This window comes from Streptomyces sp. NPDC007264 (genome assembly GCF_042869095.1).
In the GTDB taxonomy this organism is placed as follows: Bacteria; Actinomycetota; Actinomycetes; order Streptomycetales; family Streptomycetaceae; genus Streptomyces.
The window spans coordinates 1-89,819 of sequence record NZ_JBIAFD010000026.1 but is presented as its reverse complement, the minus strand read 5'-3'; the positions used below and the strand labels follow the sequence as shown (position 1 = coordinate 89,819).

Annotated in this window: 78 protein-coding genes and 2 pseudogenes; 47 read left to right on the top strand and 33 right to left on the bottom strand. The window is 71.7% G+C overall.

Features of this window, described 5'->3' with window-relative positions:
• Positions 1 to 257: 257 nt before the first annotated feature.
• Entirely contained in the window at positions 258 to 1,160 is a 903-nt protein-coding gene (locus tag ACFYMU_RS31460) for a biotin--[acetyl-CoA-carboxylase] ligase (protein ID WP_388380586.1), read from the top strand.
• A gap of 164 nt (positions 1,161 to 1,324) precedes the next feature.
• Positions 1,325 to 2,464, top strand: coding sequence for an adenylate/guanylate cyclase domain-containing protein (locus ACFYMU_RS31455; protein ID WP_388380583.1), 1,140 nt, complete (start codon positions 1,325 to 1,327; stop codon positions 2,462 to 2,464).
• Positions 2,465 to 2,757: 293 nt separating this feature from the next.
• Here the strand turns inward: ACFYMU_RS31455 and ACFYMU_RS31450 are convergent, their stop codons facing one another.
• Positions 2,758 to 3,348 carry a hypothetical protein gene (locus tag ACFYMU_RS31450; RefSeq protein ID WP_388380580.1) on the bottom strand — a complete coding sequence of 197 codons (591 nt, stop codon included), beginning with the start codon at positions 3,346 to 3,348 and terminating at the stop codon, positions 2,758 to 2,760.
• Positions 3,349 to 3,572: 224 nt separating this feature from the next.
• On the opposite strand from ACFYMU_RS31450, the gene ACFYMU_RS31445 reads away from it, so the two are divergent.
• The 3 genes from ACFYMU_RS31445 to hutH all read left to right on the top strand — a co-directional run bounded on the left by ACFYMU_RS31445 (position 3,573) and on the right by hutH (position 7,383).
• Complete coding sequence (locus ACFYMU_RS31445) at positions 3,573 to 4,379, top strand: enoyl-CoA hydratase/isomerase family protein (RefSeq protein ID WP_388380577.1); 807 nt, start codon at positions 3,573 to 3,575, stop codon at positions 4,377 to 4,379.
• A gap of 103 nt (positions 4,380 to 4,482) precedes the next feature.
• Positions 4,483 to 5,622, top strand: coding sequence for a diguanylate cyclase domain-containing protein (locus tag ACFYMU_RS31440; RefSeq protein ID WP_388380574.1), 1,140 nt, complete (start codon positions 4,483 to 4,485; stop codon positions 5,620 to 5,622).
• A 219-nt stretch (positions 5,623 to 5,841) separates the two neighbouring features.
• Complete coding sequence (gene hutH / locus ACFYMU_RS31435; RefSeq protein WP_388380592.1) at positions 5,842 to 7,383, top strand: histidine ammonia-lyase; 1,542 nt, start codon at positions 5,842 to 5,844, stop codon at positions 7,381 to 7,383.
• 49 nt (positions 7,384 to 7,432) lie between these two features.
• Here hutH and ACFYMU_RS31430 read toward each other — a convergent pair whose 3' ends face one another.
• On the bottom strand, positions 7,433 to 7,750 hold the full coding sequence (locus ACFYMU_RS31430) for a hypothetical protein (protein WP_388380571.1): 318 nt from the start codon (positions 7,748 to 7,750) through the stop codon (positions 7,433 to 7,435).
• A gap of 110 nt (positions 7,751 to 7,860) precedes the next feature.
• Between ACFYMU_RS31430 and ACFYMU_RS31425 the strand changes: the two genes are divergently transcribed.
• Together ACFYMU_RS31425 and ACFYMU_RS31420 are read left to right on the top strand one after the other, a co-directional pair.
• Positions 7,861 to 8,211: a hypothetical protein gene (locus ACFYMU_RS31425; RefSeq protein WP_388380568.1), complete on the top strand. Its 351-nt coding sequence runs from the start codon at positions 7,861 to 7,863 to the stop codon at positions 8,209 to 8,211.
• A 240-nt stretch (positions 8,212 to 8,451) separates the two neighbouring features.
• Positions 8,452 to 9,711 (top strand): Ig-like domain-containing protein, encoded by a 1,260-nt coding sequence (locus ACFYMU_RS31420; RefSeq protein WP_388380565.1) that lies wholly within the window; start codon positions 8,452 to 8,454, stop codon positions 9,709 to 9,711.
• Positions 9,712 to 9,804: 93 nt separating this feature from the next.
• Here the strand turns inward: ACFYMU_RS31420 and ACFYMU_RS31415 are convergent, their stop codons facing one another.
• The 6 genes from ACFYMU_RS31415 to ACFYMU_RS31390 are packed head-to-tail and all read right to left on the bottom strand — an operon-like array spanning position 9,805 to position 15,291.
• Positions 9,805 to 10,641, bottom strand: coding sequence for a PaaX family transcriptional regulator C-terminal domain-containing protein (locus tag ACFYMU_RS31415; protein ID WP_388380562.1), 837 nt, complete (start codon positions 10,639 to 10,641; stop codon positions 9,805 to 9,807).
• 40 nt (positions 10,642 to 10,681) lie between these two features.
• Positions 10,682 to 11,713 carry a branched-chain amino acid ABC transporter permease gene (locus ACFYMU_RS31410; protein WP_388380559.1) on the bottom strand — a complete coding sequence of 344 codons (1,032 nt, stop codon included), beginning with the start codon at positions 11,711 to 11,713 and terminating at the stop codon, positions 10,682 to 10,684.
• Positions 11,710 to 12,570, bottom strand: coding sequence for a branched-chain amino acid ABC transporter permease (locus ACFYMU_RS31405; protein ID WP_388380556.1), 861 nt, complete (start codon positions 12,568 to 12,570; stop codon positions 11,710 to 11,712). Before ACFYMU_RS31405 ends, ACFYMU_RS31410 begins: the two co-directional genes overlap by 4 nt.
• Positions 12,567 to 13,340 (bottom strand): ABC transporter ATP-binding protein, encoded by a 774-nt coding sequence (locus ACFYMU_RS31400; RefSeq protein ID WP_388380553.1) that lies wholly within the window; start codon positions 13,338 to 13,340, stop codon positions 12,567 to 12,569. The genes ACFYMU_RS31405 and ACFYMU_RS31400 overlap by 4 nt, the downstream gene beginning before the upstream one ends.
• Positions 13,337 to 14,119, bottom strand: a complete 783-nt coding sequence (locus ACFYMU_RS31395) for an ABC transporter ATP-binding protein (protein WP_388380550.1) — start codon at positions 14,117 to 14,119, stop codon at positions 13,337 to 13,339. Before ACFYMU_RS31395 ends, ACFYMU_RS31400 begins: the two co-directional genes overlap by 4 nt.
• Positions 14,116 to 15,291: an ABC transporter substrate-binding protein gene (locus ACFYMU_RS31390; RefSeq protein ID WP_388380547.1), complete on the bottom strand. Its 1,176-nt coding sequence runs from the start codon at positions 15,289 to 15,291 to the stop codon at positions 14,116 to 14,118. Before ACFYMU_RS31390 ends, ACFYMU_RS31395 begins: the two co-directional genes overlap by 4 nt.
• An 82-nt stretch (positions 15,292 to 15,373) precedes the next feature.
• Here ACFYMU_RS31390 and ACFYMU_RS31385 point away from each other — a divergent pair, with 82 nt between their 5' ends.
• From ACFYMU_RS31385 to ACFYMU_RS31370, 4 genes are all read left to right on the top strand, one after another.
• Complete coding sequence (locus ACFYMU_RS31385) at positions 15,374 to 16,396, top strand: PaaX family transcriptional regulator C-terminal domain-containing protein (protein WP_388380544.1); 1,023 nt, start codon at positions 15,374 to 15,376, stop codon at positions 16,394 to 16,396.
• 165 nt (positions 16,397 to 16,561) lie between these two features.
• Positions 16,562 to 18,004 carry an ABC transporter permease gene (locus ACFYMU_RS31380; protein WP_388380541.1) on the top strand — a complete coding sequence of 481 codons (1,443 nt, stop codon included), beginning with the start codon at positions 16,562 to 16,564 and terminating at the stop codon, positions 18,002 to 18,004.
• A gap of 102 nt (positions 18,005 to 18,106) precedes the next feature.
• Positions 18,107 to 18,790, top strand: a complete 684-nt coding sequence (locus ACFYMU_RS31375) for an ABC transporter ATP-binding protein (RefSeq protein ID WP_388380538.1) — start codon at positions 18,107 to 18,109, stop codon at positions 18,788 to 18,790.
• A 172-nt stretch (positions 18,791 to 18,962) separates the two neighbouring features.
• Positions 18,963 to 22,259 (top strand): S8 family serine peptidase, encoded by a 3,297-nt coding sequence (locus ACFYMU_RS31370; RefSeq protein WP_388380535.1) that lies wholly within the window; start codon positions 18,963 to 18,965, stop codon positions 22,257 to 22,259.
• Between the two features lie 90 nt (positions 22,260 to 22,349).
• On the opposite strand, the gene ACFYMU_RS31365 is transcribed toward ACFYMU_RS31370, so the two are convergent.
• The gene (locus ACFYMU_RS31365; RefSeq protein WP_388380533.1) at positions 22,350 to 23,273 is read right to left on the bottom strand and encodes a helix-turn-helix domain-containing protein; all 924 of its coding nucleotides are present in this window, start codon (positions 23,271 to 23,273) and stop codon (positions 22,350 to 22,352) included.
• A gap of 169 nt (positions 23,274 to 23,442) precedes the next feature.
• On the opposite strand from ACFYMU_RS31365, the gene ACFYMU_RS31360 reads away from it, so the two are divergent.
• Together ACFYMU_RS31360 and ACFYMU_RS31355 are read left to right on the top strand one after the other, a co-directional pair.
• Positions 23,443 to 24,483 (top strand): NAD(P)-dependent alcohol dehydrogenase, encoded by a 1,041-nt coding sequence (locus tag ACFYMU_RS31360; protein ID WP_388380530.1) that lies wholly within the window; start codon positions 23,443 to 23,445, stop codon positions 24,481 to 24,483.
• A gap of 233 nt (positions 24,484 to 24,716) precedes the next feature.
• Positions 24,717 to 25,112 (top strand): VOC family protein, encoded by a 396-nt coding sequence (locus ACFYMU_RS31355; protein WP_388380527.1) that lies wholly within the window; start codon positions 24,717 to 24,719, stop codon positions 25,110 to 25,112.
• Positions 25,113 to 25,194: 82 nt separating this feature from the next.
• Here ACFYMU_RS31355 and ACFYMU_RS31350 read toward each other — a convergent pair whose 3' ends face one another.
• The 3 genes from ACFYMU_RS31350 to ACFYMU_RS31340 all read right to left on the bottom strand — a co-directional run bounded on the left by ACFYMU_RS31350 (position 25,195) and on the right by ACFYMU_RS31340 (position 27,745).
• Positions 25,195 to 25,965, bottom strand: a complete 771-nt coding sequence (locus tag ACFYMU_RS31350) for a DUF2637 domain-containing protein (protein ID WP_388380524.1) — start codon at positions 25,963 to 25,965, stop codon at positions 25,195 to 25,197.
• Between the two features lie 24 nt (positions 25,966 to 25,989).
• Complete coding sequence (locus ACFYMU_RS31345) at positions 25,990 to 26,163, bottom strand: hypothetical protein (RefSeq protein WP_388380521.1); 174 nt, start codon at positions 26,161 to 26,163, stop codon at positions 25,990 to 25,992.
• A 304-nt stretch (positions 26,164 to 26,467) separates the two neighbouring features.
• Positions 26,468 to 27,745 carry an ATP-binding protein gene (locus ACFYMU_RS31340; RefSeq protein WP_388380518.1) on the bottom strand — a complete coding sequence of 426 codons (1,278 nt, stop codon included), beginning with the start codon at positions 27,743 to 27,745 and terminating at the stop codon, positions 26,468 to 26,470.
• A 460-nt stretch (positions 27,746 to 28,205) separates the two neighbouring features.
• Between ACFYMU_RS31340 and ACFYMU_RS31335 the strand changes: the two genes are divergently transcribed.
• Together ACFYMU_RS31335 and ACFYMU_RS31330 are read left to right on the top strand one after the other, a co-directional pair.
• A complete protein-coding gene (locus tag ACFYMU_RS31335) occupies positions 28,206 to 28,670 on the top strand; it encodes a hypothetical protein (protein ID WP_388380515.1) in 465 nt (154 codons plus the stop codon).
• A 276-nt stretch (positions 28,671 to 28,946) separates the two neighbouring features.
• Entirely contained in the window at positions 28,947 to 30,536 is a 1,590-nt protein-coding gene (locus tag ACFYMU_RS31330) for a S8 family serine peptidase (protein ID WP_388380512.1), read from the top strand.
• 114 nt (positions 30,537 to 30,650) lie between these two features.
• Here ACFYMU_RS31330 and ACFYMU_RS31325 read toward each other — a convergent pair whose 3' ends face one another.
• From ACFYMU_RS31325 to ACFYMU_RS31315, 3 genes are all read right to left on the bottom strand, one after another.
• Positions 30,651 to 31,430 (bottom strand): helix-turn-helix transcriptional regulator, encoded by a 780-nt coding sequence (locus ACFYMU_RS31325; protein ID WP_388380509.1) that lies wholly within the window; start codon positions 31,428 to 31,430, stop codon positions 30,651 to 30,653.
• Positions 31,431 to 31,682: 252 nt separating this feature from the next.
• On the bottom strand, positions 31,683 to 33,137 hold the full coding sequence (locus ACFYMU_RS31320) for a multicopper oxidase domain-containing protein (protein WP_388380506.1): 1,455 nt from the start codon (positions 33,135 to 33,137) through the stop codon (positions 31,683 to 31,685).
• An 84-nt stretch (positions 33,138 to 33,221) separates the two neighbouring features.
• Entirely contained in the window at positions 33,222 to 34,292 is a 1,071-nt protein-coding gene (locus ACFYMU_RS31315; RefSeq protein ID WP_388380504.1) for a multicopper oxidase family protein, read from the bottom strand.
• Between the two features lie 229 nt (positions 34,293 to 34,521).
• Here ACFYMU_RS31315 and ACFYMU_RS31310 point away from each other — a divergent pair, with 229 nt between their 5' ends.
• The 7 genes from ACFYMU_RS31310 (at position 34,522) to ACFYMU_RS31280 (ending at position 40,942) form a co-directional block, all read left to right on the top strand.
• Positions 34,522 to 35,286, top strand: coding sequence for a YcnI family protein (locus ACFYMU_RS31310; protein ID WP_388380501.1), 765 nt, complete (start codon positions 34,522 to 34,524; stop codon positions 35,284 to 35,286).
• On the top strand, positions 35,283 to 37,175 hold the full coding sequence (locus tag ACFYMU_RS31305; protein ID WP_388380499.1) for a copper resistance protein CopC: 1,893 nt from the start codon (positions 35,283 to 35,285) through the stop codon (positions 37,173 to 37,175). The genes ACFYMU_RS31310 and ACFYMU_RS31305 overlap by 4 nt, the downstream gene beginning before the upstream one ends.
• A 245-nt stretch (positions 37,176 to 37,420) precedes the next feature.
• Positions 37,421 to 37,963 carry a hypothetical protein gene (locus ACFYMU_RS31300; protein ID WP_388380496.1) on the top strand — a complete coding sequence of 181 codons (543 nt, stop codon included), beginning with the start codon at positions 37,421 to 37,423 and terminating at the stop codon, positions 37,961 to 37,963.
• A gap of 104 nt (positions 37,964 to 38,067) precedes the next feature.
• A complete protein-coding gene (locus ACFYMU_RS31295) occupies positions 38,068 to 38,595 on the top strand; it encodes a SigE family RNA polymerase sigma factor (RefSeq protein WP_388380493.1) in 528 nt (175 codons plus the stop codon).
• The gene (locus tag ACFYMU_RS31290; RefSeq protein ID WP_388380490.1) at positions 38,592 to 39,320 is read left to right on the top strand and encodes a hypothetical protein; all 729 of its coding nucleotides are present in this window, start codon (positions 38,592 to 38,594) and stop codon (positions 39,318 to 39,320) included. The genes ACFYMU_RS31295 and ACFYMU_RS31290 overlap by 4 nt, the downstream gene beginning before the upstream one ends.
• A 76-nt stretch (positions 39,321 to 39,396) precedes the next feature.
• Entirely contained in the window at positions 39,397 to 40,503 is a 1,107-nt protein-coding gene (locus ACFYMU_RS31285; RefSeq protein WP_388380487.1) for a serine hydrolase domain-containing protein, read from the top strand.
• Between the two features lie 103 nt (positions 40,504 to 40,606).
• Positions 40,607 to 40,942, top strand: coding sequence for a hypothetical protein (locus ACFYMU_RS31280; protein ID WP_388380484.1), 336 nt, complete (start codon positions 40,607 to 40,609; stop codon positions 40,940 to 40,942).
• A 22-nt stretch (positions 40,943 to 40,964) separates the two neighbouring features.
• Here the strand turns inward: ACFYMU_RS31280 and ACFYMU_RS31275 are convergent, their stop codons facing one another.
• On the bottom strand, positions 40,965 to 41,558 hold the full coding sequence (locus ACFYMU_RS31275) for a DUF4291 domain-containing protein (protein ID WP_388380481.1): 594 nt from the start codon (positions 41,556 to 41,558) through the stop codon (positions 40,965 to 40,967).
• 385 nt (positions 41,559 to 41,943) lie between these two features.
• Here ACFYMU_RS31275 and ACFYMU_RS31270 point away from each other — a divergent pair, with 385 nt between their 5' ends.
• Complete coding sequence (locus tag ACFYMU_RS31270) at positions 41,944 to 43,458, top strand: lysyl oxidase family protein (protein WP_388380478.1); 1,515 nt, start codon at positions 41,944 to 41,946, stop codon at positions 43,456 to 43,458.
• A gap of 63 nt (positions 43,459 to 43,521) precedes the next feature.
• On the opposite strand, the gene msrA is transcribed toward ACFYMU_RS31270, so the two are convergent.
• Complete coding sequence (gene msrA, locus ACFYMU_RS31265; RefSeq protein ID WP_388380475.1) at positions 43,522 to 44,238, bottom strand: peptide-methionine (S)-S-oxide reductase MsrA; 717 nt, start codon at positions 44,236 to 44,238, stop codon at positions 43,522 to 43,524.
• 137 nt (positions 44,239 to 44,375) lie between these two features.
• Positions 44,376 to 45,494, bottom strand: a complete 1,119-nt coding sequence (locus tag ACFYMU_RS31260) for a hypothetical protein (RefSeq protein ID WP_388380472.1) — start codon at positions 45,492 to 45,494, stop codon at positions 44,376 to 44,378.
• A gap of 181 nt (positions 45,495 to 45,675) precedes the next feature.
• Between ACFYMU_RS31260 and ACFYMU_RS31255 the strand changes: the two genes are divergently transcribed.
• Positions 45,676 to 46,830, top strand: coding sequence for a cystathionine gamma-synthase (locus tag ACFYMU_RS31255; protein WP_388380469.1), 1,155 nt, complete (start codon positions 45,676 to 45,678; stop codon positions 46,828 to 46,830).
• Positions 46,831 to 47,043: 213 nt separating this feature from the next.
• Here the strand turns inward: ACFYMU_RS31255 and ACFYMU_RS31250 are convergent, their stop codons facing one another.
• The 3 genes from ACFYMU_RS31250 to ACFYMU_RS31240 all read right to left on the bottom strand — a co-directional run bounded on the left by ACFYMU_RS31250 (position 47,044) and on the right by ACFYMU_RS31240 (position 48,556).
• Complete coding sequence (locus ACFYMU_RS31250; RefSeq protein WP_388380466.1) at positions 47,044 to 47,292, bottom strand: hypothetical protein; 249 nt, start codon at positions 47,290 to 47,292, stop codon at positions 47,044 to 47,046.
• A 94-nt stretch (positions 47,293 to 47,386) separates the two neighbouring features.
• Positions 47,387 to 47,890 carry a sigma factor-like helix-turn-helix DNA-binding protein gene (locus tag ACFYMU_RS31245; RefSeq protein ID WP_388380463.1) on the bottom strand — a complete coding sequence of 168 codons (504 nt, stop codon included), beginning with the start codon at positions 47,888 to 47,890 and terminating at the stop codon, positions 47,387 to 47,389.
• A gap of 159 nt (positions 47,891 to 48,049) precedes the next feature.
• On the bottom strand, positions 48,050 to 48,556 hold the full coding sequence (locus ACFYMU_RS31240; protein WP_388380589.1) for a MarR family winged helix-turn-helix transcriptional regulator: 507 nt from the start codon (positions 48,554 to 48,556) through the stop codon (positions 48,050 to 48,052).
• A gap of 164 nt (positions 48,557 to 48,720) precedes the next feature.
• Here ACFYMU_RS31240 and ilvA point away from each other — a divergent pair, with 164 nt between their 5' ends.
• The 3 genes from ilvA to ACFYMU_RS31225 all read left to right on the top strand — a co-directional run bounded on the left by ilvA (position 48,721) and on the right by ACFYMU_RS31225 (position 52,027).
• Positions 48,721 to 49,950, top strand: a complete 1,230-nt coding sequence (ilvA, locus tag ACFYMU_RS31235; protein WP_388380460.1) for a threonine ammonia-lyase — start codon at positions 48,721 to 48,723, stop codon at positions 49,948 to 49,950.
• Between the two features lie 212 nt (positions 49,951 to 50,162).
• On the top strand, positions 50,163 to 51,173 hold the full coding sequence (locus tag ACFYMU_RS31230; protein WP_388380458.1) for an ATP-binding cassette domain-containing protein: 1,011 nt from the start codon (positions 50,163 to 50,165) through the stop codon (positions 51,171 to 51,173).
• The gene (locus ACFYMU_RS31225; protein ID WP_388380455.1) at positions 51,170 to 52,027 is read left to right on the top strand and encodes an ABC transporter permease; all 858 of its coding nucleotides are present in this window, start codon (positions 51,170 to 51,172) and stop codon (positions 52,025 to 52,027) included. The genes ACFYMU_RS31230 and ACFYMU_RS31225 overlap by 4 nt, the downstream gene beginning before the upstream one ends.
• Before the next feature lie 71 nt (positions 52,028 to 52,098).
• Here the strand turns inward: ACFYMU_RS31225 and greA are convergent, their stop codons facing one another.
• Both greA and ACFYMU_RS31215 read right to left on the bottom strand, forming a co-directional pair.
• Positions 52,099 to 52,596 carry a transcription elongation factor GreA gene (greA, locus tag ACFYMU_RS31220; RefSeq protein ID WP_388380452.1) on the bottom strand — a complete coding sequence of 166 codons (498 nt, stop codon included), beginning with the start codon at positions 52,594 to 52,596 and terminating at the stop codon, positions 52,099 to 52,101.
• Between the two features lie 168 nt (positions 52,597 to 52,764).
• Positions 52,765 to 53,163 carry a DUF4307 domain-containing protein gene (locus ACFYMU_RS31215; protein WP_388380449.1) on the bottom strand — a complete coding sequence of 133 codons (399 nt, stop codon included), beginning with the start codon at positions 53,161 to 53,163 and terminating at the stop codon, positions 52,765 to 52,767.
• A gap of 157 nt (positions 53,164 to 53,320) precedes the next feature.
• Between ACFYMU_RS31215 and mca the strand changes: the two genes are divergently transcribed.
• Together mca and ACFYMU_RS31205 are read left to right on the top strand one after the other, a co-directional pair.
• A complete protein-coding gene (gene mca / locus ACFYMU_RS31210; RefSeq protein ID WP_388380447.1) occupies positions 53,321 to 54,199 on the top strand; it encodes a mycothiol conjugate amidase Mca in 879 nt (292 codons plus the stop codon).
• A 6-nt stretch (positions 54,200 to 54,205) separates the two neighbouring features.
• Positions 54,206 to 54,466, top strand: coding sequence for a hypothetical protein (locus tag ACFYMU_RS31205; RefSeq protein WP_388380444.1), 261 nt, complete (start codon positions 54,206 to 54,208; stop codon positions 54,464 to 54,466).
• Between the two features lie 94 nt (positions 54,467 to 54,560).
• Here the strand turns inward: ACFYMU_RS31205 and ACFYMU_RS31200 are convergent, their stop codons facing one another.
• Entirely contained in the window at positions 54,561 to 57,758 is a 3,198-nt protein-coding gene (locus ACFYMU_RS31200) for a tetratricopeptide repeat protein (RefSeq protein ID WP_388380440.1), read from the bottom strand.
• A 170-nt stretch (positions 57,759 to 57,928) separates the two neighbouring features.
• Here ACFYMU_RS31200 and ACFYMU_RS31195 point away from each other — a divergent pair, with 170 nt between their 5' ends.
• The 5 genes from ACFYMU_RS31195 to ACFYMU_RS31175 all read left to right on the top strand — a co-directional run bounded on the left by ACFYMU_RS31195 (position 57,929) and on the right by ACFYMU_RS31175 (position 66,811).
• Positions 57,929 to 60,037 (top strand): thioredoxin domain-containing protein, encoded by a 2,109-nt coding sequence (locus ACFYMU_RS31195; RefSeq protein WP_388380437.1) that lies wholly within the window; start codon positions 57,929 to 57,931, stop codon positions 60,035 to 60,037.
• A gap of 207 nt (positions 60,038 to 60,244) precedes the next feature.
• Positions 60,245 to 61,522: a glycosyltransferase gene (locus ACFYMU_RS31190; protein WP_388380434.1), complete on the top strand. Its 1,278-nt coding sequence runs from the start codon at positions 60,245 to 60,247 to the stop codon at positions 61,520 to 61,522.
• A complete protein-coding gene (locus ACFYMU_RS31185) occupies positions 61,519 to 63,162 on the top strand; it encodes an ArnT family glycosyltransferase (RefSeq protein WP_388380431.1) in 1,644 nt (547 codons plus the stop codon). Before ACFYMU_RS31190 ends, ACFYMU_RS31185 begins: the two co-directional genes overlap by 4 nt.
• Positions 63,159 to 64,355, top strand: a complete 1,197-nt coding sequence (locus tag ACFYMU_RS31180; protein ID WP_388380429.1) for a glycosyltransferase — start codon at positions 63,159 to 63,161, stop codon at positions 64,353 to 64,355. The genes ACFYMU_RS31185 and ACFYMU_RS31180 overlap by 4 nt, the downstream gene beginning before the upstream one ends.
• Entirely contained in the window at positions 64,352 to 66,811 is a 2,460-nt protein-coding gene (locus ACFYMU_RS31175; protein ID WP_388380427.1) for a galactose oxidase-like domain-containing protein, read from the top strand. Before ACFYMU_RS31180 ends, ACFYMU_RS31175 begins: the two co-directional genes overlap by 4 nt.
• Here ACFYMU_RS31175 and ACFYMU_RS31170 read toward each other — a convergent pair.
• The 3 genes from ACFYMU_RS31170 to ACFYMU_RS31160 all read right to left on the bottom strand — a co-directional run bounded on the left by ACFYMU_RS31170 (position 66,808) and on the right by ACFYMU_RS31160 (position 69,252).
• Positions 66,808 to 67,539, bottom strand: a complete 732-nt coding sequence (locus ACFYMU_RS31170) for a Mut7-C RNAse domain-containing protein (protein WP_388380425.1) — start codon at positions 67,537 to 67,539, stop codon at positions 66,808 to 66,810. The two genes, ACFYMU_RS31175 and ACFYMU_RS31170, sit on opposite strands and share 4 nt — an antisense overlap.
• A 25-nt stretch (positions 67,540 to 67,564) precedes the next feature.
• On the bottom strand, positions 67,565 to 68,224 hold the full coding sequence (locus ACFYMU_RS31165; protein WP_388380422.1) for a TetR/AcrR family transcriptional regulator: 660 nt from the start codon (positions 68,222 to 68,224) through the stop codon (positions 67,565 to 67,567).
• Between the two features lie 374 nt (positions 68,225 to 68,598).
• Complete coding sequence (locus ACFYMU_RS31160) at positions 68,599 to 69,252, bottom strand: TetR family transcriptional regulator (protein WP_388380419.1); 654 nt, start codon at positions 69,250 to 69,252, stop codon at positions 68,599 to 68,601.
• Positions 69,253 to 69,325: 73 nt separating this feature from the next.
• On the opposite strand from ACFYMU_RS31160, the gene ACFYMU_RS31155 reads away from it, so the two are divergent.
• From ACFYMU_RS31155 to ACFYMU_RS31145, 3 genes are read left to right on the top strand one after another with little or no spacing between them, the layout of a single operon-like run.
• A complete protein-coding gene (locus tag ACFYMU_RS31155) occupies positions 69,326 to 70,849 on the top strand; it encodes an MFS transporter (RefSeq protein ID WP_388380416.1) in 1,524 nt (507 codons plus the stop codon).
• A gap of 29 nt (positions 70,850 to 70,878) precedes the next feature.
• Positions 70,879 to 72,465 (top strand): FAD-dependent monooxygenase, encoded by a 1,587-nt coding sequence (locus ACFYMU_RS31150; protein WP_388380413.1) that lies wholly within the window; start codon positions 70,879 to 70,881, stop codon positions 72,463 to 72,465.
• Positions 72,462 to 72,935 (top strand): cupin domain-containing protein, encoded by a 474-nt coding sequence (locus ACFYMU_RS31145; RefSeq protein WP_388380411.1) that lies wholly within the window; start codon positions 72,462 to 72,464, stop codon positions 72,933 to 72,935. Before ACFYMU_RS31150 ends, ACFYMU_RS31145 begins: the two co-directional genes overlap by 4 nt.
• A gap of 287 nt (positions 72,936 to 73,222) precedes the next feature.
• Here the strand turns inward: ACFYMU_RS31145 and ACFYMU_RS31140 are convergent, their stop codons facing one another.
• Positions 73,223 to 73,936 carry a hemolysin III family protein gene (locus tag ACFYMU_RS31140; RefSeq protein WP_388380408.1) on the bottom strand — a complete coding sequence of 238 codons (714 nt, stop codon included), beginning with the start codon at positions 73,934 to 73,936 and terminating at the stop codon, positions 73,223 to 73,225.
• Positions 73,937 to 74,244: 308 nt separating this feature from the next.
• Between ACFYMU_RS31140 and ACFYMU_RS31135 the strand changes: the two genes are divergently transcribed.
• The 5 genes from ACFYMU_RS31135 (at position 74,245) to rfbD (ending at position 79,935) form a co-directional block, all read left to right on the top strand.
• Positions 74,245 to 76,068 carry a phosphoenolpyruvate carboxykinase (GTP) gene (locus tag ACFYMU_RS31135; RefSeq protein ID WP_388380406.1) on the top strand — a complete coding sequence of 608 codons (1,824 nt, stop codon included), beginning with the start codon at positions 74,245 to 74,247 and terminating at the stop codon, positions 76,066 to 76,068.
• 177 nt (positions 76,069 to 76,245) lie between these two features.
• Complete coding sequence (gene rfbA, locus ACFYMU_RS31130) at positions 76,246 to 77,241, top strand: glucose-1-phosphate thymidylyltransferase RfbA (protein ID WP_388380403.1); 996 nt, start codon at positions 76,246 to 76,248, stop codon at positions 77,239 to 77,241.
• Between the two features lie 145 nt (positions 77,242 to 77,386).
• Positions 77,387 to 77,986 (top strand): dTDP-4-dehydrorhamnose 3,5-epimerase family protein, encoded by a 600-nt coding sequence (locus ACFYMU_RS31125; protein WP_388380400.1) that lies wholly within the window; start codon positions 77,387 to 77,389, stop codon positions 77,984 to 77,986.
• Positions 77,987 to 78,055: 69 nt separating this feature from the next.
• A complete protein-coding gene (gene rfbB, locus ACFYMU_RS31120; protein WP_388380397.1) occupies positions 78,056 to 79,030 on the top strand; it encodes a dTDP-glucose 4,6-dehydratase in 975 nt (324 codons plus the stop codon).
• Positions 79,027 to 79,935, top strand: coding sequence for a dTDP-4-dehydrorhamnose reductase (rfbD, locus tag ACFYMU_RS31115; protein ID WP_388380394.1), 909 nt, complete (start codon positions 79,027 to 79,029; stop codon positions 79,933 to 79,935). Before rfbB ends, rfbD begins: the two co-directional genes overlap by 4 nt.
• A gap of 12 nt (positions 79,936 to 79,947) precedes the next feature.
• Here the strand turns inward: rfbD and ACFYMU_RS31110 are convergent, their stop codons facing one another.
• Complete coding sequence (locus ACFYMU_RS31110; protein WP_388380392.1) at positions 79,948 to 81,222, bottom strand: glycosyltransferase; 1,275 nt, start codon at positions 81,220 to 81,222, stop codon at positions 79,948 to 79,950.
• Between the two features lie 417 nt (positions 81,223 to 81,639).
• Here ACFYMU_RS31110 and ACFYMU_RS31105 point away from each other — a divergent pair, with 417 nt between their 5' ends.
• Positions 81,640 to 82,137 carry a hypothetical protein gene (locus ACFYMU_RS31105; protein WP_388380389.1) on the top strand — a complete coding sequence of 166 codons (498 nt, stop codon included), beginning with the start codon at positions 81,640 to 81,642 and terminating at the stop codon, positions 82,135 to 82,137.
• A gap of 228 nt (positions 82,138 to 82,365) precedes the next feature.
• On the opposite strand, the gene ACFYMU_RS31100 is transcribed toward ACFYMU_RS31105, so the two are convergent.
• Positions 82,366 to 82,791, bottom strand: a complete 426-nt coding sequence (locus tag ACFYMU_RS31100; RefSeq protein ID WP_388380386.1) for a hypothetical protein — start codon at positions 82,789 to 82,791, stop codon at positions 82,366 to 82,368.
• A gap of 102 nt (positions 82,792 to 82,893) precedes the next feature.
• Entirely contained in the window at positions 82,894 to 84,105 is a 1,212-nt protein-coding gene (locus tag ACFYMU_RS31095; RefSeq protein ID WP_388380383.1) for a pyridoxal phosphate-dependent aminotransferase, read from the bottom strand.
• A gap of 127 nt (positions 84,106 to 84,232) precedes the next feature.
• Here ACFYMU_RS31095 and ACFYMU_RS31090 point away from each other — a divergent pair, with 127 nt between their 5' ends.
• Entirely contained in the window at positions 84,233 to 85,048 is an 816-nt protein-coding gene (locus ACFYMU_RS31090; protein ID WP_388380381.1) for a hypothetical protein, read from the top strand.
• 188 nt (positions 85,049 to 85,236) lie between these two features.
• Positions 85,237 to 86,139 carry a serine protease gene (locus ACFYMU_RS31085; RefSeq protein WP_388380379.1) on the top strand — a complete coding sequence of 301 codons (903 nt, stop codon included), beginning with the start codon at positions 85,237 to 85,239 and terminating at the stop codon, positions 86,137 to 86,139.
• Between the two features lie 183 nt (positions 86,140 to 86,322).
• On the opposite strand, the gene ACFYMU_RS31080 is transcribed toward ACFYMU_RS31085, so the two are convergent.
• Both ACFYMU_RS31080 and ACFYMU_RS31075 read right to left on the bottom strand, forming a co-directional pair.
• Positions 86,323 to 87,948, bottom strand: a complete 1,626-nt coding sequence (locus tag ACFYMU_RS31080) for an amidohydrolase family protein (protein ID WP_388380376.1) — start codon at positions 87,946 to 87,948, stop codon at positions 86,323 to 86,325.
• A 51-nt stretch (positions 87,949 to 87,999) separates the two neighbouring features.
• Positions 88,000 to 89,277 carry an amino acid deaminase gene (locus ACFYMU_RS31075; protein WP_388380373.1) on the bottom strand — a complete coding sequence of 426 codons (1,278 nt, stop codon included), beginning with the start codon at positions 89,275 to 89,277 and terminating at the stop codon, positions 88,000 to 88,002.
• Positions 89,278 to 89,443: 166 nt separating this feature from the next.
• Between ACFYMU_RS31075 and ACFYMU_RS31070 the strand changes: the two are divergent.
• Together ACFYMU_RS31070 and ACFYMU_RS31065 are read left to right on the top strand one after the other, a co-directional pair.
• Positions 89,444 to 89,554: pseudogene (locus ACFYMU_RS31070) on the top strand (sugar kinase); the annotation flags it as partial.
• 54 nt (positions 89,555 to 89,608) lie between these two features.
• A pseudogene (locus ACFYMU_RS31065) lies at positions 89,609 to 89,727 on the top strand (PfkB family carbohydrate kinase); the annotation flags it as partial.
• Between the last annotated feature and the right edge of the window lie 92 nt (positions 89,728 to 89,819).

Sequence of the window (89,819 nt, the reverse complement as noted above, 5' to 3'; positions counted from 1 at the left end):
GGCGTGCTGCTTCTCCACGGCGCGTTCCGAACCGGCGTGCGTGGCCTCCTGCACACGGCGCTGGAGATCCGCGAGCTTCCCCGCAGTCGTGTGAACGTCGATCTCTTCCGGCTCGGACATCGGGGCGCGGCTCCCTGCTCGGTGGGGACGTGGGGGTGAACGAGAATGCTCAGAAGTACGGACGGTTACTCATCCGTAGCGTAGTGGTGGGCCCACCCTTCGGCAGTGCGGCGTTTACCACACCTAGGGTGGCTTGCATGAAGCCGCGAGATGCCTCTGACGCGAACGACCCGTCGAACGACTCCACCGGAGCCGCCGGCGGGGGCAGCCGCTGGTCCGACCTGGACCGCCCGCCCCTGAACGCCGCCGCGCTGCGCCGCGCGCTGGTGCGGGAGGGCGGGCTCTGGTCCCGGATCGAGGTGGTGCAGCGCACCGGGTCCACCAACAGCGACCTCGTCGACCTCGCCGTGACCGGCGACGCCGCCGAGGGCACGGTCCTGGTCGCCGAGGAGCAGACCGCGGGGCGCGGCCGGATCGGCCGCACCTGGACCGCTCCGGCCCGCTCCGGCCTGTTCTTCTCGGTCCTGCTCCGTCCGGCCGACGTGCCCGTCGCCCGCTGGGGCTGGCTGCCGCTGCTCACCGGGGTCGCCGTCGCGACCGGCCTGTCCCGCGCGGGGGGCGTGGACACGGCGCTCAAGTGGCCCAACGACCTCCTGGTCACCGTGGGGGACGAGGAGCGCAAGGCCGGCGGGATCCTCCTGGAGCGCTCGGGCGAGGACGCGGTCGTGATCGGTGTCGGCATCAACGTGACCCTCCGGGAGGACGAACTGCCGGTGCCCCTGGCGGGCTCGCTGGCCCTCGCGGGCGCCCGCGTCACGGACCGCGACCCGCTGCTGCGGGCGATGCTCCGGGCCCTGGAGGACTGGTACGGGCGGTGGCGCGCCGCGGGCGGCGACCCGGTGGACAGCGGCCTGCAGGAGACGTACGCGGCCGGATGCGCGACCCTGGGCCGGGTCGTACGGGCCGATCTGCCCGGCGACCGCTCCCTCACCGGGGAGGCGGTGGCGATCGACGGTGAGGGGCGGCTGGTGCTGGCGACCGCGGAGGGGGTGCAGGAGCCCGTGGGCGCCGCGGACATCGTGCACCTGCGGCCCGCCTGAACGCCGCGGACATCGTGCACCTGCGGCCCGCCCGAACGCCGCGGCCCGCGCCTCGCCCGCCGACGTGATGCCCACCGGTGCCGATGAGGAGTGAGCTACCGCACACCTGCCGTAAAGTTGACCGCGGTCGAACCTGACCGCGGCAGATGGGAAGGGCAGCACGCGTGACCGTCGACGACACGGGCTCGGGCACGGGCGTACATCCCGACCCCGACGGCGAGCCGGGGCGGGACGCATACGCCGAGCCCGAGGGCAACCCCCTCGCGATCCGCCTGGAGCAGCTCATCCTGGGGGCGGAGCGCCGCTACACCCCCTTCCAGGCGGCCCGCAGCGCGGGTGTCTCCATGGAACTGGCGTCCCGTTTCTGGCGGGCGATGGGCTTCGCGGACATCGGGCAGGCGAAGGCGCTCACGGAGGCCGACGTGCTGGCCCTGCGCCGTCTGGCCGGCCTGGTCGAGGCGGGCCTGCTGAGCGAGGCGATGGCCGTGCAGGTGGCCCGTTCGACCGGGCAGACCACCGCCCGTCTCGCCGAGTGGCAGATCGACTCCTTCCTGGAGGGCCTCACCGAGCCCCCCGAGCCCGGGATGACCCGCACCGAGGTGACCTACCCCCTGATCGAGCTGCTCCTGCCGGAGCTGCAGGAGTTCCTCGTCTATGTCTGGCGGCGCCAGCTCGCCGCCGCCACCGGCCGGGTCGTCCAGGCCGCGGACGACGAGGAGATGGTCGACCGCCGCCTCGCGGTCGGCTTCGCGGACCTCGTCGGCTTCACGCGCCTGACGCGCCGCATGGAGGAGGAGGAACTCGGCGAACTCGTCGAGGCGTTCGAGACGACCGCGGCCGACCTGGTGGCCGCCCACGGGGGGCGGCTGATCAAGACGCTGGGCGACGAGGTGCTGTTCGCGGCGGACGACGCTGGCACGGCCGCGGAGATCGCCCTCCGCCTCATCGAGACGATGGCGAACGACGAGACCATGCCGGAGCTGCGCGTGGGCATCGCCTTCGGCACGGTGACCACCAGGATGGGCGATGTCTTCGGCACGACCGTGAACCTGGCGAGCCGGCTGACCTCGATAGCGCCCCGGGACGCGGTCCTGGTGGACGGCGCCTTCGCGGAGGAGCTGATCCGCACCGGCGAGGCGCCCACCTCCGAGACGGAGGCCGCCGAGGCCGCCGCGGCGGCGGAGAAGGAGGGCGAGGAGCCGCCCGCCTACCGCTTCGCGCTCCAGCCCATGTGGCAGCGCCCGGTGCGCGGCCTGGGCGTGGTCGAGCCGTGGCTGCTGGCGCGCCGGGAGGCGACGGCGTAGGCCGCGTCCGGACGCCGGACCCGAACCGCCGTCCTCGCGCCTCCTGCACCGGGCCGCGGCGGTCTGCCGCCGTGCGGCCGTGGCGCGGCCCGGGGTGGCCCGGGGCGCCTTTGCGGCCGGAGGAACGGGTGCTCGGCCGCCCGGGGACGAGCGGGTGTGTGCGGGCGGGCGCGCCCGGGCGCTGCGCCATGGGTGGTCGTGCAGGTGTGGGACTGCGGCTCCCGGCGCACGGGTGGTCGTGTGGGTGAGGTGCTGCGGCTCCCGGCGTGCGGGCCGGGTGCGTGCGGCCGGTCTCAACCTCCGAGCGTCGTCAGGCCGCTGACGCACAGTCCGACGATCGGGACGCACAGGCCCGGAGGGTCCTGGTCCGGAGCGGGTGCCGTGCTGGTGCTCGGGGACGGGGCGGGCGACCCCGCGGGCGGTGTCGTCGCCGTGGGGGACCCGGGTATGCGCGTTGCGGTCGGGCTCGACGGGGCGTCGGGGATGCCCGTCGCGGTGTCGGCCGTGCGCGGGGCCGCCGAGGACGGCTGTGCGAGGGGGCGCACGGTGGCCGTCGCGGCGCGGGGCGCACCCCCTGCCGCTCGGCCCGCGGAGTCGCCCCGCTCGCCCGCGGACGGGACCGCCCGACCCGGGACCGGCGCGGCGGACCCGGCGCTCGCGTCGATCCGGGGCTCGGCCTCCGCGGTCCCGCCCCCGCCCGTCACCGGCGGGGACGCGAGGTGGACGAGGCCGAGCGCGCCGGAGGCGAGTGCGAGCCCGCCGACGGCGAGGACCAGACGCCGGGGGCGGGGCCTGCGGTGCCGGCCCACCGGCCGCAGGCGGAGCGGCCCCCGGGCGCTGTGCGCCGGCGTCGTGGTGCCGTCGGTGGCCGTGTCCGTGGTCATGGTCATCCCTCCCCGAGCCGGCGACTCCCCGATACGCCGTGGCGGTGCGCAGGTTATGTGCAGATTGAAGGTGGGCGATGCGGAGACGGGTCGAATTCACCCGAACGGGGTGCATGGCCCGGAAGTGGCCCTCGCGCACCGGAACCAGCGGCGGCTTTCGCCGGGCCGCTTCGGCTGCGATGATCGGGGCGTCGTAGTTAACCCGCGTTAACCGGGAGGGTGTCATGGCGGAACAGGGGGACGAGCGCAGGTTCGGCGAGTACGTGGCCGTACGGCGGCACGCGTACGTGGCGGAGCTGGCGCTCGACCGGCCCAAGGCGATGAACGCGGTGTCCACCCAGATGGCACGGTCCGTCGCCGCGGCGTGCGCGCATCTCGCCGCCGACCGGGACGCCCGGGTGACGGTGCTGACGTCGACGCACGAGCGGGCGTTCTGCGTGGGCGCGGACCTGAAGGAGCGCAACTCCTTCACCGATGCCGACCTGGTGCGCCAGCGGCCGGTCGCCCGGGCCGCCTACACCGGGGTCCTGGAGCTGCCGATGCCGACGATCGCCGCCGTGCACGGGTTCGCGCTGGGCGGCGGCTTCGAGCTGGCGCTGTCCTGCGACCTGATCGTGGCGGACCGCACGGCCGTGGTCGGGCTGCCCGAGGTGTCGGTCGGGGTGATCCCCGGAGGGGGCGGTACGCAGCTGCTGCCCCGCCGGGTGGGCGCGGCGCGCGCGGCGGAACTGATCTTCACGGCGCGTCGCCTGGCGGCGGAGGAGGCGCGGGAGCTGGGCCTGGTCGACGACCTCGTGGCGGAGGGCCGGGACCGGGAGGAGGCGCTCGCCCTCGCGGCCCGGATCGCCGCGAACTCCCCGGTGGGACTGCGCGCCGCGAAGCGTGCCCTGCGGCTGGGGCACGGCCTCGACCTGCGGGCCGGTCTCGAGGTCGAGGACGCGGCGTGGCGGTCGGTGGCGTTCTCCGGGGACCGCGCGGAGGGCGTGGCCGCCTTCAACGAGAAGCGGAGCCCCCGGTGGCCGGGCGAGTAGCCGGCAGGCACCCGTTCGCCGAGGGCCCGGGGCCCACAGGGCTCGCACCCCTGATCGCCGCACCGATGTCTCATGGGGCGCCGATGGTCCCTAGCCTGGAGTGATGGGTGAGGACAGTCGGCTGAAGGCCGTGGTGGCGCTGGCGCAGGGCATGGCGGCGGCGCACACCCCGCGGGAGGCGTGGCGGGCCGCCGCGCTCGGCGCGTGCCGGGCGCTGGCCGGCAGCTTCGCCGCGCTGTCCGTGTGGGAGCGCGAGGGCGGGCGGCTGAGGGTCCTCGTGAACGTGGGGGAGCGGGCACCCGACGAGGAGGAGTTCCCGGAGCACGAGACGTACCCGGTGCACCAGTTCCCGGAGATCACCGAGTTCCTGCACGAGCGCTGGGCGGGCGGTGGCGGCCCGAGCGCCTGGGTGGAGACCGCGGACGGCCCGGCGGCGGGGCACGCCGGGTACTGCCACCAGCGTGTCGCCGCCCTGCGCCGGCGCGGCCGCGGCTGCTGTGTCGTCGCGCCGGTCGTGCTGCACGGCCGCGCCTGGGGCGAGCTGTATGTCGCGCGCTCCGTCGGTGCCCCGCTCTACGACGGCGAGGACGCCGGCTTCGCCACCGTCCTCGCCTCCGTCGTCGCCGCAGGCATCGCGCAGAGCGAACGCCTGGAGGAGGCCCGTCGGCTCGCCTTCACCGACGCGCTGACGGGCCTCGCCAACCGCCGTGCCGTCGACGTGCGCCTGGAGGAGGCGGTCGAACGGCACCGGAGCGACGGGGCGGTGGTCTCGCTCGTCGTCTGCGACGTCAACGGGCTCAAGCGGGTCAACGACACACAGGGGCACGCCGTGGGCGACCGGCTGCTGGAGCGCTTCGGGTCGGTCCTGTCCCTGTGCGGCGCCATGCTGCCGGGCGCTCTCGTCGCCCGGCTCGGCGGCGACGAGTTCTGCCTCCTCGCGGTCGGCCCGCCGGCCGACGAGGTCGTCCGGGTCGCCGACGAGGTCTGCCGGCGCGCCGCCGAGCTGGAGCTCGGCGACGGGGTCGCCTGCGGGGTCGCCTCCACCGAGGATCCGATCGGTGCGGTCCGCTCGGCCCGCCGGCTGTTCCGGCTCGCGGACGCGGCCCAGTACCGCGCCAAGGCGCTGCGTGCCGCGAAGCCCGTGGTGGCGGGCCGTGAGGGGCCCGACGATCCGGTGGTGCGGCTGGCCGACGCGCCACCTCCGGCCGCGGTGGAGCGACGCCGCTTCCGGGGTCGGAGCTGAGGGGGCCGGAGTCCGGGTGGGAGCTGAGGGCCCCGGAGTCCGGGTCGGAGCTGAGGGCGCCGGAGTCCCGGCCTGAGCGAGGGCGCCGGAGTCCCGGCCTGAGCTGAGGGTGGCGGGGTCCGGGCCGGGGCCGAGGGTGCCGCAGCCTGGCCGGCCGGCTCAATCCGGTACCCCCTGGTGACATCATCGAATTCACTGCGTACGCTCCTGAATATGGATATGCACACTGTGGTGGTGGGGACGTCCGCGGTGACCACGGCCGACGTTCTCGCCGTGGCGCGCGACGGTGCCCGGACAGAGCTCTCCGGCGAGGCCCTGGCGGCGCTGGCGGCGGCCCGCGAGATCGTGGACGCGCTGGCGGCGAAGCCGGATCCCGTCTACGGGGTGAGCACCGGATTCGGCGCGCTGGCGACCCGGCACATCGGCCAGGAACTGCGCACCAGGCTGCAGCGCAACATCGTCCGCTCGCACGCCGCCGGAATGGGCCCCCGGGTGGAGCGCGAGGTCGTACGCGCCCTGATGTTCCTGCGGCTGAAGACCGTCTGTTCCGGGCACACCGGCGTACGGCCCGAGGTGGCGCGGACCATGGCCGACATCCTCAACGCGGGCATCACCCCCGTCGTGCACGAGTACGGCTCCCTCGGCTGCTCCGGCGACCTGGCACCGCTGTCCCACTGCGCGCTGACGCTCATGGGCGAGGGCGAGGCCGAGGGGCCCGACGGCGTCGTGCGCCCGGCCGCCGAACTCCTCGCCGAGCACGGCATCGCCCCGGTCGAACTGCGCGAGAAGGAGGGCCTCGCCCTCCTCAACGGCACCGACGGCATGCTCGGCATGCTGATCATGGCGCTCGCCGACCTGGAGGCGCTGTACACCGCGGCCGACATCACCGCGGCCCTCTCGCTGGAGGCCCTGCTCGGCACGGACAAGGTGCTGGCACCGGAACTGCACGCCATCCGCCCGCACCCCGGGCAGGCGGCGTCGGCCGCCAACATGCTGGCCGTGCTGAGGGGATCCGGCCTGACGGGCCATCACCAGGGGGACGCCCCCCGCGTCCAGGACGCCTACTCGGTGCGGTGCGCCCCGCAGGTCGCGGGCGCCGGCCGGGACACACTGGCGCACGCCCGCCTCGTCGCCGAGCGCGAACTGGCCTCCGCCGTGGACAACCCCGTGGTGCTGCCCGGGGAAGGCCGCGTCGAGTCGAACGGCAACTTCCACGGTGCGCCGGTGGCGTACGTCCTGGACTTCCTGGCGATCGCGGCGGCGGACCTGGCGTCGATCGCGGAACGCCGCACGGACCGGCTGCTCGACAAGAACCGCTCGCACGGCCTGCCGCCGTTCCTCGCGGACGACGCGGGCGTCGACTCGGGCCTGATGATCGCCCAGTACACCCAGGCGGCGCTGGTGAGCGAGATGAAGCGACTGGCCGTGCCGGCCTCCGTCGACTCGATCCCGTCCTCGGCGATGCAGGAGGACCACGTCTCGATGGGCTGGTCGGCGGCGCGCAAACTGCGCACCGCGGTGGACAGCCTCACCCGGGTGCTGGCGATCGAGCTGTACACGGCGGCGAGGGCGGTCGAACTCCGCGAGGGCCTCACCCCCGCGCCCGCCACCCGGGCGGCGATCGCGGCCCTGCGCGAGGCCGGCGCCGAGGGTCCGGGCCCCGACCGCTTCCTCGCGCCCGACCTGGCGGCGGCCGAGACGTGCGTACGGGCCGGCGCTCTGGTCGCGGCGGTGCAGACGGTCACCGGAACGCTGAGGTAGTGCGTCCCGGGGTCCTGCCACCGGCAGGGCCCCGCCGGGCGTCCCGGCTTCAGGACTCCATGCGCTCCCTGCGCACCGAGTAGGTCACGAATCCCGCGCCCAGGCACAGGAAGAGGGTGCCGCCGACGACGTACGGTGTCGTGTCCACGCTTCCGGTGTCGGCGAGTTGGGTGTCCGCCGCCGTCGAGTCCGTCGCCGCGCCGACCTCCTCGGACGTGCGCAGGGAGACCGACGACTGCGGCCCGGACGTGTCCGGGGTCGCGTTCGCGGACGGGACGAACCACAGGGCCCCGAGCAGGGTCCCCGCGACGGTGGCGGTCAGCAGCGTCCTGCGGGCGCTGGACGACGATCGACGTGCGGCTGACACGAAATACCGATCCTCTTGTGACGCTTGCGAATTGGCCGGGTGGATCGATGCTAGTGAAAGGCGCGGGTCGCAGGAAAGCCGCACCCCCTCCGGGCCGTACGCTGCCCGGCATGAGCATTCCTGAGACATCACGGTTTGTCCGTCTTCATGTGGAATTGGTCGTCGAGGTCGACGACGCCGATGCCGTCACCAAGGCCGCCCTGCGCCGAGTCGCACAGGACCCGGACATGCCCGAGGGAGAGCGCGCGTACACGGAGAGCGTCGTGACGGACGACACCGCCGAGGCCCTGGCGTACCTGGTCGATCCGTCGGACCTGGTCCGCGACGTGCCGGGCGTCGAACTCGTCCACGCCTCCTGGAGCAGCGAGCAGGCCGACTACGACCCGGATTCGCCGGACTGGGCGCTCGGCGAGGACGACGAGGCCGACGACGACGAGGAAGAGGAGGCGGGACTCCGCTGACGCGTCCGGGGGAGAAGATCGGCCACCCCGGGCGGCAACCGGCGCCCGGGGTTCCGTCGTCTCACAGGACGTCCCGCGTCCCGTGTGGCGCGGGGGCGTCCGGGAACCCGTCGGCGCGACCGTGCGCCGGCGCGGCGACGTGGTGTGCCCCACACGTCCGCGGGATGTGGAACCGTACGCGCCGGTCGTAGCGTTGGTGGTTCTTACGGGGGCGCACGGGGTTTTGGGGATATCGCAACGATGGAGAAGCGTGTGATGACGACCAGTAAGCGACGCCAGGGCCTGATAGCCGCGTCCGCACTGCTCGGCGGGGTGCTGATGCTCTCCGCGTGCAGCGGGGGCAGCGCGGCCGCCGGCGGTGGCGACGCGGACTCACAGGCCAAGGTCGACGAGGCCGCCGCCAAGAAGACCTCCGAGGCACAGATCAAGATCATGCCGGCGGACGGCTCCGACAACGCCTCCATCAACAACGCCGCCAAGGTCACGGTCGCCAAGGGCACGCTCACCGACGTGGCCATGACCACGGCCTCCGGCACCCCCGTGGCCGGGCAGATATCCGCGGACAAGAAGAGCTGGGCGCCCAGCGGCCAGCTGGAGCGGGCCACGACCTACAAGGTCGCCGTGACGGCCAAGGACTCCGCCGGCCGCGACGCCCACGAGAACGCCACGTTCACGACCGTCGCCCCCGCCCACTCCTTCATAGGCAACTTCACGCCCGACAACGGTTCGACCGTCGGCGTCGGCATGCCGGTCTCGGTCAACTTCGACAAGGCGATCACCGACAAGGCCGCCGTGCAGAAGGGCATCACGGTCACCTCCAGCAGCGGGCAGGAGGTCGTCGGGCACTGGTTCGGTGCCAACCGGCTCGACTTCCGGCCCGAGGAGTACTGGAAGGAGGGCTCCACCGTCACCCTGAAGCTGAACCTCGACGGTGTCGAGGGCGCGAGCGGCGTGTACGGCGTGCAGCAGAAGACGGTCACCTTCACGATCGGCCGCAACCAGGTCTCCTACGTCGACGCGAAGACCAAGCAGATGAAGGTGACGCAGGACGGCAAGGTCGTCAAGACCATCCCGATCTCCGCGGGCTCGCCGCAGAACACGACGTACCAGGGCCAGATGGTGATCTCCGAGAAGTTCAAGGAGACCCGGATGAACGGCGCGACGGTCGGCTTCACCGACGACGACGGCAAGGGCGAGTACGACATCAAGGACGTGCCGCACGCGATGCGCCTGAGCAGCTCCGGCACGTTCGTGCACGGCAACTACTGGGGCGCCAAGTCCGTCTTCGGCAACGTGAACACCAGCCACGGCTGCGTGGGCCTGTCGGACACGAAGGGCGCGAACGACCCGAACACGCCGGGTGCGTGGTTCTTCGGCCACTCGATCGTCGGCGACGTGGTGGTCGTCCAGAACACGGGCGACAAGACCATCGCCCCGGACAACGGCCTCAACGGCTGGAACATGGACTGGGCCCAGTGGAAGGCGGGCTCGGCGGTCTGACCCGCCGGACGCCGACGCCCCGTTCCTGATGCCGCCGACCGCCCTTGCGGGCAGCCGGCGGCATCGGCGTTCCGGTCCGAAGCGGAACAGCGGCTAGGCGTCGGGCCGTGCCGGCATCGTGTCCAGGATCGTGTCCGCCATCCGGCGGGCGGACGCGTCCGTCTGCGCCGCGACCCGGCGGAAGGTTTCCTGGGCCTGCTGCGCGGGCCAGGACGCCGGCAGATGCTGGACGGGCAGCCGCGGGTCGCTGCGGATCACCTGAAGCCATTCGGTGACGAGACGCAGCCTGATGCCGAGGGCGTCCGCACCGATGTCCGTCTGCGCCATCCACCGCTCGTGGAAGGAGGTGTAGCGGACGGCGATGCCGTCCAGGTCCCAACTCCCCTTGATCATCCCGTCGATGTCGGTCCCGGTGTCCGCATGCCCGTGGAAGATCTTCACGTGGTCGGTGAGCCCGAGTTCCGCCACAGCGGTGGAGACGTCGGTCCTTCCGGGGGCGATCCACAGTCCGCTGTACAGGGCTCCGAAGCCGGACCAGACCAACTTGGAGCGCAGTTCGTGGCGTTGGCGCTGCCAGGAGTCGGGCAGGGAGAAGCCCAGCAGGGTCCAGGTGCCGTCCCAGTCCTCGTTGACCGCACCCTCTTTCCAGATGCGCCGGTCGCCTTCCTGGAGGATGCGGATCGCGTGCGGTGTCAGGCCGAAGTACATCTTCCTGCCCTGCCGCTGGCGCCACAGCAGTCCCCGGTTGACCATGCGGGTCAGCGTGGAACGTACGGCCTGCTCACCTATTCCGACGCGGGAGAGGACGTCGATGATGCTCCCCGAGTACACGCAGCGCTCCTGCCGCCCGAGGAAGTGGTTGCCGAAGAAGGCGAGCAGGAGCGACTGGGGGCGCAGCACCGGGGCTGACGTGTCGTTCGCTGTCTCCATACGTTCCTCCACGAGGATCAGCCTACGGTCCCTCCCCGGATCAGGGCTGCCGCCTGCGCCGCCACGCGTCCTGGAGCGTGGGCACGAGCCCGCGGGGTACGAACAGCACGGCGACGATCAGCAGGATCGCGTAGACGGCGTAGGACAGCACCGTGGGTGCGGAATCCGGCATGCCCGGCCAGGTGCCCAGATCGTTGAGAAGCTGGACGAGGAGGGTGATCGCCGCGGCTCCGACAACGGCGCCCCACACGGTGCCCAGTCCACCGACGACCACCATGACCACGTACGTGATGGAGAGCAGCACCGGGAAGGATCCCGGGGCGACATAGCCGAGGTAGAAGGCGTAGATGCCTCCGGCCAGGCCGGCGAAGGCGGCGGCCTGGGTGAAGACGGTCAGCTTGTACCGGCCGACGGGGACACCGCTCGCGCTCGCCGCGGTCTCGCTGGTGGCCAGCGCGCGCAGGCCGCGCCCACTGCGGGAGTTGACGATGTTCCGGGCCAGCACCACGGTCACGGCGAGCGCCGCCCACGCCATGTAGGCGTAGTGGATGTTCTCGGTCAGCGTGAATCCGAACAGCGACATGGCGGGGATGCCCTGCAGGCCGATGGCTCCACCGGCCCACTCCGCCTCGCCGACCAGGGACACCACGATCAGCTGGAGGGCGAGCGTGGCGAACGCCAGATGGTGGCCGCGCAGGCGGAGCAGGGGCACACCGACGATCACGGCGAACAGACCCGCCGCGCACGGAGCCGCGGCCAGTGCGAGCAGCGGCGGCACGCCGTGGATGGACAGCAGACCCGCGGTGTAGGCACCCACGGCGTAGAAGGAGGCCTGGCCGAGGGAGACCTGCCCGGCGTACCCCATGAGAAGGGACAGTCCGACAGCCACCGTGCCGGCGAGGCCGAGCAGGATGTACACCGACAGTTGGCTGTCGTCGAGCACCGTCGGAAGCACCAGGGAGGCCACGGCCAGCAGCGCCGTTGCGAGGTGCGCGGGTTGGAGTGTGGGCTTCCGGACGGCTGCCCGGGGGTTCACGGACCCCTCGGTCCGGGTTCTGGTTCGCGCTGTCACGCTGTCTCCTGTACGACGCTTCGGGTACGGGCGCCCTGCACGATCATCAGTGCCAGCATCAGGACGAGGGCGACTTCCAGCTGGTACGCGGCATTGCCGTAGCCGGCCACCAGGGCCTGGGCGACGCCGAGGAGCAGGCCGCCGGCGAGGCTGAGTCCGATCCGGGCGAGACCGCCGAGGACGGCTGCCGCGAATCCGTTGACGATGAGCACGACATCGGAGTCGAAGCTGATCGACTGCATCGGGGTGATGAGTACCCCGGCCAGACCACCGAGCGCGCCTCCGCAGGCGAAGGCCACGAGCCCCATGCGCCTGGTGTTGATGCCGACCACGCGTGCCGCGAAGGGGTTGGCGGAGCAGGCGGTCAGCGCCTTGCCCAGATCCGTACGGCTGAAGAAGAGGGCGACGGCGGCGAACACGACCGCGGTGACCCCGATGATCAGCAGGTAGTGGCTCTGGATCCGGGCGCCGAAGACGTGCACGGCACCGGGCACTCCCTCGGAGGACCTGGTCTGGTCACCCCAGATCATGATCTCCACGGCGTACATGAGGACGCCGGCGCCCAGCGTGACGATCAGCGCGGACTGCGGGCTCGTGCCCCGGCGGCCGGTGGCAAGGAGTCCGACGAGCAGACCCGCGACCGCGGCGGCGACGACGGCCAGTGCCTCGCTCGCGATGTGCGGCAGTCCGGCGCCGAGCAGGGAGGAGACGGTGAGTCCCGCGACGACGGCGAAGGCGCCCTGCGCGAAGTTCACCACCCGGGTCACCCGGTGGATGACGACGATCCCGCTGCCGACCAGCGCGAATCCGCATCCGGCACCGAGACCGGTGACGAGGTAGACGAGGAAGTCGTTCATGGTGTGCCTCTGGGGTCGGTGGCGTCGGGGATGTCGACGTGGCCGCCCAGGTACGCCTGGGCGACGGCGGCGTTCGCCGCCAACTCGGCGCTGGTCCCTTCCAGCGCGATGCGTCCTGCCTCCATCACATAGCCGCGTGTGCACAGGTCGAGGGCGAGCCGGGCGTTCTGCTCGATGAGCAGCACGGCGAGTCCCTGTTCCCGGTTGAGCTTCGTCAGATGACCGGCGAGGTCGGCGACGATCAGCGGGGCGAGGCCGAGCGACAGCTCGTCGACCACGAGCACCTGCGGGCGGCTCATGAGGGCCCGCCCGACCGCGACCATCTGCTGCTGACCGCCGGACAGGCTGCCGGCGCGCTGGCGGCGCACCCGGACCAGTTCGGGCAGCAGTTCGTACACCCAGGAGGTGTCCCGACTGCGGCGGTCGCGCAGCCGCCACGCGCCGAGCCGGAGGTTGTCGTCGACGCTGAGGTCGGCGAACATCTGGCGGCCTTCGGGCACCTGAGCGATCGGGGCGCGTACCGTGACGCTTCCCGCTGCCGGGTCGAGCAGGCCGGTCAGGGTGTTGACCAGGGTCGACTTTCCCGCTCCGTTGGGTCCCACCAGGGCGACGGCCTCGCCCGGCGCCACCCGGAGGCTGACCCCGTCCAGCGCCGTCGCGGCCCCGTACCGGACGACCAGGTCACGGACGTCGATGACGTCGTGGTCGTCCGGCCGGTCTCCGGGCGGTGCGGATCGAGCGGCCGCGCCGGACCCGATCTGCTCGGTCATGAAGCTTCCTTCCCGAGGTATGCGGCGACCACCCGCGGGTCGGTGCGTATCTCGCTGGTGGTCCCCTCAGCGATCACCTCGCCCAGGTCGAGGACGGTGATCCGGTCGGCGAGGCGGGTGACGAAGGCGACGTCGTGCTCGACGAGAATCATCGTCAGCCCTTCGGCACGCAGCTGCTCGATCAGCGTGGCGAGACGCTCGCGTTCCGCCGCGCGCAGTCCCGAAGCCGGTTCGTCCAGGAGCAGCAGCCGCGGTTCGCCGCACAGGGCACGGGCGACCTGCATGACGCGCTGCTGTCCCAGGGGGAGCGTCTCAGCCGGGCGGTGGGCCCACGCCGCGAGCCCGACACGTTCGATCGCCTCCTCGGCACGTGCCCGGATGGCACGCTCCTCGGCACGGTGGCGGGGCAGCCGGAGCGCTCCCGCGAGGAAACCGGCACGGCTGGTGGAGTGGGCGCCCACCATCACGTTCTCCAGGACGGACATCCCGTGGAACACCCTGGCGCCCTGGAAGACGATGGCGACCCCGAGGTGCGCACGGCGGTGCGGGGAGAGTTGGTCGATGCGCCGCCCGCCCAGCGTGATGCGTCCGCGCTGAACGGGGAGTTGCCCGCTGACGAGGTTGAACAGGGTCGACTTTCCCGCGCCGTTGGGGCCTATCACCGCGCGGACCTCGCCGTGCGCGACCCGGAGATCGACATCGCGCACGGCGTACACCCCACCGAAGGAACGGGCGAGCCCGGTGGCCTCGAGGAGCGGATCGGGGCCGAACTCGGTCACTTGGCGATGCCCTTTGCGAATTCGTCCCTGGCCCACTCGGTCGCTACGAGAGCCCCGTCCTTGACGGTGTTGACGGAGATGAAGTCGGCGGTGAGGCCGGCGTGGTTGTGTCCGCTGTAGCGGTAGGTGCCGTTCGGGGTCGTGAGGGTCAGGCCCTCGAGCGCGTCGCGGATCTTCTTGTGGTCGGTGCCGTCGGCCTTCTTGATGGCGGCGACCAGCAACTGCACCGCGCTGTATCCGTCCTGGGCGAACTGCGGCGGGTTCTCCCCGTACTTCTGGTGGAACGCCTGGGCGAAGTCGACGGCGGTCTTGGTCAGCTCGCTCTTGGGGAGCTGGCCGGCGACGACGCCGACCGAGCTGGCGACGGTGACACCCTCGGCCGCCTTGCCGGCCGGGACAGCCCACAGCTTGCTGGCCTGGGCGCCGGTGAGGGCGAGCGGGATGTCGAGGCCGGAGGCCGCGTACTGCTTGGTGATGATGACGCCGGGGGCGCCGGTGGCCCAGACGAGCAGGGCCTGGGCGTCAGTGCCCTTGATGTGGGTGAACAGGGGGCTGAAGTCCGTGGCGGTGGTCTGGAACGTCTCCGTGGCCACCACCTGGATGCCGTACGTGGCGGCGAGTTCCTTCGTCCCGTTGTAGCCGGCGACCGCGTAGGAGCTCTTGGTGTCGTAGGCGACCGCGATCTTCTTGACACCCTTGGCCTGGTAGTACTGCAGCAGCCGCTCGGCGTAGGTGCCGGAGGTGGCCGGGGCGAGGAAGACGTACGGATGGATCGGGTCCACCTGCTCGTCCGCGGGGGTCAGGGACAGGTAGGGGATCTTCGCCCGGTCCACGACCGGGATGGTGGCGAGCGCGGAGTTGGAGAACGGCGAGCCGATGACGGCGGTCACGTCGTCCTTCATGTCGTTGAAGGCGAGCACCGACTGGTCGGGCTGGCTCTTGTCGTCCTTGACCTGAAGCTCGATCTTGCGGCCGAGGACCCCGCCCGCGGCGTTGATCTGCTGGACCGCCAGCTCGACCGACTTCTTGTTGTCGGTGCCGAGCGGCTGGTAGTTGCCGGTGAGGGAGGCGATCAGGCCGAGCTTGATCGGCCCGGTGTCCGCGGGGGCGGACTGGGATCCGCAAGCCGTGGCCGTCAGGCTCACGGACAGGACAAGTGTGGCAATGGGCACGAGGGGACGCACGGTATCTCCTGGTTGATCACGAGGCGTTTGATGCGCATCTGGGGCGCTTTCTGCGCACGCGCCCAGCGCCGTGGAGGTGAACTTAGGCGCAGGTTTGACGGCCGTCAACCATGTGCGCAACATTGCTTCTCGTCGGACATGCTCGACCGGGCCTGTCCCGGCTCGGGAACCACTCGGAGGCATCACCTTGAACGACCGGTCACAGTCGCCCGGCGCCGGGTACGGCCCGCCCCTTCGCCCGCAGTCGCTGATGTTCGGCTTCCTCGGGAGCAGCGTCCTCGGGCGGGACATATGCGTCTTTTCGGGCAGTATCATCGACGTCTTGGCTCGCCAGGGCGTGTCCGAACAGGCAACCCGCTCGACCCTCACTCGCATGGTCAACCGCCAACTCCTCCGGCGTCAGAGGAAGGGGCGCCGGATGTATTTCGGCCTCACGCCCCGCTCCCGGGAGATCCTCGAGAACGGGAAGGAGCGAATCTGGAAGACGGGAGCGGTCAACGCGAGCTGGGACGGCACCTGGACGATCCTCGGCTTCTCGCTCCCCGAGTCCTGGCAGCGCCAGCGCCACGACCTGCGGTCGAAACTGGCGTGGGCGGGCTTCGGGCCGGTGCTCGGCGGGCTGTGGATCGCCCCCGGCGAGGTGGACGTCCAGGAGATCGTCACCGGGCTGGGTCTGGAAGCGCACATCAAGGTCTTCCGCGCGCGGGCCGATCCCGGCATGAACATCGAAGAAATGATCAAGGACGCCTACGACCTGGAGGAATTGGCCTCCCGATACCGGGCATTCCTGGACGAATGGGCAGGCCTGGCGGCCCCGCCCTCCCCGGGAGAGCCCGAAGATCCGCTCGTGCTCCAGCTCCGGCTCGAGACCCAGTGGCTCGGAATCACCAGGACCGATCCGCGGCTGCCCGTGCAGCACCTGCCCGACGACTGGCCCGCCGGCCCCGCGCAGCAGGTGTTCCAGCAGGTCCACGACAGGGTCTCGGGGCCGGCCCGGGAGATGGCGAACCGCATGCTCGACACCGTGCCCGACGTGACGGTGCCCGACGTGACGGTGCCCGACGAGACCGTGCCCGATGGGACGGCGGACTGACGCACGGCGGATCCGCCGGTGCCACCCCGAGGTGGCGGACGCCCGGCCGGACGGCCACGTCCGGAAGACGCGCGAGACGCCGAACGTCCGCCCCGGCGCGGCCTTCTCATCGTTCTCTTATGTCGGGCTTATGGGTTCATCAGGGTGCCTCCCTAGCTTGCGGCCATGTTCTTCACCTACCTGAGGCGCGAACTGCGCCGCCGGAGAAAGGCGGCCCTCGTAGTCGCCTCCGGGCTCGCACTGGGCATCGCTCTGGTCATCGTGGTCAACTCCGTGTCCTCGGGCATGGGCAAGGCGCAGGACAAGGTCCTTCAGTCGCTGTACGGACTCGGCACGGACATGACCGTCAGCAAGGCGGCGAGTTCCACGAGCGGCGCACAGCGGCCGCGCTTCCAGTTCGACGCCCGCGGCGACGACTCCGACGAGACGCAGAGCAGCGACCGCGTCCTGGTCCAGGGCTTCCAGACCCTGGCCGACAGCACCGTCGCCGAGGTCGGCTCGCAGAAGGGCGTGTCGGACGCCGTCGGCGGGCTCAGCCTGCAGGTCATCAAGGTCAGCGGCCAGTTCAAGCAGGGTCAGTTCAAGCAGGACGGGAGCGGCGGGAGGCAGGGCGGCCCGAGCGGCATGCCGCAGGGCCGCGTCGAGGGCGGCGGCGCCGAATTCGACGTGAACAGCTACTCCGTCTACGGCACCGACGTCACCGAGCCCGCCCTGGGCCCACTGACCTCCTCCAAGATCACCAGCGGTCGTGCCTTCACGACCTCGGAGACCGACGCCAAGGTCGTCGTCGCCGACGCGTCGTACGCCAAGCAGAAGAAGCTCTCCGTCGGTGGCACCGTGACCGTCAAGGGCGTCAAGTTCAAGGTCGTGGGCATCGCCACGCCCGACAGCGGGGACGCGGCGGCCAACCTCTACATCCCGCTGAAGCAGGCGCAGACGCTCAGCGACTCCAAGGACAAGGTCACCACGATCTACGTCAAGGCGGCCGACTCGCAGCAGATCGACAGCGTCAAGAAGACCATCCAGAACAACATCCCGGGGACGACGGTCACCACCTCCGCCGACCTCGCGAGCACCGTCTCCGGCTCGCTGTCCACCGCCTCCGACCTCGCCTCCTCCGTCGGCAAGTGGCTCTCGATCACCGTGCTCGTGGCGGCGTTCCTGGTCGCCGGGCTGCTCACCTCCTCGGCCGTCTCCCGGCGGGTCCGCGAGTTCGGCACCCTGAAGGCGCTCGGCTGGAAGTCCGGCCGTGTCACCCGGCAGGTCGTCGGTGAGGCCGTGGTCAACGGACTGGTCGGCGGTGTTCTCGGCATCGCGCTCGGCCTCGCGGGCGCCTACGTCGTCACCGCGATCAGTCCCACGCTCCAGGCGCAACTCGGCGGCGGCGGTGGAGGTGGCGGCTTCGGCGGCGGCCCGGGCGGCGGCTTCGGCGGTCCCGGCCGCCAGGCCGCCAAGACCCTGGAGGTGGCGCTCACCGCGCCGGTGAGCCCGTCGACCATCGTCCTGGCGGTCGCCCTCGCCGTCACCGGCGGCCTGATCGCCGGCGCCTTCGGCGGCTGGCGCGCCTCCCGGCTGCGTCCCGCGGACGCCCTGCGCCGGGTCGAGTAGCCCGCCCCGCACACCTCTTCCCCTACGCGGTCCGCGTGCGCGGCACGGGGCCCGCCGCCGCGGCGGGCCCCGACCCCCTTCCGTATTCCAGGAGTTGCACTCATGTACGAACTCAGAGGCGTCACCAAGCGCTACACGCGGGGCAAGGAGACCATCGTCGCCCTGGACGGCGTCGACCTCACGATCGGCGACGGCGACCGGCTCGTCATCCAGGGGCCCACCGGCGGCGGCAAGTCCACGCTGCTGCAGATGCTCGGCGGACTCGACAAGCCCACCGCGGGCAGCGTCGAACTCGACGGAACCGACCTGGCCACGCTGTCCGAGGCCCGGCTCACCAGGGTGCGCAGCGAGAACATCGGCTTCGTCTTCCAGAGCTTCAACCTCATCCCCACGCTCACCGCCCAGGAGAACGTCGAGACGGCCCTCGTGCCGCTGGGCGCGAAGGGCAGGGAACGGCGCGAACGGGCCGCCGAGGCACTGGCGTCGGTGGGACTCGGCGAGCGGCTCGGGCATCTGCCGGCGGAGCTGTCCGGCGGCCAGCAGCAGCGCGTCGCCATCGCCCGTGCGCTGGTGAAGCGGCCGAAGGTGCTGCTCGCCGACGAACCCACCGGAAACCTCGACGAGTCCATGCGCGACGAGATCATGGACGTCCTGGAGGCCCTGTGGAAGGAACACGGGCTCACCTTCGTCATGGTCACCCACGACTCCACGATCGCGAGGAAGGCCCCGCGGCTCGCGACCATCCGCAAGGGGAAGATCAGCGTCCGGGAGAACGCCGCCCCGTAGACGGCCCCGGGGCCCCAACTCGTTACCCAGAGCGCTATTGAGGCATTGATCAGCCCCCCGGCATACTGCGTACTCCGGGGGGCTGACGCGCGTCTGTGCGAGACCACCCCCGGCCGGGTGAACGGGGAATTCTCCCGGCACTCCATCCCCAGGGGGAGTTTTGCGCAGACAAGTGAAAAGAGCATGCGCGGCGACCGTCGCCACGGCGGCCGCCGTCGCGCTGGCGGCGGGCATGACCAGCCCGGCGTCGGCGAGGCCGGAGACCGGACCGTCCAAGGCCGCGGCCGCCTTCACGGCCAAGCACCGCGTCACGCTGATCACCGGCGACCGCGTCGTCCTCGACAGCAAGGGCCATGTGGTGGGCCTGGAGCGGGCGAAGGGCCGGGAGAACGTCCCGGTGCAGCTCCGCAAGGCACACGGCCACACCTATGTGGTGCCGGCCGACGCGGCGGGCATGATCGCCGGCGGGAAGCTGGACCGGCGTCTGTTCGACGTCACCGAACTCGACGCGGCCCGCACGCGCAAGGACCAGAAGAACGGCCTGAAGGTCATCGTCGGCTACAAGGGCGCGGCGAGCACCGCGAAGGCCGACGTGCGCGACGCGGGCACGCTCCGCAGGACCCTGAAGTCCCTGAACGCGGACGCCGTGCAGACGCCCCAGCGGGACACGGCGGAGCTGTGGAAGGCGGTCACCGACGGCGGCGCCGCGGCGTCCGGTGTCGCGCACGTCTGGCTCGACGGCACCCGCAAGGCCAGCCTCGACAAGTCGGTGCCGCAGATCGGTGCGCCCCAGGCATGGGCCGCCGGGTACGACGGCAAGGGCGTCAAGATCGCCGTCCTGGACACGGGCGTGGACGCCGACCACCCCGACCTCAAGGGCCAGGTGATCGAGGCCAGGAACTTCTCGACCGCCACGACCGCCGACGACAAGGTCGGCCACGGCACCCACGTGGCGTCCATCGCGGCCGGCACGGGCGCCAAGTCGAACGGGAAGTACAAGGGTGTCGCGCCCGGCGCGAAGATCCTCAGCGGCAAGGTCCTGGACGACGACGGGTACGGCGACGACTCCGGCATCCTCGCGGGCATGGAGTGGGCCGCCCAGCAGGGCGCCGACATCGTCAACCTCAGCCTGGGCGGCTCCGACACGCCGGAGACCGACCCGCTCGAGGCCGAGGTCGACAAGCTCTCCGAGCAGAAGGGCATCCTCTTCGCCGTCGCCGCGGGCAACAGCGGCGAGTTCGGCGACCGGACCGTCGGCTCCCCGGGCAGCGCGGCCGACGCGCTCACCGTCGGCGCCGTCGACGACCACGACAGGCTGGCGTCCTTCTCCAGCCGCGGGCCCGGCCTCGACGGGGCCATCAAGCCCGACGTCACCGCGCCCGGCGTGGACATCACCGCCGCCGCGGCCCCGGGCAGCCTCATCGACCGGGAGGCCGGCGAGAACCCGCCCGGCTACCTGACCATCTCCGGCACGTCGATGGCGACCCCGCATGTCGCGGGCGCCGCCGCCATCCTCAAGCAGGAGCACCCCACCTGGTCGTTCGCCGAGCTGAAGTCCGTGCTGACGGGCTCCGCGAAGGGCGGGGCGTACACCCCGTTCCAGCAGGGCTCGGGCCGGATCGCCGTGGACAGGGCGATCAAGCAGACGGTGCTCGCCGACCCGTCGTCGGTGAACTTCGGCACCGCGCAGTGGCCGCACACCGACGACAAGCCGGTCACCGAGCAGCTCACGTACCACAACACGGGAACGGCCGACGTCACCCTCACGCTCTCGGTGACGGCCACCGACCCCGAGGGCCGGGCGGCCCCCTCCGGCTTCTTCACCCTGGGCGCCTCGAAGCTCACCGTCCCCGCGGGCGGCACGGCGTCGGTTCCCTTCACGGTCGACACCAGGCCGGGCGGCGGCACGGACGGCGCGTACTCGGCGTACGTGACGGCGACCGGCGGCGGCCAGAGCGTGCGGACGGCCGCGGCCGTGCAGCGCGAGGCGGAGTCGTACGACGTCACCCTCACCTACGTCAACCGTGACGGGCAGTCACCCGTCCACTTCACCGACCTGATGCCCTTCATGGGCGCGGAAGCCGGCCGGGACTACTTCTCCCAGAGCTCCGCGACCACGGTGACGCTCCGGGTGCCCAAGGGCACCTACCTGCTGGACTCGGTCTCCCTGAAGGACCCGAACTCGACCGAGGACGGCATCGACTGGCTGGTCCGGCCCACGCTGAGCGTCACCAAGGACACTTCGGTCACCCTGGACCTGACCACGACCCGGCCCGCCGACATCACGGTGCCGGACGCCGCGGCCAAGCCACTGGCCGCGGCCGTCTCCTACTCGTACGAGCCCGCGGGCGTCGGCAGCGGGATCATGGTGCCGTCCTTCGCGGACCTGCGGGTGGCGCACACCGGCCCGGCGGTCTCCTCCGGGCTGTGGCAGAGCTGGTTCGGGCAGTGGACCAAGGGCGACGCGGCCGAGTACGACGTGATGACCGGTGCCCCGGTGAAGCGACTCGAAGGCGCGCACGTCCGCCACTACGCGGCGCGCGACCTGGCCACGCTGAAGGTGAACCTCGGAGCCCCGACGGGCGGCAAGACCGGCGCCGTCGGTGCCTACGCCGTCCTGGCCGACGACTTCGGCTTCAACACGGCGGTCGAGCAGAAGCTGCGCGGCACCCGCACGCTGTACGTCTCGACCGGCGACCGGGCCCAGTGGTCGCTGGACTTCACGCAGTTCGCCGGCAAGCGGGACCCGCAGGGCTTCCCCGTCCCGGAGGCGTACTACACGCTCGGCGAGCCGCAGACCTTCGCGGCGGGCCGCAGCTACACCAAGACCTTCAACACGGCCGTGTTCGGGCCGCGGGTCAGCTCCGAGTACGGCATCTTCCGCGAGGGCAACGAGATCTACGGGTATCTGCCGCTGTTCGCCGACGGCCAGACCCACGCGGGCTCCTCGGACTTCATGTCGGTCAGGACCACGCTGTACCGCAACGGGAGCAAGGTCGGCTCCAACCAGGACCCGCTGTTCGGCTCCGAGACCTTCAAGGTCCCGTCGGGCGACGCCTCCTACAAGCTGACGACCTCGGTCGTCCGCAGCGTGAAGGTCGCCGCCGCGTCCACCCGGATCGACGCCAGCTGGACGTTCCGGTCGAAGAAGGTGAGCGACGCCGAGCTGCCCGCCTCGACGGTCCGCTTCGGCGCCACCACCGGCCTGGACAGCCGCGTCCCGGCCGGCAGGAAGGTCACCGTCCCGGTCAGCGTGCAGGGGTCGGCCGCCGGCCGCAACCTCCGGTCGCTGTCGGTGTGGGTGTCGTACGACTACGGCCGGACCTGGACCAGGCTGACGGTCAGGAACGGCACGATCACCTACAAGAACCCGGCCAAGGGCAAGGGCCTGTCGTTCCACGCGAAGATCGCCGACAAGAAGGGCAACAGGTCGACGATCTCGATCTACAACGCGTTCTACGGTCAGTGAGCGGTGCCCCGCGGGGTGTCCGGGCCACCGAGCCCGGCCCCCGCGGGGCCCGTGACCGCACCGGGCCCTCGGGGCCGGTTTCCGAGCGCCTCAGCGACGGGGCGCGGTCGTGCCCGCACGGGTCGCGTCCGTGCCCCAGCTCGCCAGCAGCCGCAGCGCCTCCGCCGACGCGGAGCCCGGCTCGGCGTGGTACGCCACCATCACCTGCTCACCGTCGTCCGCGAGCTTGAACGACTCGTACAGCAGGGCGAGGTCGCCCACCAGCGGATGCCGCATCAGCTTCAGCCCGTGGCTCTTCTCCTTGACGTCGTGGGTGGCCCACAGCCGGCGGAAGTCCTCGCTCTTCACCGACAACTCCCCGACCAGCGCCGACAGTCGCGGATCGTCCGGGTGGCACCCGGCGTCGTAACGCAGATGGCACACGATGTCGATGGCCTTCTGCTCCCAGTCCACGAACAGATCGTGGTAGTCGGGCCGCAGGAACACCAGCCGCGCCCAGTTCCGCTCCTGCTGCGGCAGCTCCGCCCAGTCACCGAAGACGGCGGCGGCCATCCGGTTCCACGCCAGGATCTCCGAGCGCCGCCCCACGATGTACGCCGGGACACCGTCGAGGGCGTCGAGCAGCTGGTGGAGCGACGTCCGCGCCTGCTGCGGCCGCGTCGACGGCTTCTTCTTGTGGGCCTTCGGCTTCGCGAGATGCGTCAGATGCGCGTGCTCGGCGTCGGTCAGCCGCAGCGCGCGGGCGATCGCGTCGAGCACCTCCGCGGACACGTTCCGTCCGTTGCCCTGTTCCAGGCGCGTGTAGTACGCCACGGACACCCCGGCCAGCTGCGCCAGCTCCTCGCGCCGCAGTCCCGGCACCCGCCGGTGCCGTCCGAAGTCCGGCAGCCCCACGTCCTCGGGCTTGAGCCGGGCCCGGCGACTGCGCAGGAACTCGCTGAGCTCGGCGCGCCGGTCCAGGGCCGGACCGGCTTCCGCGCGGGGCTCGCCCACCACCTCGGCCTGTTCGTCCATACGTCCAGTATTCCTGGTCGTACGCCCGTGAAGCTGACCCCGCCGGTGGTAGGACGGCGGGTCGTAGGCAGAGCCGTGGTCTGGGTGGACCCGGAGGCGGCGGGCAGGCTGGGTGCCGTGCCCGGACGAAGGCAGCCGGGCACAGCACCCCCACTGAGGAGAACTCGGCATGACCACTGTCGCCGCGTACGCCGCACCCGCTGCCAAGGCTCCGCTCGAACGCACCACGATCGAGCGCCGCGAGGTGGGTGAGTTCGACGTCCTGATCGACATCAAGTTCGCCGGCATCTGCCACTCGGACATCCACCAGGCCCGCGAGGGCTGGGGCAAGGCGATCTTCCCGATGGTTCCGGGCCACGAGATCGCGGGCATCGTCTCCGAGGTCGGTTCCGGTGTGACCAGGTTCAAGGCCGGCGACCGGGTGGGCGTCGGCTGCATGGTCGACTCCTGCCGCGAGTGCGAGAACTGCCGGGCCGGCCTGGAGCAGTACTGCCTCAAGGGCATGGTCGGCACGTACAACGCCCTCGCCGAGAACGGCGAGCCCACCTACGGCGGCTACTCCCAGAAGATCGTCGTCGACGAGAACTTCACCCTGCGCATCCCGGACGGCATCTCCCTCGACGAGGCAGCGCCCCTGCTGTGCGCCGGCATCACCACCTACTCCCCGCTCCGGCACTGGGACGCGGGCCCCGGCAAGAAGGTCGCGATCGTCGGCCTGGGCGGCCTCGGCCACATGGGCGTCAAGCTGGCGCACGCGCTGGGCGCCGAGGTCACCGTGCTCTCGCAGTCCCTGCGCAAGAAGGAGGACGGGCTGAAGCTGGGCGCCGACCACTACCACGCCACCAGCGACCCGAAGACCTTCGAGGAACTGCGCGGCACCTTCGACCTGATCGTCTCGACCGTGTCGGCGCCGCTGGACCTCGGCGCGTACCTCTCGCTGCTCCGCACGGACGGCGCCCTGGTCAACGTGGGCGCGCCCGAGGACCCCGTCTCCCTCAACCTGTTCTCGGTGATCTCCGGCCGCAAGACCCTCGCCGGCTCCGGCATCGGCGGCATCCGCGAGACCCAGGAGATGCTGGACTTCTGCGCGGAGCGGGGCATCGGCGCCGAGATCGAGCTGATCGGCGCGTCCGAGATCAACGACGCGTACGAGCGGGTGCTGAGCAGCGACGTGCGGTACCGGTTCGTGATCGACACGGCCACCATCTGAGGACCCGGCGCCAGGCCGCCGTGCGGTGACCGGGGGACCACCGCACGGCGGCCCGCGGTGACGGGGGGCACCTCACGGCGACAGGCCGCGCACCGGGCCGGAGACGGAGGACCGGAGGAGGAGGACCGGAGAAGGGGGACCGGAGAAGAGGGACCCCAGACCGATGACAGAGTCGCGACGGCTGCCTAGCGTGGAAGTGGTACTGGCAGCCGAGGGGAGCGGAGGGCCGAGCCATGGCCGTCGAGCTCAACCACACGATCGTCGCCGCGCACGACAAGGAAGAGTCCGCGCGGTTCCTCGCGGATCTGCTGGGGCTGGACGTGGAGCCCCCGTACGGGCCGTTCGTCCCCGTGCAGATCCCGAACGGGGTGACGCTGGACTACATGGACACGCCCGGCGCGATCAGCCCGCAGCACTACGCGTTCCTGGTCTCCGAGGACGACTTCGACGCGATCTTCGCCCGCATCCGCGCGGCGGGCCTGGCGTACTGGGCGGATCCGCAGCACAGCCGCCGCGGCGAGATCAACCACAACGACGGCGGCCGCGGGGCGTACTTCGACGACCCGAACGGCCACCGCCTGGAGATCTTGACGAGGCCGTACGGCAGCGGGGGCGACCGGCCGTCCTGAGCCGGGCTCACGGCAGGCCCTCGTCCCGGGCCGTGAAGCCCTGTGGCCCGCCGGGTTCCGGTGCGGAGACACCGGGCACCCGTCAGCCGCCGGGGGGCTGCTCCTTGCCGTGTGCGGCGTGCCGGGGGCGGTACTTGCACGACACCTGGCCGACGAGTTCCCGGAAGCACACCAGGGCGGTGATCGGGGGAATGCCGACGATCACCATCGAGAGGATCGAATGCGGGGAGTGGCTGACGCACAGGGCCACGGCCGTGCCCGAGGCGACCAGGAGGACGGACCAGGACCGCCGGGCGGTCCGGTGCTGAACGGCGGCCCGCAGGATGGAGAGGGCGGCCACGAACCACGGCCCGTACACGGTCAACGGCCACCACTGCGCCAGGGGCGCCGGAAGGACCGTCCCCGCGATGGCGCGCAGCTGGTTGTACGAATAGCCGATGGACCAGCCGAGCATGGCCACCGCGCATGCGGCGATCGTCGCGACGAGGATCGTGACGGGGGTGACTTTGTGGGCGCCGTCGAGGACATGCGATCCCGGCCGGGACCGCCGTCGGTCGACCCTGTGGCGGTGCGGCCCGTCCAGCGGCGCGGCCGGGGCGGGGTCCACACCGGACACGCCGGACACACCGGGCACGACGGATACTCCGGGCACGACGGATGCGGACGAGAGCATCTGGGCCAGCTCTTCGTCCGGATCCCAGCTGTTCGGTGCGATGTCGGGGCCGGGAGCGCTCCAGACGTGATGCGCCTCGAGCGGATCAACATGATAAGAATGCTGGCCCGGCGCATCATAATCTGATCTCAGGGGGAACTGAATGTCGTAGAGGCTCGGCTCGCCTTCAAGCCTGTCCATTCTCTGGCTCCTCCGCGCCCTTGATCAGGGCGTTCCGTCTAGAGCGCGCAGGTATTCGCTTTCCATCTCGCTGATCTTCTTGAGGAAGTCTTCAAGAAGATCGGAACAGTACTTGAGGCGCGCGTCACCGTCGGCAGGCCCGTGCCAGACGGTGGCCGTTCCGACGGGGATCTGATCTTCCGGTTCGTTCCAAGTCACGATCACCTAACGAGCGCCACGGGGTCCGAGGTATCGGGCATTCGGGGGAATGGGGCGATGGAGAATCCTTTCGGCTGTCTGATGACAGTACATGGTTGACGTAATTCTTGGATATGTGTCCAACCATATATTTCCGTGAATAGCATTTACTTCTCCGTGGTGCGCGGCAGGACATGGGCTCGCCTGTTCCAGGACCGGCCCCGTGTGCGGTACGACGACGGCACGGAACACGCCGGCGGGTCAGGGGCGCGGCACGCCCTCGGGGCACTGAACCGAGGAGCCGACGGGGCGTCACCGGGGAGGCTCACAGCCGCCGGTACTTCTCGATGTCCTCGCTGAACTCCTCGATCGCCTGGGCGGTGAGCGTGGGCCGGGTGTCGGCGACGGCGGTCATGTAGTCCTCGGTCGTGGCCGATCGGCCCTGGCGATGCGCGACTTCGCGCTCGAATGCCGCCTGCGCCCCCTTGCGGGCGGCGAACTCGATGTCGGCCGGGGTGAACAGTTCGCTGGCCGCCACCAGTCGGGCCAGGTCCACCGAGTCGACCGCGGACCCGAGGTAGCGGGTCCAGATCGCCGTGCGGGCGGTCGGGTCCGGCGGCCCGATCGGGATGACGTAGTCGAACCGGCCCGGGCGCAGGAACGCCGCGTCGAGGGAGCGCACCGAGTTGGTGGCGCACACCAGCAGTCGCGCGTCGTGCTCACGGAAGCCGGGAATGAGCTTGAGGAGTTCGTTGGTCACGCCGTGCCCCGGGTCGATCGCCCTGCCGGACCGTGCTCCGGCGATCTCCTCGACCTCGTCGATGAAGAGCAGCACCGAGTCCAGTTCCGCCAGATCCGCGAAGGTCTCCCGCAGCGCGGCCGCCAGCCCCTCGCTCGTGTCGGCCGCGAGCCGCGACGGGAAGAGTTCCACGAACGGCCAGGCCAGCCGCGAGGCCACCGCCTTGGCGAAACTGGTCTTGCCGGTACCGGGCGGGCCGAACAGGATGACCGCCTTCGGCGGCGCGACGCCGTAACGGTCGGCCAGGGCCGGCTCCGTCAGCGGGAGCACCACCCGGCGTTCGACGACCTGCTTCTCCCGCTCCATGCCGGCCATGGCGCCCCAGAGCCCGTCGGGCAGCATGCGTCCGCCCAGTGCCGTGAGCACGCCGGTGTGGGCGGTCTTGGGCGGTTCGAGCTTCTCGTAGTAGGTCAGGTCGCCGCGGGCCAGGTAGCCCGAGTGCTCCAGGGCCTTCGTCCCGGCCGCGCCGCTGGGCAGGAGGGCGCTGACGCGGCGCACGCCCAGTGCCTGCAGACGCCGCTCCAACTCGGCGATCAGGGCACTGCCGATCCCGCGCCCGCGCCACTGGGAGGCGAGCGCCACCAGCAGGATCCAGGCCCGTCCGCCGTGCGCCTGCGCCACGGCCATGCCCACCAGTTCGTCGCCGACCACCGCGACCACCGCGGTGTGGCCGGTCTGGGCCGCGGCCATCACCTCGGAGACCGGGAAGGCCGGCTCCTCGTCGGTCCGGCGGCTCTGGTCCCAGACCTGGATCGCCTGGTCGAGATCGTCGTCGTGATAGTCGCGCAGATGCCATGCGGGCATCGCCACCACCTCGCCCGGTACGGGAGTCCCATTGTCCCCCGTCGGCCCGCCCGTCACGATCGCATGCACGGCGCGTGCACGGCGCGTGCACGGCCGTACGCCGAGGGTGGGAGGCCGGGTCCGGAACCCCGGAGCGCGCCCCGGCGTCCGCGATGCCACGACGGCCCGTGGCGGGACCGGAAGGAGGGCGCTCACTCGCTCGGCGGCCGGTTCCCGTCGGCGTGTGGACGGCCCCCGCACGGCCGTCCGGGCCGCCGACGGCCCGGGGGCGCCGGGGCTGCGGGCGCGCCCCGCGCAGTGGCGGACCGTGCTCCCGAGCGCCGCGGCCGACCGTGAGGGGCGGCCGTCTCCGATTGCGGCCCTGGTGCGGTCACCTTAGTTTCAGGGCGTCGGATTCTCCCGACAAAGCCGATATTCCTCTGTATGTCGGCTTTCCCATGTGCCATCGAACGGAGCATTCATGTCGGTGATGACCGGTACCCAACCCCAGCAGCAGTTCGGTCAGCAGATCGGCGGCCCGCAGCAGATCGCGCAGGTGGTGCAGCAGGCCATCCAGCAGGCGTGCCAGCAGACCAGCCAGCAGGTCGCGCAGCGGATCCAGCAGACGTTCCAGCAGCTCCAGCAGGTCCAGCAGCAGCTCCAGCAGCAGGGCATGACCCACCAGGCGCACCCGTACCTGGCCCTCGCCCTGTACCGCTCGCTGCACACGGGCATCAGCAGCGCTGTGGAACATTCCGTGCAGCAGGCGCTGCCGACCGCGATCGTGACCCTGCTCCAGCAGGGCCAGCAGGGCCAGCAGGGCCAGCAGGGCCAGCAGTGGGGCGGCGGGTTCGGCTCGCAGCAGTTCGGTCAGCAGTTCCCGCAGTACCAGCAGCAGCCTGGCTTCGGCTACGGCCAGATGAGTCAGCCCTTCGGTATCGGCTGACCCCTGGCGGCGCGCGATGCGGTGCGCTCCGGGGCCTTCCCCGGGCGCACCGCATCACCGTGGAAGCGCAGCCGCCTGTCGCCGGATCAGGAGTGGACATACGACGTAGGCGTGGTGAAGGTGGACGTGATGGTCAAGGAGAGGTCCGGAAACAACCGCGCGAGCGGGTCCGAGGGCGGGGGAGCGGGGCGCCCGGGATCCGAGAGCGAAGAGACGGGGCCACGCAGGGAAGGCGCACGGTCACCGCTCCCGGTGCGGCCGCACCGGGAGCGGTACATGGTGACACCGCTGCCGCAGCATCTGCTCCCACCGGGAGTGCCCGAGGTCGGCCTGGACGCCGTGTGCGACCGGCTGGACCGGATGCCCGAGGTCACAGTGATCCGCAGGCTCAGGCCGTCGGAGAAGCTCCGGTCGGCCGGGCTGCACGCCTCCTGCCCGGAGATCGCCGTCGTCGAGGCGGCCGAGGCCCAGGTGCCGGCGATGCGGACGCTGCACGTGCACATCGAACCGGACCTGCCGCTGGCCGGAACCGGGCCCGTCGGCGTGCCGACCGCTGGGGCCCTGCCGCTCCGCGACCCGGGGCTGGTCATGCCGATGGAGCAACCCGCCGAGATCTCGTTGCGCGTCTGCGGCCCGGACGGCGAACCGCTGGCCGGCGCGGGCGTGTTCCTCATCGGGGCGACCTGGCCGGGCCAGGGCGTCACCGGGCCCGACGGCACGGTCACCGTCACCCTGGCGACGGACACCGCGGAGTCCGTCCAGTCCCTGTACGTCCGGCCCGCGGGCGGCTACACAGACCGCTGGATCCACCGCCCCGTCCTGTCGGCGACCCGGGAGAACGTCGTCACCCTCACCCCGCTGGCCAAGGTGTACCCCGAGTTGGAGAGGCGGCAGCAGTACGGCTGGGGCCAGCAGGCCATGCGGCTGGACCGGCTGCCCCCCACGTTCCGCGCCTTCGGCGTCAAGATCGCGGTCATCGGGTCGGGCGTCAGCGACGAGCACCCCGATCTGAAGCAACGGGTGCGCTCCGGGGTCGACCTCGTCCACGGCACGGAGGACGGATGGGCCCGGGACCGGCTGGGCAGCGGGACGCACGCGGCCGGCGTCATCGCCGGGGCGGACACCGGCAAGGGTGTCATCGGAATCGCGGTCGACGCCGAGATCGAGGTCTGCCAGGTGATGCCCGACGGGCACTTCAGCGACCTCATCGCCGCCTTGGACCACTGCATCGCACGCGAGGCCGACATCGCCCACATCGGGGTCGCGACCCCGTACCCGTCGGCACTGGTCTCACGCAAACTCGCCGACGCCAACGCGGCCGGCATCGCCTGCATCGCGCCGGCCGGCGACACCGGCGGGCCGGTCGCCTTCCCGGGCTCGCTGCCGACCGTGTTCACCGTGGGCGCGCTGGGGGCCTTCGGCTCGTACCCCCCGGACACCTCCCAAGCCACCCACTCCGGAGCACAGTTGACCCCGGAGGGGCTGTTCGCCGCATCGTTCGGCTGCTACGGCCCCGGTGTCGACGCGGCCGCCCCCGGTGTGGCGGTGCTGTCGTGCGCACCGCAGGGCGGATACGCGGCCGTCGACGGCACCGGCACGGCCTCGGCGCACGTGGCCGGTCTGGCCGCCCTGGTCCTCGCCCACCACGAGGACTTCCACGGCCAGTTGCTGCCCCGCGGCGCCGGGCGGGTGCAGCACCTGTTCGAGATCATCGCCGCCAGCTGCCGCCCACTGGCCGTTCCGGGCACCGCGGAGGCGGCCCGCGTGGGACGCGGCCTGCCCGACGCTCTCGTCGCCCTCGGCCTGGCCCCCGGAGTACAGCTCGCCCCCGCCCTGTCGCCCTACGCCCCGTCCCTGGCCGGCTGACCCCGTCCCTGGCCAGCTGACCCCGGCCCTCGCGGGCCCACGCAACGGCACCCGCCCCGAAGGGGAGGGTGCCGTTCGGCCTGCCGCAGTCCTGCGGGGCCGTTCCGGTCAGGACTACTCGCCGTTCGGGGGTGCGACGGTCTCCGGATCGCCGATGCGGGGCTCCGGGGACTGGGCGGCCGAGGCGCCGGGCACGGCCTTGCCGGTCAGCTCGAAGAGGGCGAGACAGGGCGCGGTGGGGGAGTGGGAGACCTTGAGCTCGGTGGCCTGGAGGGGGGCGCCCATCTCGTGGAGGGCGCCGCGCATCAGGCCGAGGTGGACCGAGCACGCCACGTCCGGGCGCTCCTCGGCGACCGAGCGGAAGGGGCAGCGGTGGACCCGGAGCAACGGCGGGTCGTCGCTCCGCTCGGTCTCGAAACCGAGGTCGTCCATCAAGACGGTGATCTTGTCGAATGCCTCTTCTGCGGAGATGGACGAGAACGGGGCGGGGCGCTCGGTCAGATGGCGACCCCATTCCCGCCCTGCCGCGACGGCGTCCTTCGACGCGCTGTCGGAGGTGGCGGCCAGGTGGCCGGCCAGGATCTGGGCGAGGAGCCGGTAGCCGTCGCCCTGCTCGGCCGGGCCGGCGGGTGCGGCCGTCTTCCCGGCGGTGGGCTCGTACGTCAGCTTGGGGCGGCCGGGGCCGCCGAGGCCCACACGCCCCTCGCGGACCTGGCCGTCCTTGGTGAGCCGGGTCAGGTGGAAGCGCACCGTGTTGGCGTGCAGCCCCAGGTCCTCGGCGAGCTGCTGAACGGTGAGCGGGCCCCCCGCGCGGCCCAGGGCTTCGAGGATGGCCGTCCGCGAGGCGCCGCCCGCGGGACCGGGAGGACTGTCGGAAGGCTGAATGGGAGCCATGGCGTCAACGTCCGGAAGAATCGTGGAAACCCACATTGGTCTGAGAAATTTCCTCCAGCCTAACAAGGGAGGGGGCCGTAGTGGCCGTTTCCGGGTGGGGAAGAGGTGTGAGTGAAAGGTGTGCGTCCTCGGGGAGCCCGGGACGGGAGCGGACGGCCGGCGCCCGGCGTACGCGACTTGCGTGCGCCGGGCGCCGGTTCCGCCTCCGCTCCGTCGCCCTTCCTGCTGCGAAGCGGGGCGGGGTCAGGGTGATCAGTGGGCCGCCGCCGGAGCGTCGCCGGCCACGAGCAGACCCGCTGCGCCGCGGGAGAGGTCCTTCATGATGTGGTTGACGAACGTGTAGGTGCCCGCCTTGTCGACGGTGAACTCGACGAAACCGCCCTGGGTGGTCACCAGGTCCAGCGTCTGCGAACCGCCCTTGTTCGGGCTGCCCGGCTTCAGCAGGTACTCGCCCTCCTTCCACACGGTGTCGAAGATCAGGCCGACGGTGTGGAACGCGAGGGGCTCGTTGATGGCGGCGTTGTCCACCCAGATGCGGACCCGGTCGCCGACCTTCACCTTCACCGGCCGGTGGACGTACTGGTTGTAGTAGCCGTTGAAGACGACCCCGTCGTTGGTGCCGGCCATCATCTTGGTGAGGTCGGACGCCTTGCCCTCCGGGCCGAGGTACAGCTCGGACTGGACCAGGGCGATCTCCTTGTCCACCTTCGGCAGGTTCGGCGGGTCGACGATCACGGCACCGTACATGCCGTTGCCCATGTGGTGGATCATCGGCGCGGCACCGCAGTGGTAGGTGAAGATGCCCGCGTAGTTCGCCTTGAACTCGTAGATCAGGGACTCGCCCGGCTTGATGGTCCGCATCTCGACGTTCGGCGCCACCTTGGAGGCGTGGAAGTCGATGGAGTGGTTCATCGAACCGTCGTTGGTCAGCTTGACCCGGAAGGTGTCACCGACCCTGCCGCGCAGGGTCGGGCCGGGAGCGGTGCCGTTGTAGGTCCACAGGGTCTGGGTCACCCCGGGGGCGACCTCGGTCTTCTTCTCCTTCACGTGGAGGTCGACCTGGTGGACCTTCTGGCCGTCGGCCGGCTTGACCACCGGGTCCATGGCCTTCCAGGTGGCGGGCGGCGCGGCGTTCGCGTCGATCTTGGCGTTGCTGGCGTCCGGGCCGGCCTTGGTGACGGCACCGACGCCGGAATCGGCGGCGGCCGCGCCCTTCACCTTGATGTCCAGCAGCATGCCGGCCGCCTTGTGGCCCTCGACGGTGCACCACGCCTGGGTCGACTCGTTGATCGGGCCCCAGTTCATGGTGGTGGCGGCACCCGGCTTGATCAGCGGGGTGTCCTCGCCCTTGAGGGCGAGGGTGTGCTCCATGGCGCCCTTGTTGACGACGTTGAGCTTGACCTTCGCGCCGGCGTCTATCTCGATCGAGGACGGCTTGACGTAGAGGTCACCCAGTTCGATGTCGAACGTCATGGTCTTGCCCGCGCCGGGCGCCGCCGCGGCTGCGGCGTCGGTACCGGCGGCGGGTGCCGTTGCGGCGGACGACGACTGCGGCTGGAAGATGCCGACCAGGGCCAGGCCGATGACGAGGCCCAGGGCGAGCGCGGCGCCGATCACGGGCACGAAGGGGGTGAGGGCCTGCAGCAGTATCTGTGGTCTCTTCTGAGGACCGGGAGTGGTCCGAGGGGGATCCGTGCTGACTGACACGGCGTTACTCCAATGGGGAGGGGAGGGACAGGGGGATGAAGGGGGAAGCGAGTCGGGCTGCGGAGGTCCCGGCCGGCCGTGTCGTCAGCTGACGATCATCTCGGTGAACATGCCGAACATGCCGGTCTTGCCCTCGGAGTGGGGGAAGATGTGGCAGTGGAAGGCCCACGTGCCGGGCCGGTTCGCGTTGACCAGCACGCTGTACCGCTCACCCGGGGCGACCAGGACGGTGTCCGCCTTGTAGGGGTTCTTCAGCGGGAATCCATCCTTGGCGACGACCAGTTGGTCCAGTCCGTGCAGATGCATCGGGTGCGCCATCGTGCCCGCGTTGAAGTAGTGCACGAGGACCGAGTCGCCCCTGCGGACCCGGACGGGCTCGGTGGCCGGGAACGACTTGCCGTTCAGGGTCAGCCCGATGACGCCGGAGTCCTGGAGCTCGACCGGTATCTCCTGGGCGACCTTCGTGTTGTCCGGCAGCGGGACGTTCCCGATCAGGAAGGCGCCCCACAGGCCGTTGGTCACCTGCTCGGTGCCGTTGTGGTGGGAGTGGTACCAGCCGACGGACTGGCGTTCGGCCTTGATCTTGTAGGTGAAGGTACCGCCCGGGACCACCGGGTCCTGCGTGATGTCGGCGACGCCGTCCATGGCGTTGTCGATGGGGATCCCGTGCCAGTGGATCACGGTGGATTCCGGTAGCTGGTTCTTCAGGACGACCTCGACCTTGTCGCCGACGTCGACCCGGATGGTGGGGCCGGGGACCATGCCGTTGTACGACATGGCGTCGACGACCTTGCCCGGCTCGACCTCCCACTTGACGGGCTTGGCGGTGAGCGTGAACCGCTTGGTCCCGTCCTTCAGGATCTCGGGCTTGATGAGCTGTGCGCCCTTGCCCGCCGTCTTGGCGGGGAACGACTTGTCGCGCTTGGCCATCTCCCTGTCCATGGACTTCCAGTCGTGGTGCTGGGTGGCCGTGGCGTCCCCGCCGGTGGAGGCGGAGGACGAGTCGTCGTGAGTGGTGCCGCCGTCGCCCACGGCGGCCGTGCCGGCGGCCGATGTGGCGGGGGCGGAGGAGGTGTCCGTGGCGACGGACCACCATGGGACGGCGAGTGCGACCGCGAAGGAGACGGCGCCGACCAGCGCCTTTGTCCTCAACATGCTGCCTTCCTCGGGCTGGTGCGGATGGTGACATGGTTTTTATCAGAGAAATTTAATCCTTGACATGTTGCTCATGTCACATCCGGCGCTCCGGAGGGGTCTGGGGCGGTGATGGGTGCGATATTTGCGCAGGTCGGCAGGAGTCTGTTGCGGTGTGGGCCCGGCCGAGGGGTGGTCTGTTAATTATGGTAAAAATTGCGGACCGGTGCCCATCGAACGGAGATCCCTCATGCGCCCCACCCCGTCCCGAGCCGCCCTGACCGCCTTGACCGCGGGAATCGTCCTGCTGATGACGGCCGGCCCGGCCGCCGCCCACGTCAGCGTCAACCCGGACAGCGCCGAAGCCGGGAGCTGGGCCAAGCTCACCTTCCGGGTCCCCACCGAACGGCCCTACGCCGCCACCACCAGGGTGGAAGTCGTCCTGCCTGCCGATCAGCCGCTCGCCTCCGTCTCCGTCAGGCCGGTCCCCGGATGGACCGTCAGGACCGAGAAGCGGCACCTGGACCGCCCGCTGGCCCACGACGAGAAGAAGATCGACGAGGCCGTCTCCCGGATCATCTGGACCGGAGGGAAGATCAACCCTGGCGAGTTCCAGGAGTTCGACGTCTCGCTCGGCCCGCTGCCCGAGCACGCGGGCCGGATGGTCTTCAAGGCACTGCAGACCTACGACAACGGGGAGGTGGTGCGCTGGATCGACCTGCCCGCCGCGGACGGCACGGAGCCGGAGCGCCCCGCACCCGTCCTCGCGCTGACCACCGCCGCGAAGGAGAGCGGCTCGGCGAACGCCTCGGATGCCTCGGATGCCTCGGACGCCTCGGACGCCGACAGGGCGGCAGCAGCGGGGAAGCCCACCGGCACCGAAAGCGGCGAGGCCGGCGCGGACGTTCCCGCACGGTTGCTGGGCGGTGTCGGGGTCGCGGCCGGGCTGGCCGGTCTCCTGGCGGCCGCGGCCCGGCGGCGTACGACGGCGACGTTCTTGGGACGCAGGGGATGACGAACTCCCGGAGACCGGGCGGGCCGTTCCCGCTCTCGGCCCTGGTCCGGGCGCTCGCCGCCACGGCCGCGGGAGTCGTCCTGCTGCTGGCGACGGCGGCACCGGCCTCCGCCCACGCCGAACCGGTCGCCACCGTCCCGGCCGCCGGCGCGGTCCTCGACCGGGCCCCGCGGACGGTCTCCATGCGGTTCAGCGAGCCCGTCGAGGCCACCGCCGACGGGCTGCGCGTGCTGGGCCCGGACGGCAGCCGGGCCGACACCGGGCACACCGCCCCGCTGCCGGACCGGCCCGACGCCCTCGCCGTCACCCTCGGCTCCGGCCTTCCGGACGGTGCCTACACGGTCTCCTGGCGGGCCGTGTCCGCCGACTCGCATCCCGTCCACGGTGCCTTCACCTTCACCGTCGGCACCTCGACCGCCGGCCCGATGGACGGGGCGGGCCGGGCACCGGACCTGCCGGCGGACGCCGACCGCGGCTCCGACCCCCTGCTGGCTGCCGCGGTGGCCGCGGCGCGCGGGGTGGGGTACGCGGGCCTGGCGCTGCTCACCGGGGCGATCGGCATGATGCTGCTCGCGCCCGACGGCACCGGACGTGGCCTGCTCCGACGGCTGGCCCTGAGCGGCGGGCTGATCGTCATCGCGTCCGCGTGTGCCGGGCTGGTCGCCCAGGGCCCGTACGCCGCGGGAGCCGGGCCCGGCTCGCTCCTGGATCCCGCACTGCTGCGCCCCGCGCTGACGGGCCGACCGGGCCTCACGACGGGCGCGCGGGTCCTGCTCACCGGTCTTCTGCTGGTGCCGGTGGCCCGGGACCTGCCGCGCCCGGCGGCCTCCTGGCGGGCCGTCCCGCGACGGGTGCTCCCGGTGATGGCCGCCCTGGCCGCCGTGGCCGCCACGTACAGCGCGGCCGGGCACGCGGCCACCGGGCGGTGGGTCCCCCTGGCCCTCACCGTCGACGTGCTGCATCTGCTGGCCATGGGGTGGTGGCTCGGCGGACTGGTGGCCCTGGGCGTTCTGTACGCCCAGCGGGAGCCGCCGGAGCCGCCGACCGTGGCGACGCGCCGGTTCTCGACGGCGGCCGGCTGGTGCGTCGCCGTCCTGGTGGTGACGGGTGTGGTGCAGGCGCGACGCCAACTCGGCGGCCCGGAGCGGCTGCTGAGCAGCGACTACGGGAGGCTGCTCGTCGTCAAGGTGCTGGCGGTCATGCTCCTGCTGGTGCCGGCTCGCCTCGCACGCCGCTGGACCCGGACCCACGCCCGCGGGCCGATGGGGGCCGTCCCGCAGCCGACGGACGGCAGGGCACCCCGAGCGGCGCGGCCGGGGTTCCCGGCAGGAGAGGACGCACGTCCGGCGCAGCGGGTGCTGCGCAGCATGCGACGCACTCTGGCGGTCGAGACCGTGCTCGGTGCGGTGGTGGTCGCCCTGTCGACCCTCCTGTCCGGTTCGGCCCCACCGCACGGTGCGGGCGTGCCGGCCACCGCCGCCTCGTCCGTGTCCCCGCCCGTGCGGACGGCGGCGGGTTACGACACCGGGAGCCCCGGCGGCCGCGGCACGGTCTCGGCCCGGGTGGCCCGGCAGGCGGGCGGCGGAATCGAGTTGGAGCTGCGACTCGCCGACCCCACCGGCAGTCCCGTACAGGCGGAGGAGATCAGGGCGGCCTGGTCGCTGCCGGCGCTGCGCCTCGGCCCGCTGCCGACAGAACTGGCCGCGACAGGACCCGGTCGTTGGTCCGGCACCGTGCGGCTGTCCCCGCCGGGCGCCTGGCGGCTCGCCGTCACCGTGCGCACGTCCGACACCGACGCGGCCACCGTCGTCTTCGACGACATCACCACCGGGACCGCTCCGTCGGCGGCGGGAGCGGCCGGCGGGTCGTCCGCCGTGCCCGGTTCGTGAGTTGAGCGGGCACCGGGGAGCCGGGGCGCAGACGTCCCCGCCCGGCGGAAGCGCCGGCGGTGGCCGTCGCCGCGGGCGCGGCCCCGTCGACCTCTCGACGGGGGAAGCGCCGGGTGCGCCTCCGAGCAGCGAAACGGGTGCCCGGCCATGTCATCCGAGCGGGCGCCGACGGTGGTTGGGAGGGGTGAGAGGCGCCGAGAGGACGCCTCTTCACTGTCCACCGATTCCGTGAAGGAGCCCCTGCCATGACCCGTGTGAAGAAGTACATGCTCGCCGCGTCGGTCGCGCTCGCGTTGACGACGGCCGTCCCTGCGATGTCGTACGCCGCGCCCACCCCGGGTACGTCGGCGACCGCGACGGTGAAGGCGTCGCCGATCCGCGTGGTGCAGCCGGGTGAGCACGTTCAGGCCGTGCCCGGTGTGGAGATGTGGCTGACCGGGGAGGGCAAGCACTGGTCGATCGCCGGTTTCGAGCAGTTCCGCAGCGTCGTCGACGGCAACATCGACATGAGCAGGCCCGGTGTCAGCTACTTCGGGGAAGGCCTCGAAGAGACCGGTGACAACGACACCTACCTGGTGCACGGCATCTACTACGGCACCAGGAAGGCCGCCCGGGTGACGCTCACCAAGGACGGCACCGTCACCGAGGCGGCGATGCTGGAGCTGCCCGGCAACCCCAAGTGGGGCGCCTACTACCTGACCGTCCCCGCCACCGGGGGCGGACAGCAGACCGTCACCGTCTACGACAAGGCAGGCAGGGTCCTCGCCGACCTGACCGTCGACAACTGACCCGCCCCTGAACCCGCCCCACACACGGGGTCCGGCCCGACCGGCCGGGCCCCGTGCCCCGGTCACCAGCTGCCACCGCCCCGACCTCGAGGACGACGTCACACGTGCCGTACGAGAACCCCGCCGACTTCGCCGAGTTCGCCTCCACGGCCTGGCCCCGCCTGGTGCGTACGGCCCATATGCTCACGGGCGACTTCCATGAGGCGGAGGACCTCGTGCAGACCACGCTGACCAAGGTCTACGCACGCTGGCGGTGGGTGCCCCACGACGAGATCCATGCCTATGTGCGGCGCGCCCTGGTCAACAACAACCTCAGCCGGTACCGCAGAAGACGCGTCGCGCACCTGCTCATGCCCTTCCTCCCCGAGGCCGCGCACCGCTCGCAGGCCGGTCCCGCGGAGGAGGTCGAGGAGCGCACGACGCTGCTGCAGGCGCTGGCGGATCTCTCCGCGCGCCAGCGCGCCGTGATGGTGCTGCGCTACTACGAGGACCTGAGCGAGCAGGACATCGCCGAGGTGCTGAACTGCTCGGTCGGCACGGTGAAGACCCACGCGCGGCGCGGTCTGGAGGCACTGCGCGCCCATCCTCTCTTCGCCCACCACCTTCCCGCCTCTGAAGGAGCGAACCGATGACGCAGACATCCGGGTCCGGGTCGGCAACCGAAACCGAAACCGAGCGGCTGCGGGCGGCGTTCGCCGATGCCGCCCACGACGTCACCCCGGGACCGGTGCCACTGGCCGTCATCGAGCGGGCGGGGCGTGCCCGCCGTCGGCTCCGGGCGGCGGGCCTGACGGCCGGATGCGGTCTGCTGGTGGCCACCCTGACCGTCACCGCCGTCCAGGGCCTGGCGCCTGATCCACCGCCCACCGCCACGACCCCCGCCACCGCCGCACCGACCGCGACGGGCGCCCCCACACCGAGCCCGACGTTCCCGTCCGACGCGCCGAAGGCGGTGCGCGCCGGTGAGCGCGCTCACGCCCTGCCCGGTGTGGAGGTGTGGCTGACCGAGGAGGGCGAACACTGGTCGGTCGCCGGTTTCGAGCAGTTCCGCAGTGTCGTCGACGGCAACATCGACATGAACAGGCCCGGTGTGAGCTACTTCAGGGAGGGTCTCGACGACACCGGCGACCACGACTCCTCCCTCGTGCACGGCATCTACTACGGCACCAGGAAGGCCGCCCGGGTGACGCTGACCAAGGACGGCACCGTCACCGAGGCGGCCATGCTGGAGCTGCGCGGCAATCCGAACTGGGGCGTCTACTACCTGACCGTCCCTGCCACGGGAGGCGGAAAGCAGACGGTCACCGTCTACGACAAGGCAGGCAGGGTCCTGGCCGACCTGACCGTCGACAACTGACCCGCCCCTGAACCTGGTCGAGAGGGCCACCGAAATTCGATTGCCCCCGCCGGGCCGATGCGCGCTAATACGACGCATGGCCGATATCCAGGGCTCATATGATGATCTGTTCGCTGCGGTGCCGGGTGCGCTGGCCGGATTGCTGGACGACGGAGACGCGGGTGCCTCGGTCGCGGTCTTCGTGGACGGCGAGCCGGTGGTGGACGTCTGGGGTGGGTTCGTCGACGCGGACCGCACGATCCCGTGGCAGCGCGACACGATCACCAACGTCTGGTCCGTCACCAAGACGATGACGGCCCTGTGCGCGCTGATCCTGGTCGACCGCGGCGACCTCGATCCGGCCGCACCGGTCAGCCGGTACTGGCCCGAGTTCGCCACGGCAGGCAAGGAAGACGTGCTGGTGCGACATCTGCTCGGGCACACTGCGGGCCTGCCCCACTGGGACGGGCCGATCGAGGACCTCTACGACTGGTCGGCCGCCACGGCACGTCTGGCCGCGCAGGCTCCGCAGTGGGAACCGGGAAGCACGGCCGGGTACCACTCGCTCACCCAGGGATTCCTCGTGGGCGAGGTCGTGGGCCGGATCACCGGCCGAAGCCTGGGCGAGTTCTTCGCCGAGGAGGTGGCCGGACCGCTGGGTGCCGACTTCCACATCGGGCTTCCTGCCGAGCACGACCACCGGGTGGCGCTCACGGTCCCGCCGCCGTCCCGGGACGAGGACTATGCCTCGAGCGCGCCCGGCAGCGACGCGGCCCCCGCCGCCGGCACCGCCGTACGGGTCCGTGACGGAAACAGCGTGGCCTGGCGACGCGCGCAGATCCCCGCGGCGAGCGGCTTCGGCAACGCGCGCTCGGTCGCCCTCGTGCAGTCGGTGATGGCCTGCGGAGGAGCGGTGCGCGGAGTGCGACTGCTGTCGGAGGCAGGCTGTGACCGTGCACGGGAGGAGCAGTTCAGCGGAGAGGACCGCCTCCTCGGCATGCCGGTCCGTTACGGGATGGGCTACGGGCTGTTCGGGAACACCTTCGGGTGGGGCGGTTGGGGCGGCTCCATGGTCGTGATCGATCCTGAGGGCCGTATGGCGGTGGCGTACGTGACCCATCAGATGCGCGAACCCGCGGACGACAACCGGGGGATGGAGCTGGTGATGGCCGCCTACGACGGCCTCAAGGGACTGCGGGCTTGACGCCCGCCGCGAACCCCGCCGCGAACCCCGCCGCCGATCTCGACCCTCTGAGCCTCCTCAAGTCGCTTGGCGCGCACGGCCCTTGACGGCCACGCTGATCCGCATGACGGCATTCGCTCGACTGAACAAAGAGAACAACTTCGTACTGCTCGTCCGGGACGCGGACGTCGTCGCGGCGGCCCTGCGCCAGGCGCTGGACGATGCCTCGCCCGAGGAGCGCCCCGGCCTGGAACGCGCGGCCGCACTCGTCGAGTCCACCGCCGCCGCCACCGAAACCCAGTTGCGTGCCCGCTGGGTCCACTCCCGGCTGGCCGCCGTCGGCTTCACAGGGGACATCGCCTCGGTCGCGGCGGTGAAGGCGCTGCGCCAGGCGGAGCCGAAGCTGAGCCTGGTGGCAGCGGTGCAACTGCAGAAGGAGGCGACGGCCCATCCGGGGTGATCCGGCACGCCGAGGGGCCCGCTCACCCGCGCAGGTGGGCCAGGAGGTCGCCGTCGGCCGGGTAGGGCCGTTCCTCGGGCAGGAGGCGGTCGGCCGAGTCCAGGTCGCCGCTGCTGACCAGGGTATGGATCTCGCGCGCGAGCGGAGTCACGTCGCCGAGGGAGACGGTCCATTCGTCCGCGTAGCGTCGTACGGCCTCACGGGAGAGGCCGAGTTGCAGGGAGCGGTACGTCAGGGGCCGCAGGTGCAGGTCCCGTTCGGGGTCCCACTGCACGCGAGCCGGCGCACGCTTCAACTGACGTTGCCAGGTGGCGCGGTCGGGGTGTATCCCGCGGGCGTAGCTCGACAGACAGGCGTGGCGCAGCGCCCACTCGAAGCCGTCACGGGTGATCTCGACGGCCAGGACGGTCTCCTGACCGGCCTTGGTGCCCCAGCCGCAGCGGTACATCATCCACAGGAAGGACGGCTTGATCCACGTCATCCTGTCCCGCTTCCAGTGGGCGGGGAAACGACCTTCGCGGACGGCGGGCAGGCCGATCTCCGGGGAGTACGCCTGGTAGACGGTGATCGTGGACTCTGCGTAGGCCGCACGGATCTCGTGTTGCGGTTGTTCCATGACCTACAGCGTGGGGTCGGCCGGGTCGGGCGGCCACCGATTTTCGCCCGGGTCACCGCGGCGGAGCCCCCGTGGCACCGAGCGGGTTGCCGGGTGCCGCGGTCGGTCCGCCAGCCGGTCGGACTCATGCCCAGCCACTGCTGCAGCGCATCGAACGGGGCGTGACGCGGACGGGCGACGCCGCCCGCACGGCTGGCCGGCCGAGGACGAGTGGCCGTCGATGACGGGGCTGACAGCGGTCAAAAAGCCGATTTCCAGGGCGACTTCTGCGCGCCAGGCAACCCGAGTCGGCTTCTCGCCCTTTTCACAGATGGCACACAAGTACCTCCTTGCGTGCCTGCACGACGTGCACTGCTCGTCCCGACCAGACGCAGAAAGAGCACTCATGACCAGACACCACCCCAATGCCGTACGGCGTTCGGCGATCACCGCCGCTGCCGCCCTGACCGCCGTGGCCGCTGGTACTCTCGCCGCTCCCGGCGCCGGGGCGGCGACCCCGGCGGGTACACCGAAACTCGATCTGATCGCCGCGTCCCCCTCAGTCACAGTCGACCGATGGGACGGCGAGCCCGGGGTCTACCTGGACCTCGGCACCTACATCACGGTCGACGGGGGACCGCTCGAACTGCGGGTGAAGCGCAAGTCCTACAACGATCCCGTCGTCGCGTCGCAGGTGATCCGCTCCGGTGGCCGGACGCTGACCAAAACCCTGCCGAAGGGCCTGGTGACGGACTTCTCGGGTCTGCCGGGCTTCCTCAACGTCACCATCAGCGACGCCTCGGGCGCGAAGGTGGCCGACACCACGCAGTCGTTCTGCCCGAACAACCGGGCGGGCCGGATCCGGCCGGACGCCTCGGCCACCTCGAAGTATCCCGGCGGTTGCTCGGACAACCCCTTCGCGCTCGGCGGGGTGTGGGGTGTCGAGAAGGGCTGGGCGGCGGCCACCTCCCAGGGCTTCCGTGGCGACAGCCAGATCGACCTGCCGGTCGGCGTCTACACCGCGAAGGTGTCGGTGGCGAAGAGGTACCGCGCTCTGTTCGGCATGCCGGACAGGACCCGGACCGTCAAGGTGACAGTCCGCGAGCAGGACTCCGGCGGGGGTCACGGGCTGGCCGGTCCCCTGCGCGGGCAGCGGAACGCGTCGAAGAGCCCGAGGCCGGCCGCCACCCGCCCGGTCGGCAAGGCAGCCGTCCCCGCCGACGCGCCCAAGCCCGACCTGCGTGCCCTCCCCGCGTACGGCATCGCGATCGCCGACAGCGGCGGGGAGGGCGCCGCCCCGGGCAAGGACTACCTCGCCTTCAGCGCCACCGTCTGGAACGGCGGCCCCTCGCCGCTGGTCGTGGACGGGTTCCGCAAGCCCGGCGCGGAGAAGATGGACGCGTACCAGTACTTCTACGACGGCAAGGGCAAGCAGATCGGGTACACGCCCACCGGCACCATGGAGTGGGACCCGCGGGAGGGCCACCAGCACTGGCACTTCAGCGACTTCGCCAGCTACCGGCTGCTCGGTGCGGACAAGAAGGAGATCGTCCGCAGCGGCAAAGAGGCGTTCTGCCTGGCCAACACCGACGCCATCGACTACACCGTGAAGAACGCCAACTGGCACCCGTACAACACCGACCTTGCCACCGCCTGCGGTGAGGAGACCGCCGTCTCGGTGCGCGAGGTGCTCGACGTCGGAAACGGCGACACCTACAGCCAGTACCGGCCCGGCCAGTCCTTCGACGTCACGAACCTGCCGAACGGGACCTACTACATCCAGGTCGTCGCCAACCCTGACAACCGGCTCAAGGAGCAGAGCAAGACCAACAACGTCACGTACCGCAAGGTCGTCCTCGGCGGCACGCCGGGGGCCCGCACGGTGACCGTCCCGAAGTACGGCCTCATAGACGCCCCCTGACCGCCCCGCGGGCGGGGGCCGGGCGCCTCCGCCCGCTCGTCGGCACGATGCTCGCGCCACGGGTCACTTCTCTGTCGCCTCGGGCGCCGACGCGACGCCCGTCGGGCAGGACGCGCCCCACGTCGTCTCGAACGGGGTGCTCAGCTTGACGCCCGTCCCGCCCAGACCGCAGTAGCCTGCCGGGTTCTTGTGCAGGTACTGCTGGTGGTAGCCCTCCGCCGGATAGAACTCGCGGCCCTCCGCGGGGAGCAGTTCCGTGGTGACGGTGCCGTGGCCCGATGCCGTGAGGACCTTCTGGTACGCGTCGCGGGACGCCTGCGCGGCGGCCGCCTGGGCGGGGGAGTGGGTGTAGACGGCCGAGCGGTACTGGGTGCCGACGTCGTTGCCCTGGCGGAAGCCCTGGGTGGGGTCGTGGGACTCCCAGAACACCTGGAGCAGGCGCTCGTACGAGATCTTCTCCGGGTCGTGGACCACGCGTACCGCCTCCGTGTGGCCCGTCAGGCCCGAGCAGACCTCCTCGTACGTCGGGTTCTGCGTGTGTCCGCCCTGGTAGCCGACGAGGGTCGTGTGGATGCCCGCCGGCAGCTGCCAGAACGTGCGCTCGGCGCCCCAGAAGCAGCCCAGGCCGAAGTCGGCGATCTCCAGGCCCTCGGGGTAGGGGCCGAGGAGCGGGGTGCCGAGGGCCGTGTGCCGCTCGGGGACCGTGAAGACCGGCTCGGGGCGGCCGGACAGGGCCTGCTCCGGGGTCGGCAGCCGGGGCGTGCGGCGGTGCAGGAACATGCGGTCTCCACGAGGTCGCGGGGCTGTGGGGGGCCGCGCACGTCAACCGGCGGGCCGGTCCGGGAATTCCGGGTGCCGGTTCGGGGCCGGCTCCCCGGTGCGTTCTTCGGTGCCGTGACGGCGGCTCTCGGCGGCTCTCAGCGCGGCAGCGTCGCCGGGTTCCCTCCGTTCGCCTCGTACCCCGCCACCGCCAGGGCCCGGTAGACCGCGTAGTCCGCGGCCGGGTCGGCGCTCAGGGTCCACGGGAGCGCGCCGACGTGGCCGTCGATGTGGACGAGCTGGGCCATCGCCTCGGCCCAGCGCTCGCTGCGGACCAGGAAGAGCACCAGGAGGTGGCGGACCTGGGCCAGCATCGGGTCGCCGGGGCGGGCGGACTGCACGGCGAAGAGCGCGCCGTGGATCGCCTTCGTGATCACCTCGCTCCGGTAGAAGCTGTTGACGAGGTGCACCTCGGGCAGGTGCTCGAAGACCGCGAAGAGGGGCATGGCGGCCAGCAGGGAGCCCTGGGGTGCCCGGGCCGCGGCCGACTCGGCGAACGAGTACGCCAGCGCCCGCGACCCGTGCCACTTCTCGCACCAGTAGTGCAGAGCCGCCAGGTGCGCCCCCATGTGGGTCGGCGCGCGGTCCAGGATCTTCAGCCACAGCTGCTCGAATTCCGCCTGCGGGTAGGCCAGCCCGCGGGCCACCGAGAGTTCGATGATGTAGGGGACCGGGTCGCCGGGCGCCAGCAGGGCCGCGTCCGCGCAGGCCGCCTTCGCCTCCTCCATGATGATCCGGAACTCGTCCGTCCCCGGTGTCGACGTGCGCCATGCCTGCTGCACCAGGAACTCCGCGTGCACCGCGGCGCCGCCCGGGTCCTTGGGGGCCTCGGCCCGCCACACCCGCAGCCACTGGCCGCCCGGCGTCTCGCTGACCCCGCCGGGCCGCTGCTGCAGTTCGAGGGACGCGGCGCCCGCGAAGGCCTGCACGCGCTGCCAGCGGGTCTCGCTCTCCGCCTCGGTGCCGGCCAGGAGCTGCGAGGCCGCGCGGTAGTCCTGCGTGCGCTGCACCACGTCGAGGACGTCCAGCAGGTCCTGGTCCTGGCCGGGCATGCGCACGTCCAGTTCCTCCTGGCGCACGAAGCCGTAGTCCGCCGGGTCCGCGGCGTCGGGGTCGCCCGGCGCCACCTGCTGTATGCCCGTGCGCCTGCGCCTGAGGACGGGCAGCAGGACCATGCTGAACAGGGCCAGCGCCATCAGAACCCAGAGAATCGCCATGCCTCAAGCGAACCAGACAGGTCCGGCACTTGGCCAACCCGGTCGCCGGCCTGTGGACAACCGTCTCTCCGTTCGCCTGACCGGGGCGGGACGGCGGAAACCGCCGCGGTCCCCGCTCCTCGCACCGGCGCCCCGCTTTCACCGCCTCGTCCCGGCCCTGGGCGCACTACCCTCGGTCCCCATGAGCGACAGGCACATCAGTCAGCACTTCGAGACCCTCGCGATTCACGCGGGGAACACCGCCGACCCCCTCACCGGGGCGGTCGTCCCGCCGATCTACCAGGTGTCGACCTACAAGCAGGACGGTGTCGGCGGGCTGCGCGGCGGCTACGAGTACAGCCGCAGCGCCAATCCCACCAGGACCGCCCTGGAGGAGAACCTGGCCGCCCTGGAAGGCGGCCGCCGCGGCCTCGCCTTCGCGTCCGGACTGGCGGCCGAGGACTGCCTGTTGCGTACGCTGCTCGCCCCGGGCGACCACGTGGTCATCCCGAACGACGCGTACGGGGGCACGTTCCGCCTCTTCGCCAAGGTCGTCTCGCGGTGGGGCGTGGAGTGGTCGGTCGCCGACACCTCCGATCCGTCCTCCGTGCGGGCCGCACTCACGCCGAAGACCAAGGCGGTGTGGGTGGAGACCCCCTCCAACCCGCTGCTCGGCATCACCGACATCGCAGCCGTCGCCCAGATCGCCCGTGACGCGGGTGCCAGGCTCGTCGTCGACAACACCTTCGCGACCCCCTACCTCCAGCAGCCGCTCTCGCTCGGCGCCGATGTCGTCGTGCACTCCCTGACCAAGTACATGGGCGGCCACTCCGATGTCGTCGGGGGCGCGCTGATCGTGAACGACGAGGGACTGGGCCAGGAGCTGGCGTACCACCAGAACGCGATGGGCGCGGTCGCCGGCCCCTTCGACTCCTGGCTGGTGCTGCGCGGCACCAAGACCCTCGCCGTCCGCATGGACCGGCACAGTGAGAACGCCGCCAAGGTCGCCGACATGCTCACCCGCCACGCGCGCGTGACGCGTGTGCTGTACCCGGGCCTGCCGGAGCATCCCGGGCACGAGACCGCCGCCAAGCAGATGAAGGCGTTCGGCGGCATGATCTCCTTCCAGGTCGAGGGCGGCGAGGAAGCGGCCGTGGAGGTCTGCAACCGCGCCAAGGTGTTCACGCTCGGCGAGTCCCTGGGGGGTGTGGAGTCCCTCATCGAGCACCCCGGGCGCATGACGCACGCGTCCGCGGCCGGCTCGGCGCTGGAGGTGCCCGCCGATCTCGTCCGGCTCTCCGTGGGCATCGAGAACGTCGACGACCTCCTGGAGGACCTGCAGCAGGCCCTGCGCTAGGCCCTGTCGTCCGGATCAGGCCGGCTGTGGGTCCCGGCGCCTTCCGGCCGACCCGAGCGGGGTCCGGTGCGTGCGGCTGCAAGGCGGAGGAGGGCGCCGACGCGGGGCGTCGGCAACCGACGACAACGCCGCGGATGTGCGTGCCGGACCCCGCGACGCCGGGGTGATCCAAACGACAGGGCCCACCAGAGCCACGAGCGTTCCGCCCGGGTCTCACCAGTTGCTGACCGGTGGGGTCGTCGTCGACGGCGGCTCCACCCAGGGGCGTGCGACGGACGCCCAGATCGCGAAGGCGACGGCCGCGGACAGCAGCGCCAGCCACAGCAGGCGGCGCGCCGCCGCCCGGCGACGCAGCATGCGGGAACCCCGCCGCACCACCTCGTCGTACAGGTCCGGCGGCACCTGTGGCGGTGTGCGCTCCAGCATCCGCCGCACGGAGGCCTCCCGCTCGGGCAGGTTCACCGGCCACCCCCGTCGCGGTCGGCCCCGTCGCGGTCGGCCCCCAGAAGGGCCGCGCGGAACGGCTCCGCGCCGCTCCCGTGCCGGGACGGCCCCCTCATGACGGTGCCACCTCGGCGCCGAGGACGGCCCGCGCCGCCTCCCGCGGTGGATGCAGCAGCGTGGCCATCGCCCGCGCCCCGATCGCCCGCACCCGTTCGACGGGCAGACCCAGCAGTGCCGCCGTCTGCTCCTCCGCCACACCCTCGTACAGCCTGAGGACGATGACCAGCCGCTCCCGGGGGGACAGGCCGGCGAGCACGCTGCCCGAGTCCGCCCGGTGCCGGCCGAGCGCCCCGTACTGGTGCCACGCGCCGCGCGCGAAGCGGAAGACCAGATGCTGACGGGCCCGGTCGTACGGGTCCTCGCCGCGCCGGCGGTCCCAGGAGGCGTACGTCTGGGCCAGGGCGAGCGTCAGCAGGCGCCGCGCGCGCGGAGTGTCGTCCGGGGCCTCCGCGGTGAGCAGCGTGGCGGCGTGCAGCAGCCGCCCGGCCGCGCCCGCGACGAACGACTCGAACTCCCGGGCCCGGCGGGCGCCTTGGGACGCATGCCGTTCTCGCACCGCGCCTCCCGCCTGAGGGTGACCCTGAAGGGGACGGGGCCCCGCCACGACAGGGACCCGATCTCATATGAGACCGGTCGCACCCCCCGGGTCAAGAGCCGGGAAGCGGTTGCCCACGACGACCGCCCACGTGACGGCGGAACGGGGGCGCCCCGGTGTTCAGGACGTCGGCTGCGACTCCGTGGCCGCGACGCCCTGCGCGGCCTGCCTGGCGGAGAGGGCGACGTTGAACCGGGTGAGGAGCGTGCAGAACGCCTCACGCTCCTCCGGCGCCCAGTCCTGCGTCAGCTCGGCCATCAGCTGGCGCCGGGAGGAACGTACTTCCTCCAGGCGGGCCGCTCCGCGCGGGGAGAGCTGGAGCACCACGGCGCGCCCGTCCTCGGGGTGGGAGGTGCGTTTGACGAGGCCGGTGTCGACCAGCGGCGCGACCTGCCGGGTGACCGTGGACGAGTCGATGCCCATGCTGGCGGCGAGCGCCTTCACGCCCATCGGGCCTTCCTTGTCGAGGCGGTTGAGCAGCAAGTACGCGGCGCGGTCCATGGAGTTGCGCACCTGGCCGACCCCGCCGAGCCGTGTCTGTTCGGCGCGGCGCGCGAACACCGCGACCTCGTGCTGCAGGGTGTCGAGGAGACCGGTGTCACCGACGGTCGTCATGTCCATCGACATTTCAGGTGTTGTGGGCATGGCGGAAGGCTCACTTCATGCGTGGGGAGCTGGGTTGGGGGACAGGGTACGCGGCCGGGGCGCGGGCCGTACCGGCGCTGCACAAACCCGTCCCGGGGCTTGGTCACACCCGGTGCGGACGGGCGTGAACTGCGAGACTGGTGGTCATGAACTACAGCACGGCCGACTCCTTGCCGACGGTGACGCTGGACGACGTACGGGGCGCCCAGAAGATGCTCGCGGGTGTCGCGCGCGTCACCGCCATGGAGGGGAGCAGGTACCTGTCCCGGCTGGTCGGGACGCCGGTGCACCTCAAGTGCGAGAACCTCCAGCGGACGGGGTCGTTCAAGCTGCGCGGCGCCTATGTGCGCATCGCGGGGCTGCTGCCCGAGGAGCGCGCCGCGGGGGTCGTCGCCGCGAGCGCCGGCAACCACGCGCAGGGCGTCGCCCTCGCGTCCACCCTGCTCGGCGTGCACTCGACGGTGTTCATGCCGAAGGGCGCGCCGCTGCCGAAGATCAGCGCGACCCGCGAGTACGGCGCGGACGTACGGCTGCACGGGCAGGTGGTGGACGAGACGCTGGCCGCCGCGCAGCGGTACGCCGCCGACACGGGAGCGGTGTTCATCCACCCCTTCGACCACCCGGACATCATCGCGGGCCAGGGCACGGTGGGCCTGGAGATCCTGGAGCAGTGCCCCGAAGTGCGCACGATCGTCGTCGGCGTGGGCGGCGGGGGTCTGATCGCGGGCATCGCGACGGCGGTGAAGGCGCTGCGCCCGGACGTGCGGGTGGTGGGCGTGCAGGCGGAGGGCGCGGCCGCCTATCCGCCCTCGCTGGCGGCCGGGCGCCCGGTGCCGGTGGAGAACCCGGTCACGATGGCCGACGGCATCCGGGTGGGGCGGCCCGGCGACGTGCCGTTCCGGATCGTCCGCGACCTGGTCGACGAGATCCGCACGGTGTCCGAGGACGCGCTGTCCACCGCGCTGCTGCTGTGCCTGGAACGGGCCAAGCTGGTCGTCGAGCCGGCCGGGGCGAGCCCCGTCGCGGCCCTGCTGGGCGGTCCCGGGACCTTGGAGGGTCCGGTGGTCGCGGTCCTGTCCGGGGGCAACGTCGACCCGGTGCTGTTGCAGCGCGTCCTGCGGCACGGCATGGCCGCGCAGGGCCGCTACCTCGCCGTGCGGCTGCGGCTGACCGACCGCCCGGGTGCCCTCGCGACGCTGCTGGGGGTGCTGACGCTGGTCGACGCCAATGTGCTCGACGTGAGCCACGTGCGCACCGACCCGCGGCTCGGGCTCACCGAGGCGGAGGTCGAGCTGCACCTGGAGACGAAGGGTCCGGAGCACTGCGCCGAGGTCGGCCGGGCGCTGCGGGACGCGGGCTACACCGTCATCGACTGAGGAGGAGCCGCCGTCGCGACGGCGGCGCGGCGATACGGCAAACCCTGTTGAGAGACGCGATACATCGCGTTATTGTGTGTGTCTCGTCTCGTCTCGTCCCGTCGCGCTCGCACGCCTGCGGACGTCCGGCGGCGCAGTGCGCGAAAAACCGTGGAGCGGACGGGGCGGGAAACCTACGCTCTGCCGTATCCCCAACGACGTGGAGAACTCATATGCCAGGCGCCATCTATGCCGAGGGTCTGGTCAAGACCTTCGGCGACGTAAGGGCTCTGGACGGCGTCGACCTCGACGTCCCGGAAGGCACCGTGCTGGGGCTGCTGGGGCCCAACGGCGCGGGCAAGACCACCACCGTCCGCTGCCTGACGACGCTGCTGCGCCCCGACAGCGGCACGGCGGTCGTCGCCGGGATCGACGTCCTCAAGCATCCCGACGCCGTGCGGCGCTCGGTCGGCCTGTCCGGGCAGTTCGCAGCGGTCGACGAGTACCTCACCGGCCGCGAGAACCTCGAGATGGTGGGCCGGCTCTATCAGATGAAGGCCAAGGCCGCGAAGCAGCGGGCGGCCGAGCTGCTGGAGCAGTTCCATCTGACGGACGCCGCCGACCGCCCGACGAAGACCTACTCCGGCGGCATGCGCCGCCGCCTCGACCTCGCGGCCGCGCTGGTGGTGCGGCCGCCCGTGATGTTCATGGACGAGCCGACGACCGGTCTCGACCCGCGCAACCGCCAGCAGCTGTGGGACGTCATCAAGCAGCTCGTCGCCGGCGGCACCACCCTGCTGCTGACCACCCAGTACCTCGAAGAGGCCGACCACCTGGCCCACGACATCTGCGTCGTCGACCACGGCCGGGTCATCGCCCGCGGCACCTCCGACCAGCTCAAGGCGCGCACCGGCGGTGAGCGGGTCGAGGTGGTCGTGCACGAGCGCGAGCACATCACGACCGCGGCCGAGGTCCTGGGCGCCTTCGGCAAGGGCGACACGACGGTCGAGGAGCACACCCGCAGGCTCACCGTCCCCGTCACCGGCGGCGCCAAGCTCCTCGCCGAGGTCATCCGCGAGCTGGACACCCGTGGCATCGAGATGGACGACATCGGGCTGCGCCGCCCCACCCTGGACGACGTCTTCCTGTCCCTGACCGGCCATGTCGCCGAGGAGAAGCCCGAGGACGACGACACGGCCGAGGACACCACCACCCGCAAGCGCACGAAGGAGACCGCCAAGTGAGTGCCGGCACCCCCGCCGTGGCCGTCGCGGCACCCGCGAACCCCGTCACCCAGTCCGTCCGCGACTCGCTGGTCATCGCCAAGCGGAACCTGATCCGCATGACCCGGATCCCGGAGATGGTGATCTTCGGGTTGATCCAGCCGATCATGTTCGTGGTGCTGTTCAGCTACGTCTTCGGCGGCTCCATGCAGATCGGCGGCAGCACCAGCTCCACCGACTACCGCAACTTCCTGATGGCGGGGATCTTCGCCCAGACCGTCACGTTCGCCACGGCGGGCGCCGGCGCGGGCATCGCCGAGGACATGCACAAGGGGCTCATCGACCGCTTCCGTTCGCTGCCCATGGCGCGGGGCGCGGTGCTCACCGGGCGCACGCTCGCGGACCTCGTGCAGACCGGGCTCACCCTGATGGTCCTCGCCGTCGTCGCCGCGCTCGTCGGCTGGCGTGTGGGCTCCGACGCCGACACCAACGCCGGCAAGGTGCTCGCCGCCTTCGGCCTGCTGCTTCTGACGGGGTACGCGTTCACCTGGATCGGCGCGCTGATCGGCCTCTCGGTGCGCACGCCCGAGGCGGCGACGTCCGGCGGGCTGATCTGGCTGTTCCCGGTGACGTTCATCTCGAACGCGTTCGTGGACTCCAGCAACATGACGCCCTGGTTGCGGCACATCGCCGAATGGAACCCGTTCAGCGCCACCGTCCAGGCGTGCCGCACCCTCTTCGGCAATCCGGGCGTGTCGCCGTCGGACGCCTGGCCCATGGCCCACCCGGTCTGGGCCTCGCTCATCTACTCGGTTCTGATCATCGTGGTGTTCAGGACGCTGGCGGTGCGCAAGTACCGCTCGGCCGCGGCCTGAGACGACGGCGGCGGACACGGCGGGCCCCCGGCGCGAAGACGCCGGGGGCCCGCCGTGCCAGTCGTGGAGGATCAGCCCTGGTAGGGGTCCGCCTTCAGGATCCGGACCGATGCCTTCTTGCCGTTGGGCAGCTCGTACTCCGCGTCCTCGCCGACCCTCTTGCCGTGCACGCCCGTGCCCAGCGGGGACTGCGGCGAGTACGTCTCGATGGCGGCGCTCGCGTACTCGCGGGAGGCGAGCAGGAAGGTCAGCGTGTCGTCCTCGTCCCCGTCGAAGGCGATCGTGACGACCATGCCGGGTGCCACCGCGCCGTCGGCCGCGGGGGCCTCGCCGACCTTGGCGTTCTCCAGGAGCTGGGTCAGCTGGCGCACACGGAGCTCCTGCTTGCCCTGCTCCTCCTTGGCCGCGTGGTACCCGCCGTTCTCACGCAGGTCGCCCTCCTCGCGCGCGGCGGCGATCTTGGCGGCGATCTCCGAGCGCGCGGGACCAGACAGGTATTCCAGCTCGGCCTTGAGCTGGTTGTACGCCTCCTGGGTCAGCCAGGTGACGTTCTCGCTGGTCTGGGTCACAGGTGCTCCTCGTCGGTACTGGGAATACAAAGCATCGCCCTACCCAGAAGCATGTTCGTTCACGGGTGGGCGAAACCACGAGCCTAACAACTCCGTCGCTCGAGAGGGAGGACATAAGGCATCAGAACTACATCTACGCACGTCATGGGGCGCCCGACAAGAGTGCTGTCAGTCCCCGTGACAGCCGAGGAGCTCCGCCGTGGTGCCCTGCGCGGTGGTACGGAGCGTGACGACCCTGTCGATGCGGGTGGCGTGTCCGCCGAACCGGAAGTCCGCGCGCCCCACCTCCAGGCCGTCCGCGGCCTGGGAGCGCACGGTGCAGTAGCCGGTGGCGTCCGCGTCCTTGCGCACCTCCAGGTGCACCTTGACCGAGTCCGGTGAGGTCTGGAAGCTGATGACCTCGCCGCTGATCTCGTTCTGCCCGACGTAGTGGTACGCGAACCAGCCGATGACGGCGAGCAGTACCGCCCCCAGCACGCCACCGACGATCTTGAGCGTGCGGTCGGTGCGCTTGTCCGCGGGACGGCCGTAACGGCCCTCGGGCAGGCGCGTGCTCGCCGTACTCATGAGCGTCCTCTCGGCAGCGGCCGGGACGAACGTCCCGGAAGGGGCGCCCGCGTACCGGACCCGGAATTATTCGCCCCCCGATTCGGTCACTATAGAAGCCGCCCATCACGCCGTACGAACCGGGCGCCGACTTGCCGACTTCACTGAGGATCGAGTCTTGACTGACCAACTGCGACTGATGGCCGTTCATGCGCACCCCGACGACGAGTCGAGCAAGGGCGCGGCCACCATGGCGAAGTACGTGTCGGAGGGGGTGGACGTGCTGGTGGTGACCTGCACGGGCGGGGAGCGCGGCTCCATCCTCAATCCGAAGCTGCAGGGCGACGCGTACATCGAGGAGCACATCCACGAGGTGCGCAAGAAGGAGATGGACGAGGCCCGGGAGATCCTCGGCGTCAAGCAGGAGTGGCTCGGGTTCGTGGACTCCGGCCTGCCGGAGGGCGACCCGCTGCCCCCGCTCCCCGAGGGCTGCTTCGCCCTGGAGGACGTCGACAAGGCGGCCGGCGAGCTGGTCCGCAGCATCCGGGCGTTCCGCCCGCAGGTGATCACCACCTACGACGAGAACGGCGGTTACCCGCACCCCGACCACATCATGACCCACAAGATCTCGATGGTGGCGTTCGAGGGCGCGGCGGACACCGAGAAGTACCCGGAGGCGGAGTTCGGCCCCGCGTGGCAGCCGCTGAAGCTGTACTACAACCAGGGCTTCAACCGGCCGCGCACCGAGGCACTGCACCACGCCCTGCTCGAGCGCGGCATGGAGTCGCCGTACGGGGAGTGGCTGAAGCGGTGGGACGATTTCGGGCGCGTCGAGCGCACCCTGACCACCCACGTCCCCTGCGCGGACTTCTTCGAGATCCGTGACAAGGCGCTGATCGCGCACGCGACGCAGATCGACCCCGACGGCGGCTGGTTCCGCGTCCCGATGGAGCTCCAGAGGGAGATCTGGCCGACGGAGGAGTACGAGCTGGCGAAGTCCCTCGTGGACACCTCCCTCCCCGAGGACGACCTCTTTGCAGGCGTCCGGCGTTCTTGAGGGACAATGCCTGACATGAGCGCAAGCGTGAGCCTGGCAGTGACGCACCTCGTCTCCCTCGCGGAGATCGACGAGAACAAGGTCACCCCCGGCGTCCTCGGCTTCATCGTCTTCGCGGTGATGGGAGTGGCGGTGTGGGGCCTGATGAAGTCCATGAACAAGCACATGGGCAAGGTCGACTTCAACGATCCGGAAGCCTCCGGCGAGGAATCCGCGCAGAAGGGCCCGGGCGCGCCGCAGGGCACGCCCAAGACCCAGCAGGGCTGAGGCCGAGGCGGTGGGCGGTCCCCGTCCGGGGCCGCACCCTCGAGGGCCGTGCCGGTGGACGGGCGCGGCCCTGCCCGGTGCGCCGGCCGGGCCGTCAGCCCTGCGCCGGCACCGCCACCCCCATCACCTCCCGTGCGTGCCGTCCCGGCACCATGCCCAGGCGCCACGCCTGCCAGCCGTCCTCCAGGCTCACGCCCCGCTCCAGCAGCAGCCGGTACGCCTCCATGCAGTCGCCGAGCTTGTCGTCCCGCGCCGGGTGGGCCGTGCGGGACAGCCGGGCCAGTTCCTCCTGGGCCACCGCGGTGCCCACCTCCACCCCTCCCGGTGAGGCGTAGGGCAGGAGGGTGCAGCGCAGGAAGCGGGCCCAGTCCTCGCCCCTGCGGTCGCCGTAGGACGTGAACAGGTCCACCGCCTCGTCGCACAGGGCCAGCGCCTGCCGGGTGCGGGCGTTGCCGGCGTCCACCACCGCGAGTTCCAGGCACGTCCAGGCCTCGCCGTGGGCCACGCCGGCGCGCTGGAAGTCCGTCCTCGCGTCCACCAGGAGCTGCCGGGCGAAGCCCGAGTTGCGCAGAGAGCCGGTGCGGGCCACCCGCTGGTCCCGGGTGACGCGCGCCGAGTGGTGGCGGGCGCAGGCCAGGCCGTACACGTCCCGCATCCGCGAGAACATGGTGCGGGCGCGCTCCAGCTCCCGCACCGCCTGGTCGAGGTCGCCCGAGTCCTCCAGGGCCTGCCCCAGGTAATACAGCGTCCACGCCTCGCCGCGCGCGTCCTCGTTCTCCCGGTGGCGCGACCCCGCCCGGCGCAGACCGTCGGCCGCCGCGGAGGCGTCGCCGGCGACGAGGCGGGCGCGGGCGAGCTGGGTCAGCGCCCAGGCGTCGCCCCGGGCGTCGCGGGTGCGGGTGTGGAGGTCCAGCGCCGTGCGCAGCTCGTTCTCCGCCCGAGGGACGTCGCCCATGCGCAGGGCCAGCTGGCCCAGCTGGATCTGGGCCCACGCCTCGCCGTGCACCGACTCGTTCTCCCGGTGCAGCTCCAGCGCGCGGGTGAGCAGGTCGAGGGCCGGGGCCGGCCGCCCGCGGTCGCGCTCCACGGCCGCCAGCGCGTGCATCGTCCACGCGCGGTCGGCCGCCAGCTCGGGGGCGGACTGGAGGTCCATGGCCTCCCGCAGCCGGGCCGCGGCCTCGGTGAGGTTGCCCTGGTGGTGGAGCGTGATGCCGAGGGAGCACAGCGCTCTGGCGGCGCCCGCGGTGTGATGGGCCTCGACGTAGAGGTCCACCACCGAGGCCAGCGTCGTGCGCGCCTTGTCCAGCTCGCCCAGCTGGCGGGCCGCGATCCCGGTCCGCCACTGCACCGAGCGGACCAGCAGGTCCTGGTCGGCGGCCTGGGTCAGCTCGCTGATCTCCCCGAGGCGGTAGAGGTCGCCACGCAGCAGGCAGTAGTCGCACAGGGCGCCCAGGAGGTTCTGCACCGCCGCCCGGTCGACTCCCTCCGTGTGCCGCAGGGTGGCGGTGATGAAGCTCGTCTCGTCGTCCAGCCAGCGCAGCGCCGCGTCCAGGGACGTGAAGCCGTGCGGCCCGAAGCGGTCCGAGCGGGTCGACATGTTGCCGTCCACCAGGCGCAGCACCGAGTCGGCCAGCTCCGCGTAGTTGACGATCAGGCGCTCCTGCGCGGCCGTGCGCTCGGCCGGCTCCTCCTCGTCCGCCAGGCGGGCCTGCGCGAAGGCCCGTACGAGGTCGTGCAGGCGGTAGCGGCTGCCGCGCACATGGTCGACCAGCCCCGCGCGGGCCAGCGTCTGCAGCAGGCGGGCCGCCTCCTGCTCGTCCGTGGCCAGCAGGGCCGCCGCCGCGGCCGCGCCGAGTGACGCCCGGCCCGCCAGCGCGAGCCGCCGCAGCAGGCGCCGGGCCGCCTCGGACTGGTCGGTGTAGCGCAGCCACAGGGCACGTTCCACGGGCTCCACGGGACCGTACGCGCCGAGGTCCGTGGCCAGGGCGCGCGGGGTGCGCGGGCCCAGGGAGGATCCCGCGACACGCAGGGCCAGGGGCAGCCCGCCGCACAGCTCCCTGACACGCTCGGCGGCTTCGGCGTCGTAGGGCCCCGAGGCGTCCTGGGCGGTCGCGGTCAGCAGTTCCTCGGCGGCCGCCGCGTCCAGTGCCTCGACCGGGAGCCGGTGCACGCGGGCCGGCAGGTCCGCGGGCAGGTCGAGGGGTGCCCGGGCGGTGACGAGCACCAGGCTCTCGGAGCGCTCGGGGACGAGGGTGCGGACCTGCTCGGCGTCCGAGGCGTCGTCGAGCACGACGACGACCGGCAGGCCCGTCAGATGCCGGTGGTACAGCTCGCTCAACCGCTTGACCTGCTGGTCCGGTGCGGAGCGCTCGCGGAACAGGAGCTGCTCGCGGGGGGCGCCGAGCCGGTTGAGCAGATGGAGCAGGGCGTCCCGGGTGGACAGCGGGGGCTCCCCGCCCCCGTCGCCGCGCAGGTCCACGACGGAGGCGCCACGGAAGTGGTCCTTGAGTTCGTGCGCGGCGCGGATCGCGAGCGTCGTGCGCCCCGATCCCGGGGCGCCGTGCAGGACGACCACCAGCGGCTGGGTCTCCGTGCTCGCCCGGGCCGCCTGGACCCACTGCCGGATCCGCGCCAGCTCCTGCCGCCGCCCCGTGAACGGGCCGACCGGGTCGGGGAGCCGGCCGAACGACTGCTCCAGTGTGCTGCGCCTGCGGGCCGCCGCGCTCTTGTCGGTGCGGCGCAGCCGCGTGGAGCCCTTCGTGGGGGTCGTGGACACGAGCACCCGCTGCTGGTCGAGGAAGGGGCGGATGCCGCGCACCTCCAGGGCGGTCAGCCACTGCAGGCGCAGCTGCTCGGGACCGCCGGGCCGGCCGAGCTCGCCCGCCCGCCGGCTGGCCGCCGGGAGATGGGAGGCGGTCACCTTGACCACCGTGGCGGCGGCGCTCACGACCCCGGCGGCGGCGCCCGCGCCGAGGGCCGTCCCCGTGTCCGTGCCCAGGGCGAGGTCGGCCAGGCAGGCCGCGGCCGCCGCAACGGCCGCCACCAGCAGGGGAGTCCCGGCTCCCTCGCGCGCGTAGCGGCGGCGGAAGGACAGCCGCCCGGCCTCCGCCTCGTCGAGGGCTGCGGCGTACGCCTCGTACTCCTCCGCGGCCGTCCGCGCCATCGCGTCGAGCGCCCCGCGCGCCCGCGACAGGAGGACGGCCCCGTCGGTGCGGCCGCCCGAGCGGCGCACCTCCTCCTCCACCGCCCGTGCCAACAGCCGCTCCGCTTCCGCCCGGTGGCTGTCTCGCATGTCCCGTCCCCCTCCGGTGACAACGTCGTGGACCACGAGTGTCCTTCGGGAGCGGCGCGCGCGCGAGGGTGCCGCCGATCGACCGAACGCACGTGTCATCGGCACCTGACGGGCGCGCCCGGTCGGCCTGCGGTTCTGTGCGGTCCCGGACGCCGTGGGAGAGTGGGAGTGTGAACCGACTGGCCCATGAGACGTCCCCGTACCTGCTCCAGCACGCCGACAACCCGGTCCACTGGTGGCCCTGGTCGGCCGCCGCCTTCGACGAGGCACGCAGGCGGAACGTGCCGGTCCTGCTGAGCGTCGGCTACAGCAGCTGCCACTGGTGCCACGTCATGGCCCATGAGTCGTTCGAGGACGAGGCGACGGCCGCCTACCTCAACGAGCACTTCGTCAGCGTCAAGGTCGACCGCGAAGAGCGACCGGATGTCGACGCCGTCTACATGGAGGCCGTGCAGGCGGCCACCGGCCAGGGCGGCTGGCCCATGACCGTCTTCCTCACCCCGGACGCCGAACCCTTCTACTTCGGCACCTACTTCCCGCCCGCCCCCCGCCACGGCACGCCCTCCTTCCGGCAGGTCCTCGAGGGCGTCCGGCTGGCCTGGTCCGAGCGCAGGGACGAGGTGGCGGAGGTCGCCGGGAAGATCGTGCGGGACCTCGCCGGGCGGGGGCCGGCGTACGGCGGCACACAGGTGCCCGGCGAGCAGGAGCTCGCCCAGGCCCTCCTCGGGCTCACCCGCGAGTACGACCCGCGGCACGGCGGCTTCGGCGGCGCCCCGAAGTTCCCGCCGTCCATGGTCCTGGAGTTCCTGCTGCGCCACCACGCCCGCACCGGCGCGGAGGGCGCCCTGCAGATGGCGCAGGACACCTGCGAGCGCATGGCGCGCGGCGGCATCTACGACCAGCTCGGCGGGGGGTTCGCCCGCTACTCCGTGGGCCGCGACTGGGCCGTGCCGCACTTCGAGAAGATGCTGTACGACAACGCCCTGCTGTGCCGGGTGTACGCCCACCTCTGGCGCGCCACCGGCTCGGAGCTCGCCCGTCGTGTCGCCCTGGAGACCGCCGACTTCATGGTCCGCGAACTGCGCACGCGTGAGGGCGGGTTCGCCTCGGCGCTCGACGCGGACAGCGAGGAGGAGGTGCCGCGCGATGGGGGTCCCCCCGGACGGAGTCCGGGGGAGCGACTTCAGAAGGACGGTGGTGGGAGGCGGGAGGGCGGCACGGGCCGGCACGTGGAGGGCGCCTACTACGTCTGGACGCCCGAGCAACTCGCCGAGGTCCTCGGCGCCCAGGACGCCGAAGTCGCCGCCCGGTACTACGGCGTCACCGAGGAGGGCACCTTCGAGCACGGCAGCTCCGTCCTCCAACTCCCGCAGAGCGACCAGGTGTTCGACGCGGAGAAGACCGCATCGATCAGGCGGCGCCTCACCGCGGCGCGTGCCCGCCGCCCGGCCCCCGGCCGCGACGACAAGGTGGTCGCCGCCTGGAACGGCCTCGCCGTCGCCGCCTTGGCCGAGACCGGTGCGTACTTCGACCGCCCCGACCTCGTGGACGCCGCGCTGGGCGCCGCCGACCTCCTCGTACGCCTGCACATGGACGAGCGCGCGCGCCTCGCCCGGACGTCGATGGACGGCCAGGCGGGCCCCAGCGCGGGCGTGCTGGAGGACTACGCCGACGTCGCCGAGGGCTTCCTCGCGCTCGCCTCCGTCACCGGGGAGGGCGTCTGGCTTGAGTTCGCCGGGTTCCTGCTCGACCATGTGCTCGCGCGCTTCACCGACGAGGACGGGGGGCTGTACGACACGGCCGCCGATGCCGAGCGGCTCATCCGCCGCCCCCAGGACCCCACGGACAACGCCACCCCCTCCGGCTGGACCGCCGCCGCCGGGGCCCTGCTGTCCTATGCCGCGCAGACCGGGTCCGAACCGCATCGCGCCGCCGCCGAGCGGGCGTTGGGCGTCGTCAGGACGCTGGGGGCGCGTGTGCCGCGCTTCATCGGCTGGGGGCTCGCCGTGGCCGAGGCGCTCCTGGACGGGCCGCGCGAGGTCGCCGTCGTCGGCCCGGCCCTCGACGACCCTGCCACCAGGACCCTGCACCGCACGGCACTTCTGGGCACCGCGCCGGGTGCGGTGGTGGCCGTGGGCACTCCGGGGAGTGAAGAGCTGCCCCTCCTCATTGACCGGCCCCTGGTCCACGGTGAACCCACCGCATATGTCTGCCGCAACTTCACCTGTGATGCCCCGACCACCGATCCGGAACGGCTGCGTACCGCGCTGAGCGGCTGAAACGCCGAGTGGAGGAATTCGTTCCAGGTATCGCGACCGGCCGTGTGTTCGGATAGATCCCGTTAGGCGACCGCTCGTTCCGAAACAAGTTATTTATCGGAGGATCTCCCGGGCTTCACACTTTCCCCCTAGTCTCTGCACGGTGACGCGACGGACGCGATGACGCGCCGTCGCGACCGGGGGGTTTCAGGAGATCTGGGGGGATCTTTGCTGACGTCTGTCTTCATCGCTGCCGTTTCGCTCGCCCTGTTCTGGATGGCGGCCTTCACCCTGTGGTGGCAGATGCACGCGTGGCGCACGCCCGAGGTGCTCGCCTCCACCAGGTTCGGCAGCCCGGACGGGGCCGACCGTCTCTCGTTCTCGCTGCTCCTGCCCGCGAGACACGAACAGGCCGTCCTGGAGCACACGATCCAGCGGCTGCTGGAGTCGGCCCACGCCGACTTCGAGATCATCGTCATCGTGGGTCACGACGACCCCGGGACCGACGAGGTCGCCCGCAGGGCCGCGGCCCGGGACGCGCGCGTCCGTGTCGTCGTCGACCACCACGACAGGAAGAACAAGCCGAAGGCCATGAACACGGCGCTGCCGCACTGCCGCGGCGACGTCGTCGGGGTCTTCGACGCCGAGGACCAGGTCCATCCGGAACTGCTCGCCCACGTCGACCACGCCTTCCGCACCACGGGCGCGGACGTGGTCCAGGGCGGGGTGCAGCTCATCGACTTCCACTCCAGCTGGTACAGCCTGCGCAACTGCCTGGAGTACTTCTTCTGGTTCCGCTCCCGGCTGCACCTGCACGCGCAGAAGGGCTTCATCCCGCTCGGCGGCAACACCGTCTTCGTACGGACGGACGTGCTGAGGGAGGCCGGCGGGTGGGACCCCGAGTGCCTCGCCGAGGACTGCGACCTGGGCGTGCGGCTGTCCAGCGTCGGCAAGAAGGTCGTCGTCGCCTACGACTCGGACATGGTCACCCGGGAGGAGACCCCCGGCTCGCTGATGTCCCTGCTCAAGCAGCGCACCCGCTGGAACCAGGGCTTCCTCCAGGTCTACCGCAAGAAGGACTGGAAGCAGCTCCCGGGCTTCGGGCAGCGGCTGCTCGCCCGCTACACCCTCATGACGCCGTTCCTGCAGGCGTTCTCCGGCGTGATCATCCCGCTCAACGCCGCGATCGCCGTCTTCCTGGACGTGCCGGTCGGTGTCGCCTTCCTCACCTTCCTGCCGCTCGTGACCGCCGCGGTCACCTTCGTCTTCGAGGTCGTCGGGCTGCACGACTTCGGCACGCAGTACGGGCTGCGCGTCCACCTCGCCCACTACGTGAAGCTCATCGTGGGCGGCCCCTTCTACCAGGTGCTCCTCGCCGGCGCCGCGGTCCGTGCCGTCTGGCGCGAGCAGCGCGGCCGCACCGACTGGGAGCTGACCAGCCACGTCGGCGCGCATCTGACCGCGGCCGACGTGATCCGCGAGCCCCGAGAGGACGTTCCGGCGTGACCTCCACTCTTCCCGCGGCGACCGGCACCACGGTCCCCGCGCAGGACACACCTGTCCCCATCACCGTCCCCGCGCGCCTTCCGGTGTTCCGCTTCCGCCGCTCCCGGCCGGATCTGGCGCTGTGCGGGGTGCTCCTCGCGGCGGTCCTCACGGTCCAGGGCTGGAACATCGCCGACTACCCGGCCCTCAGCGACGACGAGGGCACCTATCTCGCCCAGGCGTGGGCCGTGCAGAACGGCCATGGGCTCGCCCACTACACGTACTGGTACGACCACCCGCCCCTCGGCTGGATCCAGGTGGCCCTGCTGACCTGGATCCCCTCCCGCATCGACCCGGGGCTGATGACGGTCGGCGCCATGCGCGCCGCCCTGCTGGTGGTCGGCGCGGCGAGCGCGGTCCTCGTCTACGTCCTCGCCCGCCGCCTGCGGCTGCCGGCCTGGGCGGCGGGCCTCGCGACGGCCCTCTTCGGGCTCTCCCCGCTCTCGGTGGTCCTCCAGCGCGAGATCTTCCTCGACAACATCGCGGTGATGTGGACGCTGCTCGCCTTCACCCTGGCCGCGTCCCCGAGCCGCCATCTGTGGCACCACTTCGGCGCGGGCCTCGCCGCGGCGGCCGGCGTCCTGACCAAGGAGACGATGCTCGTCGTCCTGCCCGCCGTCTTCCTCACGATGTGGCGCCACAGCCACCGCGACACCCGGAAGTTCGCACTCACCGGCGCGGTCACCGCGTGTGTGCTGATCGGTCTCTCGTACCCCCTGTTCGCCCTGCTCAAGGGGGAGTTGCTGCCGGGTCCCGGCCATGTCTCGCTGTGGGACGGCATCGCCTACCAGATGAGCCGGGCCGGGTCCGGGTTCCTGCTCGATCCCGGCTCCGGCTCCCACGGCGTGCTGCACTCCTGGCTCTACTACGACCGCGTCCTGCCGATCGGCGGCCTCGCCGGGGCGCTGCTGCTCCTGCTCACCTGGCGCCGGTCGGTGACGGCCCGGGCGCTGGCCGGGCCCGCGCTCGCCGTCGCGATCCTCACCCTGGTCGCGATGCGGCCCGGTGGCTACCTGCCGGCCATGTACGTCATCCAGGCCCTGCCGTTCCTCGCGCTGGTCCTGGCCGGCGCCGCCGCCGGCATTGTTCACGCGGTGCTGCGCCGCCGGCGCGGCGCGGCCGAGAAGCGGTACGTCACCTGGGCGCGGTACGCCGTGGCGGCGCTGCTCGTGGCGGCCGGCGGGGCCTACGTCGTGCCCCGCTGGTACGACGGCGACCGCACCGCCGTCACCGCCGACGCCAACGCCCCCTACCGGGCCGCGTCGCGGTGGCTGGCGGACGAGGTGGCGGACCCGGAGAACACCCGTGTCCTCGTCGACGACGCGCTGTGGCTCGACCTCGTGCACGCCGGATACCGGCCCGGCCTCGGCGCCATCTGGTTCTACAAGGCCGACCTCGACCCCGCGGTGGCGAGGACGATGCCGCGCGGCTGGCGCGACCTCGACTACGTGGTGGCCTCCCCGACGGTGCGGCGCGACGCCGTCGACCTGCCGAACGTGAAGGCCGCGATCGAGCACTCGACGCCGGTCGCCACCTTCGGCACGGGGGCCGACCGGATCGAGATCCGCAGCATCGACCAGGGCGCGGGAGGCGACCGATGAGCCATGAATCCACCGTTCCGGGAGAACTGGGCGGTCCGGCGGTACGCGCCGCCGAGGTTCCCGAGCCCGGTGCCGTCACCATCGTCGTACCGACCTTCAACGAGTCCGGGAACATCCGCGAACTGCTGCGCAGGATCACCGAGTCGGTGCCCGGACGGCTGCCCTGCGAGGTCGTCTTCGTCGACGACTCCACCGACGACACCCCCGAGGTGATCTCCCGCGCGGCGCAGGACTGCCCGTTCCCGGTCAGCCTGCTGCACCGCGAGGAGCCGGCCGGGGGACTCGGCGGGGCCGTCCTCGAGGGCATGAAGACGGCCGCCTCCGACTGGATCGTCGTCATGGACGCCGACCTGCAGCATCCGCCGTCCCTGGTACCCGAACTGGTCGGCACCGGTGAGCGCACGCACGCCGGTCTCGTCGTCGCCTCCCGCTATCTGAAGGGCGGCAGCCGCGCCGGGCTCGCGGGCGGCTACCGCATCGCGGTCTCACGCGGCGCGACCTGGCTGACCAAGTCGCTGTTCCCGCGCCGACTGCACGGCATCAGCGACCCGATGAGCGGCTTCTTCGCGATCCGCCGCAGCGCGGTCACCGCGGAGACACTCCGGCCGCTCGGCTACAAGATCCTCCTCGAACTGGCCGTGCGCAGCAGGCCGCGCGAGGTCAGCGAGGTGCCGTTCGTCTTCCAGGACCGGTTCGCGGGCGAGTCGAAGTCCACCGCGCAGGAGGGCCTCCGCTTCCTGCGCCATCTGGCCGGCCTGCGCACCGCCTCGCCGGTCGCGCGCATGATCGCGTTCGGGCTGATCGGCGCCACCGGTTTCGTACCGAACCTGGCGGGCCTGTGGGCCCTCACCGCGCTCGGCCTGCACTACCTGCCGGCGGAGATCCTGGCCAACCAGCTCGGCGTCGCCTGGAACTTCCTGCTCATCGAGCACCTGCTGTTCCGCGAGCGCCGCCGCCACCGGCACTGGGCGGACCGGGTGGGCCGCTTCGCGCTCCTCGCCAACGCCGACCTCGTCCTGCGCATCCCGCTGATCGCGCTGCTCGTCGGCACGTTCGGGACGAGCGTGCTGCCCGCCACCGCGCTCGCGCTGGTGACGACCTTCGTCCTGCGCTTCGCGGGCACCGAAGCGCTGGTGTATCTGCCGCGCCGGGGCCGGGAGGCCACGGGCCGTACAGCAAGGAGCCACAGGTGAAGACCATCCGCGCACTCCGCGCTCCGCGCAGACGCAGGACCGCCCTGCTGGCCGTGACCGGTCTGACGGCGGGACTGCTCCTGACCTCCCCGCAGCCGGCCTCGGCCGCCAACCTCGTCAAGAACCCCGGCTTCGAGACCGACGGCACCGACGGGATGCCGTACTGCTGGGAGAAGTCGGGCTGGGGCGACAACGACTTCACCTTCACCACCACCAGCGACGCCCACACCGGCGGCAGGGCGATGAAGGTCGAGCTGACCCGCCGCGTCGACGGCGACCGCAAGGCGCTCATCACCGAGTCCGCGACCTGCGCCCCGGTGGTCACCCCCGGCAAGCAGTACGACCTCTCGCTCTGGTACAGGTCGACCACCCCGGACGTCGCGGTCACGCTGTTCCGGCACGACACGACCACGGGCTGGCAGTACTGGACCGACCTCAAGACGCTCGACATGAGCGCGGACTGGGCCCAGGCGGGCGTGCGCACCCCCGAGGTCCCGGCCGGCACCGACATGATCACCTGGGGTGCGTCGGTGTACGGCACCGGGTCCGTGACCACCGACGACCACACCATGGAGCAGGTCCCCGATCCGCTGCCGCCCGCGCAGTGCACGGGCACGGCGGACCAGTGCGCCGACGGCCGGTGGGAGGTCCTGCCCACGCAGAACCCGGTGCGCTCCATGCACTCCGTCGTCCTCAGCAACGGCAAGGTGCTGCTGATCGCGGGCTCGGGCAACAGCGAGGAGAACTTCGCGGCGGGCACCTTCACCAGCGCGGTCTACGACCCGGCGAACGGCTCGTACAAGGTCGTCCCCACGCCGAAGGACATGTTCTGCGCCGGGCACGTCCAGCTCCAGGACGGGCGCGTGCTCGTGATGAGCGGCAACAAGGCGTATCCGGCGGCGGACGGTTCGCACGGCTACGAGGGCTTCAAGGACTCGTACGTCTTCGACCCGGCGACCGAGACCTACACCAGGACCAACGACCTCAACGACGGCCACTGGTACCCGTCCGCGACCGAGCTCGGCAACGGTGACGTGATCTCCTTCGGCGGGCTGCGCGAGGACTCCACGGGCTCGGTGACCACCGAGTACTGGTCGGACGCCGACCAGCAGTGGCTGCCGCTGTGGAAGGTCAACCAGACCTGGTCGTACTGGGGCCTGTACCCGTCGATGATCCTCATGCAGGACGGCCGCCTGTTCTACTCGGGCAGCCATGTCTTCGGCAACAACATCCCGGGCACCGGCTCCGCGATCTACGACTACGGCGCGAACACGATCACGCCGGTCCCGGGTCTGCAGAACAAGGACGAGCGCGACCAGTCGGCGAGCGTGCTGCTGCCGCCCGCCCAGGACCAGCGGGTCCTCACCCTCGGCGGCGGCAACATCGACTCCAACCCAGACGCGAACCGGCTGACGGACATCATCGACCTCAAGCAGGCCGGCCCGCAGTACACGGCCGGGCCGCCGCTGCCGCAGGGCACCGTCGACCTCGGCAACGGACCGGTCGCGGAGACCGGGGCCCAGGGCAAGATGTACGTCTCCGCGGTCCTCCTGCCGGACGGCAAGGTGCTGGAGACCGGCGGCGCGCTGCACAACCGCGCCGACCCCGTGCACGAGTCCTCGATCTTCGACCCGGGCACCACCACCTTCGACCCGGTGGCCGCCGACCCGGAGGCCCGCGGCTACCACTCCTCGGCCTTCCTGCTGCCGGACGGACGTGTGATGGCCACCGGCGACAACCCGGGCAACGGCACCTGGAACCACAACGTGTCGATCTACTCGCCGCCCTACCTGTTCAAGGGCACCCGCCCGGTGATCACCTCGGTGATCGACAACCAGTGGACCTACGGCACCACGCAGCGCATCACCGTCGACCGGCCCATCGCGAAGGCGGAGCTGATCCGCCCCGCCGCGGTCACCCACTCCTCGGACCCGAACCAGCGGTTCGTGGACCTGCCGCTGTCGGTGGACGGCACCGGCGTCGACCTGAACGTGACGAGCAATCCCGACCTGGCCCCGCCCGGCTGGTACATGCTCTTCGCGGTCGACGCGAACGGCGTCCCCTCGGTGGCCCGGTGGATCCATCTGCAGGGCCCGGCCGCCCTGTCCCCGGCCACCGCCTCGGCCCACGTCCACTCCTTCGCCGACTCCCCGCGGGGCACGACCACCGGCGCCGGCCGGAAGCGCGCCTCGCAGCAGGTCGGCCCGACGATCTCGGGCTGCGACCGGCACTACGGCTCGGCCAACGTGTGCGTGCCGACCGTGTTCCCGCCCCAGGTGAAGAGGACGACGGCCGCCCGCTGCGCCTGGCTGGCGCAGAACGACTACGGCCGCCTGGAGGTCAACGGCCGGGACGACCCGCTGCGCCTCGACCGGAACGGGGACGGGGTGGCCTGCGGGAAGGGAGACGTGAAGAGGCGCCAGTCCAGCGCCAGTCCAGCGCCAGTCCAGCGCTAGTCCCGGCTCGCCCCGTAGGCGAGGGCGCGCTCCACGATGGCCTCCAGCTGGTCGTGGTGCGCGCCCCGCCAGTAGGCACGGCCGCAGTCCCGGCACCGGGCGAACACCTCGTACGTCCGCTTGGTGCCGTGCTTCAGCTGGTCGGCGACCTCCTCCTTCGTGGCGTCGCGGAGCAGGCCGTTGCAGGCGGTGCAGCGCGTCCAGGGCCGCAGCTCGGGCGCGAACCGGTCGAGCACGTCCCGGAGTTGGTCCTCCGGCCGGGTGCTGTAGACGTACCCGCCCGCCCACAGCTCCCGGCGGCGCAGCAGCCCCCGGTCGCGGCTGAGCATCACCCGGCGCTCGGCCGCGGAACGGGACGCCAGGGCCGCGTCGCCGATGTCCGTGGACTCGTACGCCGTGTCCACGCCCAGCAGCCGCAGCCGGCGGGCCAGGGTGCCGAGGTGGACGTCGAGGAGGAAGCGCAGCGGGGCGCCGGGCACCTGCTGGGGCCGCTCGACGGGGCGCACCTCGACGGACTCGCCGGCGGCGGGCACATGGGAGAAGGAGGAGGCGCGGCCGTCCACGAGGAGCTCCCCGACCTCGGTCAGGGGCACGCCCAGCGACTCGACGACATGGCCGAGCGAGGAGGCGCCGTCGGTGACGACCTTCGTGGCGCGCCCGCGCCGTGCGTGCGGGACGAAGAGCCCCAGCTCCGGGGAGAACTCGACGTGGATCTCGGGTCCGTTCACCTGGCCAGGATGGCATGCGAACGGCTCAGGGAGCCGCGGATTTCCGCTGCGGCAGACCGTGCTCGAGCACGTCGAGCGTGCGGCCGACGTACTCGCCGAGGTCGCCCCGCTGCCCGTGCTCCGCCCAGTACCGCATCGCCTCCATCAGCGCGCCGACGACGCCCATGCAGAACACGCGCACCTCGAGGTCGCCGGGGGCGCGCCCGGTGCGCTCGGCCACCACCTCGCACATCATCCGGCCGGTCACGGACATGCTCTCGGTGATCCGGGAGCGGACCGCCGGCACCTCGATCATCAGCCGTCCGCGCAGCGCCGTCTCCTCGGGCGTCTCGTACTCCCCCGACATGCTCCGCTCCGCCGCGGTGCGCAGCACCTGCCGCAGCGACTCCATCACGGGCTCGTCCACCGGCCGTGCGCGCAGTGCCTCCTCCGGGAGCGGGTCGTATTCGTCGGTGATGACGATGTCCTCCTTGGTGGGGAAGTACCGGAACACCGTGGAGGGGGAGACCTCGGCCGCCTCCGCGATCTGCTCGATGGTGGTCGCGTCGTAGCCCTGCTCCTGGACCAGCCGGTATGTCGCCTTGCGGATCGCCGTACGAGTCTTGATCTTCTTCCGCTCGCGCAGGCCCAGGCGGGGCTGTGCGGCGGGGGTCGAGCGGTGTGCGGTAGCGGCCATGGTCGTCATTGTCCGGCATTCCCGGGAGCCGGGACCATGCCGGAGTCCTCCCGCGGGAGGTCCGGTGCGGGCTTCGGACCGGGCGGCAGGGCCGCCGTGAGCAGCGCCGGGCGTGCGCTGCGGCGTTCGCGGACGACGAGCCGGGCGGTCGGCGCGACGGGGGTGGCGAGGGGTGCGAGGACACGGGCGGCGGGCCCGGAGACGAAGCGGGCCCTGGAGCGGGCGCAGGAGCTCGCCCTGCTGGGTGCGGGCGCATCGGATGTCAGGGCGATCCCGCCGCGCAGGTCGGCGGAGCTGGTCCGGCAGCGCGGCTCGCCGCCAGGTGCTCTCCCGCTCCGCCCGGGTCCGCAGCCGGACGGTCTTCTGCTCGATGCGCGCCGAGACTACGGCCTGGCTGGACCGCGTCGGGTTGCGGGTGGCCACCCCCGGGCGGCGGGCGGGCGCCGGTCCGGCTGCAGGGCGTCGCGCAGCGCGGGGGTGAAGAGCCGCACGATTTCATCAGGCGGCATGGATGCGACGGGTTCCAGGCGCAGCAGGTAGCGGGTGACGACGACGCCGGCGACCTGGGTGCAGAAGGCCGCGGCCCGCTTCCTGGCGTCGACGCCGTCGAGGCGTGCGGTGAGGCGGGTGATGAGTTCGCGTTCCAGCATCTCGCGGACCAGGTCCGCGAAGGCGAGGTCCTGGGCGATGCTGCCGAGCATGGCTTTGAGCGGGGCGCCGGTGACCGGGTCGTCCCACAGGACCAGCAGGTCCCGCAGGACCCTCTGCGGAAGGGTCGCCGGATCGCCTTCGAGGGCGTGGGCGATGACGTCGGCGGGGTTGGCGGAGGAGGTGACCGCGGCGCTGAACAGGCCCTTCTTGGAGCCGTAGTAGTAGCTGAGCAGCGCGAGGTCCACGTCGGCCTCGGCGGCGATCTGCCGCATGGTGACGGCTCGGTAGCCGTCGGCGAAGAAGCGGCGGCGGGCCGCGGTGAGGATCTGGCCGCGGGTGTCGGGGCTGCCGACCCGGCGTCCGCGCCGCCCTTCCGGTTTATTCATCACAGTTGAGATAGTAGTCCGGCGCGAGCGAGTGTGGGCAGGTCAGAACGTTCGGCCAAGGAGGCCGCCCCTCATGCTCGACACCCAGTCCACCCCCGATGTCGACGCGCCGGCCGGTGCCCGACGGCCCGGTCTCGTCCTGGCCGTGACCTGTCTCGCGCTGGCCGTGGTGGTCTCCGCGATGGCGTCGCTGAACGTGGCGCTGCCCGACATCGCGACGCAGACGCACGCGACCCAGACACAGCAGTCGTGGATCATCGACGCCTACAGCCTGGTCTTCGCCTCGCTGCTGCTGCCCGCCGGAGCGCTCGGCGACCGCTTCGGCCGCCGCCGGGCCCTGATCGCGGGCCTGCTGGTCTACGGCGCCGCGTCGGCCGGTGCCACCCTCTCCACCAGCCCGGACATGCTGATCGGGCTGCGCGCGGTGATGGGCGCCGGGGCCGCGCTGGTCATGCCCGCCACGCTGTCCACCATCACCAGCACCTTCCCGCGCGAGCAGCGGGCCCGCGCAGTCAGCGTCTGGGCGGCCGTGGCGGGTGCCAGCGGCGTGCTCGGCCTGATGGCGTCCGGCATGCTGCTGCAGTCGTGGTCATGGGCGTCGGTGTTCTGGTTCAACGCCGTCCTGGTCACCGTGGCGCTGGCCGGCACCCTGGCGTTCGTGCCCGAGTCGGCCGAGCGAGGCGCGCCACGGCTGGACCTGGTCGGTGCGGTGCTCGCCGCGGGCGGGGTGGCGACCGTGGTCTACGCGGTCATCGAGGCACCGGTCAACGGCTGGAGCAGCGCGACGACGCTGGCCGGGCTGGGGCTCGGCCTGCTGCTCGTGGTCGGTTTCGTCCTGTGGGAGCTGCGGCAGCGCCACCCGCTCCTGGACCCGCGGCTGTTCCGCAACCGGCGCTTCGCCGCCGGATCGCTCTCGATCACGATGCAGTTCTTCGCGCTGTTCGGGTTCATGTTCGTACTGATGCAGTACCTGCAACTGCTGCGCGGCGACAGTGCCCTCAGGGCGGCCCTCAGCCTGCTGGCCATGCCGATCGGCATGGTGCCCACCTCACGCCTGAGCCCCAGGCTGTCGGCGCGGTTCGGTGCCCGCGGCCCGTGGACGCTCGGACTGATCGGCCTGGCCCTCGGACTCGCGATCCTCGCCCACCTCGGCCCGAACAGCTCCTATCCCGAGGTCGCGGCGGGCCTGATCCCGCTCGGCGCCGGCCTGGGTCTGGCCATGCCGCCCGCCACCACCGCCATCACCGACGCGCTGCCCCCGCGGCTGCAGAACGTCGGCTCCGCCGTCAACGACCTCGCCCGCGAACTCGGCGGCGCGCTCGGCATCGCCGTCCTCAGCAGCCTCCTCAACGGCGTCTACCGCGACCACCTCCACCCCACCGGGGTGCCCGCCCACGTCACCGAGGCGGCCCGCTCCTCCATCGCCGCCGCCACCGCCATCGGCGGCCCCGTCCTCGACCCCGCACGCACCGCCTTCACCGACGGACTCCACATCGCCCTCATGGCCGCCTCCGGCGTCGCCCTCACGGCGGCCCTGGCCGTCGCCGCACTGCTCGGCCGAAAGCGGCGCCGCGACGCCACCGACGCCGCCGACTGACCCGGACCACCTGAAACCGAGACCCCGCCATGCCGCAGCACGACACCGGCGCCCCGCTGCCGAACCCCTTGCCCGCCCCCACCCCCGACGTCGACGTGCTGGTCGTCGGCGCCGGCCCCACCGGACTCACCGCCGCCGCGGAAGCCCGCCGCCACGGTCTGCGCGTACGGATCGTCGAACGCAAGCCGTCCCGGTCACCGTTCTCCAAGGCCCTGGTGGTTCACGCCCGCACCCTCGAGGTCTTCGCCGCCATGGGCATCGCCGACGCCGTCATCGCGCAGGGCGCACGCTTCACCGCCCTCAACGCACACATCGGAGGCCCCCGGCACCACACCCGCGTGGACCTGCTCCGACAGCCCTGGGGCGACACCGACTACCCCTACTGGCTGTCCATCCCCCAGTACGCCACCGAGCAGATCCTCGAACGCCACCTCGTCTCGCTGGGCGTCGAGGTCGAATGGTCCACCACCCTCCACACCGTCAGCGACCGCGGCGACCACGTCGATGCGATCGTGGAGCGCGCCGACGGCAGCACCGAGACCATCCGCTCGCGCTGGCTCATCGGCTGCGACGGATCCCACAGCCATGTGCGCAACCAGGTCGGGCTGCGCCTGGACCGAACGGACGCCGGAGCCACCTTCGTGCTGGCCGACGTCAAGACCACCGCCGCGCTCGAGCAGGACGAAGGCCACATGTTCCTGGGCCGGGAACCGCTCCTGCTCATCGTGCCGATGCCCGAACCGGACCGGTGGCGCATCATCGCCCACCTCCCCACCCGGGCCGCCGGACCGCCCCCCACCGTCGACGCCACCTACCTCGACGACCTGATCCGGCGCCGCGCCGGGATCGAGTTCGGCAGCCACGACGTCGTGTGGCAGTCACAGTTCGACCTGAGCCAGGGCCTGGTGGACCACTACCGCAAGGGGCGGGTGTTCCTCGCCGGCGATGCCGCGCACGTCCACAGCCCCGTCGGCGGACAGGGCATGAACACCGGCGTCCAGGAGGCCCACAACCTCGCGTGGAAGCTGGCCGCCGCCGAGCGTCTCGAGCCGGGCCCGGCGACCGGAATCCTCGACAGCTACGAGGCCGAGCGCCGCCCGGTCGCGCAGGCGATGGTGAAGGGCACAGCCCGCGCGACCGGAGTGCTGACCACGACGAACCCGGTGCTGCACCGCGCCGTCCGGGCCGTCGCACCGCACGTGATCGCCCGCCGGCGGGTGCAGGCGCGGCTCGGCCGGGGCGTCGGCATGCTCGACATCGGCTACCGGGACGGCCCGCTCGCGCGCACCACCACCTCGCGTGCTGCCGGCCGCCGCCTGCCCAATCCCCGGCTCGCGCTCGGCGGCCGACTCCACGAGCGGCTCAGCGGAAACGGCTACACCTGGATCGTCACCGGCCGCGCCGACGAGCGGGCCCCTGACGCCGCCGCGGCGGAGTGGGGCGAGATCCCCATGGTCTACCTCGACCACCAGGCCCTGGCCGAACCTCTCCACGGACTGGACCGGGTCACCCTGGTGCGGCCCGACGGGCACGTCGCCGCCACCGCGGCGACCGCCGACGCCGTCCGGGCGCAACTGCCCGTTCCCGCCCACCCTCTGCCACTCAGCGGCACATGAAGAACCCGACCGACCCGGGAACCGCCGATCGCGCGGCCGCGGCGAAGTCCCACGATCCCCACGACCGTCAGGAGAACACCATGCCCCACCACGACGCCCACGACGCGTCGCCCGTCGAGCCCACTGCGCGGACCGAATCACCGCCGACGTCGCTCGACACCCTGATCCACAAGCACCTGGGCCAGGCCACGTCGTCCCCGACGGGCCGCAGCATCGCGCCTCTCCCCACAGGGCAACTCGGCCTGCTGACCCAGCACCTCGTCGCGCTGCGCGCCGGCTCCTGCCTCCCGGACCACGAGAACCCGGGCGACGCGACCGTGCTGGTGCTGCGGGGCCGGGTCGAGCTGCGCACCGGGGCCGCCTCCTGGACAGGCGCTGCGGGGGATCTGCTGGTCGTTCCGTCCGCACGCCACAGCCTCGAAGCGATCGAAGAGGCCGCCGTACTGCTCAGCGTCGTCAAGGCCAGGTGACCGGACTCGTCAGAAACACCCACCCACCGCGCGGGCTGCCGAGCCACTGGCACGAACGGGCCCGCGCGGCAGCGGTGCCCGCGCGGCGGCTCCCGTAGAGCACCCGAAGTGACAGTAGCCGTGAAATGGCAGAGACTCTCAAAATGGAGGGGTGTCGAGGGCGGGAGGGTTCCGTGCGGAGCCGGGGGCCGCGATTCCCGGCGCGACGGCTCCGGACGCGACGAAGGCCGCGGCGTCGGTGCCGCGGCCTTGGTGAACGGGCTGCCGGGGCGGTCCGGCCGGAGGGGTCATGCGTGCTGGTACGCCACCAGGGAGATCCCCACGTAGTGCACGACGAACGCGGCGAGGGTGAGGGAGTGGAAGACCTCGTGGAAGCCGAACCACCGGGGCGACGGGTTCGGCCGCTTCATCCCGTAGATCACGCCTCCCGCGCTGTAGAGCAGCCCGCCGACGACGACGAGCACGAGGACGGCGATCCCGCCGGTGCGCAGGAAGTCGGGGAGGAAGAAGACGGCCGCCCAGCCCATCGCGATGTAGCAGGGTGTGTAGAGCCAGCGCGGGGCGCCGACCCAGAAGACCCGGAAGACGATTCCGGCGGCGGCCGCGCCCCAGATGCCCCACAGCAGCCACTGGCCCTTCGCCCCCGGCAGGAGCAGCAGCGTCAGCGGGGTGTAGGTGCCCGCGATGATCAGGAAGATGTTCGCGTGGTCGAGCCGGCGCAGCACGCCGTCCATGCGCGGGCCCCAGTTGCCGCGGTGGTAGAGCGCGCTCACACCGAAGAGCAGACAGGCCGTCAGGGCGTAGACGCCACAGGCGATGCGGCCCCGGGTCGAGTCGGCGAGGGCGGTGAGCACGAGGCCGGCGACGAGAACGGCCGGGAACATCCCGAGATGCAACCAGCCGCGGAGTTTCGGCTTGACCGAGTGAGGCAGGGAAAGCGCGACGGGACCGCGGCCGGCTGCCGGCGAGTCCGTGGGCGCGTCGGGGACGGACGCAGTCATGCGCCGCATGGTACCTACGGAACCGTAAGTTGCGTATCAAAGTGCGACCGGTATCACCCCGGCCGCCCGGTCTGCGCGGTCCCGGGGCGACCGGAAAGATTATTCCATCCCAACCCCACGTGGACGCAAAGAAACGCGATGACACGTGGCGATCCTCACTCTGCTCAGCTGGGCGCTCCTCTGGACAGATGGGCAATCCGGGCGGATGATCAAATGAGTGCGGTCGGTACCGGATGAGCGACGGCAAAGCATCCGGGCCGCGGCCCCCACGGGGCATTCAACACAAAATCCCTCATCTAGGAGCAACCGTGGCGCGCGACATCGCGGCTCCCACAACGGTCCCCACCGAGCACAAAGACCTGATCTCGTGGGTCAACGAGATCGCCGAACTCACGCAGCCGGACAACGTGGTCTGGTGTGACGGATCCGAGGCCGAGTACGAGCGTCTCTGCGAGGAACTCGTCCGCAAGGGCACCTTCAAGAAGCTCGACCCCATCAAGCGCCCGAACTCTTACTACGCCGCCTCCGACCCGACCGATGTCGCGCGGGTCGAGGACCGGACGTTCATCTGTTCCGAGAAGGAGGAGGACGCGGGCCCGACGAACAACTGGAAGGCCCCCGCGGAGATGCGGGAGATCTTCCAGGGTGCGGACGGCCTGTTCCGCGGCTCCATGCGCGGCCGCACGATGTACGTCGTGCCCTTCTGCATGGGCCCGCTCGGCTCCCCGCTCTCCGCGATCGGTGTGGAGATCACCGACTCCGGGTACGTCGCCGCCTCCATGCGCACCATGACGCGCATGGGCCAGGCGGTCCTCGACGAGCTCGGCTCCGACGGCTTCTTCGTCAAGGCCGTCCACTCCGTCGGCGCCCCGCTGGAGCCCGGCCAGGAGGACGTGCCCTGGCCCTGCAGCCAGACCAAGTACATCTCGCACTTCCCCGAGGCCCGCGAGATCTGGTCCTACGGCTCCGGCTACGGCGGCAACGCGCTGCTCGGCAAGAAGTGCTACGCCCTGCGCATCGCCTCCGTGATGGCGCGCGACGAGGGCTGGCTGGCCGAGCACATGCTGATCCTCAAGCTGACGCCGCCGCAGGGCGAGTCCAAGTACGTCTGCGCCGCCTTCCCGAGCGCCTGCGGCAAGACGAACCTCGCCATGCTGGAGCCGACGATCTCCGGCTGGACGGTCGAGACGATCGGCGACGACATCGCGTGGATGCGGTTCGGCGAGGACGGCCGGCTGTACGCGATCAACCCCGAGGCCGGTTTCTTCGGTGTCGCACCCGGCACCGGCGAGCACACCAACGCCAACGCGATGAAGACGATGTGGGGCAACGCCGTCTTCACGAACGTCGCCCTCACCGACGACGGCGACGTGTGGTGGGAGGGCATGACCGAGGAACTGCCCGCCCACCTCACCGACTGGAAGGGCAACGACTGGACGCCCGAGTCCGGGATCCCGGCCGCCCACCCCAACTCCCGCTTCACCGTTCCGGCCGCGCAGTGCCCGATCATCGCGCCGGAGTGGGAGGACCCGAAGGGCGTGCCGATCTCGGCGATCCTCTTCGGCGGCCGCCGCGCCTCCGCGGTCCCGCTGGTGACGGAGTCCTTCGACTGGAACCACGGTGTCTTCCTCGGCGCCAACGTGGCGAGCGAGAAGACCGCCGCGGCCGAGGGCAAGGTCGGCGAGCTGCGCCGCGACCCGTTCGCCATGCTGCCGTTCTGCGGCTACAACATGGGCGACTACATGGCGCACTGGATCAAGATCGGCGAGGGCAAGGACCAGTCCAAGCTGCCGCGGATCTACTACGTCAACTGGTTCCGCAAGAACGACGAGGGCAAGTTCGTCTGGCCGGGCTTCGGCGAGAACAGCCGCGTCCTGAAGTGGATCGTGGAGCGCCTGGAGGGCAAGGCGGAGGGCGTCGAGAGCCCGATCGGCATCCTGCCGGCCAAGGCGGCCCTGGACACCGACGGCCTGGACCTGTCCGAGTCCGACCTGGACTTCCTGCTCACGGTCGACAAGGACGTGTGGCGCGAGGAGGCCGCCCTGGTCCCCGAGCACCTCAACACCTTCGGCGAGCACGCTCCCAAGGAGCTGTGGGACCAGTACCGGGCGCTGGTGCAGCGCCTGGGCTGACCCCGACATGAACTCCGCGGCCGGTTGGATGTGCCCTGACCTGCTCCTCGGGCCGGCCGCGGTGACAGCGCACGCACCACAGGCGGGCCCGCCTCGTACGACCGCGTACGGGCGGGCCCCGCCGCGTGAGCCGCGCGACAAAGCGGTATTCGGGGGCATTTCGCCTAGGGTGCTGCCATGCGCGGAATCCTGTTGGCGGGAGGCACCGGCTCGCGACTGTGGCCGCTGACCCGCTCGGTGTCGAAGCAGCTGCTGCCGGTCTTCGACAAACCCATGGTCTACTACCCGCTCTCCACGCTGGTGATGGCCGGCGTCCGGGAGGTCCTGGTCATCACGACCCCCGACGACCAGCAGCAGTTCCGCCGACTGCTCGGTGACGGCAGTCAGCTGGGCATGCGGCTCGAGTACCTGGCCCAGGAGCGCCCCGAGGGCATCGCCCAGGCCTTCGTCCTCGGAGCGGACTTCATCGACGGCGAGTCGGTCGCCCTGATCCTGGGCGACAACATCTTCCACGGGAGCGGTCTCGGCACCCGCCTGGCACGCCACGACCGCCTGGAGGGCGGGCAGGTGTTCGCCTACCAGGTCGCCGACCCCTCCGCCTACGGCGTGGTGGAGTTCGACGAACGGGGCCGGGCCCTGTCCATCGAGGAGAAACCGGCCCGGCCCAAGTCCCGGTACGCGGTGCCCGGACTCTACTTCTACGACCACCGCGTCGTGGACATCGCCCGGGGCCTGCGGCCCAGCGCCAGGGGCGAGTTGGAGATCACCGACCTCAACCGCGTCTACCTGGACGCCGGGGCGCTGCACGTCACCCGGCTCGGCCGGGGCACCGCCTGGCTGGACACCGGGACCTTCGCGTCCCTGGTGCAGGCGTCGGAGTTCGTCCGGGTGATCGAGGAGCGTCAGGGCTTCAAGGTCGGCTGTGTCGAGGAGGCGGCCTGGCGGGCCGGCCTGATCGACGACGACCGGCTCCGGGAACTGGCCCGGCCGCTGCTCAAGAGCGGATACGGGCACTATCTGCTGGGGCTGTTGGAGGAGGGTCCGGGGGACTGCCGGCATGTCGTCACACCCCGAAGGAGCGGCGGCTCGCGTCAGGGGGAACTCCTGCCCGTCCACGGCGGCGCGCGGGGTACGGACCGGGTCCAGAGTCCGGCCGGGACCGGTCGGCTCTAGGGAGTGTTGCGAAAGGGGCGTCGTCCGCCCGAAGGGCGGGCCGGACGGGGCTTTCGCAACACGCCCTAAAGTCCCCGGGTGGTCGTCCCGAAGGTACGGAGGGAGCGATCGGCGCGAGGAGTTGCGTGGTGGAAAGGACGATCACGTGGAGCCACTCGGTATCGAAGGGGCCTGGGTGGACACCCCGGAGGTGTTCACGGACGGTAGGGGACGATTCCACGAATGGTTCAGGAGCGAGCGGTTCCACCGGGCGACCGGTCAGGGCCTCGGCCTCCGACAGGCCAACTGCTCACGGTCCGCTCGCGGCACGCTGCGCGGCATCCACTTCGCGTCGGTCCCCCCGGGCCAGGCCAAGTACGTCACATGCGTCGGCGGCGCCGTCCTCGACGTGGTGGTCGACATCCGTCTCGGCTCGCCGACCTTCGGGACCTGGGAGGCGGTCCGGCTCGACGACACCACACACCGGTGCCTCTACCTCTCGGAAGGGCTGGGCCATTCCTTCATGGCGCTGGAGGACGACTCCACCGTCGTCTACCTGTGCTCCGAGGGCTATGCCCCGGACCGCGAGCACGGGATCGACCCGCTCGACCCGGCGTTGGCCATCGCCTGGCCCGAGGACCTGGAGCCGGTGCTCTCCGCCAAGGACGCCGGGGCGCCCACGCTGGAGGAGGCCCGGCGGCAGGGCCTGCTGCCCTCGTACGAGGACTGCGGCGCCTATCGCAGCAGTCTCGTCGGCAGCGCGTGAGGTGATGACCATGGACCGTCGTCAGGAGCCCGGTGCCGGACGGCCGATGGCGGGAGAACCGGGGCGATCATGCGCATCGTGGTGACCGGCGGCGCCGGATTCATCGGATCGGAATACGTCCGCCGGCGGCTGACCGCGGATCCGGCGGCGCGGACCACCGTCCTCGACAAGCTCACCTACTCGGGGACCGAGGCCAACCTGGCGCCGGTGGCGGCCCACCCCGGCTACACCTTCGTCCACGGCGACATCTGCGACCCCGAGGTGGTCGACCAGGTCATGGAGGGCCAGGACGCGGTGGTCCACTTCGCCGCCGAGTCGCACGTGGACCGGTCGATCGACGGGGCCGGTCCCTTCGTCCGCACCAATGTGCTGGGGACGCAGATCCTCCTGGACGCGGCCCGACGGCACCGCGTGGGCCGCTTTCTGCACGTGTCCACCGACGAGGTGTACGGCTCGATCGCGAAGGGCTCGTGGACCGAGGAGTCGCCGCCGGCCCCCAACTCCCCGTACTCCGCCTCGAAGGCGGGCTCCGACCTGCTGGCGCTCGCCTACCACCGCACCCATGGCCTGGACGTCGTGGTCACCCGGTGCTCCAACAACTACGGGCCCCACCAGTTCCCCGAGAAGGTCGTCCCGCTCTTCATCACCAACCTGCTCGACGGGAAGCCGGTCCCCCTGTACGGAGACGGCCGCAACGTCCGCGACTGGCTGCACGTCTCCGACCACTGCCGGGGCATCGACCTGGTCCTGCACGGGGGCCGGGCCGGGGAGGTCTACCACATCGGTGGCGGCACCGAGCTGAGCAATCGCCGGCTCACCGGACTGCTCCTCGACGCGTTCGGCGCGGGCTGGGACCGGGTCGCGCACGTGGCCGACCGCAAGGGGCACGACCTGCGCTACTCGCTGGACGACGGCAAGATCCGCGAGCAGCTCGGCTACGCCCCGCAGGTGCCCTTCGCCGACGGACTGGCCGCCACGATCGCCTGGTACCGCGAACACCGCTCCTGGTGGGAGCCGCTCAAGGAGAGGGCCGGGCTGCGATGACCGTGAGCTGGCTGGTGAGCGGCGCGGGCGGGCTGTTGGGCCGCGAGATGCTCGCCGAACTCGCCGCCGACCCGGAGGCGGTGGTGACGGAGGCGGGCCGTGACCGGCTCGACATCACCGACCCGGCGGCCGTGCGCGCGGCCGTCGCCGGTCACCGGGTGGTCGTCAACTGCGCCGCCTGGACGGACGTCGACGGTGCGGAGCGGTCCGAGGCGGCGGCCACCGCCGTGAACGGCACGGGCGTCCGGCACCTCGCGGCCGCATGCGCGGGCAGCGGTGCCCTGCTGCTGCACGTCTCCACCGACTACGTGTTCCCGGGCGATGCCCGCCGGCCCCATCCGGAGGACGCGCCGACGAGACCCCTGAACGCGTACGGGCGCAGCAAACTGGCGGGGGAGCACGCGGTCGCGGAGCTGCTGCCCCGCACCGGCTACACGGTGCGCACCGCCTGGCTCTACGGCGAGCACGGCCGCAACTTCGTGGCGACCGTGCTGGAACTCGCCACCCGGCGCGAGACGCTGGACGTGGTGGCCGACCAGCACGGCCAGCCGACCTGGTCCCGGGCGCTCGCCCGGCAGCTGGCGGCCCTCGGCCGTGCCGCTCTGGCCGGGCGGGCCCCGGCAGGCGTCTACCACGGCACGGCGGCCGGCCGCACCACGTGGTACGGCCTGGCGCGTGAGACGTTCCGCCTCAGCGGTCTGGACCCCGGGCGGATCCGACCGGTCGGTTCGCAGAAGTTTCCCCGTCCCGCCGCCCGGCCGGCGTTCTCCGTGCTCGCTCACGGCGGTTGGGCGCGCGCCGGTCTCGTACCCCTGCCGCGCTGGGACGACCAGCTGACCGCCGCCCTGCACACCCCGCGCCTCGCCGCGCTGGCCGCCGAGGCGCGAAGGACGCACCGCCCCTGAACCGCGCCGGGGCTACACCAGCAGCGGCCCGCCGCAGCGCGCGGCGCCCTCCTTCATCGCGATGAGGTTGGCGACCACATAGGAGATGTTGTTCCGGGAGTGCCACTCGGTCGGGAAGTAGGTGACCAGCCGCGACTTCTGGAACCTGGCCTCGATCTCGGGCACGAAGGCACGGTACTGGTCGTCCGTGTAGTACCAGAACGAGTTCTCGTTGTAGTAGGCGACATGGGTCGGGTCCTGGTAGGCGCCGCGTCCGTCGGAGCTGGGCGTCATGGACAGGAGCATGCCGCCGGGTGCCAGCAGCCGGTACAGCTCGTTGATCAGCGGCACCTTGGCGGGCACGTGCTCCAGGAAGTCCACCGCCCGCATCAGGCCGACGGAGCTGTCGGGCAGGTCCAGCTTCCCGGGCAGGGTCGCGACGATGTCGACACCCTGCCCCGGGTACTGGTCCACGCCCAGGTAGCCCGGGGGTTTGCGGTGGGCCGCGCCGAGATCCAGGGCGAGCAGTCCCCGCCGGCGGGTCCAGGCGAGGGCGTTGGCTTCGATGTACCGGTCGTAGAGCGCGACCGTCTCGCGCTGGATGTGTGCGTTGATCTCCGGCTCGCGCTGGGTGTTCGCCGGGTGCATCCGCTGGAGGTACAGGCAGCGGGGGATGTGGTGGAAGTCGCCGATCTGGAACAGGCGGCACATCAGGTCCTGGTCGTCGAGGACCGTGCGGGCGGCGTCGTAACCACCGGCCTTGTCGTAGCTCTCCCTGCGGAACGCCCGCACATGGTTGGGCGCGTACCAGATGTAGGAGACGTTGTGCGGGGTCGGCGGCATGGCCAGGGACTGGAGCACCGTGCGGCCGTCGACCCGCACCTCCTCGTACTGCCAGCCGTGCGCCGCGTTGAAGCGGCTGTCGTCGCGCTTCCCGTCCTCCGTGATCTGTGCGGTGTTGCTGTAGACGAACACGGCCTCGGGATGCTCGTCGAAGGCCTTGGCGATCTCCGCCAGGCACTCCGTCACCAGGAGATCGTCGTGGTCGAGCTCCACGAGGATCTCGCCGCGCGCGAGTTCACAGGCCCTGCGCTTGGCCGCTCCCACGCCGCGGACCTCGTCCGCGATCTCCACACGGACCCTCTCGTCGGGGTGCTCCGGACGCCAGCGGGCGCCGTTGTTGAGCAGGACGATCCACTCCCAGTCGGCGCAGGTCTGCGCCTGCAGGGTCGTCAGGCACTCATCGAGGAAACGGGGCCTGTGGCTGGGTGTGAAGACGGAGAACTGGGGTGTCGGGGGCGACGTCATCTGGCGCTTCCTGCGTGGCTCGTTGTCGGTGAGGGCCGAACGGCCGTGGCGGTGCGGGAGGAACCGGCCCGAACCACCGTCGTGTTCGCCGACGTTACGAGCCCGCCCCCCCGTACGCGGCCATTCGGCAGACAGACGGGGCACAGGACCACCCGAATGCAGGCGGTGACGGTGCGTCCGCGGCAACCGAGGGTGCGCTCCGGGTGCACGTGGTGACGGTCCTTTCGGGTGAGCCGATGGTCCCGTCGGGTGATCTTCTGCATATGACACGGACACCAAAGGTGATCATCTGGGTGCGCAGCGTGAAGGATGGTCACGCTCGTTCCACAGCGACGTGACCCGCGGGGGAACGGAGTGCACCCATCGGTGCGCCCGCTCGCGGTCAGGTCCCTCTCCCTTCGTGAGGAAGGTTCTCAGGTGAGCCGTACAACGAATCGCAGCAGTCGTGTGAAGGCCGCGAGCCTGGTCGGCGCGCTGGCTCTGGCGCTCAACGTCGCCTCGGGCGCGGTGGCGTTCGCCGACACGTCCGACGACTCCGGCAGCGCCAGCCAGGTCCAGGGCAACGGCGGTGGCGACGGGGGTCACGGGGATGATCACGGGGGTGAGGCCACCACCTACGTGAACTCCGTCACCGCCGCGGCCGGCGCGACCACCGCGATCGCCCCCTGCCTGTACTCCGGCGACGTGGCCACCGGCGGCGGCTTCAACATCACCGGTGCCACTCCCACGATCACCATCCCCGCCGACACCACGTTCCCGTTCACCACCACCGTCGCGGGCACGATCGTCACCAGCCTCCCCGTCCCCAGCGGTGTGGGCAACACGCCCACCGCGTGGCAGGCGAGCGTCAGCACGCCCCTTCCGGCGGGTGAGGTGCTCACCGCCTACGTCGTCTGCGCTCACCGTACGCACTGACTCCCGCGGGAGCGGCGGCACGCACGGCTGCTCGCCTCATCGCGAGCGGACCCGGGTGGGGGGCCGGTTCCTGCCTCCGGCCCCCCACGGTCACGGTGCCCCGGGACTTCGGTCCCGCGGGCACCGTTCGCCGTCTGTGCGGGGAGGGTGGCACCCGGTCCGCGCGTCGCTGCGGGTGCACGCGGACCGGGGCCGTCGAAGGGAGCCGCTCGGGCGGCTCGGGAGGGGTCAGCCGGCGGCGACGCGTTCGCGCGGCCCGGCCAGTGCGGCGGAATGTGCGTCCATGCGCTCCGCCGACAGGATCGCCGCCGCGGTGTCCGCACGGGACGCCGCCACCACCAGGGCGCGGCCCGCCAGTGCATGGGCACGCCGGTGGAGTACCGCGGCGTGCGGCCCGCGGGCGGGCGCGGTCGCCGTCGCGCGGACGGGTGGCGTGCTGCCGCGCAGCCGCGTCACCTGCTCGGCGAGCCGCTCGGCGGCCGTGTCCAGCTCCGCGGAGGGGGCCAGTGCGCGCAGCTCGTCCGTCGCCGCGAGCAGCGCCGCCAGATGGCCCGCGAGCTGGATGTCCAGCGCCTCCTCGCGCGAACGGTGCGGGAAGTCGGAGGTGGTGCCGGCCATCGTGTGGACCGACTTGGTGCGGATCGGTTCGTACATGGGGCGGCCTCCTGTGCTCTGACAGGAAGCCATCCTAGCTTGGATTTCGTCTAAGGTTGAGCCGGATCGGAAAAATGGCCAGGGGGTCACGCAAGGTGAGTGTCAGGGCTGGCTGTAACCGTCCAGGAAGTTCCCGATCCTCGTGACCGCCGCGGTCAGGTCGCTCACCGTCGGCAGCGTGACCACCCGGAAGTGGTCCTGCTCCGGCCAGTTGAAGCCCGTCCCCTGCACGACCATGATCTTCTCGCTGCGCAGCAGGTCCAGGACCATCTGCCGGTCGTCCTTGATCTTGAAGACCTTCGGGTCGAGACGCGGGAACAGATAGAGCGCGCCCCTCGGCTTCACGCAGGTCACGCCCGGGATCTGCGTCAGCAGCTCGTACGCCGTGTCCCGCTGCTCCTTCAGCCGCCCGCCCGGCAGCACCAGGTCCTTGATCGACTGACGGCCGCTCAGCGCCGCCACCACGCCGTGCTGGCCCGGCATGTTCGCGCACAGTCGCATGTTCGCGAGGACCGTCAGTCCCTCGATGTACGACTCCGCGTGCGCCCGGGGGCCGGAGATCGACATCCAGCCCACCCGGTACCCCGCCACCCGGTACGCCTTCGACATGCCGTTGAAGGTCAGCGTCAGCAGGTCCGGGGCCACCTTGGCCGTGGCGATGTGTTCCGCGTCGTCGTAGAGGATCTTGTCGTAGATCTCGTCCGAGCAGACGAGGAGGTTGTGCCGGCGTGCGATGTCCGTCAGGCCCCGGAGCATCGCCTCGTCGTACACCGCGCCCGTCGGGTTGTTCGGGTTGATGATGACGAGGGCCTTGGTGCGGTCGGTGACTTTCCGCTCGATGTCCGCGAGGTCCGGCATCCAGTCCGACTGCTCGTCGCAGCGGTAGTGGACGGCCGTGCCGCCCGACAGCGACACCGCCGCCGTCCACAGCGGGTAGTCGGGCGCCGGTACGAGCACCTCGTCGCCGTCGTCCAGCAGGCCCTGCATCGCCATCACGATCAGCTCGGAGACGCCGTTGCCGATGAAGACGTGCTCGACGTCCGTCTCGATGCCGAGGGTCTGGTTGTGCATGACGACCGCCCGGCGCGCGGCGAGCAGGCCCTTGGCGTCGCCGTAGCCGTGCGCCGAGGAGACGTTGCGGAGGATGTCCTCGAGGATCTCGGGCGGGCACTCGAAGCCGAAGGCGGCCGGATTGCCGGTGTTGAGCTTGAGGATGCGGTGACCCGCGGCCTCCAGCCGCATCGCCTCCTCGAGAACCGGACCCCGGATCTCGTAGCAGACGTTGGTGAGCTTCGTGGACTGGATCACCTGCATATCCGTGAGCTTACGGCCGCGTAACGCATCGCGCGGCGTGTTTTCCACCACGTGAGACGGGAGCGGTATGTCCTGTTACCGTCGGTCGCTGCCCTGGCCGTGCCTCCCGCCTCTAGAATGCGCGGCCATGTCATGGGAGCACCGGCCCGGCGACGGGGCGTACGGCGCACTTGCCGCGAACGACGCGGCAGACGCCCACCCCGCCGGCGGACCGCACCAGGAGAACGGCGAACCCCAGGGTGCGCCGAACGTGTACCAGCCGTACGTCGATGCGGCGCCCGAGTACGGCCGGTACGCCGACCCGGCGTCCGCGCACGGCTGGCAGAACGCCTACGACGAGACGCAGAGGCTGCCGGCCGTGCCTCACGACGGTGACCAGGTCTCCGTGACGTTCGACGCCTACGACGCCTACGACGCCTACGACGCCTACGACGCCTACGACGCCCACGACGCCCACGACGGCGGCTCCGGCTCCGGGGCGCACGACGACGGACGCGCCCTCGTTCCCGGCCCGCGCGCCGGATCGCGGCGCAGGGCCCGCCCCGCACCGCGTTTCCGGCTGCGCCGTCCCGCGGTCGTGGCCGCCGGGGCGCTGGGAGCCGTGGGTGTCGCCGTCGCGCTCGCCGGGGCCTTCGGTTCCGGCTCCTCCGGTGCGCCGGGAGGCGCCGGGGAACCGGCGCGCCCGAACGTGAAGCCGTCGCTGCCGCTCCCGGAGGGGGTCCCCTCGACCGGGCCGTCCGGCGATCCGTCCGACGGGGCCACACGTGCCCCCTCGGCCGGCCCCTCGTCGAGCGCCTCCGGGGCGGCGAGCGGAAGCCCGGCGGGGCCGACCGCGCCCACCGCCGGTGCCCCCGCCGCCTCCCCTTCCGCCTCCGCGACCGGGACGACGGGCGTCGTCCGCAAGCCCGGCCGTGGGCACGGGGCGACCAAGGGCCCCAGGTAGTCGGGTTCCGGGATTGGGGGGGAGCCCCGGCGTCGCCCGGCGTCGTGTCCGGATGTCCGCCTGAGGCGGCCGAAAACCACTCCTTGCCCCCGCACGCCCCTCCACTAACAATGCGCATGACAAATCAAGGCTGTCGGAAGACCTCCGGCCGCCACGTCATCGCAGACTCATCAAGAGGGGACCCCCACATGAGAAAGCCTCTCGTCGCCGCGCTCTTCGCCCTGGCGATCGCCGGGGCCGGCGCGGCACCGGCGGTCGCGGCACCCCGGTCCGCCCCGACGTCCGCCGGGACGGGTACGGCCGCGCAGCCGGCCTCGGTCGCGCGGACGGCCACGGCGTCCGGAACGGCGACCATCCAGGCCGTCAACTTCGCCGGTACGGTCTCACTCAGCAACTGCTCCGGGTCCGTCATACGCTTCCCGAGCTCCGCGGACACCGACCCCGCGCTCGTGCTCTCCAACGGTCACTGCCTGGAGACCGGCTTCCCGTCGCCCGGTGAGGTCATCGTCGACCAGTCGTCCAGCCGCAGCTTCGGCCTGCTCAACTCATCGGGCAGCAGGGTCGCGACGCTGCGTGCGAGCAAGGTCGCCTACTCCACGATGACCGACACGGACATCACGATCTACCAGCTCACGAAGACCTATGCGCAGATCAAGAGCTCGTACGGCATCAGCGCGCTCACCCTCGCCGACACGCATCCGGTCGCCGGCACCGCCATCAGCGTCGTCTCCGGCTACTGGAAGGAGATCTACAACTGCTCCGTCGACGGGTTCGTCTACCGCCTGAAGGAGGGCGACTGGACCTGGAAGGACTCGGTCCGCTACACCTCCGCCTGCCACACCATCGGGGGCACGTCCGGATCGCCCGTCGTCGACCAGGCCACCGGCAAGGTCGTCGCCGTCAACAACACCGGCAACGAGGACGGCGAGACCTGCACCGTGAACAACCCCTGCGAGGTCGACGAGAGCGGCAACGTCACCGTCCGCCAGGGCATCAACTACGCCGAGGAGACCTACCAGATCCCGGCGTGCTTCGGGGCCGGCAACAAGCTGAACCTGAGCGCGAGCGGCTGCGTCCTGCCCAAGCCCTAGTGCCCCAACAGGCAACGTTCGCCCCGTCGCGGCGCCCGGCACGCACTCTCGCCGCACCGGGCACAAGCCCACGTACATCCAGTACGAGGACTTGCACCCGGCACACCGAGAGCACGCACCGGACGCCGCTCCTTGACGGACAAACGTTGCCTGCCGGGGCACTAGCAGGCGCGGGGCGGGCGGTCACACCGGAGTCCTGCGGACCGCCCGTCCCGCCAGCACGTCCGTCCTGCGTCCTTCCTCGATCACGAAACGGCCGTCGACCAGGACGTACGGGATGCCCGCCGGAAGCGTGCGGGGCCGCTCGAAGGTGGCGCCCGCCGCGACCGTGGCCGGGTCGAACAGCACCAGATCGGCGCGGTACCCCTCGCGGACCAGGCCGCGGTCCGGCAGCCGCAGCCGGGCCGCCGGGCGCGAGGTGAGATGGGCGACGCACTCCTCCAGCGACAGCACCCCCAACTCCCTTACATACCGGCCGAGATAGTGCGGGAAGGTGCCGTACGCGCGCGGGTGCGGCTTGGCGCCCTGGAGGATGCCGTCGGAGCCGCCGGTGTGGACGCGGTGGCGCATGATCGCCCGGACGTTCTCCTCGTGGCCCACGTGCTGCAGGATCGTCGGGCCCAGCCGGTTCTCGACCAGCAGTCGGCGGGCGATCGCCCACGGCTCCTCGCCGCGCACGTCCGCCACCTCCTGGACGGTCCTGCCGACGTAGGACTCGAGGGCGGGATCGCTCACGCCCGAGATCTCGATCGTGTCCCATTCGACGGGCACACCGTGGCAGCCGTCGGAGCCCAGGACCTCCATGCCGTGGCGGATCCGCTCGGCCACCGTGTCGTCGGCCAGCCGCCGAAGGATCTCCTCCGGCCCGCCCTCGCTCGCCCAGCTCGGCAGCAGCGCGGCCAGCGTCGTAGAGGCCGGGGTGTAGGGGTAGGTGTCCAGCGTGATGTCCGCGCCCGCCGCCAGGGCCTCGTCCAGCAGGGACAGCAGATCCGGCGCGCGGCCCTCGTTGACGGCGAAGTTCATGGTGGCGTGGGTCAGGTGGAGCGGGCAGCCGGCCTCACGGGCGAGGGCCACCATCTCCTCGTACGCCTTCAGCGCTCCCGCCCCGTACGAGCGGTGGTGCGGGCAGTAGTAGCCGCCGTACTCGGCCACCACCCGGCACAGCTCGGTGAGTTCGGCGTCCTTGGCGTACATGCCGGGCGTGTAGGTGAGCCCGGACGACATGCCGACCGCGCCCTGCCGCATCCCCTCGGCGACCAGCCGGCGCATCCGGTCCAGCTCCTCGGGCGTCGCCTCCCGGTCCTCCCAGCCCACGGCCAGCATCCGGACCGTGCCCTGCGGGATCAGATACGCCGCGTTGACCGCGATGCCCTGGTCCAGCCGGTCCAGGTACTCGCCCACGGACCGCCAGGTGAAGTCGATGTCGTCGCCGCGGCCGTTCCAGCCGGTGATCGCGGAGCGCACCTCGGCGAGCGTGCGGTCGTCGACCGGGGCGTACGAGAGCCCGTCCTGCCCGATGACCTCGAGCGTCACGCCCTGGGCGGCCTTCGCGCTGTGGTCCGGGTCGCGCAGGAGGGCGAGGTCGCTGTGGGAGTGCATGTCGATGAAGCCGGGGGAGAGGGCCAGGCCCTCGGCGTCCAACTCCCGCACGGCCCTGGGGCGCTGGCAGCCGGCGCCCGCGGCCTCCTTGACGATGGAGACGATCCGGCCCCCCTTGACCGCCACATCGGCACGGTAGGAGGGGGCGCCGCTGCCGTCGACGACGTCCGCGTCCCGGATGACGAGGTCGGCGAGATCGGGAAGATCCATGGGAACGTTTCCTCCTGTTTCGTGCTGTTTTCTGCTATGTCCTGCCGTGTCCTAGAAGAACGTGCGGATGTAGTCGACGACCGTGCCGTCCGCCTCGGCCACCGGAATCAGCTGCCACTTGTCGAAGGACGTGCACGGGTGGGACAGGCCCATGCCGAGCCAGTCCCCGACCTCCACGTCCGCCTCCGGGGTCGTACGGAGCCAAGCGTGCTGGTCGGACAGGGCGGTCACCGAGACGCCCGTGGCCGGGCGCTCCTTGCCGCCCCGGCGCACCACCAGCGCGAAGGGCAGGTCCAGATCGTACGCCGCGTCGCGCTTGCCGGCGTTGGCGAAGGCCTGCTCCGGCGAGGGCCTGGACACCACCTGTGTCCAGAGGCGGAAGGCCGGCTCCAGCGCGCCCTCCTCCGGGACCCTGACGAACGGCGTCAGTCTGCGGTAGTGGCCGTCGTCGTGGGAGACGTACGCGCCCGAGCGCAGCAGCTTGAGGACGGGGGCGGACATGCGGGGGAGCTGCGCGAAGACGTCCGCCACCGCGTCGAACCATGCGCTGCCGCCCGCGCTCACCACGATCTCGTCGAGCCCCGCGAACCGGCCCGCCTCGTCGAAGTCCACCGCCAGCGTGGTCAGCCGGCGCAGCCAGGCGCGCACCCGCTCCGGATCCGCCTGCGGCACCTCGCCCTCGTATCCGGCCACGCCCACCAGACGCAGCGACCCCGTCGCCGCCACCGCGTCCGCGACCGCCGCGCACTCCGCCTCGGTGCGGGCACCCGTGCGCGCGCCCTCGCCGGCCGCCAGCTCGACGACCACGTCCACCGGGCGCCCGGTCCCGCCCAGCGCCTCGTCCATCAGCTCGACGCCGCGCACCGAGTCCACGTAGCAGACGAAGCGGAAGTCCGCGTCGGCGGCGAGTTCGGCCGCGATCCAGCGCAGGGCCGCCGGATCGACCAGTTCGTTCGCCAGGAACACCCGGCGGACGCCGAACCGCCGTGCCACCCGCACCTGGTGGGGGACCGCGAGCGTGATGCCCCACGCGCCGTGCTCGATCTGGCGGTGGAAGAGCTGGGGGGCCATCGAGGTCTTGCCGTGCGGGGCGAACGCCAGTCCGTGGCGGGTCGTGTACGTCTCCATCAGATCGAGGTTGTGCCGGAGGCGTTCGGCGGAGAGAGCGAGGACCGGGGTGGTGAAACCGTCGGTGAAGAGGTTGCGGCGCTCGGCCGCCAGGTCCGCGAGCGTCAGCCCCGCGGCGTCCGGCGGAAGGCCCTTGAAGCGGTGGTCGACGCGTTCCGCCATGAGAGCGGCAAGGCGTTCTGCGGTCTTCCCGGCATCCATGGAGCCTCCTGACGTGGTGTGTTGCAATCCCTGGAACATCGATTGTGTATATCGCTCTTCGCTGTCCACCATCCCGGCCGACGCGGGGTCGACGAAGCCGCCCTACCCGCGAAACGACGAGGAGCCACCCGCATCGTGACCTCCGACGACCGCCGGACCACCGCCGCTGCCGTCGCGACCCGGCCGGCCGGCCGATGTGCCGTCCTTCGAAGGCGGGATCGGCGGCGCCGAGTCCACCGTGGCGTGCATGCCGGCCGCCACCGTCCCGGCCGCCCGGCCGCCCGGCGGGACGCGCCCGTCCGGGCGGCACCGGGGCCGGCGGGCGGGGTGCGCCGGGGACGCCTTCGCCGCCGGGTTCCTGTCGGCCCCCCTCCGCGGCCTCGCCGACCGCGAACGGCTGCGCCCGGCCACCTCATGGCCGCCGCCGCGCTCACCGTCCGGGGCGACCTAGGTCCTGTCTGGAGTTCGGATCAGGAGTTCGGTAGATCGCCTGCGCGCGGGGGCTCGTTCTTGATAGGCCGTCAGTCATGGCGCGAGGCGAT

Excerpts from the sequence above, each read along its gene's own strand:
- ACFYMU_RS31355 (WP_388380527.1), top strand. The coding sequence starts at position 24,717 with ATGGCCGTCGAGCTCAACCACACGATCGTCGCCGCGCACGACAAGGAA.
- ACFYMU_RS31315 (WP_388380504.1), bottom strand. The coding sequence starts at position 34,292 with ATGTTGAGGACAAAGGCGCTGGTCGGCGCCGTCTCCTTCGCGGTCGCA.
- ACFYMU_RS31365 (WP_388380533.1), bottom strand. The coding sequence starts at position 23,273 with ATGGACGAACAGGCCGAGGTGGTGGGCGAGCCCCGCGCGGAAGCCGGT.
- ACFYMU_RS31090 (WP_388380381.1), top strand. The coding sequence starts at position 84,233 with ATGTCATGGGAGCACCGGCCCGGCGACGGGGCGTACGGCGCACTTGCC.
- ACFYMU_RS31290 (WP_388380490.1), top strand. The coding sequence starts at position 38,592 with ATGACGCAGACATCCGGGTCCGGGTCGGCAACCGAAACCGAAACCGAG.
- ACFYMU_RS31330 (WP_388380512.1), top strand. The coding sequence starts at position 28,947 with ATGGTGACACCGCTGCCGCAGCATCTGCTCCCACCGGGAGTGCCCGAG.
- ACFYMU_RS31350 (WP_388380524.1), bottom strand. The coding sequence starts at position 25,965 with ATGGACAGGCTTGAAGGCGAGCCGAGCCTCTACGACATTCAGTTCCCC.
- ACFYMU_RS31280 (WP_388380484.1), top strand. The coding sequence starts at position 40,607 with ATGACGGCATTCGCTCGACTGAACAAAGAGAACAACTTCGTACTGCTC.
- ACFYMU_RS31300 (WP_388380496.1), top strand. The coding sequence starts at position 37,421 with ATGACCCGTGTGAAGAAGTACATGCTCGCCGCGTCGGTCGCGCTCGCG.
- ACFYMU_RS31335 (WP_388380515.1), top strand. The coding sequence starts at position 28,206 with ATGTCGGTGATGACCGGTACCCAACCCCAGCAGCAGTTCGGTCAGCAG.
- ACFYMU_RS31420 (WP_388380565.1), top strand. The coding sequence starts at position 8,452 with ATGGAGAAGCGTGTGATGACGACCAGTAAGCGACGCCAGGGCCTGATA.
- ACFYMU_RS31450 (WP_388380580.1), bottom strand. The coding sequence starts at position 3,348 with ATGACCACGGACACGGCCACCGACGGCACCACGACGCCGGCGCACAGC.
- ACFYMU_RS31230 (WP_388380458.1), top strand. The coding sequence starts at position 50,163 with ATGCCAGGCGCCATCTATGCCGAGGGTCTGGTCAAGACCTTCGGCGAC.
- ACFYMU_RS31080 (WP_388380376.1), bottom strand. The coding sequence starts at position 87,948 with ATGGATCTTCCCGATCTCGCCGACCTCGTCATCCGGGACGCGGACGTC.
- rfbA (WP_388380403.1), top strand. The coding sequence starts at position 76,246 with ATGCGCGGAATCCTGTTGGCGGGAGGCACCGGCTCGCGACTGTGGCCG.
- ACFYMU_RS31270 (WP_388380478.1), top strand. The coding sequence starts at position 41,944 with ATGACCAGACACCACCCCAATGCCGTACGGCGTTCGGCGATCACCGCC.
- ACFYMU_RS31405 (WP_388380556.1), bottom strand. The coding sequence starts at position 12,570 with ATGAACGACTTCCTCGTCTACCTCGTCACCGGTCTCGGTGCCGGATGC.
- msrA (WP_388380475.1), bottom strand. The coding sequence starts at position 44,238 with ATGTTCCTGCACCGCCGCACGCCCCGGCTGCCGACCCCGGAGCAGGCC.
- ACFYMU_RS31400 (WP_388380553.1), bottom strand. The coding sequence starts at position 13,340 with ATGACCGAGCAGATCGGGTCCGGCGCGGCCGCTCGATCCGCACCGCCC.
- ACFYMU_RS31255 (WP_388380469.1), top strand. The coding sequence starts at position 45,676 with ATGAGCGACAGGCACATCAGTCAGCACTTCGAGACCCTCGCGATTCAC.
- ACFYMU_RS31305 (WP_388380499.1), top strand. The coding sequence starts at position 35,283 with ATGACGAACTCCCGGAGACCGGGCGGGCCGTTCCCGCTCTCGGCCCTG.
- rfbB (WP_388380397.1), top strand. The coding sequence starts at position 78,056 with ATGCGCATCGTGGTGACCGGCGGCGCCGGATTCATCGGATCGGAATAC.
- rfbD (WP_388380394.1), top strand. The coding sequence starts at position 79,027 with ATGACCGTGAGCTGGCTGGTGAGCGGCGCGGGCGGGCTGTTGGGCCGC.
- ACFYMU_RS31110 (WP_388380392.1), bottom strand. The coding sequence starts at position 81,222 with ATGACGTCGCCCCCGACACCCCAGTTCTCCGTCTTCACACCCAGCCAC.
- ACFYMU_RS31375 (WP_388380538.1), top strand. The coding sequence starts at position 18,107 with ATGTACGAACTCAGAGGCGTCACCAAGCGCTACACGCGGGGCAAGGAG.
- ACFYMU_RS31150 (WP_388380413.1), top strand. The coding sequence starts at position 70,879 with ATGCCGCAGCACGACACCGGCGCCCCGCTGCCGAACCCCTTGCCCGCC.
- ACFYMU_RS31100 (WP_388380386.1), bottom strand. The coding sequence starts at position 82,791 with ATGTACGAACCGATCCGCACCAAGTCGGTCCACACGATGGCCGGCACC.
- ACFYMU_RS31095 (WP_388380383.1), bottom strand. The coding sequence starts at position 84,105 with ATGCAGGTGATCCAGTCCACGAAGCTCACCAACGTCTGCTACGAGATC.
- ACFYMU_RS31085 (WP_388380379.1), top strand. The coding sequence starts at position 85,237 with ATGAGAAAGCCTCTCGTCGCCGCGCTCTTCGCCCTGGCGATCGCCGGG.
- ACFYMU_RS31340 (WP_388380518.1), bottom strand. The coding sequence starts at position 27,745 with ATGCCCGCATGGCATCTGCGCGACTATCACGACGACGATCTCGACCAG.
- ACFYMU_RS31425 (WP_388380568.1), top strand. The coding sequence starts at position 7,861 with ATGAGCATTCCTGAGACATCACGGTTTGTCCGTCTTCATGTGGAATTG.
- ACFYMU_RS31160 (WP_388380419.1), bottom strand. The coding sequence starts at position 69,252 with ATGAATAAACCGGAAGGGCGGCGCGGACGCCGGGTCGGCAGCCCCGAC.
- ACFYMU_RS31260 (WP_388380472.1), bottom strand. The coding sequence starts at position 45,494 with ATGGCGATTCTCTGGGTTCTGATGGCGCTGGCCCTGTTCAGCATGGTC.
- ACFYMU_RS31145 (WP_388380411.1), top strand. The coding sequence starts at position 72,462 with ATGAAGAACCCGACCGACCCGGGAACCGCCGATCGCGCGGCCGCGGCG.
- ACFYMU_RS31360 (WP_388380530.1), top strand. The coding sequence starts at position 23,443 with ATGACCACTGTCGCCGCGTACGCCGCACCCGCTGCCAAGGCTCCGCTC.
- ACFYMU_RS31460 (WP_388380586.1), top strand. The coding sequence starts at position 258 with ATGAAGCCGCGAGATGCCTCTGACGCGAACGACCCGTCGAACGACTCC.
- ACFYMU_RS31180 (WP_388380429.1), top strand. The coding sequence starts at position 63,159 with ATGAGCCATGAATCCACCGTTCCGGGAGAACTGGGCGGTCCGGCGGTA.
- ACFYMU_RS31415 (WP_388380562.1), bottom strand. The coding sequence starts at position 10,641 with ATGGAGACAGCGAACGACACGTCAGCCCCGGTGCTGCGCCCCCAGTCG.
- ACFYMU_RS31445 (WP_388380577.1), top strand. The coding sequence starts at position 3,573 with ATGGCGGAACAGGGGGACGAGCGCAGGTTCGGCGAGTACGTGGCCGTA.
- ACFYMU_RS31215 (WP_388380449.1), bottom strand. The coding sequence starts at position 53,163 with ATGAGTACGGCGAGCACGCGCCTGCCCGAGGGCCGTTACGGCCGTCCC.
- ACFYMU_RS31240 (WP_388380589.1), bottom strand. The coding sequence starts at position 48,556 with ATGTCGATGGACATGACGACCGTCGGTGACACCGGTCTCCTCGACACC.
- ACFYMU_RS31325 (WP_388380509.1), bottom strand. The coding sequence starts at position 31,430 with ATGGCTCCCATTCAGCCTTCCGACAGTCCTCCCGGTCCCGCGGGCGGC.
- ACFYMU_RS31275 (WP_388380481.1), bottom strand. The coding sequence starts at position 41,558 with ATGGAACAACCGCAACACGAGATCCGTGCGGCCTACGCAGAGTCCACG.
- ilvA (WP_388380460.1), top strand. The coding sequence starts at position 48,721 with ATGAACTACAGCACGGCCGACTCCTTGCCGACGGTGACGCTGGACGAC.
- hutH (WP_388380592.1), top strand. The coding sequence starts at position 5,842 with ATGCACACTGTGGTGGTGGGGACGTCCGCGGTGACCACGGCCGACGTT.
- ACFYMU_RS31205 (WP_388380444.1), top strand. The coding sequence starts at position 54,206 with ATGCCTGACATGAGCGCAAGCGTGAGCCTGGCAGTGACGCACCTCGTC.
- ACFYMU_RS31155 (WP_388380416.1), top strand. The coding sequence starts at position 69,326 with ATGCTCGACACCCAGTCCACCCCCGATGTCGACGCGCCGGCCGGTGCC.
- ACFYMU_RS31285 (WP_388380487.1), top strand. The coding sequence starts at position 39,397 with ATGGCCGATATCCAGGGCTCATATGATGATCTGTTCGCTGCGGTGCCG.
- ACFYMU_RS31440 (WP_388380574.1), top strand. The coding sequence starts at position 4,483 with ATGGGTGAGGACAGTCGGCTGAAGGCCGTGGTGGCGCTGGCGCAGGGC.
- ACFYMU_RS31140 (WP_388380408.1), bottom strand. The coding sequence starts at position 73,936 with ATGACTGCGTCCGTCCCCGACGCGCCCACGGACTCGCCGGCAGCCGGC.
- ACFYMU_RS31165 (WP_388380422.1), bottom strand. The coding sequence starts at position 68,224 with ATGACGACCATGGCCGCTACCGCACACCGCTCGACCCCCGCCGCACAG.
- ACFYMU_RS31310 (WP_388380501.1), top strand. The coding sequence starts at position 34,522 with ATGCGCCCCACCCCGTCCCGAGCCGCCCTGACCGCCTTGACCGCGGGA.
- ACFYMU_RS31200 (WP_388380440.1), bottom strand. The coding sequence starts at position 57,758 with ATGCGAGACAGCCACCGGGCGGAAGCGGAGCGGCTGTTGGCACGGGCG.
- ACFYMU_RS31075 (WP_388380373.1), bottom strand. The coding sequence starts at position 89,277 with ATGGATGCCGGGAAGACCGCAGAACGCCTTGCCGCTCTCATGGCGGAA.
- ACFYMU_RS31380 (WP_388380541.1), top strand. The coding sequence starts at position 16,562 with ATGTTCTTCACCTACCTGAGGCGCGAACTGCGCCGCCGGAGAAAGGCG.